The sequence below is a fragment of the Collinsella aerofaciens genome (assembly GCF_018785265.1).
Classification (GTDB): Bacteria; Actinomycetota; Coriobacteriia; order Coriobacteriales; family Coriobacteriaceae; genus Collinsella; species Collinsella aerofaciens_AI.
In genome coordinates, this window is the sequence record NZ_WQPK01000030.1 from 1 (window position 1) to 94,162 (window position 94,162).

A 94,162-nucleotide genomic window follows, 5' to 3' on the forward strand; every position below is an offset into this window, starting at 1 on the left:
TTCAGATTCTAGGACGAAGGCCGTTCTTCGTTAAACGGGCGCTAGAGCGTCACCCTTACACCAACATTTTCGACGCGATCTATTCGTTCAAATGCTGATTGATTGTTGGTTCCAAGGCCAATCATTCCAATTGCAGAGAGATATCCGCTATCAGTGAGTTTATCTCCTGCACCTCGAATAACCTTGCTTGTGATGATGAGGCCATCTGGACCGCCATCGCCAACGAAGGGGTACGGTACGTCTTCTGGGATTGGCAGCAAAGGAGGATTCACCGTAATGAGCTCATAGCTGCAAGCGCTTTCGATATTGTTTAGTGCGTTGTAGAGACTTCCGGTTAGAATAGTTAAATCTTCGCTAATACCATTGACCAGTGCGTTTAGTTGGCAGATTTCTGAGGCGATTGGATTGATATCTATCGCTGTGACGTGCATTCCAGATTTTGCCAGTATGAGTGCCTGGATGCCTGGTCCAGAGCAGAGGTCTAAGGCATTCTTTCCGGGGGATGGGCTTAGCCGACGAGCGAGCCCAATTGAATCAGAGCCAAAATATAGTAAAGGCGAGGGTGATGGCGCATCGGCAAAAAGCCAGATGCCATGATATCGGATTAGAGATAAACCGGAAAGGGAGGCATTGCCATTGTGCTCGCTTAGCAGCCCGAGTGAGGCTATGGTTTCAACAGTGCCTTTCAGCAGTCTTCTTTTTGCCACTTCTGAATCGAGATCAATCTCTCCACCTAGCATCAGGAAGGAGACGAGCTCTTGATGCTCCCTGTCAAGTTGATCCCAGATGCGATGCGCGCATTCAAAAGGATCTATAGATATGTCAAGTGTGTCTAAAAAATCTGTTACTCCAAGAGTGTCCAATCTACGGAGTGGATTACTCGAGAGCGAATTTAAAGAGGGTAGCACTTCAATCATGTATATCAGACCCATTTCCGATAAAGGTAGTCTCGAATTTAGTCTCGACAATCAAGTCGGCTGCCAGTTTAGGAGCCAGCTTTGCAAGACAGGTCTGTGCCTCTTTCGAGAGGGCGATGTCTTCGCAAATCTCGCATTGAGAGAGGTAGCTTGAGCGCCCAAATGAAGAAAGGCCTCCGCTCGTGCGCAAGTGCTTCAGCAGTCCTCCTGGTCCTATGTATTGTATGTAATTAAGTAGGAGCAGCTGCAGTTCATTAATGTCATCCGTCAGATTGATTTTGCCAAGATCGAAAAGCCAAGTTCCCTCTGCATTTATTCCGCAGCAGGGTGAAAGATGGCAGTTTGGGGAAATAACGAAGTCTTGGCCGCAGTCGGAACAGTGTGACGCTAAGAGACGTGCCTGCGGTCGCGCATTTTGGTTGAGACTGAGATTTCGTGCGCGCCCAATTCGCGTGATGCCTGAATCCGTGATGAAGCGGGCTGGCGCGCGGGGAGTCTGGGTATTATCGTCGAGCTGATGCAGGAGTGGAATGTCTTCATTAAGGTACTTGCACAGGTATGCCGGGCTGATTGTACTGTTGTTATCTCTGCAGACCGCAATGCCGAGAGTTTGAAAGCCCATTGTTTTTGCTGAGTTCCAAAGGTTGCGCACATTCTCGAGGGGTATATATTCCGCATGAAAGTCGTCGCAGCTGATATTGATTTCGTCAAGGCCACATGACTTCAATTCGTTGAGGAGCGTTTCTGCGTCTCTTTCGCTTTTCGCCCACCACGCATTCGTTACAATTCGAGTAAAGAGTCCTAAAGAATTCGCATATGCGATGGCCTCGAGAAGGTCTTCGCCAAGAAGGGTGCATTCTCCGCTCGTAAACACAACAACACCACTTCCGACGCATACTTCGGCGAAGCTATCGATGAATTGCCGCATTTGGGGAAGAGTAAGCCTGTCACTGTTGTTCGGAGTGCAGCTCATCAGACAATGATCACACACAGCGCCACATCTATATGTTGTTATAAATGTCAGCATTCGAGGTCTGCGGAACAGCACGTGCTGCGAGCTTTCGGAAATCATGCCGCGAGCAAACGGGCGTCGGTGATTACCAAGGTGCCTTCGTTCTCGGAGTAAGTAACTTCGAATTCGACGGAGCGATAAGACCCGCGGGCGACCCCATTGGAAGCCCCTTCGGGGTTGATGGTATTGGAGCTGGAATTCTTGATTGCTGTTTTAAGCACGGCTGCTTGCCTCGCCGCACTCAAGCCCTCTTGATCAAATTTCCTGAAAACAGAAGTTTGTTTGTACGATTCCGATAGTTCAACAACATCAGGTTTGTTCATAAAAATAGCTGATCCATAGCCCATTGTGTTGACGTCGTACTTAAGGTTGGCGTTGTTTTGAGCATTCGCGTTTGCGTTTGCCATTGCGTTTGCGTTCAGAATGATGTTTGCGTTCGTTACTGCGTTTGCATTAAGTACAACGTTTACGAGAGGTATCGTTTGCGGATCAGCTTCGGTGTCCTCGTCATAATATGCAAGTTGGATACGACGATATACTGCGCGTGCAACGGGGACACGCGCCTCCTTTTCGGTTGACTCCACCAGTTCGTACAGAGAGACTTTTCGATTTCCCGCTTTGATTTGGAGGTCTGTAATTCCATATTTCTGGAATACGGCACGAGGCTGAGCTTCGAAATCGCGTCTTGCGTCGGTAGATTGCTCCGCGTCCGCGACCAGTTTTTCAAGGATGCTAAGCTGGGACTGTATTGAGAGTTCGTTTAGGTGGTTCACATTGTCCATAGCGGTGACCTCCAATGTTGAATAGCTGTCTTGAAAGACTACGTCATGCTAGTGTCGGTATCGATTTGATACTACGAACAAATTAGAACTAAATGGATATAGTTTCCATACTAATCAAAACAAATTTGCATTCAACTTTTTATTTATACTTGATTTAAGGCGGAGTGGAATGTGAGCGCGCAAGGAGATGCGGAATCGATGAGAGCCTCAAAAAAAATTACTGCAGTGTTATCATCTTTCATCCTCTCTATTCTTCCATTTCTGATTCTATGGGCGGCTTGGTCAGTCCTCCCTGATACAATTCCCGCTCATTGGAGTGGGGGCGTGGTTGATCGATGGGGTAATAAGCTTGAATTGCTGGTTGTTCCGCTGTTTTCTCTGATTGGTTCTATTGCAATTTCTGTGTACCTTATTGTTTCCACGCGGCGAAGAGAGTTCGCGGATTTCTCTGTTCGAATGCGACGGGACTTTGTTGCGTGCTATATTTCTAGTCTTCTTTTATCGACAACCTGCTCAGTGATAATTGCCGTTTGGGTTCAGTTGATTCTTACGCAAAACACTGCGGTTGATGGGGGGCTTGGACTATCGATCCTGTATTCCCTTCCCGGGCTATATGTGATCTTGTGCGCTTTGCCGCCTTTTTATGCGAGCGGCGAGAGCAAAAAGGCAGAGCGCCTGATAACAGTTCTTATTGGCGGCGCGGAGATTGTTCTTTGTGGAATAGTGCTTGAAGGTTCGGCTGCCTCGTATGCGATGATTGGACTGATGATTCTGTTCTGTGCGTTTGAGATTGTGTCACAGGTAAGGGATAGCCGGTCCTTATGAGTTGAATTACGCGCGTGCGGATATAAAGGGTGGCATGTTAAGCTGGACGTTTTCTCGTTCTGGGACATTTGCAGTAGGATGAGTGGGACTAGGCGCGCTGCGGTGTGATGGTGAAGGTTGAGACTTGTATCGCTGCAAATCCGCTGATGCACATTTTGCTATTGGGCTTGAAGGTGGGACCGGCAGGCCTTTGTTTGGGTTGTTCTGGTCGTCCAACGCGTGTTGCACGGCTTTATATTGTTACGCTCGTTCGGCGCTCCGTTGGAGCATTTCCGGGTTTGTCGGCATCATGACTTGGCCAAGTGACACGCTTGCCGGGATGGTTGTAACGCCGCGCCGGTTCCGTGTGCTCCTTTGTTGTTGGCCTGTCCAGCCGGGGGCGGATTCGGCCTCATGTTGTGGCGCACGGCCTTCAGGGGCTTCCCCTGGCGAGTTATGTTCGTCCGTATGGGTAAGGGTCGGGTTGAGCTGACAATCCCGTGTCGGAAGGGGCTTGCACCGTGCGCGCGATGACAGAGATTGAGTGGCTGGACGGCCGTGTGACGAAGGTGCCGGAGCTCGCCCTGGGCGATGCGTTCGGCGAGAGCGTCCAGGCGGAGCTCGATTTCGGGTTCGACGATGTGTTGGAGGGCCTTTGGGTCGAGGTGCGCCATCATGAGCCGGATGAGGACTCGGACGGCGACCCGCGCGGGAGGGGCTGCGCACTGTACGCGGACTGCCGGTACAGCCTGGTCGAACCGTCGGACCTCGACCGTGTCTTCTGCATCCTTTACGAGGGGCAGCCGAGGGTCTGCCGCGTCGCGGGGGAGCTCGTGAACCTTTTGCGGGCCTGCGCGTTGTCCTGCCTCATGCTCGGATCTCCCTACCCGCCAGGCGCCCTCGAGGCCCTGGCCGCGTGCGCTCGATACCTCTGCGGTCCGGCTTTCACATCCGACCTCGCCGCCCGTGCCCGCGCCGCGGGGGAATTTGGGATGGGGGCGGGTTCCGAAACGCCTGCGGAGGGGAGAACCCCGTTGGGCGGGGACTATTCGTGATGCTTGATATCGCATTGCAGTATGGAAGCACGGATCATCTTCGCGATGGTCCGACCGGTTGATGGGCTAGGACGCGCATTCAGCAGGGAAGGGGATGGCTTTTAATGCCGCTTTTGGCTTATGCGTGCCGCGCTCCGCGTATGGCCATCCTGCGGTGCTAAAGCATTCTTGAAGTCTGTTAAGTGAATTCGTTTTAATCGCGCACGTGGCCGTTTGCCCATATCGCATAACAGGATTCAGTGCTGATTGCCCGTGTGATGACAGCGTGAGTTTCGGGGGGGGGTGGCGTGAGCGGAGTCGCCGCGTTGTATAAGTCTGGCCGGCCCGACTGATGTGTCGATCTGTCGGGCCGGCCGAGAATGGTGAAGAGATCTCGCTGTTGAATGAACGAATGTTACAAGCAGCTCTTCAAGGCGCTTTGGGCGTTGGCTGGGGCTGCGCAGTCAATCGCATGCAGTGATAGGCGAGGCGATTGCTCGATGAGCCGGCGACTAGTTCTGTGCTGCACTCGTCCCGGTGCCGTCGTTGTCTGCCGAGTACCAGAATGCGTAGGCCGCAACGACGGCATCATAGACGGCTGCGACTACGTTATCCACGACGGCTGCAAAGTTGACCACAACGGGAACGGGGCCGGTTTTGGAATCCATCTTCTCTACTTCTGGGGTCTCATACATGGGAACATCTCCTTAGAATTGTGACAGGACGCTCAGGTCGCCTAGATCATCGTCGATCAGGTCGATATAGAGGTCGCCGTCCATATTGATGTCTGCAATCAACGATGAGATCTCTTCCATCTCGTCAATCGAGTGCATACGATTGGCCAACGCGGTAACAACGGGCTTATCCCAAACGGTTGCCATTCCGGCATCGTAGTATTCCTGAAGGCTGTGTTTGCGAACGTTTCCGATGATGAGAGGTATATAGGGGGATGCGACGATATCGCCATTGGCGTGGATGGCCACTTGGTCAAATTGCATTTGCAGTTGAGGGAATCTGACCAAGTGGTCGATGGGGTCGCCCCACTCAAGCATGAAGTAGCCTCGATAGTCCGGATCGTATCGAAGGTCATTGATCGTGTTGACTAGCCGACGGTATTGATTATTCGAAGGGCGAATCGTGCGGTTTCTTCGGGCTCTACCGAGGAGCATGAGCGGCTGAACTCTAAGGTCAATTCGGTCAGTTCTACCCGACGATTTCAGCTTGTCTCGAAGCATCGTGCAAACTGGTTTGAAATCGTCGACATTGAACGATGTCGGACAAAAGGCAATTGAAAGGTGCAGTGAGGTTTCGTTCAGCGTGATATCGATGGCGTCGAGCACCCGGTCGTATAATCCCGAGAGTCCTCGCATATGTTCGTGAGAATCGCGTAGGCCATCGAGGCTAAACTGTATGCCGTTTAAACCGGCGCGTTCGAGCTCATGCAAAGTATTTGAGTTTGCGAGCAGACCGTTTGACACGAGGTTGCATTTGACGCCAGATGCGCTGAGCCGCCGCAAGGATTCGATGACAAGATCCTTTCGCAGGAGGGTCTCGCCTCCGCAGAAGCAGAAGCTAAAGGGGTGCATTTGACAAATCGAGTCGACGAGTTCGAGGACTTCGTTGTCGGATAATTCGTTCGCGACGACATCGTTTTCTCCACTGTTGTTGAAGCAGTGTAGACAACGAAGGTTGCATTTGTTTGTAATGTCGAGCGCAACGCTGTGGGGCGCTCCGATTATTGCCGGCATGCTCATTATTGCTTCTTATCGAGCGGGCGAACAAACAGCTTGACGTCGCCCGAGTCGAGCTCATTGGGCAGGGTGCCGACTAAGGAAAAGCCAAGGCGCTGGTCGGAATGGTCAAGTTGTTCGGCGATTGGGGTGGAATCAGGCGCGTCAATTCTGAGCGCGCGGTAGGCTTTGGGAGCGGAAGATCCGTAGTATTCCGCAAGGCGGTCGAGCACACCGACAAGCAGCGTGGAGCTGCATGAGATAAATTTGATGATGACGCTGCGGCCGGCGGGATTAGTGGCCGGCTCGCATATTATCAATCCATTAATTTCTCCGGACTGGCTCGTGAGTAGAAAATAATCATGGGTAAAAGAAAAAGAGCCTTTGACGAAGAACCAGAAAGTTCTCCAATTCGGGCTCAACGTCGAACTCAGAGAAATAGATCCTATTACCATTTTTGGACTGTTTTGCAGAGAGGGATTTTGCAGCCGCCTCTTCGATTTCAGCAAACCTGCTCGCGTCCGCGAGAATAAGCAGCTCGTCGGGATCCACCGATGTTAGGTAATCGGAGCCGAAAGGGTCGTTCATATATCTCCCTTCTTTCTTCCAAACGATAAGACAGTTTACGGTCAGGCTATGCAGGGTTTGGGCCAGGTCATGCGCTAGCGTCTCGCGCGGTTGATCTGGGTATTTTTCTTGGAACAGACGGAGAATTTTGGGCAAATCGCAGGTGCCGTCGCATAAGTCAAGAATCTCTTTAGCGACCCTGTTGAGGATCGTATAGATTTGTTTCCCATCTGAGCTTAGGACGCTCAGGCGGTTATTTGGTTCACTGCGAAGGTAGCTTGGGTCGAGGGGGATAGGGATGACTCCAGGCAATGATGAGATTTGCGCGCTCCAAACATTCACGGATTCCATTGATCTCCTTTGGTTGTGGCCTATCTTCCTCGAATAGCAACTCATTCGATAAAATATCACAAATCGAAACGATATATAAAAGAATATATTTATATCGATATACAATATTAGGTTAAAAAAGTTTTGATGTTTGTCGATAGGGCTGGTATTGAAGGAGTGGACTGGAGTGATGGCGATGTCGGACGTTGTGGTTTCAATGGTGGGGTCATGCCTGCTGCTGGTGTTCGGAATAATGATATATCGAGGCAAGCTCACGGGATTGCTTGCCGGAATGTCATTGCTATCGGGAGAGCGTTTAGAGGAGGCAAAGCGGACGGCCGAGTCTCTAGGCGCAAACCGAGTGGTGGGGGCGTCTATAGTTTTCTCCGCAATATGCCTTTTTCTCTCGTCCCTTTTTCCGGACAAAAGGGCTATTCTCGGTCTGATGGTGGCTGCTGTTATAATCGCCGCGCTTGCCTATGCAAATAGGGGGCTTATTCGTATGTATATAAAGGTGAAATGGAATCCTGGGCACCGCAACCCGAGATAATGTCTTGAGCAAGGATTAACAACAAGGGATATATGGGAGCGATTAAGCGGCAAACAAATTCAGTTTTGGATAAAAGGCCGCTTGATGGGAGCTGGCATGTTTAAGAAGACGGTTCACGAGTTGTTTCGGTGTAAAGGGTCACGGCTTTTCGTGATTCTCATGCTGGTGAATTTTGCTCTCTCGTGCGTCATGCCCGCCTTAAACGGTGGGTTTGTAGACTTTCTCGTGACGAATAGGGATCCATCTCGCGTCGTGTGGTTTGCGGCCTTTGTTGCGGGCATAGGGATATCGGCCTCCTTCATGTCGTATGCGATGGGTGTGAACGTATCGCGCGTCATCTTGGAGATGACGACGAGACTGATGGGGACCACGTGTGAGTCGTTTGAACGGGGGCCCCTGGAAAAGGGGGAGCAGGCGGATCCATCCTATACAACGCAGAGGGTGTATGCGGATTCGAATGCGGTGTCATCGTTTGTCGTGAACAACTTCCTGACGATCGGGCTTAACGTCGTTCTGGTTGTGTTGATATGCATCATCCTGTTTTCGATTAATCCGGTGTTCCTGGTGTTAAGTGCATGTTCGCTTGTTGCGTACTTCATTTTATTCAGGGCGTTGAAAAAGCCGTTGTACAACAGCTCGCTTGCGAACAAGGAGGGTTTGAGTAAGCTTTTCGCGTCCGTGAGCGGCGAGCTGTCGCAGTTGTTTGACATTAAGTGCGATGGCGCATATAACCAGAGCGCTCGGACGCTCAAAGGGGTATTCGAGGGGTACTACCCGATTTACATGAAAGCAAGTAGGGTCTCGAATCTGGCCACATCAAGCGACGGCCTGATCTCGTCTGTGTTTCGGGGGGCACTGCTCGTGATCTCCGGGATGGAAATATTGAGCGGAAGAATGAGCTTAGGCGAGTTCACAATGGTGAACTCGTATTACTCGATGGCGTTCGGATGCTTCAAGTATTTTTTGAATTATTTCAAATCGTATCAGGACGCAAGGGCCTCGTTCGACCGATTGGGGGCTCTGACGGAGGACGCCGAGGACCGCGGCACCCTCACGGTTGGGCACGTGGAGAGCATATCGTTGTCCAACATCGCGTACCGATACGCGGGAAAGCCCTACTTATACCGCGACCTCTCCGTGGAGGTGGAGGAAGGAAAAACCTATGCCATTACCGGGCCGAACGGATGCGGAAAAAGCACGTTTCTGAAGGTGCTCCTTGGACTATATTCTGCTGGGGGACATCGGGCTTTGGGGTCGGTGCCATATGAAGAGCTCGATATGGAGACGATCCGACGGGACCTGTTTGCGGTGTGCCCGCAAAAGCTCTTTATTCCGAACGAAACGGTGGAGAATTACCTTGAGAGGACGTCGATTCGGGGATCGAGCGAAAACCTCCGAGAGTTTGTGCCGAGTTTCTATCGAACCGTCGAATCGTTAAAAGGCAAGAATTGTAGAGACCTTTCTGGTGGAGAGTATCGAAAGCTAAGGATATTCGCAGCACTTCGCAGGCAGCCGGAAGTGCTTGTGTTTGATGAACCAACGAACGATTTAGATGAAGAAAGCCGTCGGGAGTTCACGGAGTATATTCATCGAAATCCCTTCGATCAGTTAATTCTTGTTGTAAGCCATGATCAGGATTTGATTTCAGCATGCGATAGGAAGCTGGATTTGGATTTCGATCCGAAAAATGGGCAATGCTGATGGGAAACGCTTAGAATTCGGGCTTGCGCGTCATGGAGTAATCTTTCCTCTTATCGAAAATCGTTACAATATAAGAAAAACAGTAAGCAAGAAGAAATGGCTCGGGGAAGAGCTCGCTGCTGTCAGTGATATTGGGTCTATATCCAGATAACACGGAAGGGGCCGTCCTCTACAACGGGGTATCACAGCGTCGCATCGACCGATACGCATTGCGGCGGTGCCGAGTTGGCATTACGGAGCAAGAGCCCCCTATTGTTGGGGGGGACGATCCTCGATAATCTTACGCTGCTTTCTGATGATTTCGAGGCCGACAAACTGAATCGGATGCTTGCCATATTGGGGTTAGACAAAATGATTGCCGCTGCGGAGAACGGGGCGGCAGCGATGCTTGGCAGCAAGAAAGGAGGGGTGTCCGGCGGGGAGAAGCAGAACATCGCAATTGTGCGGCAGATGTTGAAATCGCCGGACGTCATGTTGTTTCTTGAGTCAACTTCAGCGCTTGATGCGAAGAGCCGGAGCGCACTAATTAAATTGCTTCATGAGGTTAAGAGAGACCATATTGTAATTGTTGTCACTCATGACGAAGAGATGCTTGCGGCTTGCGACGTGGTCATTCCGATGCCCGGATGCTTATCGGGACGTGGCGTTGAAGGCCCAGAAGATCGAAATGGCGTGGGTGTTGGGTAAGTCCCTACGCGTACGACGTTGGGTTTCTGATCTTCATCGTCCTGCAAAGAAGGCTTTGTAACACGTTTCCCCTGGGAGGCCCCTTTTGTCCGTAGTGGCAAAGAGGGGCTTTTTCGTTTCCCTCTTGCGGCGGAGGGGGACACCATGCGCCTATACAGGACGACCTGCGCGCTTTCGTCGGATGACGGGCTATGTGTCGAGATGGGGGTCTCGGGTTGAGGCCGTACCGATGGTCGCGGTCGGCCAGCGACCATCGGTACGGCTCAATCGTATTACCAGAACTAGTAAGGAGCCGCCCTTTCGGACGACTCAAACTGTAATGGGGCTTTTTTAGCTACCCCGGCCGTTACTCCGCCAAAGCATTCGCGCTATCTGCCGGGGTAGCTAAAATAGCCCCGTCCCAATATTAGCTACTCTGACCAAAATCCCTGGGACAAATACTTCTGATAGATTTTGTCTTTCTTGGCTATTGCGTAGTTTAAGAGATACCATTCCAATAATTACAGCTATTTGCTAAACCGTTTTAGCTGATTCTACCACATTTGACCTGCAATTACATTGTGCTGGTATCTTCATAAGGTAACCACCTTTACCTACCGTTTACCGCCAGTTTTAGCACGTTTACCAAACCGCGCAGCCTCTGCTCATGCCCGCCCAAAACCCGCCGTATAGTTCCCTCACGGCCTGCATCCGGCGGGTCGATTCGTTACCACGGTCGTGTGTGCGAACACATAGAAGGGGAAGTATCGTGCGCGATTGCAAGAGGGTTTACCGTTTTGGCACCGATGTCCAGGGCACTTGTGTCACAGAGGGCGACAAGTCCATGAACTTTGTGCTTGGCGGCAAGGGCGCTAACCTTGCCGAGATGAGCCGTATCGGCCTGCCGGTCCCCGGTGGCTTTACCATTACCTGCCAGACCTGCGTTGAGTACTCCGGTGCCGGCAATGTTTGGCCTGCCGGCGCGCTCGACGAGATCGTTGCCGCCGAGGCCGACCTCGAAGCCCGCTGCGGCAAGAAGCTCGGAGATGCCCATGACCCGCTGCTCGTGTCGGTGCGCTCGGGCGCTCCGTTCTCCATGCCCGGCATGATGGACACGGTTCTCAACCTGGGCCTCAACGACGATTCCGTCCAAGGTCTTATCGCCCAGACGCAGAACCCGCGTTTTGCTTGGGACAGCTACCGTCGCTTTATCCAGATGTTCTCCAACGTCGTTATGGGCGTCGACGCCGATCTGTTCGAGAACGCCCTGACCCAGGCCCGCCTGGTCGCCGGCGTCCGCGTCGATTCCGAGCTTTCGGCCGAGGACCTGCAGGAGCTCGTCGAGACCTTCAAGGGCATCTTCTCCGACAACGTCGAGGCCGCCCTGTATCCCGAGCTCGAGGTCGCTGACGGCAAGCCCGTCTTCCCGCACGATCCGGAGCTCCAGCTTCGCCTTGCCATCCAGGCCGTCTTTGGCAGCTGGATGAACGAGCGCGCCTGCATCTACCGCAAGCAGCACGGTATTTCCGACGAGCTCGGCACCGCCGTCAACGTTCAGGCCATGGCCTTTGGCAACAAGGGCGAGACCTCTGCGACCGGCGTCGCCTTTACGCGTAACCCGGCCGACGGCACCAAGGAGTTCTACGGCGACTTTCTGGTCAACGCCCAGGGCGAGGACGTCGTCGCCGGCATCCGCAATACCGAGCCCATCGCCGACCTCAAGACCACCCCGGGCCTCGAGTCCGCTGGCGAGGAGCTCGAGCGCGTGTTCCTGACGCTCGAGAATCACTATCGCGATATGTGCGATATCGAATTCACCATCGAGCAGGGCAAGCTCTGGATGCTCCAGACCCGCGTGGGCAAGCGCACCGCCACCGCCGCCCTACGCATTGCCATCGAGATGGTCGAGGAGGGTCTGATCACCCGCGAGGAGGCCGTGAGCCGCATCGATCCCGCTCAGCTCGACCAACTCCTGCACCCACAGTTCGACTCCTCCAAGAAGTACGAGGCGCTCGCGACCGGTCTTAACGCCAGCCCCGGCGCCGCCGTGGGCGAGGTCGTGTTCTCGAGCGATGACGCCGTCGCGCGTTCTGCCGAGGGTCACAAGGTCATCCTGGTCCGCTGGGAGACCAACCCCGACGACCTGAAGGGCATGGTTGCCGCCGAGGGCATCCTAACGAGCCATGGCGGCAAGACGAGCCACGCCGCCGTTATCGCCCGCGGCATGGGCACGCCCTGCGTCTGCGGTGTCGAGCGCTTCCATATCGACGCGGCCGAGAAGGTCGTGCGCATCGAGGGCAGCGATCGCGTGCTGCGCGAGGGCGACATCATCTCCATCGACGGTACCCAGGGCATCGTTGTCGACGGCGCCGTTGACTTGGTCTCCGCCGAGCTTACCGGCGACCTGGACACTATCCTGTCCTGGGCCGACGAGATCCGTCTGGATGAGACCTGCGGCCACGCCAACCACGTGCGCGTCAACGCCGACAACCCCGAGGATGCCGAGCTCGCGCTTGAGTTTGGCGCCGAGGCCATCGGCCTGTGCCGCACTGAGCACATGTTCCTGGGCGATCGCAAGAACATCATCCAAAGCTTCATCCTGTCCGATGACGAGGCCGTGAAGCAGCAGGCCCTGGCCGATTTGCTCAAGGTCCAGACCGAGGATTTCCTGGCCATGTTCAAGACCATGACCGGTCGCGAGGTGGTCGTTCGCCTGCTCGATCCGCCGCTTCATGAGTTCCTGGATAATCCTCGCGAGCTCGAGGTCGCCATCACCAAGAAGGAAGCCGCCGGCGCCAGCGAGGAGGAGCTTGCCGCCCTGCGTGCTCGCCTGCGTCGCATCGACGGCATGGTCGAGTCCAACCCCATGCTGGGCCTGCGCGGCGTGCGCCTGTCCGTCGTCTTCGGCGACCTGCCGCTTATGCAGGTCCGTGCCGTGGCAACGGCTGCCGCCCGCCTCATCAAGGAGGGCGTCGACCCGCGTCCCGAGATCATGGTCCCGCTCGTCTCCATCACGGCCGAGCATGTCCAGACCCGCAAGGTCATCGAGCGCGTCATCGCCGAGGTTTCCGCCGAGGAGGGCGTGGAGCTCAACATTCCTGCGGGTACGATGCTCGAGCTGCCGCGCGCCTGCATGGTCGCCGACGAGATCGCCCAGCACGCCGATTTCTTCTGCTTTGGCACCAACGACCTCACCCAGACGACCTTCGGCTTCTCCCGCGACGATGCCGAGGCCAAGTTCATTCCGCTGTACCTGCACAAGAAGATCCTGAAGGACAACCCCTTCGAGACCATCGACACGGCGGTGCTGGAGCTCGTGCGCTTGGCCGTCGAGAAGGGCCGCGCCACCAATCCCGACATGCACTTTGGCGTGTGCGGCGAACACGGCGGCGACCCCAAGTCCATCAAGGGCCTGTTTAACGTGGCCGACGTGGACTACGTGTCCTGCTCGCCCTATCGCGTGCCCCTCGCGCGCCTGGCTGCCGCCCAGGCCAAGCTCGAGGCCAAGCGTTCCGCCTAACGTTTTGGGTTTAGACGCCTAGCGTAGCCCCCTTCATGCCGCCCGTCTCATTCGTGAGACGGGCGGTTATCATGTGCGGGTTTTGTCTTTTTGTCAGCGTAAAAAAATGTTCTTGCAGCAGAAACCCGCGCGTGTATACTCGAATACGTTTGTTCAACTACGTGCCGGCCAAGGTGGTACGGCACCTCTAGAAGAGTAAGGAATTGCACATGGATTACATCCGCGCAATCGAGCGTCAGCAGATCCGCGAGGACATTCCTCAGGTTCGCGTCGCCGACAACGTCAAGGTTCACTACCGCATTAAGGAAGGCGACCGCGAGCGCATCCAGGTCTTCCAGGGCGACGTCATCCGCATGGCCGGCGCCGGTGCCCGCGAGACCTTCACCGTCCGCAAGATGTCCTTCGGTGTCGGTGTTGAGCGTACCTTCCCGCTTCACAGCCCCAAGATCGCCAAGCTCGAGGTCGTTCGTCATGGTCGCGTCCGTCGCGCCAAGCTGTACTACCTCCGCGACAAGGTGGGCAAGGCTGCTCGCATCCCCGAGAAGCGCTAAGAAGATCGCAGCGTCTGTCCACTCGTTTGGACACAAGGGTCACCTTCGGGTGGCCCTTCTTTTTATCTGATTTGCATGCAAGGAGGGCCTGGTATGGCCAACATGACGAGCTCGGTTTCGGCATCGCAGGTTGCCGGTGAGTTGGCGAGCGCTACGTTTGAGGAGATTCCTGCCCTCGTGGAGCATTATCGCGAGGATCCGCGCCAGCAGGTGATCAAGGCTTGCGAGCGTGCCCTCAAACGCCATGCCAAAGAGCTTGCCGAGCGCGAGCGCGTCAACGGCATGTATCAGCTTATGCATGAGCTCGGCGGTGATGGTGTGGTCGTGGGCGTCGACGAGGTGGGCCGTGGCTCGGTAGCGGGTCCCTTGACCGTGTGTGCCGTGTGTCTTCCGATGGAGCCGCGCATCTGGGGCATCAACGATTCCAAAAAGCTCACGCCCGCGCGCCGCGAGCTGCTCTCGGTGAAGATAGCCGAGGTGGCGACTGCCATCGGCTTTTGCCATATCGCTCCTGCGGATATCGATGAGATGGGCATGGCCCGTGCTATCCGTACTGCCGTTGCGGGCGCCGTGGCCGATACGGGGCTCGAGCCCGATTGCGTGCTTATGGACGGTAACCCCTTGGGCGCCGTTCCTAACGAGCGCGATGTGGTGAAGGGTGATGCCAAAATCGCCTGCATCGCCGCGGCGTCCATCATGGCCAAGGTCACGCGTGACGAGATGATGGTCGAGTACGACGCCGAGTATCCCGAGTACCATCTGGCCGAGTCGAAGGGCTATGCAAGCCCCGAGCATATCGAGGCCATTCGCAAACATGGACTTTGTCCACTGCACCGCGTGAGCTTTTGCGGAAACTTTCTGCAGACTGAGCGCCTTTTCTAGGTCAATTGTGGAGACAGGGACCTCAGGGGTTTTATAAACCTGCTGGTAGCGGGCCGTATGCAACACCATTGCTGCGTACGGCCCGTTTTTTGACGGCATTTGGTCAGCTTTTGGTTTGCTTCCGGTACTTACCCGCATGAAAGGTGCCCTCATCATCGGGGCAATGCAGCGTGCGGGAAAGGAGACCCCATGAGTGCCGCAAGCAAAAAGAGCAAGACGCAGCAGCTCAAGGAGCGTTGGGAAAACGGCGAGCTCGACTGCGGGGCGATGACGCCCGAGTTTATCAAGGGACTCAGTCCCCGCGAGCTTGGCATGCTGGGCGAGCTGATCACCATCGACTACTTTAACGAGCGCGGCTACACCTTGCTGGAGCAGGGTTATCGTTGCACCGAGGGCGAGGCCGATCTGGTGCTGCTCGATGAGCTCGACGATGTCGTGGTGATGGCCGAGGTCAAGACCAGACGCGTCGCACTGGATTGCAACACGCGGGTCTTTCCCGAGGAGGCCGTGGACGTCCAGAAGCAACGCCGCTACCGCCGCATCGCAAGCTGCTATCTCATGGAGCATTATCCGCTCAAGGCGATTCGCTTCGATGCCGTGGGTGTCACCATTCGCGGCGGGCATATCGCCGAGATCGAGCATCAGTACAACGCGTTCGATTGGCAGGTGTCGTGATGGCGTTCGAGACGTTTGCCGTTCACGCGGCCTGCATCCGCGGCGTCGAGGCGATTCACGTCACGGTCGAGGTCTCGCTTGCCGGTGGCGTTCCGGGCATCCAGATGCTCGGCATTCCGAGTATGGAGGTGATGGAGTCACGCGGTCGTATTCGCTGCGCGATGCGCTCCGCCGGGTTCGAGATCCCGCGCTCGGGCATTACCGTTAACCTGGCACCCGGCGATATCCGCAAGACCGGTAGCGGCTTTGACCTGCCCATCGCCATCGCGGTTCTAGCGGCCGATGAGCAGATTCCCCGTGACAACCTCGATCGCTGCCTTATCGCAGGTGAGCTTGGTCTGGACGGTACGGTGCTTCCCGTCAAGGGCGAGGTGGCGTTTCAGCTATTGGCTCGCGACATGGGGCTGTCTTTTATCGCCGGCAGGTCCGACCAGCATGTGCCACTCGCGGGCGTAGATTGCGGCTTTATCGACCATCTGTCTCAGCTTGCTCATGGCATGGGCGATGCCGCACGGCACTACTTGGATTCCGAGGGTGTCGAGGCGACCTTTGAGCCCGAGCTCGACTATGCAGACGTGCTGGGGCAGGAAGTCGCTAAACGCGGCATGGCGCTTGCGGCGGCAGGAGAACTCGGCTTGCTCATGATCGGGTCTCCGGGATCGGGCAAGACGATGCTCGCACGCCGTATGACCGGCATCCTGCCCGAGCTTTCCGTTGAGGATCAGCAGGAGGCACTGTGCATCCATTCGGTTTTGGGTGAGAACATTGATGGCTTGTTGGCGGGGCACCGCCCCTTCCGCAGTCCCCACCACAGTATTTCGACCGCAGGCCTTATCGGCGGCGGGCGCCCGGTGCACCCGGGTGAGATCAGCCTTGCTCATGGCGGCGTGCTCTTTTTGGACGAGCTTGCCGAGTTTCCCACTGGCGTGCTGCAGACGCTGCGTCAGCCCATCGAGCGCGGCTACGTGAGGATCGTACGCGTCGACGGGGCTTTTACCTTCCCGTCGCGCTTTCAGCTGCTGGCTGCGAGCAATCCCTGCCCCTGCGGCTTTTTGGGCGATCGCGAGGTGCCGTGTCGCTGCTCGGCGGCGATGGTCGAGCGCTATCGGTCTAAACTGCGCGGTCCTTTGGCCGACCGTATCGACATGATGATCGATGTGACCCGTCCCGACCCTCAAGTGATTATCGAGGGTGCGGAGGGCATGTCGTCGGCCGAGTTACGTGACTACGTTGTGCGCGGTCGCGCCTTTCGCGCTTGGCGCGAATCCCGCATGGACGATGCGGATGCCGAGGCCGAGGATGACGAGACTCGGTCCATTGACGGCGTCGTTTCGACCTTTGAGCTCGATGATGCGGCGGAGAAGTGTGTGCTCGGCCTGTCGAAGCGCACGCATCTCACAGGGCGTGGCATCGTGCGCCTTGTTCGCATTGCGCGCACGATCGCAGATGTCGCCGAGAGCGAGCAGGTGACGCAGGACCACGTGCTCGAGGCGGCGATGTACCAGGGAAGGAGGGACCAATGATGGCTGAGGGGACCTTCGAGCTGCATCCAGGTGACGCGTTGTATCCCGAGACCGTTTTGGAGCTTTCTGATGTACCTCAGACGCTCTATGTGCGCGGCAACCCCGAGGCGCTTTCGACGCCCGCGCTCTCCATCATCGGTGCGCGAAAGGCCTCGCCGTATGGTCTTGCCGTGGCAGAGCTTGCGGCGAAGGTGGCGGTTGAGGCGGGAGTGACGGTAGTTTCGGGCGGTGCAGTCGGTTGTGACCAGGCCTCGGGTTGGGCTGCGGTCAACGCCGGCGGCAAACACGTCGTGGTGCTGGGGACGGGCGCCGACGTGGTCTACCCGCGTTCGAGCGCGGGGCTTATTACGCGCACGCTCGATACGGGCGGCGCGGTCGTGTCGATCTCTCCGTGGGGCATGGGTCCGCGCAAGTTTGCCTTTCCGCGTCGCAATCGCGTGATCGCGGCCCTGTCGCAAGCCCTCTTTGTATCCGAGGCGGGTATGCCTTCCGGGACGTTTTCTACAGCCGAGGCTGCTATGGATTTGGGGCGCGAACTTCTTGCCGTGCCGGGGTCGATCCTATCGCCCGAGTCGCGTGGCACGAATTACCTCATTGCGAACGGTGCCTGCTGCATTGTCGACGAGGAGTCCATCGAGATGGCTATCTCTCGCATATACGGCACCCTGCGCTACTCGCGCCCCGATGCTCCCGGCATTGCCGACCTGAATCCAACACAGCAGACCGTGATGCATGCGCTCATCGCCTCTCCGCTCAAGGTCGACGACATCGCGGCGCTCGTCTCACTCGATGCTGTCGGCGTACTCAAACTCTTGGGTTCGCTTGAACTCGAGGGCCTTATCGAGCGCATGATGGATGGAAGGTATGCGCCCTCCAAGTTTGCCCTTCACGCCCAGACGCCCTTCGGTCACAATGGAAAACGTGTCAATTAGAAAGGTGTTTGCAGATGCAGTTCGATCAGGTGACGGTTATCGGTGGCGGTCTGGCGGGTTCGGAATGCGCGATCCAGCTGGCAGACCGCGGGTTTGCCGTAAAGCTGTGCGAGATGCGCCCCCAGGTGAGCTCCCCGGCTCACCATACCGATCACCTGGCAGAGCTCGTCTGCTCCAATTCGTTTAAGTCGACCCGTCCGGATTCCGCGGCTGGTTTGCTGAAGGCCGAGCTTGAGCGCATGGGTTCAGTCCTGCTCGACTGCGCCCATCGCGCTGCTGTTCCCGCTGGTGGCGCCCTGGCGGTCGACCGTGTTACATTCTCCGAGCTCGTCGAGGCTGAGGTTGCCGCCCGCCCCAATATCGAGGTCGTTCACGGCGAGGTCACCCAGATCCCCGAGGGCCACGTGGTCATTGCCGCGGGCCCGCTGTGTTCACCGGCGCTGAGCGAAGAGGTCATGAAGCTCGTTGGTGGCGACGCCCTTGCGTTCTTCGATGCCGCGGCGCCGATCGTCGATGCCTCCACGCTCGATATGGACGTGCTGTTTTCGCAGTCGCGCTACGAGGAGCAGGGGAGCGGCGACTATCTCAACGCTCCGCTCAACAAGGAGGAGTACGAGGCCTTTATCGAGGCACTTACCACGGCCGACCGCGTGGTGCTCAAAGACTTTGAGGGCGGCGATCTGTTCCAGGCCTGCCAGCCTGCCGAGGAAGTTGCGCGCACCGGCAAGGACGCCATTCGCTTTGGCGCCATGAAGCCCGTCGGCCTCACCGACCCGCGTACCGGACGTCGCCCCTGGGCGGCGATTCAGCTGCGTGCCGAGAACAAGGAGAAGACCGCCTATAACCTGGTGGGCTTCCAGACCAACCTGACCTTTGGCGAGCAGAAGCGCGTCTTCCATATGGTGCCGGGCCTGGAGAACGCTGAGTTCTTCCGCTACGGTGTCATGCACCGCAATACCTTTGTCGACGCCCCGCACGTGCTCGATGGCACCTTTGCCGTGCCCGGTACCGGCGTGCGCCTGGCCGGTCAGATCACCGGCACCGAGGGGTACATGGAAGCCGTGGCGACCGGTCTGCTCGCGGCGCTCAACACCTATGCCGAGGCTATCGGTGTCGCGGGCGTCGAGTTGCCGCGCGTGGGCGCCCTGGGTGCGCTCGTGGGCTATGCGACCGATCCTGCCACCGTGGGCTATCAGCCTATGCATGTCAACTTTGGCCTGGTGCCGCCACTCGAGGATGGTAAGCGCCGCAGCAAGCGCGACCGCTACCAGGCCTATGCGGACCGTGCGCTCGAGGCCCTTGATGCCTATCTGGCCACTCGTCCTGATCTGTTTGGAGGCGACCGGTCATAGCCTTTGGCCTGTACGACACCGTCGACTCGTTTATCGCCTATATCTCACGCGTTGAGGGGCTTTCTCCCAACACGGTGACGGCCTACGGCTCGAGGCTGGAGCGCTTTGCTGCCTGGTGCGAGCGCGAGGATATCGATGCTTTCGCTGCCGACGTGCGCACCATTCGCCGCTATCTTGCCGAGCTTTCGCGTGAGCAGGTGGCTCCCCGAACGCTTGCGGCGCATCTGTCGGCTATCCGATCGCTCTATCGATGGATGGCTGCCGAGGGGGTCGTGGAGGGCGATGTGGTCTCGGCAATTTCCTCGCCCAAGCTCCCGCGCGATCTACCCGGTGTGCTGACGACCCAACAGGTGGAGGCGCTGCTCAAGACGCCTGATACCTCAACACCCGCGGGACTGCGCGATGCGGCGATGCTCGAGCTGCTCTATGCCTCGGGCGCCCGTATCTCTGAGCTCGCAGCACTCAATGTGGAGTCCATTGCGTGGTCCGAACGTACGCTGCGCCTGTGGGGCAAGGGGAGCAAAGAACGTATCGTCCCTCTGTATCGTCGTGCGCTCGAGGCGACGCGTCTCTATATTGAGGAGGGGAGGCCGGAGTTGCTCGCTCAGGCAAAGCGTCGTGACCCCGCTACCGGGCCGCATCCGCTGCTTATATCGGCGCGCGGTAATCGCATGAGTGCCGCCATGCTCAGGCGGCGGTTTCATATGCTGGCGACGCTCGCCGGCATTCCGGCCGACATCGCCCCGCATGCGATGCGCCATACCTTTGCGACCGACTTGCTCGAGGGCGGCGCGGACCTGCGCTCGGTTCAAGAGCTGCTAGGTCATGCGAGCCTGTCCACGACGCAGATCTACACGCATCTCACACCCGATCGGCTTAAGCGGGCTGTGGCTCAAGCCCATCCCCGCGGCGAATAGTGGCTGGGACGTCCCGTGCCGCGCTCAGGTGTGTGGTTTTGATTGCGGGTTGGCAGGAAGATGCATTCCTGCTATCATTCATCGGGTTGCTTCACGGCAACAGGTTTTTATCACGCACGCGCGGCTACTTCATACCGTGGTGCCCGGGCTTTGGTAGCACATGTCCGGGTTGGTTTTGGAGGATGACCCCGCGCGGAGGCAAACCACAGGAGGTTTAACATGGCTACCAAGATTAATATCCGCACCCTGCTCGAGGCCGGCTGCCACTTCGGTCACCAGACCCGTCGCTGGAACCCCAAGATGAAGCCGTTCATCTTCGGTGAGCGCAACGGCATCTACATCCTCGACCTCAAGCAGACCATCCTCGACGCCGACCAGGCCTACACCTTTGTCAAGAACGTCGCCAAGGGTGGCAACGTGCTGTTCGTCGGCACCAAGAAGCAGGCTCAGGAGGCCGTCAAGAACGCTGCTGAGCGCGCCAACATGCCCTACATCAACCAGCGTTGGCTCGGCGGTATGCTGACCAACTTCGTGACCATCCGCTCCCGCATCAACCGCATGGAGGAGCTCGAGGCCATGGTCGAGGACGGCCGCATGGCTGTTCTGCCCAAGAAGGAGCAGGCTGTTCTGGGTAAGGAGCTCACCAAGCTCCAGACCAACCTCGGTGGCGCCCGCGATATGAAGGGTCTGCCCCAGGCTCTCTTCGTCATCGACACCAAGCGCGAGGAGAACGCCATCAAGGAGGCCCAGCGCCTGAACATCCCCGTCGTCGCCCTGATCGACACCAACTCCGATCCCGACGAGGTCGAGTACGGCATCCCCTGCAACGATGACGCTATCTCCGCCGTCACCCTTATGTGCGAGCTCATGGCCGACGCCTGCCTCGCCGGCTCCGGCAAGGAGCAGGTCTCCGAGGCCGAGATGGCCGCTGAGCCCAAGGCCGAGTAAATCAGTCTTAGTTAATTCTTTTTCATCTCTTTGAAAGGAACCACAATGGCCCAGATTACCGCCGCTATGGTCAAGCAGCTCCGCGAGATGACCGACTCCCCGATGATGGAGTGCAAGAAGGCTCTCGTCGAGGCTGACGGCGACATGGACGCCGCTGTCGACGTTCTGCGCAAGAACGGCCTCGCCAAGGCTGCCAAGAAGGCTGGCCGTGAGACCAACGAGGGCGCTGTCGCCGCGTTCGTCTCCGAGGACGGCAAGTCCGGCGCTCTGCTCGAGCTCTCCTGCGAGACCGACTTCGTCGGCTCCAACGCCAAGTTCACCGGCTTTGCTTCCAAGGTCGCTGAGGTTGTCGCCACCACCGAGCCGGCTGACGTCGACGCTCTGCTCGAGAAGCCGATGGGCGAGGAGACCGTTTCCTCCGAGCTCACCGAGATGATTCACATCATGGGCGAGAACATGAAGATCGCTCGTTTCGCTGCCCGCAAGGCCGAGAACGGCGCTCTCGCTTCTTACATCCACATGGGTGGTAAGATCGGCGTCCTCGTCGAGTTCGCTTTCGAGAAGGCCGAGACCGCTCAGGCCGAGTCCTTCAAGACCTTCGCTCACGACGTTGCCCTTCAGGTTGCCGCCGTCGCCCCGATCTGCGCTACCCGCGAGCAGGTTCCGGCCGAGACCGTCGAGCACGAGAAGCAGATCTACATGGCTCAGGCTGCCGAGTCCGGCAAGCCCGAGGCTATCCAGGAGAAGATGGCTGTTGGCCGTCTGGAGAAGTTCTACAAGCAGTCCGTGCTCACCGAGCAGGAGTTCATCAAGGACAGCTCCCTCACCATCAAGAAGTACGCTGAGCAGGTCTCCAAGGAGCTCGGCGATACCATTACCGTCGTTGCCTTCGACCGCCTGGTCCGTGGCGAGTAAATAAGCTCTTGTAGCTGGTAATGAGCAGGCTGTGGGTTTTACTCACAGCCTGCTTTTTCATGGCTCTGAGCAGAGCCTTTGCTATCATATTGTGAGTCTATTAAAAGGAGGATCGTTTTGTCCGACATCCGATATAAACGCGTGCTTCTGAAGCTTTCCGGCGAAGCGCTGATGGGCGACGGCCACTACGGCATCGACCCCAAGGTTACCGACCATCTTGCCAAGCAGGTCAAGGAGCTGCTCGCCGTAGGCCATGAGGTCGGCGTTGTTGTCGGCGGCGGCAACATTTTCCGCGGCATGGCCGGCGCTGCCGGTGGCATGGAGCGTGCCCAGGCCGATTATATGGGCATGCTTGCGACCGTCATGAACGCGCTTGCCCTGCAGGATGCCTTCGAGCACAACGATGTTCCCTGCCGCGTGATGAGTGCTATCCAGATGAACGAGATCTGCGAGCCCTATATTCGCCGTCGCGCCATCAACCACCTGTCCAAGGGCAACGTCGTTATCTTCGCTGCCGGTTCGGGCAATCCGTACTTTACGACCGACACCGCCGCGGCCCTTCGCGCCTGCGAGATTGGTGCCGAGATTCTGATCAAGGCCACCAAGGTCGACGGTATCTACGATAAGGATCCCGTCAAGTGCGCCGACGCCGTCCGCTTTGACAAGATCACCTATCACGAGGTGCTTGTCCGCGGCCTGCAGGTTATGGATTCCACGGCTACGGCTCTGTGCCAGGACAACCGTATGCCCATTTTGGTCCTCAACATCGATGGCGAGGACACCGTCAAGCGCGCGCTCGCGGGTGAGCCCGTCGGCACGCTCGTCTATCAGGAGGATTAAGCATGGCAGAGAACATCACCGCCCACATGGACAAGTCGCTCGAGTCCCTCAAGCACAACTTCTCCAAGGTCCGTACCGGCCGCGCTAGCGCCAACATTCTGTCTGACATCACCGTCGACTACTACGGTGTTCCCACGCCGGTCACGCAGGTTGCCGCCGTTAAGACCCCCGAGGCCCATATGCTGCTCATCGAGCCGTGGGACAAGGCGCTCATCAACGCTATCGTCAAGGCGATCAGCGCCTCCGACCTGGGCATTACCCCCAACTCCGATGGCACCGTCGTTCGCCTGCCGTTCCCGGCTCCCACCGAGGAGCGTCGTCGCGAGCTCGTCAAGGAGTGTCGCGAGTACGCCGAGCAGGCCAAGGTCTCCATCCGTAACATCCGTCGCGACTTTAACAATAAGCTCGAGCGCGACGAGGAGCTCACCGAGGACGACGTCCGCCGCGAGCAGGCCAAGGTCCAGAAGCATACCGATGAGTATGTTGCCAAGGTCGAGGAGCTTCTGAAGGAAAAAGAAGCCGAGGTCATGGAGATCTAAGGTGCAATACGACGAGCAAAAACTGGTCGAGTACTTTGCCGACGCCCCTGCGGGCGTCGGTTTTTCCGACCTTGACCTCAATAATATTCCGCACCATATCTCGTGCATCATGGACGGCAACGGTCGTTGGGCCACGTCGCGCGGTCTTGCACGCACCGAGGGTCATAAGGCAGGTATCCTCTCGCTGCGCGAGATCATTACCGCCTGCGTGCGCCTGGGCGTCGACGTGCTTTCTGCCTATGCGTTTTCTACCGAAAACTGGAACCGTCCGCAGCATGAGGTCAACGTCTTGATGCATCTGTTTGCCAAGACGTTTATCGACGAGCTGCCTCTTCTGAAGCGCGAAAACGTGCGCGTTGTCTTTTTGGGCGACATTTCCGCGCTGCCCAAGAAGACCCGCGACGTTTTTGAACGCGGTCTTGCCGAGTGCGCCGACCACACCGGTATGACGCTGGCGCTTGCCGTCAACTACGGCGCGCGTGCCGAGATTACCCGCGCTGTCCGTCAGATTGCACTCGACGCTGCCGCCGGTAAGATCGATCCTGCCGCAATTGATGACGACATGGTGGCTTCCCACCTCTATACTGCCGGCCTTCCCGATCCTGAGCTTGTGATTCGCACCTCTGGTGAGCTGCGCCTTTCGAACTATCTGCTGTGGCAGGTGGCTTATTCCGAGTTCTACGTCACCGATACCTATTGGCCCGACTTTGATCGTTGGGGCCTTGTCGACGCCATTTTGGCCTATCAGGGCCGTGACCGTAGGTTTGGTGGACTGAGCAAGACCGAGGAGGCTTAATCGTGTCCGATCGTCCCAAGGCATCTGCTCCCAAGACGCCTGCGCGCAAAGCTGCCACTGCGGGAGCGCCTGCAGCGAAGAGCGGCACCGGTTCGTGGCTGGCGGGCTTTATTACCCGTGCCGCCGCCGGTATCGTCTACGCCGTAGTCTTTATCCTGTGCCTGGTTTTGGGTATCGTGCCCACGGCCATCTTTGTTTCTGTCATGAGCGGTCTGTGCTGCTATGAGTTTTTCCGTATGACAAGGCTCGATGGCAAGATGGCTAACGAGCGCATGGGTATCGCTGCCGCCGTACTCTTTCCGCTGTCGGCGTTGGGCGATTCGATGTTGCTGAATGCCCTGCTTTTTGCCCTGATGCTCGCTGTGGGCATTTGGTATGTCTGGTCGCCGCGTACCCGCATCTCTGATGTGGCAGTGACGCTCATGGGTCCCATCTACACTGGCTTTATGCTGTCGGCTATCGTGCTGCTGCGCGATGCCGTGCCCGGTTTTGCCGGTGCCCTGCTTTCAGTGGGCGTTTGCGCGTCCCTTTGGGTCTCCGATTCGTTTGCCTACATCGTGGGCAGCCGTATCGGCAAGCACAAGATGGTTCCCAAGATTTCTCCCAAAAAGAGCTGGGAGGGGTTTGTCGGCGGCATCCTGGGCTCGGTTTTGATTTGGCTCATCCTGTGGGCGACGCACTTCTACAAGCTCAGCCTGCCCTATGCGCTGCTGTGCGGCGTGGTCGTGTCCATTCTGGGCGTTATCGGCGACCTTATCGAGTCGCGCATCAAGCGCGGTGTGGGCGTCAAAGATTCCGGCAACCTTATCCCGGGCCACGGCGGAATGCTCGATCGTAGCGATTCGCTTATCTTCGGTTGCATCACCGCGCAGCTGTTGCTGATGATCGGAGGCGTGCTGTAATGTCCTTCCAGACGACGTATGGCCCCGATGGACGCCTTCGCGTTGCCGTCCTGGGTTGTACGGGCTCTATCGGCACCCAGGCGCTCGATGTGTGCCGCCAGCATGCCGATCGCCTGCAGGTGACGGCGCTGTCCGTTAACTCCAGTACCTCTGAGCTCGTTGCCGCTGCCCGTGAGTTCTCGGTTCCGGCGGTTGCCGTGGCCGATGCCGCTCATGGCGATGACGCCGTGCTGCAGGAGTTGCCCGAGGGCACGCAGCTCGGCGTTGGCGCGCAGGCGGTTTGCGAGCTCGCGCGTCGCGACGATGTCGACTGCGTGCTCGTCGCTATTGTGGGCGCCGCCGGTCTCGAGGCGAGCCATGCGGCCTTGACCTCGAATAAGCGCCTTGCCCTTGCCAACAAGGAGTCCCTCGTCGTCGGTGGCGACTTGCTTATGCCGTTGGCGCAACCGGGCCAGCTTATTCCAGTCGACTCTGAGCACTCCGCCATTTACCAGTGCTATCTGGGGGAGAACCCGCGCGAGGCTCATTGTATTTGGCTCACCTGCTCGGGCGGTCCGTTCTTTGGCCGCACGCGAGACGAGCTCGATCGCGTGACGCGTGCCGATGCCCTCGCGCATCCCACGTGGGCCATGGGTGCCAAGATCACCATCGACTCCGCCACCCTCATGAACAAGGGCCTGGAGCGCATTGAGGCCATGCATCTGTTTAACTGCGACCTCGATTTCATTAACGTGGTCGTGCAGCGTCAGTCCAAGATTCACTCTATGGTCGAGTTCGCCGACGGCTCCGTGATGGCGCATCTCGGTGCATCTGACATGCGTATTCCCATCCAGTTCGCGTTCTCGTATCCCGAGCGTTGGGATACCCCGGCGCCTCGTATCGATTTCCGCGAGCTGGGGCAGCTCACGTTTGATGCTGCCGACATGGATACCTTCCGCTGTCTGGCACTGGCCGAGCGTGCCGGCAAGACGGGTGGCACCATGCCGTGCGTGCTCAATGCCGCCAACGAGGTCGCCGTCGATGCCTTCCTGCACGATGGCTGCAGCTTTACCGATATCGATCGCATTGTGGAATCCTGCATGGACGCCCACGATATGCAGGCGGTCGATTCGTTTGAGCAGCTTCGCGACATCGATGCGTGGGCGCGTGAAAAGGCTGCGCAGGTGCTCGCCGCAACCCGTTCCTAACCCATAAGGATTGCTTTTTCGTTTTATGGATACTGTTCTGAGCGTTCTCTCATCGGTCTTTTGGGGCCTGCTGATGCTTTCCGTCCTCGTGTTTTTGCACGAGGGCGGCCACTTTTTGGCGGCGCGTGCCTGCGGCGTCCGTGTGACCGAGTTCTTTTTGGGTCTGCCGTGCCGTTTTGACCTCCATCACACGTCGCGTCGCATCGGAACCAAGTTTGGCGTGACGCCGCTACTGCTGGGCGGCTATGCTGCCATCTGCGGCATGGATCCCACGGACGTCTCGTGTGCCGATTGCGTGCTTGCGGCTATCTATCGTCACGGTCGCGTGACCGTGGCCGACCTTGCCGCCGAGCTCGAGCTGCCCGAGGAGGACGTGCTCGAGGCCTGTGCCTTGCTGCTGGGGTGGGGTTCCATCGCTCCTTGGTACGAGGAGGGGGAGAAGCCCTCGCCGAGCTATTACCCCACCAAGTACCAGACGCTGCCGCGCGATGAGGCGGGCTACACCACCTTTGACGGGCGTCGGTTTAATCGCGAGCATGCGACCGCCGAGGGCGACGTATGGGAGCTGCCGTGCGATAAGGCCGAGTTCCTTGCGCAAGAGCGCTCGCACACCTATCTTGGTCAGGGTTTTCTCAAGCGCGCCTTTATGTTGCTCGCGGGCATTGTCGTCAATATCCTGACGGGCTTTTTGCTCCTTATGAGCATCTATTCCATCGCGGGCGTCACCGTTCCGGTGGATACCAACGTGATCGGTCGGGTCGACGAGGGCTCAATCGCCGCCAAGGCGGGCATCGAAGCCGGTGACGCGATTCTTTCGGTCGACGGCGCGTCCTGTTCAACTTGGACGGACATTTACGACGCCATTGGTAAGGCTGCGGGTAAGGACGATTTCGCCATTGAGTACGAGCGCGACGGTAAGAAGTTTTCGGCGTCGGTTGCACTCAAAGAGGACGAGCGGCTGGGCGTGTATGCCTCTACGCAGGTGGTCCGTTTAGACCCCATCACGTCGGCGCGCCTGTCCTTCTCCTATGTCGTGCAGACGGCGGAGGGCGTGCTGCGTCTGTTGCAGCCGCAGCATACGATGGAGATTCTCGATCAGTCCACCTCTGTTGTGGGCATTAGCGTTATGTCTTCGCAAGCGGCCGCTGCCGGTCCCGTCACGTTCTTGTCGTTTGCCGCGCTCATTTCGTTCTCTCTGGGCTTTATGAACCTGTTGCCTATCCCGCCACTCGACGGCGGCAAGCTGGTCATCGAGATCATTCAAAAGATCGCCGGTCGCGAGCTGCCGCTCAAGGTCCAGACGATCGTGAGCTATGTGGGCATCGCGCTCTTTGCGTTGCTGTTTGTCTATATGCTTCGTTCCGACATCCTTCGATTTATTCTGTAGGGGAGTGTTTGGATTGTCTTTATCCCATCCTTTGCCTCGCGAGCTGACGCGCCCTGTGCATGTGGGCGGCGTGCAGATCGGTGGTGGCGCGCCGGTGGTGGTCCAATCAATGACCTGCACCGATACCGCTGATGCCCAGGCAACACTTGCGCAAGTGTGCGCGTTGGCGCAGGCTGGCTGCGATATCGTGCGTGTGAGCGTGCCCACTGAGGCCGCGCTTGAGGGTTTCCGCACCATCTGTGCCGAGTCTCCGGTGCCAATCGTTGCCGATATCCACTTTAACAACAAGCTGGCCATTGGCGCTGTGGAGGCCGGTGCCGCCAAGCTCCGCATCAATCCCGGCAACATTGGCGATTGGGCCAAGGTCGATGCCGTGATCGATGCCGCGGGCGCCGCTGGGTGCGCGATTCGCATTGGCGTGAACGCGGGCTCGCTTGAGCAGGATATCGCCGAGCGCGAAGACCTCACGCAGCCCGAAAAGCTCGTGATGTCGAGCGAGCGCTTCGTCAAGCACTTTGAGGACCGCGGCTTTACGAACATTGTGCTTTCGGCCAAGGCCCATAGCGTGCAAACGACGCTCGATACCTATCGAGCCCTGTCGCGTGAGATTCCCCACGTTCCGCTTCACCTGGGCGTAACCGAGGCGGGTACCAAGCTTCAGGGCACCATTAAGAGCTCGGTGGGCCTTGGTATTCTGCTGTCTGAGGGTATCGGTGACACCATGCGCGTCTCTCTCACGGCCGATCCGGTTGAGGAGCCGCCGGTTGCCTGGGGTATTCTGCAGTCGCTGGGCCTGCGTCGCCGTGGCCCCGAGATTGTCTCGTGCCCCACGTGCGCCCGCTGCCAGGTTAACCTCATTCCCATCGCCGAGGAGGTCACCGAGCGGCTTAAGAACTACTCCGCGCCGCTTTCTATCGCTGTGATGGGATGTGCCGTTAATGGCCCCGGTGAGGCTTCTGATGCCGACCTGGGCGTTGCTTGCGGACGTGGTCAGGCCTTGCTCTTTTCGCATGGCCAGATCATTGGTAAAGTAGCTGAGGACCAAATTGTCGACGCGCTTATGGCAGAGGTCGACAAACTTATTGAGGAGAAATAAATGACCCGAGCAATGTATATGTCTAAGCTCTACGCGCCGACGCTTAAAGAGGATCCGGCGGACGCTGAGCTCGCCAGCCACCGTCTGCTGCTCCGTGCCGGCATGATCCGCAAGGAGGCCGCCGGTCTGTATTCCTACCTGCCGCTTGCTTGGCGCTCGATCCGCAAGATCGAGAACATCGTGCGCGACGAGATGGATGCCGCCGGTGCCCAGGAGCTCATGATGCCCATTATGGTCGACGCTGAGCTATGGCGCGAGTCCGGCCGCATCGACGCCTATGGCAAGGAACTCGTGCGCTTCGATGACCGCCACGGCCGCGAGTTCGTGCTGGGCCCCACGCACGAGGAGACCGTGACCGCCCTGGTTCGCAATGAGCTGCGTTCCTACAAGCAACTGCCCGTTAACCTCTACCACATCCAGGATAAGTTCCGCGACGAGTTCCGTCCCCGCTTTGGCCTGATGCGCGGTCGCGAGTTCATCATGAAGGACGCCTACAGCTTCTCTGCCACGCAGGAGAGTCTGCAGGAGGAGTACGACAAGATGAAGCAGGCCTACGCTAACATCTGCGAGCGCTGCTACATCAAGGCTCTGCCCGTTGTCGCCGACTCCGGCGAGATCGGCGGCGACACTTCCGTCGAGTACATGGCTCTTGCCGACGCCGGCGAGGCTTCGCTCGTCTACTGCGACGATTGCGGTTTTGCTGCCGATGACGAGGCTGCAAGCACCAAGGTCGTTGTGACCGAGGGCCCCGGCGATGGCACGCTCACCAAGGTCGAGACTCCGGGTATGGGCACCATCGAGGCCGTTGCCAAGTTCTTCGGCTTCCCCGAGAACGGCACGCGCAAGTCGCTGGCATTGATCGACTCCGAGGGCAAGCCGGTCGTGGCCATTGTCCCGGGCGACCACGAGCTCAATGACTGCAAGGCCGAGCATGTCTTTGGCAAGGGCTACCGCATGATGACCGACGAGGAGCTTCAAGCGAACGGCCTGCACAAGGGCTTTATCGGACCGGTCAACCTGCCCGAGGGCATCCGTCTGGTGTGCGACGAGAGCCTGCGCGATTCCAAGCAGTGGGCCTGCGGTGCCAACGAGGTCGATTATCACTTTACCGGTGCCTGCCCCGAGCGCGACTTTACCGTCGATGAGTGGGCCGATCTGGTCACCGTTGTCGCCGGCGACCCCTGCCCGCACTGCGGCAAGCCGCTCTCCGCTGCCCGCGGCATCGAGGTCTCTCAGGTCTTCCAGCTGGGCACCAAGTATTCCGAGGCCATGGGTGCCACCTTTATGGACGAGGACGGCAAGGAGAAGCCGCTCATCATGGGCTGCTACGGCGTTGGTGTGTCCCGCTCGCTCGCTGCCGTCGTGGAGCAGCACAACGACGAGCACGGTATCGTCTGGCCGGTCTCCGTTGCCCCGTACGAGGTCGCGGTGATTCCGCTCGATCCCAAGAAGGAGGAGTGCGCTACCGTCTGCGAGCAGATCGTTGATGGCCTGTGCGCCGAGGGTATCGAGGTTGTCGTCGACGACCGCGACGAGCGTCCCGGCTTTAAGTTTGCCGACAACGACCTTATGGGCTTCCCGTATCAGGTCGTTCTGGGTAAGCGTGGCCTTAAGAATGGCACCGTTGAGCTCAAGGACCGTGCCACGGGTGAGCGCGAGGATGTGGCGATCGACGAGGTCGTCGCCAAGGTCGCCGAGCTTGTGAAGGCAGCACGCCGTTAATCGACGATTTCGCTTGTAGTTCGATATACGGGACGGCCCCGCATTTCTCCAGATCGGGGAGATGCGGGGCCGTCCTTTTATCTTGTGGCATCCTCGATATCTAAAAGGAAAACCCCACAGCCCATGTGAGCTGCGGGGTTTTCCTTGTGCCTCCGATGCGAAATAAATCGCTCAGATATTACTGATAATCGACGACGTCGATCCAGTTCTTCAGGAACTCATCGTTCACGTTGCGCTTACGAGCGAGCTCGGAAGCGGCGACGATGCTCGTCCACTGACGCACGACCTGCATGGGCATGTCGGCGCGGTCGCAGTAGAGCTCCAGGTAGGCCTCGGCCTGGTCCTTGCTGTTGAGGGCAAAGAGCAGGTAGGTGGTGGCAACGTCGGCAGCAGGGGAGCCCTGGGTGGCGTGTGCCCAGTCGCACACATAGAGCTGGCCGTCGTCGCCGACGATGACGTTGGAGGGGTTGAAGTCGCCGTGGCAGACCTTGAACTCCTTGGTCATGCCGTCCAGACGCTCCTGAAGGTTGTAGCGCGTGGTGGCATTGAGCTGATCAAGGCTGTCGATCATGCGGGCGTACTTGTCGCGCTGACGGTTGAGCAGCGGGGAGGTGTAGCCGTGGATCTCGATCTGGAGGTCGACGAACATCTCGAGGTACTCACCAAAGCGCTGGGGCTCGGCAGTCATCTTCTCGGCAAGGGTGGTGCCCGGAACCTTCTCGGTCACGAGCGCCCAGCCGTTGGCGTTCTCGAGCTGGGAAACCTCGAGCGCCTTGGGGCTGCGGATGCCGCACTCATTGATGCGGGCAAGATTCAAAGCCTCGTTGAACACGTCGGAGACAGGCTTGGTCTCGTTAAAGACCTTGACAATCTTGTCGCCCAGGTCGTAAACGACCTTGTTGCCACGGCGGACGAGCTCGGTCTTGGAATCGGGTAGCAGCATGGTTGCATCCTTTCAACGATGCGATAGAAGCGACGGCGGGGGTGTGTGAAACACCCGTGCACCCCCGCCGTTAAAAACCGTGCTAAAACTAGCAGACGGCGTAATCCTGGGGCTCGCGGCCGTAGTAGGCGTCCAGGTAGAGCTCCTTGATCTCGCTCATGAGCGGGTAGCGCGGGTTGGCGCCGGTGCACTGGTCGTTGAAAGCCTGCTCGGTCATTTCGTCGAGGGTGTCGAGGAAGTACTGCTCGTCAACACCGTAGTCGGCGATGGTCTTCTTGACGCCGATGAAGTCCTTGAGCTCTTCGAGCTTCGTGATGAAGTTCTCGAAGACCTCCTTGTCGTCCTTGCCCTCGATGCCGCAGTACTTGGCCATCTCGGCGTAGTTGTGCAGCGCGTTGGGGTAAGGATACTGGGAGAAGGTGCCCATCTTGACGGGAGCCTCGGCGGCGTTGTAGCGCATGACGCGGGTCAGGATGACGGCGTTTGCGAGGCCGTGGGGCAGGTGATGGAAGGCGCCGAGCTTGTGGGCCATGGAGTGGTTGAGGCCCAGGAAGGCGTTGGCGAAGGCCATACCGGCCATGCAGGAGGCGTTGTGCATCTCCTCGCGGGCATGCGGGTCCTTGGCGCCGTTCGTGAAGCTGGAGGGCAGGTTCTCAAAGACAAGCTTGGCAGCGCGCTCGGAGAGGCCCTTGGTGTAGTCGGAAGCCATGATGGAGACGTAGGACTCGATGGCGTGGGTCATGACGTCGATGCCGGAGGCAGCGGTCAGGCCGCGCGGGGCGGTCATGCAGTTGTCGGCGTCGACGATAGCCATGTTGGGGAGCAGCGCGTAGTCGGCGAGCGGCCACTTGATGCCGGTCTCCTTGTCGGTGATGATGGCGAACGGCGTGCACTCGGAGCCGGTACCCGAAGAGGTCGGGACGGCGACGAAGTAGGCCTTCTTGCCCATCTCGGGGAAGGTGAAGATACGCTTGCGGATGTCCATGAAGTCCATGGCCATGTCCTCAAACTTGCACTCGGGGTGCTCGTACATCATCCACATGATCTTGCCGGCGTCCATAGCGGAGCCACCGCCGACGGCGATGATGACGTCCGGCTCAAAGAGAGCCATCTGCTTGGCGCCGCGACGTGCGCACTGCAGCGACGGATCGGGCTCGACGTCGTAGAAGCAGTCGTGGGCGATGCCCATCTCGTCGAGCTTGGCCTCGATGGCGCGGGTGTTGCCATTCTTGAAGAGGAACTGGTCGGTGACGATGAAGGCGCGCTTCTTGCCCATGACGTTGCCAAGCTCGTCGAGGGCGACGGGCGTGGAACCCTTCTTGAAGTAGACCTTCTCGGGAGCGCGGAACCAAAGCATGTTCTCACGGCGCTCGGCCACAGTCTTAACGTTGATCAAGTGCTTCACCCCAACGTTCTCGGAGACGGAGTTGCCGCCCCAGGAGCCGCAGCCCAGGGTCAGAGACGGCTTCATGCCAAAGTTGTACAGGTCACCGATGCCGCCGTGCGAGGACGGGGTGTTGATGACGATACGGCAGGCTTTCATGACGTGCTCGAACAGGCTGATCTTCTCGGCCTGGGCGGGGTGCACGTACAGAGAGGCGGTGTGGCCCGGGCCACCGGCGAGCACCAGGTGCTCGGCCTTGTCGACGGCCTCCTGGAAGTCCTTGGCGTGGTACATGGCCAGGACCGGGGAGAGCTTCTCGTGGGAGAACTCCTCCTTGGCGGGGTCGGTGGAGGTGACCTCGGCGATCAGGATCTTGGTCTTGGCGGGAACCTCGATGCCGGCGAGCTCGGCGATCTTGGCGGCAGCCATGCCGGGGATGCGGTGGTCGAGAGCGCCGTTCTTGAACATGGCGGCACGCAGGGCCTCCATCTCGGCACCCTGCTTGACGAAGTAGCAGCCGCGCTTCTGGAACTCGGCCTTGACCTGGTCGTAGATGGTGTCGATGACGGTCACGGACTGCTCGGAAGCGCAGATCATGCCGTTGTCGAAGGTCTTGGAGTGGATGATGGAGTTGACGGCGAGCAGCACGTCGGCGGTGTCGTCGATGACGACCGGGGTGTTACCGGCGCCGACGCCCAGGGCGGGCTTGCCCGAGGAGTAGGCGGCCTTGACCATGCCCGGGCCACCGGTGGCGAGGATGATGTCGACGTCGCGCATGACCATGTTGGTCAGCTCGATGGAGGGGACATCGACCCAGCCGATGATGCCCTCGGGGGCGCCGGCCTTGACGGCGGCGTCAAGCACGAGCTTGGCGGCGGCGATGGTGCACTTGGCGGCAGCCGGGTGCGGGGAGATGATGATGGCGTTGCGGGTCTTCAGGCAGATCAGCGTCTTGAAGATTGCGGTGGAGGTGGGGTTGGTCGTCGGGATGACGGCGCCCACGATGCCGATGGGCTCGGCGATCTTGGTGATGCCGTAAGCCTCGTCGCGCTCCAGGACACCACAGGTCTTGGTGTTCTTGTAAGCGTTGTAGATGTACTCTGCGGCGTAGTGGTTCTTGATGACCTTGTCCTCAAGAACGCCGCGGCCGGTCTCCTCGATGGCCATCTTCGCCAACGGGATACGAGCCTTGTTGGCGGCCATGGCGGCCTCATAGAAGATCTTGTCGACCTGCTCCTGCGTGTACGTAGCAAAAAGCGCCTGGGCCTCTCGCATCTGAGCGAGCTTAGCCTCAAGCGCCTCTACGTTGTCCACAATTGCGGGAGTAGTGTTTTCCGGTGACTTTTTCACCATTTGTGTCTCCTTGCGATCGGAGATTTACCCTACGCCTTGCATGATAGCAAGAAATTATTCGGCGAACGGTAAGATTCCCGTAAAAGGCACACTAAAACGCTTCAACCTAATGAAGCGTTTTAACTAATGCTGCATTGCCCCGCTCATCGGGGACAGACATACATGAGTGCTTTCACTCATTTGGGACAGACATCGTTTTGCCATTTTGTCGTTCTGGACCTGTATTTGCCGCCCATTGGATATAAATAGGTTACAGGCTCAGCATTTCGCGTTCCTTCTCTCCTTTTAGGTGTTGCCTGTTCAGTTTTGAAAGGAGAGAATATGCCTCGATGCGCCCGCGCCGTTTCGCTCACCGGCTACTACCACGTTTTTGACCGTGGCAACTCCAAGCAGATTATTTTTGAAGATGACTCCGACCGCTATCGTTTCTTATCGGACATCGCGGACAGGTTTGCACGCCATGAAGTGGCGGTGTTGGCTTGGTGCCTTATGGATAACCACTTCCATTTGATGGTTGATGACCCATATGACAACCTTTCAAAGGCAATGCAGTGCGCATTGACGGCATATGCTAAGTATTTCAATGGGAAAACGGGAAGAACGGGGCATCTGTTTGATAATCGCTATTCGCGGGTCGCGGTTGAGTCGGACACGCAGGCGGTGCAGCTGCTCGACTATATTCATCTCAATCCCGTGAAAGGCGCGCTCGACTCGCTCGAGGCGTACCGTTGGTCAAGCTATAAGGCATACCAGCTGGGCTACGATCCCTTTGACATCTGTGATGCGGCCCCCATGCTCGATATTGTCGGAAGCTCCCGTTGCTATTGTGAGCATCTCGAGGAAGTTGCCGGGCACATCTGGTCAGTGGAGGTTCTTCCACGCCGGCGGATCCCCGATGAGGACGCCCTTGCCGTCGCGCACGAAGTCCTGCCGAGCATAGATCCTGCGCTGCTCAAGGCCCTGCCGCGACCCGAGCGTGATGCCTGTCTTTTGAGGCTCAGGCGGGCGCATCTCACGGTCAAGCAAATTGCCCGTATCACCGGTATCGGCGCTACAAGCGTGACCAAGGCCACTGCAGGCTGGAAGGAGGCTGCGTGAGGCAGGGGCCGAATCGCTGCCGGCACGCGTCATGTCTGTCCCTAATGCGTGAAAGCACTCATGTATGTCTGTCCCGAATGAGTGCAAAAAGGCGCCCTCCACATGGGAGGGCGCCTTTGGTAAGTTCTATGTGAACGCGAGGTCTTTGACCCGGAGAGTCCGAGGTACTTGTTGGTAAGACCTTATTTAGGAGCGCGCAACCTTGCCGGACTTGAGGCAGGTGGAGCAAACGTTCATCTTGCGACGGTGACCATCGACGACGACGTAGACGCGCTGGATGTTGGGGCGGAACTTACGGTTGGTGACGCGGTGAGAGTGGCTGATGGAGCGACCGGCAACGGGGTGCTTACCGCAAACTTCGCAAACTTTGGACATAACTGACCCTCCTTGGGCGACAAACGAACATGTCGCGTTAACAAACAAGCCTGAACTATAGCACAGAAGCATGTCTCTGTGCGCAATCTACACAGAGATATTTCTCTTTTGGCGATAGTGCCCACGCCACGGCCCTGGACGTAGATCCGATATGCGTGCAGCAGAGGGGATTATGCCAGCTCGCAACAAGGTTTTCAAGCGCGTCCCACAAATATATATAGGTTTATGGAGCGATTTGCTCCGTTTACGGATTGACTAGTATTTATGCTCGCATTTGAGCCCGAGGTTGGCTACACTATGCCTTGACCATTAAAGGGGTACGAGATACCCACATGGAATTACATAGCTGTCAATAAGCAGTACTTCCTGTGGGTGTCTGGTCCGCTTTGAGCGGTCGGGCATCTATTTTTTTGACTGTGTCAGCAGTCAAGACATGTGAGGAAGGAGATCGATGGGCACGACTTCCCCCAAGGCGGTCATCATGGACGAGACCGCCGTCAACCGAGCGATGACCCGCATCGCGCACGAGATTCTCGAGCGCAACGAGGGCTGTGAAGACCTCGCTCTGGTCGGCATCGTCACGCGCGGCGACCTTCTGGCAAAGAAGCTCGCCGAGGCGATCAAGGAGATCGAGGGTGTCGACGTTCCGCTCGGCAGCCTGGACATCAGCTTCTATCGCGATGACTATGCGACCAATTTCGCTCCCGCGATCCACGCTACCAACATTCCCTTCAGCGTCGACGGCAAGCGCGTCGTGCTGGTGGACGACATCCTGTACACGGGTCGCACCATCCGCGCCGCTCTGGACGCCGTTATGGACCTAGGCCGTCCGAACCGTATCGAGCTGGCAGTTCTCGTTGACCGCGGTCACCGTGAGCTCCCTATCTCGCCGGACTTTGTCGGCAAGAACGTTCCCTCGTCGCACGAGGAGAACGTGCACCTATATATGAAGGAAGTCGACGGCCGTACCGCTGTCGAGATCAACGACGTCGCGCCGGGTTCCCACGTGGGCTCCGCGCCGCTGGGAGGTGAGTAGTACCGTGGCGTTCAACCATAAGCACCTGATTGACATTACCGAGTACTCCGAAGAGGACATCAAGCTCATCCTCGAGACCGCCAAGGCGTTCTCCGAGGTCAACGAGCGTGCCATCAAGAAGGTCCCCACGCTCAAGGGCAAGACCATCGTCAACATGTTCAACGAGCCCTCGACGCGTACCCGCAGCTCCTTCGAGCTCGCCGAGAAGCGCCTTTCGGCCGACAGCCTCAACTTCGGCGGCTCCTCGACCTCCACGGTCAAGGGCGAGAGCCTCGTCGATACCGTCGAGACCCTCAACGCCTACAAGATCGACTGCATCGTCGTGCGCGACAAGCACGCCGGTGCTCCCTACATCGTTACGCAGAACTCGCCCGCGAGCGTCATCTGCGCCGGCGACGGCAAGCACAACCACCCCACGCAGGCTTTGCTCGACCTGTACACCATCTGGGAGCACAAGGGTGACTTCCACGGTCTGAAGGTCGCCGTCGTCGGCGATATCGCGCACTCCCGTGTGTGCGGCTCGCTGATCCCCGCCCTTAAGATCATGGGCTGCGAGACCTACGCCGTCGCCCCCGGCACGCTGCTGCCGCCGGCGCCCGAGGTCCTGGGCTGCGACCACGTGACGAGCGACCTCGATTCCGTCCTGCCCGAGCTGGACGTCGTCTACATGCTGCGCGTACAGCAGGAGCGCCTCGAGGGTGCCCCGTTCCCGACCATTCGCGAGTACCACAAGCTCTTCGGCCTGACCAAGGACCGTGAGAAGCTCATGAAGCCCGACGCGATCATCTGCCACCCGGGCCCCATCAACCGCGGCGTCGAGTTCGACTCCTATATGGCCGACCACCCGCAACGCTCCGTCATCCTGGAGCAGGTCTACGCCGGTATCTGCGTGCGTATGGCTATCCTGTATCTGCTGCTTGGAGGTGCCGATAATGGCCTTGCTTCTTAAGAATGCCCACGTCGTCGACCCGTCCGTCGAGCTTGACGGTGTCGTTGACGTCCTGATTGACGGCGACAAGATCGCCGAGGTCGGCGAGAACCTCGCCGCCGAGGGAGCCGAGGTCCGCGACCTTTCCGGTAAGTACCTCGTCCCTGGCCTGGTGGACATGCACGTCCATCTGCGCGAGCCCGGCTACGAGGTCAAAGAGGACATCGAGAGCGGCACCCGCGCAGCTGCCAAGGGCGGCTTCACCGGCGTGTGCGCCATGCCCAACACCGACCCCGTTACCGATAACGGTACCGTCGTCGAGTTCGTCAAGTCCCGTGCTGCCGAGGTCGGCCACTGCCGCGTCTATCCTTCTGGCGCCATGACCCGCGGTCTTAAGGGCGAGGCCATGTCCGAGATGGGCGATATGGTCGCCCACGGCGCCGTCGCCTTCACCGACGACGGTCGCGGCGTGCAGGGCGCGGGTATGCTCCGTCGCTGCATGGACTACGGCAAGATGCTCGGCAAGGTCTTTATGAGCCATTGCCAGGACGAGGACCTGGTCGGTCACGGCCAGATCAACGAGGGCAAGGTCTCTACCCGTCTGGCCCTCGAGGGCTGGCCGGCGGCAGGCGAGGAGCTGCAGATCGCTCGCGATATCGAGATCGCCAAGCTGACCGGTGCCAAGCTGCACATCCAGCACATCTCCACCGCCCATGGCTTGGAGCTCGTGCGTTCCGGTAAGGCAGCTGGCGTGCAGGTTACCTGCGAGGCCACGCCGCACCACATGTTCCTGACCGAGAACGACCTGGACGAGACCTATAACACCTCGCTCAAGGTCAACCCGCCGCTGCGTACCGATGAAGACGCGGAGGCTATCCGTCAGGGCGTCATCGACGGCACCGTCGACGTTATCGTCACCGATCACGCTCCCCACACCCCGTGGGAGAAGGCCCGCGAGTTCGAGCTTGCGCCCTTTGGTATGATCGGCCTCGAGACCTCGCTGTCGCTTGTGCTCACCGAGCTGGTCAACACGGGCAAGATGAGCATGGGCCGCATGGTCGAGCTCATGGCCATCAAGCCGCGTGAGATCCTTGGCCTCGACCAGGTTCAGGTCAAGGCGGGCTCCGTTGCCGACCTGACCGTGTTCGACGCGTCCGCTACCTGGACGGTCGGCGAGGACGGCTACGAGTCGCGCGCCGAGAACTCCGGTTTTGCCGGCCGCACGCTTACCGGTCGTGCCACCGATGTGTTTGTCGGCGGTAAGCAGACGCTTGCCGACGGCTGCATCTGCTAGCATAGCCTTATCGCTTTTGTGCGCGGCGCCCTTGCGGTGCCGCGCTTTCTGTTCGCCTGAACCATGCAACCGCATGGGGGATTGGAGCGTCTATGCCCACACCTTCCACTGCACGCATGCACGACTTCGAGGTCGTCTCGAACCAGGAGATCGCCGACGGCATCTTCTCGCTCGTCATCTCGGCCCCCAAGCTTGCAAGTGCGCTCAAGCCCGGTCAGTTTGTGAATATCGCCGTGCCCGGCGATGCTTCCTCGCTGCTTCGCGTGCCCCTGAGCTTCTATCGCGCCGACGCCGAGGCCGGCACCGTCGAGCTGTGGTACGCCGTCGTGGGCGATGATACCCGCCGTCTGTCGCAGATGGGCCCTGGCTCCACCTCCAACTTGCTGGGCCCTGGCGGCCGCGGCTGGCTCGTGCCCGAGGGCACCAGGAAGGCACTGCTCGTCGCCGGCGGCATTGGCGTTCCGCCCGTGCTCTGCCTGGCTGGCATGCTTGCCGAGCAGGGTGTGGACGTTGACGTATGCCTGGGCTTTGGCACCGCGTCCAAGGCCGTGGGCATCGACGAGTTCCGCGCGCTGGGAGCCACGGTCAACGTGTGCACCGACGACGGCTCGTTGGGCACGCACGGCTTCTGCACCGATCCTGCCGCCGAGCTGCTCGGCGAGGGCGGTTACGATTACGTCGCCAGCTGTGGTCCCGCCGTCATGATGAAGAAGGTCGCCGAGGCTGCCGCCGAGGCCGGCGCGTACTGTGAGGTGTCGCTCGAGCGCATGATGAGCTGCGGCTTCGGTGCCTGCAACACCTGCAATGTCGAGACGGTCGACGGTATGAAGGGCGCCTGCATGTGCGGCCCCGTGTTTGATGCTTCCAAGGTGGTGGTCTTCTAGTGGGTACCGTGAACATGGCCGTCGATTTCGGCGGCGTCAAGATGCAGAACCCCATCAATACCGCAGCCGGTACCTTTGGCTACGGTTGGCAGTTCCAGAACTTCTTCGATGTCTCCCAGCTGGGCGCCATCACCACCAAGGGCTGCGCTGCCGAGCCCTGGCCCGGCAATCCCGCACCCCGCATGGCCGAGATTCCCGGCGGCATGATCAATTCCGTGGGTCTGCAGAACCCCGGTGTGGCCGCTTTCGCCCGCGAGTCCGGTCCGTGGCTCGAGCAGCTCTCCAAGGACGGTTGCCAGGTCATCTGCCAGGTTGCCGGTCATTCTGTGGACGAGTTTGTCCGTGCGCTCGAGATGTATGTCGAGCTGTGCCCCTGGGCTGCCGGTTATGAGATCAACGTGAGTTGCCCCAACATTGCCGCTGGCGGTGCCGCCATGGGCTCCACGCCCGAGGGCGCCTCTGGCGTCATGGCCGCCTGCCGCAAGGTGACCGATAAGCCGCTGTTTGTGAAGATGGCGCCGGTCAACGTCGCCGAGATCGCCAAGGCCCTCGAGGCCGCCGGCGCCGACGGCCTTTCGGTCATCAACTCCATCCAGGGCATGGCCATCGACGTTCATACCCGCAAGTCCCGCGTGGCCAAGCCCAAGGGCGGCCTTTCGGGCCCGCTGTGCCACCACATCGCCGTTCGCATGGTCTGGGAAGTCGCTCAGGCCGTCGATATCCCCATCAACGGCGTCGGCGGTGTCATGACCGGTGAGGATGCGGCCGAGTTTATCCTGGCCGGCGCCACCTGCGTATCGGTCGGTATGGCCAACTTCGTCGATCCGTGCGCCTCGATTAAGATCGCGCACGAGCTCGAGGCTTGGGCGGTGTCCCAGGGCGTAAAGGACATCAACGAGCTGGTAGGTGCTTTCGAATGCTAGAGACCGATGCCCGCGACCGCGTTATCGTCGCCCTTGACTGCGACCGTGAGCGTGCACTCGAGCTCGCCCACGAGCTTTCTGGTCATGCCGCTTGGCTCAAGGTTGGCATGACGCTCTATTACGCCGAGGGTCCCGAGATCGTCAAGACCTTTAAGGACCTGGGCTTCAAGGTGTTCCTCGACCTTAAGTTCCATGACATTCCGCACCAGGTGCGCGGTGCCGCTCGCTCGGCCTCGCTTGCCGGTGCCGACCTGCTTTCGGTTCACGGCTTGGGTTCGGGTGCTATGCTCGCCGCCTGCCGTGAGGGTGCCGAGGAGGCGCGCGAGGATCGAGCCAAGCTTGTCGCCATCACCGTGCTTACGAGCATGAATCAGGATGCGCTGGCAGAGATCGGCGTTGAGTCGCCCGTTGCCGAGGAGGCCGCCCGTCTGGCAAAACTCGCCCAGGCCAACGGTATCGACGGCATCGTGTGCTCGCCGATGGAGGCTCATGACATGCGTGAGCTGCTGGGCCCCGATGCGCTGATTGTGACCCCGGGCGTGCGTCCGGTTGGTGCTGCGCTGGGCGATCAGTCCCGCGTGGCCACGCCTTCCCAGGCCATCGAGCGCGGCGCGAGCCATATCGTGGTGGGCCGCCCCATTACCGGCGCCGACGATCCGGTTGCCGCGTTTGACGCCATCGTTGCCGAGCTGGTCGAAAACGTCGCCTAAAAGATTCCCTTAAGTCACCACTTTTTTGTTTCAATAGCACAAATTAGCCCCTGTGCCTGCGTAAACTTTCCCATCCTTTGTGTGGAATCGCAGGTCAGGGGCTCATCTTTTAGCGCGATATATTGCACTTTTTGCGGGTATCGTCTAACCTATGGAGCCGCGATTGGCCATTTTGTACGTTTTACGTGCTAAAATGCCAAATATTGAATCAGATATAACCCAACTATTTGGAGGTACGAATGGCACTCCCTCAGCTTACCGATGAGCAGCGCAAGCAGGCTCTTGAGAAGGCTGCCGCCGCGCGTCACGCTCGCGCAGAGCTCCGTGAGCAGATCAAGAAGGGTGAGAAGTCCCTCGAATCCGTGCTCAACTCCGATGACCCCATTGCTTCCCGCATGAAGGTTTCCACCCTCATCGAGTCTCTCCCCGGTTATGGCAAGGCCAAGGCCGCCAAGATCATGGAGGAGCTCGGCATCTCCGCTACCCGTCGCGTCCAGGGCCTCGGCGTCCGTCAGCGCGAGCAGCTCCTCGAGCAGCTGACCAAATAAGTGAGCGCTCAGGATTCAAAGCTCTTTGTGATTTCTGGACCGTCAGGCGCGGGCAAGGGCACGCTCGTCACTCGTGTGCGCGAGCGTTGCTCTAACCTGGGCCTGACGGTTTCGGCTACCACACGAGCCCCACGCAAAGGCGAGGTCGATGGCGTCAATTACTTTTTCCTGACGCGTGAGGAGTTCGACCGCCGCGTGGCAAACGGTGAGTTTGTTGAATGGGCCGAGGTCCACGGTAACTGCTACGGCACGTTGGTGAGCGAGGTCCAGTCCAAGCTAGCCTCTGGTTCGTCTCTCATCTTGGAGATCGATGTCCAGGGTGCCCTGCAGGTCAAGGAGCGTTTTCCCGAGGCCGTGCTGATCTTTATCAAGCCGCCCTCGCTCGAGGTGCTCCGCGAGCGTTTGGTCGGTCGCGGTACCGAGACGCCCGAGACGATTGAGCTGCGTATGGCAAACGCCGCCCATGAGCTTGCCCTTGCCGACCGCTACGACGACGTCGTGGTGAATGACGATCTCGACCGCGCGACCGATGAGCTCGTTCGCGTTCTCGATATGCATGAAAGGATCTGAGGTCCGTGTCCGTTGTAAAGCCTTGCATTGACGATCTTCTGGAGAAGACCGATCACAACCGCTTCCTGCTCGCTTCGCTTGCCTCCAAGCGTGCCTGCGACATCAATAGTATGCTGCGCGGTCAACATAACCGCGTGCTTGCCGTTCAGGATGTCGACGACATCACCATCGCGCTCTCCGGCGCCGATACCATCTCGATGGCTATGGACGAGATCGTCGACGGCGATATCTCCTACGACGAGTCCCGTTACGAGAAGGCGCTCGGCCATAAGGTTGCTGAAGCCTAAATGGCAGCTCGCGTCTGCCTGGTCCACTATCACGAGGTTGGACTGAAGGGCAAGAACCGCGCACATTTTGAGCATATCCTCATGGATAACATTAAGGCGGCTTTGGCCGCCTTTTCCGTGAACGCCGTGTCTCGAATTTCCGGTTATATCCTCGTGACCTTTAACGAGCATCAGGCCGACGAAGCGGCGCGTGTCATCCGCACCGTCCCCGGCGTTGCCCGTGTGTCCCTGGCGTACCATACCAACCGCGACCCGCAGGAGTACTGCGCTGCCGCCGTCAAGGCGCTGCGCGAGTTTGGCCCCTTCGATTCGTTTAAGGTGCACGCCAAGCGCTCCAATACCGACTATGAGCTCACCTCGATTGATATCAATCGTCAGGTGGGCGAGGTGCTGTGCGAGGCCTTCCCCGATAAAAAGGTTCAAATGCACGACCCCGATGCGATGGTGCACGTACTGGTGGTCCAGGGTAGCGTTTACGTGTACGCGCGCTCCGAGCGCGGCGTGGGCGGCCTGCCGGTGGGTTCTGCCGGCAAGGTCGTGACGCTTCTGTCGTCGGGTATCGATTCTCCGGTGGCGACCTGGATGCTCGCGCGTCGCGGCGCGGTGTGCGTGCCGGTACATTTCTCCGGTCGTCCGCAGACGCCCGATACGAGCGAGTATTTGGTGCAGGACATCATCCGTGCGCTTGAGCCGGGTGTCCAGATCGGCCGCCTGTACGTGGTGCCGTTTGGCGATTGCCAGCGTGAGATTTCCGTCGCCTGCCCCAGCAATCTACGCGTGATCATGTATCGCCGCATCATGTATTCGGTTGCCGAGCGCATTGCGCATATCGAGGGCGCCAAGGCCATCGTGACCGGCGAGTCGCTCGGTCAGGTTGCCTCCCAGACGCTTGAGAACATCATGGCCGTCAACGAAGCCGTGAAGATCCCCGTGTTCCGTCCGCTCATCGGATCTGACAAGCAGGAGATCATTGCGCGCGCTCAGGAGATCGGTACGTTCGATATTTCCACTGAGGCAGCGCCCGACTGCTGCACGCTTTTTATGCCGCGTCGTCCCGAGACGCACGCCAAACTCGATGCCGTGCACGAGGCCTGGGAGCTGTTCGACCACGAGGAGATGATTGAGCGCTTGCTTAAGCAGACCGAGTATATCGACTTCTCCAGCAACACGTATAAGGCCCCTAAGACCTTAAAACGCAAACATTCGGAGCTTGCTCCGCGTGAGATTTACCAAGATCACGAGTAATTGCCTGCATAGACCGACGATGCGCCTGTATCGTCGGTCTTTTGCTATCTGGGCAAATGATGTCAAGATGTTCATTCGCTGACGTGTGACTGAATTAATGGACACTTTTCCGCAAGGTTTTGGTCAGCTATTGGTTTGACCGCGATAACCGGCGTGGACGTGCAGAGTCAGCGGCGCTCGTTTCCTGACACGATGGTGTTGGGAGGTGTTTGCTATGGCGCAGCGCGAGCAACACGAACGGGTTAAACGTATGGACCGCTGGGCAGAAAAGCTGCTCGGGCATAAAGCGGTGGTGGTGGCGATTCTGGTTGTCATTGCCGCCGCGAGCGGCTTGGCGATGGCTAGCTTTGGTGGTAGCCACAGTGGCGTGTCGTTTGAGCGTAGTGGTGAGGCGAGCGCCTCGGATGTGCGCGGGGCCGGGGATGCGTCTTCTGATGATGCCGATGAGTCGTCTGCCAAGAGTTCTTCTGCCGCCGAGGTGTACGTCGATGTTGATGGAGCCGTTGCGAGGCCTGGCGTGTACCGGCTCGAAGATGGAGCGCGGGTGTCCCAAGCAATCGATGCCGCCGGAGGGCTTACGGCCGAGGCGGATGTGACGGGGCTTAATCGTGCGTCCAAGATCACAGATGGCCAAAAGATCTATGTTCCGACGGTGGGGGAGCAACAAGCGGCTGCGGCGGTCGGCGGGGCCGAAAGTAGTGCTGCTACGACCCCTGGCGCGGGGTCTTCGTCGGGGCTCGTGAACATCAATACGGCAAGTGCGGCGGAGCTGCAGACGCTCTCGGGCATTGGGCCTTCTATGGCTCAGTCGATTATCGATGAGCGCACAAAGAACGGTGCTTTTGCCTCAGTCGATGACCTGATGCGCGTATCGGGAATCGGCGAGAAGAAGCTCGCCAAAATCAAAGATTGTATCTGCGTATGAGCGCGCCCAAGCGCGAGCATGTGATGCCCCCGCGGCCCCTCATGCCATGGACGATGGCCTTGTGTGCAGGCCTGTGCGTTAGCTGTGTCTTGGTGCTCAACGTGGCCGCCGATGCGATGCTGGGGGAGCAGGCATCGGCGGTCGGAGCGCTTGTAGTTATTTCGGTTGCGACGTCGCTGTGCATGGTGCTGGCTCGATCTTGTGAGCGATTTGCCCTGTGGAAACGTTGGCTATATGCCGCAGCTTTCGGTTTGCTGGCGGGCTCGATTGTATCGGCGTGGTGGGCTGTGGGTGCGCTAAGTGCCTCGAAGGCGCTCGACGGTCGAGCGGCAAGCGGCCTCGAGTTTGTCGTGCAGGGTGATCCATCCATAAACGATGACGTGTATTCCTATACCTGCGAGGCACGCGCGGACGGTAAGAACTTGGCGACGGTTCGCCTATCGTGCGACCGCGAGCTCAGGATCGGGGCGCACGTGCGTGTTATCGGTCGTATTTCGCACTTTGAGAATGATGCGTATGGGCGCTCACGCGTGCTTCGGGGCGAGCTTCGTAAGGTTAAAGTCATCCGGTTGGTGTCGGTCGATGAGGGCTCTCCGGGGCCGCTGCTTCGACTGCGAAATTGGCTGCTTGCGTCCATCGCGCCTGCGACCGACCCGGCGCGTTCGCTCATAGCCGGTGTCGTTTGCGGTCGTTCGGCCGAGCTGCGTGCCCAGCCGGCGGGCGACTGGTTTTCGGTGACGGGAACGGCGCATCTTATCGCCGTCTCGGGCAGCCATTTGGCTATCGTGGGGTTTGTAATCGAGGGTGTCTTGCAAAAGACTCGGTGTTCACGTGGTCTTCAGCGGGCGATATTGGCGATAACGCTTGTGGGCTACGCTGCCTTTACGGGTGCGTCTCCCTCGGCCGTGCGCGCGTGCTGCATGGTCTTCGCGACGCTTGTCGTAAACGGTGCGGGGCGTCGCCGACATGGCGCATCGGCACTCTTCGTAACTATGTCCATCTTTGTGCTACTGCGGCCGACGGTGCTGTTCGAGATGGGCTTTCAGCTTTCGTGTGCCAGCGTTTTTGCCATTCTGTGCTTTTGCCCCTATGCGACCTACGCTTTGGGAGTGTTGGGTGTGCCGCCGGGCATTGCCAGCATGCTTTCCGTCACACTGTGCTCGCAGTTGGCGACGCTGCCCATCACCATTCCTGCCTTTGGTGCGTTCTCGCTCATTGCTCCGTTGGCGAATGCGGTCATCGGTCCGGTGGTGAGTCTACTGCTCGCTGTGTCGATCGTGTTGGTTCCCTTTTCGCTCGTGGCGCCGTTGCAAGCTTGGGCGCTCGTGGTGCCCATGATTGCCGCCCGTTGCGCGTTGTTCTTCGAGCAGCTGTTTGCCGCCGTGCCGGGTGCATCCGTGAGCGTGCCGCCCGATAGCATGTGGATTTACCTGGTGCCGTGTTTGCTGGCGGTTCTGCTGGTCTGGTGGCCGCGTCCCCGTGCGCGTCCTATGGCGGTGGGGCTTGCATGCCTGGTGCTCTTGGCTGCGATTCCGTACATCTACTGGGATCGCTTCGCTCCGCCTTCGGTGACGGTCCTTGATGTTGGCCAGGCCGATGCGATTCTGGTTCGTCAGGGTGGCGCTGTGGCGCTCGTCGACTGTGGGCTCGATGAGCGCGTGGTATCGGCGTTGGTTCGCAATAACGTCCATCATATCGATGCCGTCTTCGTGACGCATTGGGACGAGGACCATTGGGGTGGTCTTCCCGATGTACTCGATCAGTTTTCGGTTGGAACCATTGTGGTCGCGATCGATGCGCTTGATGGCGCGCCTGCTGAAGTCCTGAATCGCCCCGGCGTAATGTATCGGCAGGTGGCTTGCGGAGACACGGTCGATATAGGCGCATTTCGGACTCGTGTGATGTGGCCGTTTGACACGGTGGATGGCGAGGGCAATGAGGACTCGCTTGTCTTGCTGCTCTCCTATGCTCAGGAAGGTAAGAGCCTCCGCGTGCTTCTCACTGGTGATGCCGAGCTCGATCAGGAGCGCGAGTTTGTACGGGAGGTGGGCGATATCGATGTGCTCAAGCTGGGGCATCACGGCTCAAAAGTTTCCGTCGACACAGACCTGCTGGGCACGCTTAAGCCCGAGCTCTCTATCGCGAGCGCCGGCGAGGGAAATCGTTACGGCCATCCGTCGGATGCCTGCATCGATGCCGTTAAGGAAGCGGGTGGTGAGTTCGCATGCACCATCGAACACGGCGACATTACCGTCTCGCCGACCGCGAAGGGCTTTGCGATGCGATGCCAGCGACCGTGATGCTGCCGTTGGCGCGGGACCTGCCCGTGGGCTAAAATGGCACGGTACGAATTCGAGGGTCTGCGAGAGGGGAGCGCAATGTCCGAAACCGGTCTGCTGCCGGCATATCTGATCGTCGGTACCGATGGGGTCAAGCGCGACCACGCCGTCTCGCGTATGAAAGCTCGCTTGGAAAAGTCGGGTATGGTTGAGTTCAACCTCGATGAACGCGACATGACGAAAGATCCCGATATCGAGTCGATCATCGGCTCACTCAATACCTTTCCCATGGGTAGCGAGTTTCGCCTGGTGATCCTTGACGGCTGCTCCAAGCTTGCCAAGGCGGTCTCGGAACCGCTCGTCGAGTACCTCGCAAGTCCCAGCCCCACAACGGTCTGTCTCATTATCGCCGACTCACTTGCCAAGAATACGCGCCTGTATAAGGCAATCGCCAAGATCGACAAGAAGGCTATCGTCGACTGCTCGGGTACCAAGCGCTGGGAACTGCCGCGCCGCGTGCAGCAGATGGCGACGCAGCACGGTAAGTCCATCTCGACGGCTGGTGCCGAGGAGCTCGTCTCGCGTTCGGGCGAAAACACGCGCATGCTCGATAATGACCTGGCAAAGCTCGCCCAGATGGTCGAGGCGCCCCAGATTGAGCTTGCCGACGTGGAGCGTTGGATCGTGCGTACGGCCGAGGTTCAGCCCTGGGACTTTCTCAACGCCGTCTCGGCTCGCGATATGCGGCGTTCGCTCGAGCTCTTTAAACTTCTGCCCTCCAAGAGCTACGTGTGGACCTACACGCTGCTATGCGGTCGCATCCGTGAGCTGATCGTCGCCAAGGCGCTCGATGGGCGTGGGCAGGGGCGTGAGCTCGCCGCGACGCTCAAGCTTCAGGCCTGGCAGGTCAAGAATCACCTTACCTGGGCGCGTCGTTTTTCGATGACCGAGCTCGTTGCCGCCCTCGAGGGCGCCGTCGATGTGGAACTCGCGCTCAAGGGTTCGGCCGATTCGGAGACCGCGCTTTTGCTCTGGATTACGAACATCTTGAGAAAATCGTGATGATACCTGCCTATTTGACAAATTCGTTCTATCCCTTTGAGGGGGAGCGTGCTATAGTAGGCGCTTGCATGACCTCACCGTGTCTCAGAGGTGTCATACATTTTTTGCAAGGAACTCGAAAGGAACTCCAGAAGTGGCAAACATCAAGTCTCAGAAGAAGCGTATCCGCACCAATGAGGCAGCTCGCATGCGTAACAAGGCTGTCAAGTCCGAGCTCAAGACGCTGACCAAGCACGTCCAGTCCGCCGTCGCCGAGGGCGACGCCGAGAAGGCCCAGGCTGCCCTCAAGACCGTCACCAAGCGTCTCGACATGGCTGCCGCTAAGCATGTCATCCACAAGAACCAGGCTTCCAACCGCAAGTCCGGTCTTGCCAAGCTCGTGAACAGCATCAACGCTTAAGTTGTAAATTTCACACCACACAGATTACGCGCATAAATGGAGCCTGTTTTATGGAACAGGCTCCATTTTTTGTACCGCTCGGGTAAGATAGTCCGCATGAATACTTCAATTGACATTTCCCACATCCGCAACTTCTCGATCGTTGCACATATCGACCATGGCAAGTCCACGATCAGTGACCGCATCCTCGAGCTCACCCATACCGTCGATGAGCGCGACATGGAGTCGCAGCTGCTCGACACCATGGACATCGAGCGAGAGCGCGGCATCACGATCAAGTCCAATGCCGTCCGCGTTTCCTATGACGCCGACGACGGCGAGACGTATCAGTTCAACCTGATCGATACGCCGGGCCACGTGGACTTCACCTATGAGGTCTCGCGTTCGCTGGCCGCATGCGAGGGTGCGGTACTCGTCGTGGACGCCACTCAGGGCGTCGAGGCGCAGACCGTTTCCAACGCGACGCTCGCCATGAACGCCAACTTGGACATTGTTCCGGCTATCAACAAGATCGACCTTCCCTCGGCGCACCCCGATGAGGTTAAGACCGAGATCGAAGACGACCTGGCCATTCCCGCCGACGATGCCGTGTGCGTGTCGGGCAAGACCGGCGAGGGTATCCACGATCTGCTGGAGTCCATCGTCTTTTTGATCTCGCCTCCCAAGGGCGATGCAAATGGCCCTCTCAAGGCACTGATTCTGGATTCGTACTTCGATGAGTACCGCGGCGTCGTCGCCACGGTGCGCGTCTTTGACGGTTCCATCAAAAAGGGCGATACCCTGCGCATGATGCAGGCCAAGGGCGACTTCTTGGTCGATGGCGTGGGCGTTAAGCGCCCTGCCGAGACGCCGGTCGATGCCCTGACTGTCGGAGAGGTCGGCTACGTGGTCACGGGTCTGAAGGACCCCGAGGCTGTGCGCGTGGGCGATACCCTTACGTGGGCTTCGAACCCCTGCCCCGAGCCGCTGCCGGGCTACCGCGAGGCCAAGTCTATGGTCTACACGGGCCTGTTCCCCATCGACAACAAGGACTACGAGAACCTGCGCGACGCGCTCGATAAGCTACACGTCAACGATCCTTCGTTGGTGTGGGAGCCTGAGACGTCGGTGGCGCTGGGCTTTGGCTTCCGCGTGGGCTTCTTGGGTCTGCTGCACATGGAGGTCGTCAAGGAGCGCCTGGAGCGCGAGTTCAATCTGGATCTGATCGCCACGAGTCCCTCGGTCGACTATCACGTGTACAAGACTGACGGCGAGATGATCGATGTCCGCAGCCCGCAGGATCTGCCCGAGGCCACGCGCATCGAGCGTATCGAAGAGCCATACCTCAAGGCAAAGATCATCTGCCCGCCCGAGTATACGGGTGCCGTCATGCAGCTCGCTATCGAGCACCGTGGCGTTACGACCGATATGATCCACCTGACGAGCAAATCGGTCGAGATGCGCTTTGATATGCCGCTCGCCGAGCTCATCTTGGACTTCTTCGATCAGCTCAAGAGCCGCACTAAGGGTTACGCCTCGCTCGACTACGAGTTCAACGAATATCGCCCCTCCGAGCTCGTCAAGCTCGACATCCTGCTTTCGGGCGACGAGGTGGACGCGCTGTCGTTTATCGTGCACAAGGATAAGGCTTATGGCCTGGCCCGCGGCCTGTGCGACAAGCTCAAGGAGATCATCCCGCGACAGCTGTTCGAGGTGCCTATCCAGGGCGCCATCGGCAACAAGATCATCGCCCGCTCCACCGTTAAGGCGCGCCGTAAGGACGTGCTGGCCAAGTGCTACGGCGGCGATATCTCGCGAAAGCGCAAGCTGCTCGAGAAGCAGAAAGAGGGCAAGAAGCGCATGAAGGCCATCGGCTCGGTCGAGGTTCCGCAGGAGGCCTTTATGGCGATTCTCAAGGTGGACGAGTAGGTCCATGGCGCTTTCTGAATACAGCAAGCGGCTGCTGGGCGCCTATGCCGAGCAGCCGTTCCTTATGGCTCCCATGGCGGGCGTAACCGACCCCGCCTACCGCATCATGTGTCGCCGCCGCGGTGCCAACCTTGCCTACAGCGAGATGGTGAGCGTTGCAGGCCTTGCCTATGCCAGCAACAAGACGTGGCGCCTGGTGTTGCCGGCCGACGAGGAGCAGCAGATTTGCGTGCAGCTCTTTGGCTCCAAGCCCGATCAGTTTGCGAGCGCTGTCGCTGCCGTCGAGGAGCGCGTTGGCGATCGTCTGTCGCTCATCGATATCAACATGGCCTGTCCTGCCCGTAAGGTCGTTACCAAGGGCGAGGGCTCGGCACTTATGCGCACGCCCGACCTGGCCGAGAAGATTGTCGAGGCAGCGGTGGGCGCGGCGCATGTTCCCGTGACCGTGAAGATCCGCAAGGGTTTTTATGCCGAGGATCGCAACGCCGCAACGTTTGCCCAGATGCTCGAAGGTGCGGGCGCCTCTGCAGTTGCCGTGCACGGTCGTTGCGCCACGCAGCTCTATTCGGGCCAGGCCGATTGGTCTGTCGTCGATGAGGTTGCCGACGCTGTCGAGATTCCCGTGATTGGTTCGGGCGATGTGTTCTCGGCCGAGGACGCTGCTGAGCATCTGCGTGGCTCGGGTGCCAGCGCGGTGTTTATCGCGCGCGGCATCTACGGCAATCCGTGGGTGTTCGGCGATGCCCGAGCCCTTGCGCTCGATGGCACGCCGGTTCCCTCTCGCTCCTCGGTCGAGCGCCTGGAGGCTCTGCGTGAGCACCTGACGTTGACGCACGAGCTTCTGCCGCTTATGTCGCGCGCCCGTACGTATGCAAGCTGGTACTTAAAGGGCATGCCCCATGCCGCCGCCTGGCGCGCTCAGGTGGTACGCTGCTCCACGTACGAGGAGTTTATGGCGCTGGTCGATGATATCGAGCGCGATGTGGTGGCCTGCGAGGCCGCGCTTGCTGCCGGTGAGTCGGTGCCCGCTCATCCGCTGGAGGCTTAAGGGTGGCCGTTACCGCGCTGTATGTGCACGTGCCGTTTTGCGCTCAAAAATGCCGCTATTGCGACTTTGACTCGCGCAGTTTCGCTCCGTGCGACCTGAGCGCTGCGCTCGATGCCTATTTTGAGCAGCTGTATGCACGCCTCGATGCCTTTGGAGACGCCGGGGCGCTTGCGCAGGTCCGCACCGTCTATGTTGGCGGCGGCACGCCGTCGCTGGCGGGGGAGCGTCTGGTAGAACTCGCCCGGCGTATCTCTGCGTGGTGTAAGCCCGTTGAGTTTACCTGCGAGGCTAATCCTGAGTCGTTGACTTCGCAGCTCACCGCGGCGCTTGCCGGGGTGGGCGTCACGCGCATTTCTCTGGGAGTCCAAACCCTCGACAACGACGAGCTTGCTGCGATTGGCCGTATTCACGATGCCGATCGGGCGCTCGCTGCCATCGCGACGGTCAAGAACGCTGGGCTTGACGTGTCGTGCGATCTTATGTGTGGGCTTCCCGGACAGACCGCAGCGAGTTGGAAGAGCACGCTCGATGGCGTGCTGACGGCGGCTCCGCATCATGTGTCGGTCTACCCGCTCACGCTCGAGGAGGGCACGCCGCTTTACCGCATGGCGTGCCGTGACGAATCGCTTGAGCCTGATGAGGATTTCCAAGCCGCATGCATGGACGTTGCGCGCGAGCGGCTGAGTTCGGCGGGCTGCCATCCGTATGAGGTGGCGAGCTACGCGCTCGATGGGCATGAATGCGCCCACAACATTGCCTATTGGACCGGACAGGGCTATTTGGGTTTGGGTCGTTCTGCCGCCGGTATGCTCGACGCCGAGGATTTCGATCGCTTGGCCGGGCTGTATCCCGACGTGCCAGCTCGCGGCGAAGCGCATCGCGTACGTCTGGTACAACGCGACGATGCCGCGACGACCTTTGATGCCGAGTATCTGTCGCAGCGCGAGGCGGTGGCCGAGGATTTGATGCTCGCCTGCCGCATGACACGTGGCATTGGGTCCGAACTGTTGGTTCACTCGGCAAGCGTGATTGCTGCAGACGAGCTGGCGGCGGCCTGCGACCGTGCGCTCGAGTTGGGACTTGCCACCTGGGCGCCCGATCATGTTGAAGGACGGGCGGGGCGCGTCACCTCAAAAGACGTTATCGCAGGTCGCGCCCGCGCCCGTTTAGCGCCGACCCACTTGGGCTGGCTCGATGGAAATATGCTGTTCGAGCTGTTTTGGGATCTAGCCTAGGCCGCTCGGGTAGAATTACCGAAATATATACGCTGCTGTGAGCAGGAGGTTGCCGCGCATGGCGACGATGAACGAAAAAGATTACTACGAGATTCTTGGTGTCTCCAAGGATGCCACCTCGCGTGATATTCAAAAGGCTTTCCAGCAAAAGGCTCGCAAGCTCCATCCGGACGTCAATAAAGAGCCGGATGCCGAGGAGAAGTTTAAAGAGGTTTCCGAGGCCTACGCCGTGCTCTCGGACGAGCAGAAGCGTGCGCGTTACGACGCCATGCGGTCGGGCAATCCCTTTGCCGGTGCACCGACGGCTTCGCCCTATGGCGGCGGCTATGCCGGCGGCTCCGGTTACGGCAATCCCTTTGACGGCGGTTTCCCCTTCGGGGGCGCCTGGGGCCAGCCCCGTCGCGGCCAGGCGGCCTACAACCCCGAGAGTGGCGCCAACGTGGTCGTCGATATCAAGCTCGACGCCAAGGAGGCCAAGAGCGGTGCCCACAAGACCGTTCGCTACACCCGCTTTGACACCTGCGGACATTGCGGCGGATCGGGCTCCGTTTCGTCAGAGCATGCCCATACCTGCCCGAGCTGCGGTGGTCGCGGCCATATCGATGTCGACCTGTCCTTCCTGTTTGGTGCGGGCACGTTCCAGACGGTTTGTCCCGAGTGCGGCGGTTCCGGCAAGGTCGTTGCCGACCCCTGCCCCGATTGCGGTGGCAGCGGTCGTACCCGTGTGACCTCCGAGCAGACGATTGAGTTTCCCGCCGGCACGCATGATGGCGACGAGGTGCGCATCCCCAACATGGGACACGCCGGCACGAACGGCGCTTCGGGCGGTGACCTGGTCGGTCGTGCGCACGTTGAGGCCGAGCGCCTGGAGGGTAAGGCTCGCACCGGCTTCTACCTCATGGGTATCATCGCTCCGTTTTTGGTGCTGTCGGCCATCTCTGGCGTGTTTTCCGCCTTTGCCATGATGTGCTTCATTCCCTTTGCCATGGGCTTGTTCATGGTGCTGTCGGACGGCCTGCTTCATCGCAGCCTGCTGTGGTGGAAGCGCGGTGCGATGCAGTTTGCCAATGGATTTGCCAACGGTTTTATGTTCGCGCTCGTGTCGGTTTGGTTCGCGAGCTGCTCACAACGGGCCGTGCTTTCGCCGTACGGAATGCAATAACATCAAACCCTCTGTTTGCGCCCGGCCCGGCTTGGGTATAGGACGCACTGTGACAATAATGAAAGTTGGAAGGATTCGGTCGTGTCGGAAAATAGGGATTACTACGAGGTACTTGGCGTCGACAAGGATGCCGACGCGCGGACGATCAAGCGTGCGTTTCTAAAGAAGGCCCGTACGGTACACCCGGATGTTTCGGACGACCCCGAGGCCGAGGCCAAGTTCAAAGAACTCAACGAGGCCTATTCCGTTCTTTCCGACGAGCAGAAGCGTGCTAACTACGACCGTTACGGCACTGCCGACGGCCCTGGTGGTTCGGGCTACGTCGATATCAACGATATCTTTGGTGGCATGGGCATGGACGACTTGTTCTCGTCGTTCTTCGGCGGCGGTGCCGGTGGTGGCGCCCGTAGCCGTCGTGAGCGTCGTCGCGGACGTGACATGGCCATCTCGCTTTCGGTGACGCTCGAGGAGGCAGCGCTCGGCTGCAAAAAGACCATCAGCTATGACCGCCTTGCTCCTTGCGAGGACTGCAATGGCACCGGCAAGGCCGAGGGCGCGGCCGAAAAGCAGTGCAGCCGCTGTCATGGCACGGGCTATGTGACGACGGTCCAGCGTTCTTTCCTGGGCCAGGTTCAGTCCTCTTCGCCCTGTCCCGACTGCCACGGCGAAGGCACGGTCATCGATCATCCCTGCGAGACCTGTGACGGCCAGGGCCGCACGCCTTCGCACGAAAAGATTGACATCGATATTCCCGCCGGTGTTTCGACCGGTCGCCAGCTGCGCGTGAGTGGTTTTGGCGAGGCCGGCCTTCGTGGCGAGCCGTCGGGCGACCTGATCGTCAACGTGCGTGTCGCCGACCACGAGCGTTTTAAGCGTAATGGCGATGACCTGTATCTGGTGAGCGATATCTCGATTGCGCAGGCCGCGCTCGGTTGCGAGATTGAGGTCGAGGGCATTATGCCTGACGAGGTCGTCAAGGTGACGGTTCCCGCCGGCACACAGTACGGTGACACCGTGAGCGTCAACAATTACGGCATGCCGCGTATCGGCGGTGGAGGTTCGCGTGGTCGTCTGGTCGTGCAGCTACGCGTGGTCGTCCCCACCAATCTCTCCAACAAGCAGCGCGAGCTGCTTCGCGCCTTTGCCGACGAGATGGGCGATGACGTCGCATCCGGCAAGAAGTCGGTGACCGACCGTATCAAGAGTGCCCTCGACGACATCCTCGATTAAGGAGCCCGTGTGCTCGCACCCCATATTTCCGTCGTCAACCTCGGTTGTCGTGTCAACCGGGTTGAGTCCGACCGTATCACTGCCGATCTTATGCGCCTGGGCTTTGCGATGGTGGAGCCCCAGGACGCCGATCTGATCGTTATCAATACCTGTGCCGTGACGGGGGAGGCCGAGGCCAAGACCCGCAAGGCCGTCCGTCACGCCCTGGCCTATCCGGGCGAGCCCTACGTGGTCGTAACCGGTTGCGTCGTCAACCTGCATCCCGAGGAGCTACTGGAGCTCTCCGATCGCGTGATCGCCGAACCGTCCAAGATTGACGTCGCCGAGCGCGTCTGCGAGGTGCTGGGCGTCGAATCCGATAGCGTGCCCGCCTGCAGCGATGGCGACGTGGTCGATGCGCTCGGTCGTTCGCGGCTGGGTGTGAAGATCCAGGATGGCTGCAACCACCGCTGCACCTATTGCATCGTGTGGAAGGCCCGCGGCCCCGAGCGTTCCGTGCCCGTCGAGTCCGTGCTCGAACAGGTGCGTGAAGCCCAGGAGGCCGGCGTGCCCGAGGTCGTGCTGACCGGCGTGAATCTGGGTGCCTATGACGGCAAGAGCGCGACCGACGAACATGTCGAGATCGATGAGCTGCTCGAGGCGATTATGGAGCGCACGTCTATTCCGCATGTGCGCATCTCCTCGGTGGAGCCTATGGATATTTCCGAGCGCTTGCTCAAGGTGATGGCTCGCTATCCGAAGCGTATCGCGCCGTTTTTGCATCTGCCCGTGCAGTCTGGCTGCACGGCGACCCTGCATCGCATGGGTCGTCCCTATAGTGCCGAGGCCTTTGAGGACACGGTGCGCATGATTCGCGCTAACTTGCCACAGGCGTCTCTTTCGTGCGACGTTATCGTCGGTTTTCCTGGCGAGACGGACGAGGAGTTCGAGGAGTCGCTGGCGCTGTGCCGTCGCGTGGGCTTTTCGCGCATGCACGTGTTTCGATATAGCAAGCGCCCCGGCACCCTTGCCGCCGATATGCCCGACCAGGTGCCGCCCGAGGTCATGGCCGAGCGCAGCCGTCGTATGCGCGCGGCGGCCCAGGAGCTCGCTGTTGCCGATGCCCGCCGTCGCGTGGGCACCGTCGAGCGCGCCGTGCTTGAGTACGGTGACAATTTGACCCTTGGCTCGTTCCATCATGCCCGTCTTGATGATACCTGTGGACTCACAGCCCCGTGCCTGCTCGATGTTGCTATCATCGGAGTCGATGATTCCGGCTTGGTCCATGCGCGCAGGGAGGTTCATGGAAGCCTCGAAGATTAGACTTACCGTTCCCGAGGGTATCGACCCCTCGCGCGTTTTGGGCGCCGGCGACGGCGTCCTTCGTGCGCTCGAGAACTTGGTGCGCGCCGATGTGGTTGCCCGCGGTGACAGCGTTGCCGTGAGCGGCGATCCGGACGAGGTTGAGCTGGTCGCTCGTTTTTTCGAACATGCCTTTCGTGAGGCTGCTGCCGGGCGCACGCTTTCTGCCGATGATGTCTCGCGCTGTCTGGCCGTTTTGCGCGACGGCGAGCATGATGCCTCGTCGCTGCGCGACGACGTGCTGCTATCGTATCGGGGTCGTGTCGTCCGCCCCAAGACGCTCGGCCAAAAGCGCTACGTGGATGCCATTCGCTCTCATACCATCACGTTTGGTCTAGGCCCTGCCGGTACCGGTAAAACCTATCTGGCTATGGCGCTCGCCGTCGCCGCACTCAAGCGCCATGAGGTAGGTCGCCTGATCCTGACGCGCCCGGTTGTCGAGGCGGGGGAGAACCTGGGCTTTTTGCCCGGCACCCTCGAGGAAAAGATCGACCCATATATGCGTCCGCTCTATGATGCCCTCTTTGACATGATGGATCGCGAGCGTACCGATGAGCTTATGGAGCGTGGCGTGATCGAGATCGCCCCACTCGCCTATATGCGCGGTCGAACGCTGAGCGATGCCTTTGTGGTGCTCGATGAGGCGCAAAACACGACGCCCGAGCAGATGAAGATGTTCCTGACGCGTCTGGGTTTTAATTCCAAGTTCGTGATTACCGGCGACCTGAGTCAGCGTGACCTGGTGGGTCGTCGCGGCGGCCTTGCCGATGTCGAGCAGATTTTGGGTCGCGTCGACGATGTGGCGTTTTCTCACCTGGAGCGCGCCGATGTGGTGCGCCATGCCCTGGTGGGCCGTATCGTTGAGGCCTATGATGCATACGACGATGCGCGCGGGCAGCGCGCACACGATCGAAAGGAGTCCCGTTGAGTGTATTGATCAGCAACGATGCCGAGCTCGATACGCTGCTCGATGCCCATGAGGTAGAGCACATCTGCGAGGTCGTGCTTGCCGCCGAGGGCGTTGAGCGTGAGGTCGAGATTTCCCTTTCGTATGTCGATGAGGACGAGATGCACGAGCTCAACCACGAGTGGCGTGGCATCGATCGCACGACCGACGTGCTCTCGTTTGAATGCGACTCGGCCTTTGACGAGGATATTCCCACCGACGAGACGCTCGAGCTCGGCGATATTATCCTGGCCCCGCAGGTTATTGCCCGCCAGGCCCCCGGTTTTGGCAACAGCCCCGCCGACGAGTGCCGCCTGATGCTCGTGCACGGAATGTTGCACCTGCTGGGTTATGACCATATCGAGGACGATGAAGCCGAGGTCATGGAGGCACGCGAGGATGCCATCCTGCGCGATCTGGCGCTTGAGCGCGGCGAGGACCCCAAGCTGGTCCACGTTGGCCCCATAACCAATCATGCCCACGACTAGGAGCCGTCTATGATTCCCGGATCGAACAAGGACCATCCGTCCTTTTTAAAGTCGTTCTCATACGCTATGGAGGGCTTCGTCACCGCCGTCAAGACCGAGCGCAATATCAAGGTCATGCTCGTAGCGGGCGTGTGTACCGTCATTGCCGGCTGCATTGTGGGGCTCGATATTGCCGAGTGGGCAACGGTCATCATCTGCTGCGGCCTGGTGATTCACGGCGAGTTATGCAATACCGCTATGGAGGCGATTGTCGACCTCGCGACCCAGGAGCTTCATCCACTGGCCAAGCGCGCGAAGGATATCGCCGCTGCCTCTGTATACGTTCTTTCCATTACCGCCGCGATCGTGGGCTTGCTTGTCTTTGCCCACGCGCTCGACTTTATTTAGAAAGGGATTCCCATGTCCGACAATATGCAGCCTACCGATGAAATTTTGGATGACGAGGTCCTGGACGAGGCTGAAGGTGCAGATTCGTTTGGCGAGGTCGAGGAGTTCGACCCGTTTGAGGGTATGAGCGACGAGGAACTCGATGCCCTGTGCGACGAGGATGAGGGCCTTGCGGGCTTTGGCGACGTGGAACCCGGTTTCCGCAGCGGCTTTGTGGCCCTGGTCGGTCGCCCCAACGCCGGCAAGTCCACGCTGCTCAACGCCTGTTACGGCAAGAAAGTCGCCATCACCTCTCCGGTGGCCCAGACGACCCGCCGCCGCATGCGCGCCGTCGTCAACCGCCCCGGTTACCAGCTGGTCTTCGTTGACACGCCGGGTATCCATAAGCCCAAGGACGGTCTGGGCTCCGAGCTTAATAAGAGCGCTCTGTTTGAGCTGAATGATGTTGACGTCGTCGCGTTTTTGATCGATGCTACCAAGCCGATCGGCAGGGGGGACGCCTGGGTTGCCGAGCGCGTCAAAAACGCCCGTTCCAAGAAGGTCCTGGTGCTCACGAAGGCCGACGAGGCCGATCCCGCCCAGGTTATGGAACAGCTCAAGGCCGCTCACGAGCTTATGGAATATGACGATGAGATCGTGACGTCGTCGGTCAAGAACTTCAACGTCGATGCGTTTATCGAGACCGTCGCTCACTTTTTGCCCGAGGGCCCGCGCTGGTTCCCCGAGGACATGGGTACCGACGCGTCCGATGAGACGCTCGTTGCCGAGTTTGTGCGCGAGAAGGTCCTGCGTCGCACCCGCGACGAGATCCCTCACTCCGTGGGGGTCATTTGTGACGCGCTCGAGCAGACTAAGAAGGTCCTGCGCGTGCACGCCACGATTTACGTCGAGCGCGAGGGGCAGAAGGGCATCATCATCGGCAAGGGCGGCGAGATGATCAAGCATATCGGCATCGATGCCCGCCGTGACCTTGAGCGTATCTTTGGCACTCAGGTCTTTTTGGAGCTCGACGTGAAGGTCAAGGCCGGCTGGCGCGATGACGAGGCGCAGATTCGCCGCTTTGGCTATAACGCCGAAGATTAAGCCTCGGCGTTCATGGCAGGCTCTCGCACATATCGCACAAAGGTGCTCGTCCTCGACAAGATTAAACTCAAGGAAACCGACCTGATCTTGACGATGCTCGACGAACGGGGGCGGCAGGTGCGTGCTGTGGCCAAGGGCGCACGTAAGCCTGGCGGTCGCCTTGCAGCCCGCTGCGAGCTCTTCTGTACCGTTGATATGCTGCTCGCGCATGGACGGTCGCTCGACGTGGTTTCTCAGGCGGACCTTATGGAGGCGCCGCTCGGTGCCGCTCCTGACTACGAGACGACCTGTGCTGCCAGCGCGATTGCCGAGGTTGCGCGTGTGTGCTCGTTCGAGGATGCCGAGGATCCATTTACCTTTGCCATCACACAGCGGGCGCTCACGCTTGTTGGCAGCGGGCTTGACTCGGCACATATGGACCTGCTCGTGGCGGCTTTTGTCTTTAAACTGCTGTCGCACGTTGGCTATCGACCCGATTTCTCTGCTTGCGTGCTGTGCGGAGACCCCATGCTGTCATATTTTTCGCCCCAGGCGGGCGGCCTCATGTGCGGCTCGTGCGCGTCGAGCGTTCCGGGCGCCGAGCTGGTGTCGACCGGCGAGGTCGCATGGCTGCGTGCCCTCATGTCTATGACGTTCGATGGCCTTGTGGACGAACGGATCGATCCGCATACGGCTGCGTTTTTGCTCGGGCTTTCGCATGTTTGGGCCGCCACGCACACCGATCAGCGGCTCCGTGCGATGGAATTCATGTTGGGTCGGTGATGATGCGCAGGCGCGCGCCGCTTGTGGTAACATACCAACCTGTTGGTACCTCGACCTTGGATGCTCGCTCCACCGGCGGCTTCCCAGTCCGAGGCGAATAGAGTCGCCCGCGGGCGACGCGAAACGAAAGGTGAAACAATGACTGTTTCCAAAGAGCGCAAGGCGGAGCTGACCGCCCAGTTCGGTAACTCCCCGGTCGACACCGGTAACCCCAAGGTTCAGGTCGCCATCCTGTCCGAGCGCATCAAGGAGCTGACCGAGCACATGAAGTCCCACCAGAAGGACTTCCACACCCGTCGTGGCCTGCTTATGCTCGTTGGCCGCCGCCGTCGTCTTCTCTCCTACATCAAGAAGAACGATATCGTCGAGTACCGTGAGCTCATCAAGGCTCTGGGCATCCGCGACAACATCCAGTAAGGATTTGTACATGCTAAGAGCGTCCTGCGCAGCGGGGCGCTCTTTTTGTGTAAGAGCGTGAACAATCACGCTCTGAAGCGTGGCGGGGGCAGGGGGCCCGCGTCACATGAGAAGCCCGCAGGCAAGGGGCCTGTGGGGTAAAGGAGAACAATGACACTCGTATCCAAGACCTTTGAGCTGTACGGCAAGACCTACACCTTCGAGTCCGGCGAGCTTGCCAAGCAGGCCACCGGCGCTTGTCTGGTCAAGCAGGGTGACACCACGATGCTCGACACCGTGGTCGTATCCAAGGAGCGCAAGAACTACGACTTCTTCCCGCTGACCGTCGACTTCAACGAGAAGATGTACGCCGCCGGCCGCATCCCGGGTGGCTACCTCAAGCGCGAGGGCCGTCCCAGCGAGAAGGCCACGCTCACGGCTCGTATGATCGACCGCCCGATCCGCCCGAGCTTCCCGGACGGCTTCCGCAACGAGGTGCACATCGTCGCCACCTCGCTCGTCGCCGACCAGGTTAACCCCTTCGACGTCATCAACGTCATGGGCGCCTCTTTGGCTATGACGCTCGGCGGCGTGCCCTTCGAGGGCCCGCTTGCCTGCGTGCGTATCGGCCGCAACGTTGAGAACGGCGAGTTTATCGTCAACCCCACCTATGAGGAGCGCGAGAACTCCGACCTGGACCTGGAGCTGGGCGGCTCTGCCGACTTCATCTCGATGGTCGAGGCCGGTGCCGAGGAGATCTCCGAGGACGACATGCTCGCCGCTATGAAGTTTGGTCAGGAGGCCCTCGCTGCCTTCTGCCAGGCCCAAGACGAGTTCGTCGCCGAGTGGGAGCAGGTCAACGGTGCTATCGTTAAGAAGGAGTACCCGCTCGACCAGCCCGTCGAGGAGGTCCAGGAGCGCATCTTCGCCCACTACGACGAGATGGCCGCTGCCCTGCGCGACGCCGACAAGCTTTCCCGCATCGGTAAGGTCGAGGCTCTGAAGGAGTCCATCCGCGCCGAGTTCACCGACGAGGAGCAGGCCGCCTGGGAGCGCGAGATCCCCGTGGCACTCAAGAAGCTCGAGAAGAAGGCCATGCGCACCATGGTCGTCGAGACCGGCGAGCGCGTCGACGGTCGCGCCGCCGACGAGATTCGTCCCATCATGGTGAAGGACAACTACCTGCCGCTCGTTCACGGTTCCGGCCTGTTCCAGCGTGGTCAGACCCAGGTGCTCTCCGTCCTGTCGCTCGGTATGCTCAACGAGGGCCAGCGTCTGGATACCATCGAGCCCACCGAGGGCAAGCGCTATATGCACCACTACAACTTCCCGCCGTTCTGCACCGGCGAGACCGGCCGTATGGGCAGCCCCAAGCGCCGCGAGATTGGTCACGGCAACCTAGCCGAGCGCGCTCTGCTTCCGGTGCTCCCCGACGAGAACGAGTTCCCCTACGCCATCCGCGTGGTCTCCGAGGTCATGGAGTCCAACGGCTCCTCTTCGATGGCTTCGACCTGCGGCTCCACGCTCGCCCTTATGGACGGCGGCGTGCCCATTAAGCGCCCGGTCTCCGGTATCGCCATGGGCCTGATCCAGGAGGAGGGCAAGACCGTGGTCCTGTCCGACATTCAGGGTCTCGAGGACTTCCTGGGCGACATGGACTTTAAGGTCACCGGCACCACCGAGGGCATCACCGCCCTGCAGATGGACAACAAGGCCACCGGCCTCACCTTCGACATCCTGGCCCGCGCCCTGCAGCAGGCCAAGGAGGGTCGTGCCTTCATCCTGCAGAAGATGCTCGATGTGATCCCCGAGCCGCGCCACACCACGCGCAGCACCGCTCCGCGCATCGTCTCCATCCAGGTTCCGACCGATAAGATCCGCGACGTCATCGGTTCCGGCGGCAAGGTCATCCGCGGCATCCAGGACGAGACCGGTGCTTCGGTCGACATCCAGGAGGACGGCACCGTCTTTGTCGGCGGCACCGGCGAGTCCGTCGATCAGGCCGTCGAGCGCATCAAGCTCATCATCAAGGTTCCCGAGCCGGGCGAGGAGTACACCGGTCGCGTGGTCTCCATCCAGCCCTTCGGTGCCTTCGTGAACCTGCTGCCCGGTAAGGACGGCCTGCTGCACATCTCCCGCGTCGCCAAGGGCCGCGTGGAGAAGGTCGAGGACGTCCTCAACGTGGGCGACGAGGTCAAGGTCGTCGTCATTGAGGTCGACGATCGAGGCAAGATCTCGCTCGATCGTCTCGACAAGCCTGAGGCCCCGGCTCGCGCCGAGGGTGCCTCCGAGGGCGACGGCGAGCACTTCCAGCGCCGTGAGCGTCCGCGTCGCGAGCGCTCCGAGCGCAGCGACCGTCCGCGCCGTCCCGGCGACAACGGAGGCCGCAAGCCCCGCCGTCACCACGACGCCGAGTAACAGCTACACATAAGCAGCTCAACAAGGGCGACTCCGTACAGGGGTCGCCCTTTTGCTATTCCCGGCGGGGTCCGCGGGTAAAGTTTCCTGCTCTACAGTCCTGCTCGCACGGAGAGCACATTAAGTGCTCTCCGGCTCGTGCGGAACTCGCGATAAACTTTACCCGCGGCCCCCGCCGGGAATAGCAAAAGGGCTGGTTGGTGCGGGTTGCGATTTAGCCAGATAGCCTATTCAGTTTTCTTTTTTCTGAATTGTCGATAGCCGTGCTCTTGGCATATCCCCAGATAAAACCGACCAAAATAAACCTGTCCCTTTTTGGCAGGTCTGGAGCCATCGGGGGCCGGGGCGGGTTAAGTTTGTCGCGAGTTCCGCACGCAAAGGAAAGCACTTAATGTGCTTTCCGTCTTGCGCAGGACTGTAGAGCAGGAAACTTAGCCCGTGCCGGGGCCGCTGAGCCCTGACCGGCGGGATACACAGGTTCAGATGGGGCTTTGATGCATGGGTGGTCTGTTGTTGTGCAAATGGGTATCATACTGTGGTTACTGCATCGACTCTGCGATGCTTTGTTGTATGTGCCCGGCGGTCGGTTTGCCAGAAGCGCCCCGTCGGTTGTTCCAGACCCGTTTCGTAGAAAGGAAACAACACTCACCTATGGCAGCTAAAAAATCATCTCCCTTGAAGATCATCCCGCTCGGCGGCCTTGACGGTATCGGCAAGAACATGACGGTCTTCGAGTGCGGCGACGACATGGTGCTCGTCGACGCTGGCCTCATGTTCCCCGACGACTCGCAGCCCGGTATCGACCTGGTGCTTCCGGATTACACCTATGTTCTGGAGAACGAGGAAAAGCTCCGCGGCATCGTCGTCACTCACGGCCACGAGGACCACACCGGTTCGCTTCCGTATCTGCTCCAGGATCTCAACAACAAGGTGCCCATCTTCTCGAGCAAGTTGACGCTTGGCTTTATCGAGGGCAAGCTCTCCGAGTTCCGCATTCGTGCTCCCAAGTTCCGTGAGGTCAAGGGCGGCAGCCACGTCAATTTGGGTGGCATCTCGCTCGATTTCTTCTCGATGACGCACTCCATCCCGGGCGCTCTGGGCGTGTTTATCCGCACCAATCAGGGCACCGTTATGCATACCGGCGACTTTAAGCTCGACCAGACGCCCATCGACGGCGTTACGCCCGACTATGCCGCTATCAGCCGCTTTGCCAAGCAGGGTATTGACTTGCTGCTGTCCGACTCCACCAACGCCACGGTCCCCGGCTTTACCAAGTCCGAGGCCGAGGTTGGCCCCAACCTGCTGCATGCCATCAAGAATGCTCCGGGCCGCGTGTTCGTCGCGTCGTTCTCGAGCCACATCCATCGTCTGCAGCAGATCTGCGACGCCGCCCGCAAGTGCGGCCGCAAGGTTGTCGTGACCGGCCGTTCCATGCTCACCAACACCCGCGTGGCGCGCGAGCTCGGTTATCTCAACATCGATGATGCCGATATCATCGATGCCTTCGATATCGATAACCTGCCCGACGACAAGATCGTCGTCATGTGCACCGGTTCGCAGGGCGAGCCCCTGTCGGCCCTTTCGCGCATGGCCAACGGCGAGCACAAGACGCTCTCCATCCACGAGGGCGATACCGTCATCCTCTCGGCAACACCGGTTCCCGGTAACGAGAAAGCCGTCCAGCAGGTCGTCAACAGCCTCGCCAAGCTTGGCTGCGACGTGTGGGATAAGAACCGCGCCCTCGTTCACGTCTCGGGTCACGGTAGCCAGGAGGAGCTCAAGCTCCTGATGGCCATGGCCAAGCCTACGTACTTTATGCCGGTCCACGGCGAGGCCGTGCATCTGCGAGCCCATGCTCAACTTGCACGCAAGATGGGCCTCAAGGAAGATCATATCTTTATCCTCGACAACGGAGATACGCTCGAGATGCGTGGCGGTATCGTCAAGCGCGGTACGCCCGTCGAGTCTGGCGTCGTCTACGTCGACGGACTGCGCATCGGCGATACCGACCCTATCGTTCTGCGCGATCGTCAGAAGCTTGCCAACGACGGTATGGTCACGGCCGTTGCCATCGTTTCGCTCAAGCACAAGAAGATCGAGGCCATCGAGTTCTCGGGCCGCGGCGTCTCCTTTGCCATCGACGACCAGTTCTCCGAGGACGCCTCGGCGTCCATCATGAAGACGATCGAGAAGGGCAAGTTCAGCTTTACGAGCAGCGGTTCCGATGCCATTCGCAAGGCCGTGCGCGACTCGCTCTCTAACTTTATCTGGAGCCGCACGCGCACTCGTCCGATGATCATCCCGGTCGTCATGGAGGTTTAGTTTGGCGCGCGGATCTGCACAAAACGCCAAAGGCAATAAAGCCAACAACCAACCGGCATCTGCTAAGGGTGCCGGTTCCCATCTTCGTGCCAATAAAGGTCACGAGGCCGAGTTCGACGATTTCGAGCCTCTGGTCGAGCCTTCGGCCAACCGCGATATCGCCGGCGTGGTCATTGCCGTTTTGGCGATTGCGTCCTTCATTGCCGTAATTTCGCCGGCGACTGCACCCGTTACGGCTGCGGTTGCCGGTTTCTACCACCTGGGCTTTGGTCTGGGCGCCTACGTGCTGCCGATCGTCATTTTGCTGTTTGCCGCCACGCTCTTCTTAGGCGAGGATTCGCCGCTCAACGTGCGCTCTGTTGCGGGCGGCGCCGTGGTCTTTATCGCCGTCGTCTCCATTCTTTCGCTGATGGTGCCGGGTACGAACGATTCGTGCGACCTTATGTTCACGCCGCAAAACCTGTCCGCCTCGGGTGGTTACATCGGTGCGTTTATTGCGAGCGCGCTGCAGAATGCCCTGGGTAAGCCTATCGCGATGGTGGTCCTGTTGGGTCTGGCCGTCGTTGGCTTTGTCATCATCGGCTTTTCGGTGGGCGGCGTTTTGCGTTCTGCCCGCGACCGTGCGGCCGATTTTGCCGAGCGTCGTCGTGCCGACGTCAACGCGAGTCCGTGGGGTGACGACGAAGCCCTGTCGGTGCCCGGCGTTGCCCGTCCGCACCTGAGCATTCTTCGTCAAAAGGGCTCCGATATGGCCGTGACCACGGTCATGGGCAACGATGCAGACCCGGTTTTGGACGATGACGACGAGGACGAGGATCCGTTTGTCGACGTGTCCGATGCCGTGGAGGCCGAGCGCGCCAAGACGACGCTGCTGCCGCGCCGTCATGCCAAGAAGGGCAAGACGGCTCCCAAGCTCAATACGAGTGAGCCCGACCCGTCTTGGTCCGAGAGCGAGATTGAGCTTACCGAGGGCGATGACGAGGAAGACGAGGCTCTGATCGAGACCGCCAAGACGACCTTGCTGCCGCGTCGCCATGCCAAGCGCGGCCAGGTGACCGGCCAGCTTTCGATGGAAGACGATCCGGCCAAGATCGACGAGTCCGAGCCGCCGTTTGCCGTGAATCCCGTCTCGGCAGCACCTCAGATTCCCGACTTCTTGAAGCATCCCAAGGTTGCCGATGCGCATGCCTCGAGTGCTGTCGAATCGGCTGCGGCTAGCGATGGGGGAGCGGACGGCGGCGCCGCAGATAACGAGGGCGAAGAAGAGGACGGCCTCAAGCTTCCGCCGCTCGAGATCCTGCATGCCAATCCTCAGTCGGCGTCCTCCGCGTCTCCGGACAAGGAGCTGGAGCAGACCGCTGAGTCACTGCAGTCCACCTTGCTTGAGTTTGGCCGCAGTGCCCGCGTGGTCGGCTGGATCGCCGGCCCCACGGTGACGACCTTTAAGCTGCAACCTGGCGAGGGCGAGCGCGTGAGCAAGATTTCGAGCCTCGAGGACGATATCGCGCTTTCGCTCGCTGCTCAGTCGGTGCGCATCTTTGCCCCGATCCCCGGTACGTCGCTTGTGGGTATCGAGATCCCCAATCGCAAGCGCCAGAACGTCAACCTGGGCGACGTGCTGCCCTATGTTAAGGGCGGCCCGCTTGAGCTTGCCATCGGCCGCGATGCAGAGGGAACTCCGGTCGTCGCCGACCTCGCCAAGATGCCCCACCTGCTGATTGCCGGTACCACGGGTTCTGGTAAGTCGGTGATGATCAACTCCATCATCACGACCCTGCTCATGCGCGCGCTTCCCGAGGACGTTCGCCTGATCATGGTCGACCCCAAGCGCGTCGAGCTCGCGGGCTATAACGGCCTGCCGCATCTCTATGTGCCTGTCGTTACCGAGCCCAAGCAGGCCGCGAGCGCTCTGCAATGGGCCGTGTCCGAGATGGAGCGTCGCCTGAAGGTCTTCGAGCGCCTTAACGTGCGTAAGATCTCGACCTACAACGAAAAGCAGGCCGCCGGCGAGTTTGAGCATTACGATAACCCGCCGCAAAAGATGCCCTATCTGGTCATTATCATCGACGAGCTCTCGGACCTGATGATGGTCGCCGGTAAGGATGTCGAGGCCTCGATCGTGCGTATTGCACAGCTGGGCCGTGCTGCCGGTATTCATCTTATCGTGGCCACGCAGCGTCCCAGCTCAAACGTGGTGACGGGCCTCATCAAGGCCAACATCACCAACCGCATCGCCTTTAACGTCGCCACGGGCATCGACTCGCGCGTCATCATCGACCAGATGGGTGCCGAAAAGCTCACCGGTTTGGGCGACATGCTGTTCTCCAAGGTCGACTGGGGCAAGCCTCGCCGTATCCAGGGCTGCTTTGTCTCGGACGACGAAATCAACGAGATTGTCGAGTTCGTCAAGTCGCAGAGCGAGCCCGACTACCACGAGGAGATCCTGTCTGCCGTGGCGCCCGCTTCCATGACCATGGCGGGTGGCGGCGGCATTGTCCGCACCGGAGTAGCCGAGCCGCAAGACGATGATCCGCTCATTTGGGAAGCCGCCCATATTGTGGTGGAATCGCAGCTTGGCTCCACATCTGGCCTGCAACGTCGTCTGAAGGTTGGCTATGCGCGTGCCGGGCGTATTATGGACATGCTGGAAGAAAAGGGTGTCGTCGGCCCGCCCGACGGTTCCAAGCCGCGCGAGGTCCTGTTGGACGAGGAGGGGCTTGCCGCGCTGGAATCTGTCGACGCCGAGATGGCACGTGAAGATCGTGAGTTTGGAGGATTCTGATGGCTGCACGCTTTGGTGACATGCTGCTCGAGCAGCGTCGCCGAATGGGCCTTTCCATTCAGCAGGTCGCCAACACCATCAAAATCAGGCCGCAGATCATCGAGTTTTTCGAGACCGGTAACTTTGCTTCGATGCCGCCGCGCGGCTATGCGCAGGGCATGATTTCGAGCTATGCTCGCTTTTTGGGCCTCAATCCGCGTGAGGTCGTCAATGCCTACTTTGACGACCTGATGGCATACGAACGTGAGACGTCGCAGCAGGGCGGTCGTTTTCAGGACGCCGCCGGCTACGTCAATTCGCGTTCCTCGGTCGATAACGGGCGCTTCCTGATGGTTCAGGGCGGTCGTTCGACCCGCTATGGACAGCGTCCTCAGCAGGCCGGTTATATTACCGAGACGGGTTCGGGCGAGGAGATTCGCTCGCAGCGTGACCGGTTCCGCAGTACGCCGATGCCCGAGGACCGTGCACTTCCCGCTGCCCGCGGCGTGGCGCGTGACCCTCGTGCCGGCTACGGCGACGGCGGCTATTCCGATCGCGGTCACCGTGGTGTCTCCACCGGACGCTCTCGCGGTGGCTATGCGGATGCCGATACCACGCAGGTGACGCCGCGTCTTCGCTCTCAATCACAGCCGTATGGCCAGCGCTCTTCGGCTCCGCGTTCGGGCCAACGTGGCTATCAAGGCCGCGGTGAACTTGCGCCCCGCTCGGGTCAGCGCAGCCTTCAGGGCCAGGGCGGCTATCGCGGCCGTTCCGACAGCAATCGTGGTCGTATACCTCAGGGAGGCGGCCGCAGCAGTTCCAGTCGTGGGCGCGGCGGATCCCGTACTCCTCAAAACAACGGGCTCGATCCGCGTATCATCTACGCCGGCATCGGTGCCGTGGCGCTGCTGTTGATTGTGCTCATTGTGGTGCTTCTGCGCGGCTGCGCATCTTCGGCGCCCGAGACCACGCCCGAGACGCCCGCTGCTACCAAGACGACGACCAAGAAGTCTTCTAAGAAGACCGAAACGGTCGACGAGGACGAAGATACCGATGAGGCGACGGATGAGTCGACTGATTCGGACGCTACCAAGACGACGGCCAAGAAGGAAGAGAACGAGGTCACGAAGGTCAAGGTCTCCGTTGCCAAGGGAAAGACCGCGTGGATTGAGGTCAAGGTCGACGGCAAGTCGGTCTATGGCGCTCAGGCGACTGGCCCCTTTGAGCAGGAGTACACGCCCGAGTCCTCAATCGAGATCACCACGTCCAAGCCTTCCGATGTCACCGTTACCAAGAACGGCGAAAAGGTCCGCTACGACACCAAGACCTCGGGCGTGGCGCGTGTGACGATCACCGTTCCCAAGAAGGAGGCGTCTGATTCCGAGAATGGTGAAAGTTCTGATGGTACCGACACCACCGATGGTACCGATACCACCGACGGCACCGATGCCCAGTCCACGAATGGCGCCGATACCGCAACTGACGGTCAGACGCCCACCGATTCTACCGACTATTCGTACGATAGCTACTAAGCCGCTCGTACGCGAAAGGAAACATCATGGCTAAAGATTCCAGCTTCGACGTCGTGTCCGAGGTCAACATGCAAGAGGTCGACAACGCCTTCCAGCAGACCACGCGCGAGATTTCCCAGCGCTATGACCTTAAGGATTCCGGCGCCACGATCGAGCTTTCGAAGGGCGACAAGCTCTTTACGATCAACGCCCCGGCCGACTTTGTCTCCAAGCAGATTATCGACGTGCTGAGCTCCAAGCTCATCAAGCGCGGCATCGACCTCAAGGCCGTCTCGTGGGATGCTCCGCAGGCGGCATCGGGCGGCACCGTGCGCGTGCTCGGCCATATCGTCGAAGGTATCGACCAGGCGACCGCCAAGAAGATCAACAAGGACATCAAGGACCAAAAGCTCAAGGTCAAGGTGACCATCGAGGCCGACAAGCTGCGTGTTTCCTCTGCTTCGAAGGACGCGTTGCAGACCGTGATCCAGTTCCTGCGCGACCAGGACTACGGCCAGCCGCTGCAGTTCACCAACTACCGCTAATATCAATCGAAAGGACTGCTCTCCAACATGGATACACCGTTGGGCTCCGTGCTTTACATCACCCTCGGGTGCGCTAAGAACGAGGTTGACACCGACCGCATGCGTTCTCTTTTGACCGCCGCAGGCTACGAGGAGGCATTCGATCCGCAGGATGCCGATATCGCCATCGTCAATACATGCTCGTTCCTCGCTTCCGCAACGTCCGAGAGCATCGAGACCACGCTCGAGCTCGCCAACGAGGTTCAGGACGGCGTTCGTTCTTGCCCCATCGTCATGTGCGGCTGTGTGCCGTCGCGCTATGGCGACGACCTGCCTGACGAGCTGCCCGAGGTCGCTGCCTTTGTGAAGGCCGACGAGGAGGACGGCATCGTGGCGGTCATCGATGGCGTACTGGGTGTCGAGCGTGAGATCGCAGCCTATATTCCGCAGGTCAAGCGCACTGTCGAGGGCGCTGTCGCCTACGTCAAGATCTCCGATGGCTGCAATCGTTTTTGCAGCTTCTGCATGATCCCCTACATTCGCGGTCGCTATCATTCGCGCAATGCTGAGAGCATTATCTCCGAGGTGCGCGACCTGGTTGCCGGCGGTGTGCGCGAGATCGTGCTGATCGGCCAGGACACGGGTATTTGGGGCACCGACTTTGCCGACGAGGACGTCGCCGAGGGCTCGCCGCGCAATCTGGCACAGCTGCTGCGTGCCGTCGCTGAGGCCGTGCGCCCGCACAACGTCTGGGTCCGCGTGCTCTACCTGCAGCCCGAGGGCATGACTGACGAACTCATCGAGACGATACGCGATACGCCCGAGGTGCTGCCCTATATCGATATCCCCGTGCAGCACTGCGACGCGCGCATCCTCAAGGCCATGCGTCGCTCCGGTTCGCGCCAGGAGCTCGAGGACCTGTTCCGCGACCTTCGCGAGCGCATCCCCGGTATCGTGATTCGCTCCACGGCCATGGTCGGCTTCCCGACCGAGACCGACGACGAGTTTCGTGATCTTATCGACTTTATGGACACCGTCGGCTTTGACTACACGAGCGTCTTTGCCTACTCGCAGGAGGAGGGCAGCCTGGCCGCTAAGATGGAGGGTCAGGTCGACGAAGAGGTCAAGCTCGAGCGCGCCCAGGAGGCCATGGACCTGGCCGAGTCGCTCGGTTTTGCCGCCACCGCCGCACATGTGGGCGAGCGCGCCCAGGTGATCGTCGACGGTATCGAAGAAACCGAGGACGGCGCCGAGCTGATCGGCCATGCCTGGTTCCAGGCGCCCGATTCCGATGGCGCGGTGCACTTGGATGCCAGCGAGGCATCTGTGGGCGATATTCTGACTGTCGAGTTTACCGATAGCTTCTGCTATGAGCTTATCGGCCATGTTGTGGAGTAGGAGAGCGTCGTGGTAAACGAGAGCAATAAGGAACTGACGAGTGTTTGGACGCCCGCCAATATCGTGACGTGCGTGCGCATCGTCTTTATCCCGGTGTTCATGATTGTGTCGGCGCTGTCTCACACGAGTGTTGCCGGTACGGATTGGAGCACCTTCGACGGCCCGCTCGCCGCCGCCGCTTTTATTCTGTACGTGATTCTGTCGTGCACCGATAAGGTCGACGGCTATCTGGCGCGCTCGCGCAACGAGATCACCGATTTCGGCAAGTTCTTAGACCCCATCGCGGACAAGCTGCTGGTGTTCTCGGCCCTGCTGCTGTTCTTGGATTTTGGCGCGGTGACCGTGTGGTCCGTGTTCATTATCCTGTTCCGCGAGCTGCTGGTGAGCGCTCTTCGCATGGTCGCGAGTGCTGCCGGTGTGGTCGTTGCGGCCGATAAGCTCGGCAAGTACAAGACGGCGACCACGATGGTCTCCATCTGCGGTTATCTGTGCGTCTTTGCGATGGCCGGCTTGCACCTTGGCCCGGTGGCGCTGACGCTCGGCGTCTACTCGGTGTCGCGCTTCCTGTACGCCGTTGCCGTTGTCCTGACCGTTATCTCGGGCGCCCAGTACTTCTGGAACTGCCGCAAGATCGTCTTTTCGGTCTAGGTCCTGGTGGGTATGACGGACTCTTTTGAGCAGATTTCCGCACATAACGAGGAGCTGGCGCGCCATATCGTCGAGCGCGCGAGCGCTCGGGGCGTGACGGTTTCGACGGCTGAGTCGCTGACGGCGGGTATGATCGCCTCGACGATTGCCGATATCCCGGGCGCCTCGGCGGCGCTGCTTGGCGGTGCGGTGACCTATTGCGATGAGATTAAGCATCTCGTTCTTGGTGTTGAGCAGGAGACGCTCGACCGCTATACCGCGGTGTCGCATCAGACCGCGCGCGAGATGGCGGTGGGTTCGCTGGAGCTGTACCAGAGCGATATTGCAGTGAGCGCAACGGGTTATGCCGGCCCCGGCGGCGGCACTGAGGACGATCCGGCTGGCACTTTCTATATTGGCTGGGCGTATCGTTCCGCCGATGGGGGCGTGCCAGTCGTGGACTCTGTGCGCTGCTACTATGAGGGCGACCGTTCGTGTGTTCGTGCCCATGCGGTCACGGAGGCATTGGGACGCATTGCCCTTGTGCTCAACTCTATGGAATAGACGTGTTTTAAGGGGCCTCAGGGCCCCTTAATTGTGGAGATAGGGACCTTAGGCTCATTTGGCGTTTGCGCTGGTTGTAGACGTATTCTTGCCTTCCTTGCTCTTATTTGTCCCTTTGTGGTCAAGCATTTGGTCAGTGTTTGGTCGGCGTTTGGTTGGGTTTTGGAAAGACTGCCTGCATATGATTGGCCTGAACGGTTGACCACGAACAGCCGTTCGTTTATTATCGATGCAGGTTGTTAAGAGGAGGGCTATTCATGGCCAAGAATTCAGGTCCCGTACGTACCGTTCATGCTCGCACGACGGGTAAAGAGCGCGATGAGATGATCGCCACCACCAAGGCCGAGATCGAGAAGAAATTCGGCCAGGGTTCCATCATGAGGTACGGTGACGGTGGTCCCGAGCTCGAGGTCGAGGCCATTCCCACGGGCGCTCTGGCCCTCGATGCCGCGCTGGGTATCGGCGGCGTGCCGCGCGGCCGTATCGTCGAGATCTACGGTCCCGAGTCCTCCGGTAAGACGACGCTTTCGCTCGAGATCCTGGCCGAGGCCCAGGCAATGGGTGGCGTTGTGGCATTTATCGATGCCGAGCACGCGCTCGATCCCACGTATGCAGCGCGCATCGGCGTGGATATCGACGAGGTGCTCATTTCCCAGCCCGATACGGGTGAGCAGGCGCTCGAGATCGTTGACATGCTTGTGCGTTCCGGCGCCATCGATGCCATCGTTGTCGACTCCGTCGCCGCGCTGACCCCGCGTGCCGAGATCGAGGGAGAAATCGGCGACACTACGGTCGGTCTTCAGGCTCGCCTGATGAGCCAGGCGCTCCGCAAGCTCGCCGGCTCGCTGTCCAAGTCCAACACGACGTGCATCTTCATTAACCAGCTGCGTGAGAAGATCGGCGTCATGTTCGGCAATCCCGAGACCACGACGGGCGGTCGCGCCCTTAAGTTCTTCTCTTCGGTTCGTATCGACATTCGCCGCATCGACAGCATTAAGCTTAAGGACGAGGTTATCGGTAACCGCGTGCGCGCCAAGGTCGTTAAGAACAAGGTGGCAGCTCCGTTCCGTTCTGCTGAGTTCGACATCATGTACGGTACGGGCATCTCTAAGGAGGGCTCGATTCTGGACATGGCTGTTGAGTGTGGCATCTGCAAGAAGATGGGCTCTTGGTTTGCCTATGGCGAGGACAAGCTCGGCAACGGTCGCGAGGCCGCCAAGGCGTTCCTGCGCGAACATCCCGATTGCGCCGACGAGATTGAGCATAAGGTCCGCCTTGCCTGCGGGCTTGAGTTTGATGACGATGCTCCGTCCGAGGTCGAGCTGACCGATCAGCCTGCGCCTGATGAGTTTGACGAGCTTTACGCCATCGATGGTTCCGCCATGCTCGATGATGACGACGAGTAGCGGTTACGCTCATGTCGTATACGGTGACCGAGGCCACGGTCGTCTTTCCCGATAAGAAGGCGGCTTCCTCGTTCTCGAGCGGGTATGCGTCTAAAAAGCCTTGCGCACATATCGATTGTGAGCTTGAGGGCGGTTTTGAGCGGTCCATTTGGATTCCCGTGCGGGTCGCGCGCCTGTATGTCAAAAACCGCCCCGATCTTCCCTGTGATTGGGACAACTTTCGTGAGGCGGTGCAGCTCATCGAGCGTAAATGTGCACTTACCATGGTGACCGAGATGTTATCGCGCCGCGACCATGCGACGGGTGAGGTCCGTGACAAGCTGGCCCGCTACGGCTTTCACCAGCCTGCGATCGATTTCGCCGTCGAGCGCGCCACCGAGTATCGCTTTTTAGACGAGAACCGCTTTTGCTCGTTCTTTATCGAGGAGCGCAAGCGGCGCGGTTGGGGACAGCGTAAAATCGAGACCGAGCTCAAGCGCCGTCATGTCGTGCTCGATGACATTCCCGGTTATCCCGAGGATTATTTTGTCGTCGAAGACGATTTGGCGCGTGCGTCAGCCCTGCTCGCCAGGCGGCGTGTTCCAGAGACACGCGGATTCGAAAAACTGGTTCGGTTTTTGATGGGCAAGGGCTTCTCGTATCACATCGCCGCCGATGCCGTTAAGGCACGTCTCGATGCCGAACGCGAGGAATGTGCGGTTTAGGCGTGTGCGTTTTGTGGCCCTGCCGTTCACCGCGTTTTAGCCGCCGTGCTGGGGCCATTTATTTGACAGTTGTTGTGGTTCAACGTACGATAAACACTGTCATTTGCTTTGTGATATGTGCTCATCTTTGATGAGTTTGTTTATATGTTTATCTGTATCCGACCCGCATAAGCTGCGCCCATATTACTCAAATGTCGCGAGCCGTTCGTAAGGGCGGTTCGCTTTGTTGTGTAACGAATCCATAAAAAGGAGTGAGCATGCCTATCATCGCAGCGCTCGTTGGCATTGTTTTGGGTGCCGTCGCCGCCATTGCCTACATGCGCACCGCCAAGCAGGGTAGTCTTCACGAGGCCGACGAAAAGATCCAGTCGGCACACGCACAGGCTGAGTCCCTGATCGGCGATGCTAAGCGTCAGGCCGAGACCCTCAAAAAAGAGGCTCTGCTCGAGGCTAAAGAGGAGATCATCAAGAACAAACAGGCCGCCGAGGCCGAGGACAAGCAGCGTAAGAGCGAGATTCGTACGCTCGAGAACCGCGTGATGCAGCGCGAGGAATCCCTCGATCGCCGCAACGACGCTCTCGACAAGCGTGAGCATCAGCTGTCCAGCCAGGCCGGTCAGGTCGAGAAGCGCTCCCGTGAGCTCGAGGAGCTTTGCGCAAAGCAGACCTCCGAGCTCGAGCGAATCGCCGACCTTACCCGCGAGGATGCCCACAAGGAGCTCCTCGATAAGGTTCGCGGCGAGGTCACCCACGAGGCCGCCACGATCATTCGCGAGTCCGAGCAGCAGGTTCGCGCCGAGTGCCACAAGACCGCCCAGGAGATTCTGTCCCTGGCGATTCAGCGCTGCGCTGCCGACCACACTGCCGAGGTCACCGTTACCTCCGTGCACATTCCCTCTGATGACCTGAAGGGCCGTATCATTGGTCGCGAGGGTCGCAACATCCGCACCTTCGAGCAGGTTTCCGGCGTCAACCTCGTGATCGATGACACGCCCGAGACCGTCGTTCTTTCGAGCTTTGACCCGGTCCGTCGTGAGACCGCCCGTGTCGCCCTCGAGAACCTCATCGCCGACGGCCGCATTCACCCCGCCCGCATCGAGGAGATGTATCACAAGGCTGCCGACCTGGTTCAGCAGCGCGTGCGCGAGGCTGGCGAGCAGGCTGCCTTCGATACCGGCATCCACGACCTGCACCCCGAGATCGTCAAGACCCTTGGTGCCCTGCGCTACCGTACCTCGTTTGGTCAGAACGTGCTTCAGCACTCCCTTGAGGTCTCGGATCTGTGCGGCGTGATGGCTTCCGAGCTTGGCCTGGACGTTGTGACCGCCAAGCGCGCCGGCCTGCTGCACGACTTGGGCAAGGCCATCGACCACGACGTCGAGGGCCCGCATGCCGTCATTGGCGCCGAGCTTGCCCGCCGTTATGGCGAGAAGCCCGTTATCGTCCACGCTATCGAGGCCCACCATGCCGATGTCGACCCCAACACGGTGCTCGATGTCCTGGTACAGGCCGCCGATGCTGTCTCTGCCTCTCGCCCCGGTGCCCGTCGCGAGTCTGCCGAGAACTACATCAAGCGTCTTGAGAAGCTCGAGGAGATCGCCAACTCTCATGACGGCGTCGAACGTACCTATGCCATGCAGGCCGGTCGCGAGGTCCACGTCATGGTCCAGCCGGACAAGATTTCCGATGCCCAGTCCACGGTTCTGGCTCACGATATCGCCCATCAGATCGAGGAAGAGATGGAGTATCCCGGTCAGGTGCGCGTTGTCGTGATTCGCGAGAGCCGCGCTGTCGATATCGCTAAATAACATGAGCGACGCGAACGAGCTCATCTCATTTATCGCGTCGATGTCGGGGGAGGGCAACCTTCGCGTCGAGGAGAACCTTGGCGAGGGGTATGTCCGCCTCCGCGTTTCGGAGGCCGAGCGGCGCCAGGCTAAGCACGACATTCAGCATGTCGAGGATATCGTCATCGAAATGCTCCGTAATGCTCGCGATGCCGGCGCCGACAAGGTCTATCTCGCCACGACCAAGGAAGACGGCGTCCGCACGCTTGTCTTTCTGGATAACGGTTCTGGCGTTCCGCAGGATATGCAAGAGCGAATCTTTGATGCCCGCGTTACCTCCAAGCTCGAGAGCATGAAGATGGACCGTTGGGGCGTTCACGGTCGTGGCATGGCATTGTTTTCGATCAAGCAGAACACCGACGAGGCCCGTGTGGTCACGTCCGGCGTCGATCTTGGTTCAGCCTTCAAGGTGAGCGTTGCGGCCGACCGCCTCAGTGAGCGTGCCGATCAGTCCAGCTGGCCCCAGGCCGTCAAGGATGAGGACGGACGTTATGTCTGCGCTCGCGGCCCACATAATATTATTCGCGCTGCTTGTGAGTTTGCGCTCGAGGAGTTGCGTGGTTGCGATGTCTATCTTGGTTCTCCGTCTGAGATTGCCGCGACCCTTTATGCTCAAGCGTCAAGTCGGCTCGATACGTCTCGTCTCCTGTTCATTGATGACGAGAGTGAGCTTTCGGTTGTCGATCGTTTAGGCCTTGCTTCTGATGCCGAGGACTTTATCCGTATTTGTTCGGGTTTGGGTCTTGAGATGTCCGAGCGCACGGCCCATCGCATTTTGGCAGGGCAGATTAAGCCCGTTCGCGGTGTGACCGCGCGTCTGCTGCGCGAGCGTGATTCGTCCTCGCATGCGCCGGCTCCTGTCGATCTCGCGAAGGATCGTCGCGGGCTACGTATTGCCAAGGATGACATGGCACAGTTTTCGCGCGCTGTGGAACGCGACTTTAATGACCTTGCCGCCCGGTACTATCTCAACCTTTGCGGCGACCCAAAGATCCGTGTTTCGCGTGATCGAATCACCGTGACCTTTGATCTTGCCAAAGAGGAATAGTGCCTTTACCGAGTCCACTCGGTACGATACAGTTATTGCAGTTAAAACGTACTTTTAAATGCAGGAGTTTCTTCATGGATTGCCTGAAGGTATCAAGCAAATCATCGCCCGCGTCCGTTGCCGGCGCCATCGCCGGCATGGTCAAGGATGGTGTGCCCGTCAACATCCAGTGTGTCGGCGCCGGTGCCGTCAACCAGGCCATTAAGGCCGTTGCTATCGCGCGCGGTTTTTTGATTCCAACCGGTTTTGATATTTCCTGCGCGCCCGTGTTCTCCGACATCCTCATTAACGGGGAGTCGCGCACGGCCATCCGCCTTTCTATCTACGTTCACCAGATCAATCGAGCTGCTATGGATAACGTCGTCATGGATGATGTTAAGCCTGTGGCATAGCTTCTGCTTGCCTTGTTTCGCTCCCCATCGTTAGGACTTATGCACATGGACCAGCGTTTCGTACGCGATATTCTTGCCGGTAAAACCTACTTTATCCGCACCTTTGGCTGCCAGATGAATCAGCACGACTCCGAGCGTGTGAGCGGTCTGCTTGATTCGTATGGCTGCCTCATGGCGCTCGATCCCGCGCATGCCGATATCGTTGTCTTCATGACGTGCTGCGTGCGCGAGGCCGCCGATACTCGCCTGTACGGGCAGTGCAATTCCTGCAAAAGCCTGCCGCCTTCGCCTTCGGGCAAGCGCGTGGTTGCCGTTGGCGGTTGCATCGCGCAGCGCGATGGCGAGGGCCTGCTCACCAACGTCGATAACGTTAATGTCATCTTTGGCACGCATTCCATTGCACATGTGGCCGAGCTCATTGCCGAGGCGTTCCTTGATGGTAAGCGTCATATCCGCACCAATGAGCATGAGGATACGGATGCCATGAGCATGCCGTGGCATCGCGAGACTCAGTATCACGCCTGGGTGCCCATCATGACGGGCTGCAATAATTTCTGCACCTATTGCATCGTGCCGTACGTGCGCGGTCGCGAAAAGAGCCGCCCCTTCGAGGAGATTGTCGACGAGGTGACCGGTTTGGTGCGCCAGGGCGTGCGTGAGATTACGCTGCTGGGCCAAAACGTTAACTCATATGGTCGCGATCTGTTTGGCAAGCCGCGTTTTGCCGATTTGCTGCGTGCCGTGGGCGATACGGGCGTGGAGCGCATCTTCTTTACGTCTTCGCATCCCAAGGACCTGTTGCCCGAGACCATCGACGCCATGGCCGAGACGCCTGCCGTTATGCCGCAGCTGCACTTGGCCGTCCAGTCAGGTTCGACGCGGATCCTCAAAGAGATGAATCGCCGTTATACACGCGAGGACTATCTGGGCCTTGTCGATCGCATTCGCAACCGCATGCCCGATATCGCGCTCTCGACCGACATTATCGTTGGCTTCCCGGGTGAGACTGAAGAAGACTTTGAGCAGACGCTCTCACTTGCCGAGACGGTCCGCTATGCTCAGGCCTATACCTTCATCTATTCCAAGCGCGCCGGTACCCCGGCCGCCGAGATTGACGATCCTACGCCGCATGAGGTTATTCTCGAGCGTTTCAACCGTCTGGTTAAGGTTATCGAGACCACGGCACACGAGTATAACCAGGGTGAGCTTCATACTGTGGTTCCGGCGCTCATTGAGGGAACGAGTAAAAAGAACGACGCGGTCCTGCTGGGCAAGAGTCCCAAGAATCAGACCGTGCATGCGCCTATCCCCGAGGGTTACAGCATCGATCAGCTTGTTGGTAAGATCGTTGATGTTGACGTTGACGTTGCCAAGACCTGGTATTTGTCCGGCTCCGTTGTGGGCGAGCCGCGCTAATGGTTTCTCCCGGGGCAGGTCTTTCCGCCGTTGCGATCGTCGGTCCGACGGCGGTTGGTAAGAGTGATGTTGCCGACCGTTTGGCAGCTCGTCTTTCGTCCGAAGTGTTGTCGTGCGATGCGATGCAAATCTATCGCGGCATGGACATCGGTACCGCAAAGATGGCGCCCGATGAGTGCACGGCGCCGCTGCGTCTCGTCGACATCGTAGAGCCGGGTGCGGCATATTCTGCTGCGCTTTATCAGGCCGACGCTCGCGCGCATGTTGAACGTCTCCTTGGTTCGGGTTGCCTGCCGGTTTTTTGCGGAGGTACGGGGCTGTATCTCAAGGCCGCCCTCGATGAGATGGACTTTCCCTCGGGTGAACTTGAGGACGATCGTCGTGCGGGCTATCAGGAGCTTGCCGAGCGTATTGGCGAGGAAGAACTGCATGCCTTGCTTGCCGAGCGCGATCCAGAATCGGCTGCTGTTATTCATCCCCATAACGTGCGCCGTGTGATTCGTGCGCTCGAGATGCATGATGATGGCGTCTCCTATGCGCAGCAAAAGTCGCAGTTTAGTGTTCCGCACGAGCATTATCATGCCCTATGGTTTGGTCTGACGCGTAATCGCGAGGTGCTCTACGAGCGCATTAACCAGCGCGTCGATCTGATGTTTGAGCAGGGTCTTGTCGATGAGGTCCGCGGTCTTATGGGCCAGGGGCTGGGAGATGCCCTGACGTCGATGCAGGCAATTGGCTATAAAGAGATCATTGATGCTTTCAATGGCGTGATGAGCATGGATGAGGCTCGCGAACTCATTAAGATGCGTTCGCGTCGTTATGCCAAGCGTCAGCTTTCGTGGTTTAAGCGCGATGACCGTATCGTGTGGTTTGATATGGATGAATGTACGATCGATGAGGTCGTTGAGGATATCCTGCATCGTATTGAGGCTGCCTAATGGCCCGTTTCCCCCTTGTTCCCACGGCACCCGAGCCCGAGCGTGCCATTTTAGTTGGTGTTGAGTGGCGCGACAATGCATGGCCGCTCGATCGCTCGCTTGATGAGCTGGAGCGTCTTGCCCACACAGCTGGTGCCCGGTGCGTGGCACGCTTGTCGCAGCGTTTGGTAAAGCCGTATCCTAAATCGTTTATCGGTTCCGGTAAGGTTGAAGAGCTGTGCGGCCTGGTGCATCGCATGGATGCCGATGTCGTTATTTTTGACGACGACCTGACCCCCTCGCAGCAATCCTATTTGGAGAAAGCCGTGGGCGAGCCGGTAAAGATTATCGATCGTACAGCACTGATCCTGGATATCTTTGGCCTGCATGCTCAGACGCGTGAGGGACGCCTGCAGGTACAGCTGGCACAACTTCAATATTTGTTGCCTCGCCTGCGTGGCATGTGGAGCCATCTCGCCAAGGAGCAGACGCGCGGCGGCATCGGCTCACGTTTTGGTCAGGGCGAAAGTCAGCTCGAGGTCGACCGTCGCCTCATTCGTAATAAGATCGCTGCGCTTCGTCGTGAGCTCAAGCAGGTTGAACAGCGTCGCGATGTTCAATCCAAGAGTCGCATTGAGTCCCCGGCGTTTCGCGTCGCGTTAGCCGGTTATACCAATGCCGGTAAATCGACGTTGCTCAATCGTCTGACCGGCTCTACGGTACTTTCGCAGGACAAGCTGTTTGCTACGCTCGACCCGACGACGCGTTCGTATCGTCTGCCCGGCGGTCGCGGCATGACGATTACCGATACCGTCGGCTTTATTCAAAAGCTGCCGCATGGTCTGGTCGATGCCTTTAAATCGACGCTGTCCGAGGTTTTGGGTGCCGATCTAATTCTCAAAGTCGTAGATGCGTCTGACGAGGACTATGAGCGGCAGCTGGAGGCTGTCGACCGCGTGCTTGATGAGATCGGCGCCGGAGAGCGTTTAACGCTGACCGTATTCAATAAAATCGATCTTCTCGATATCGTCGATCGATTGAGTTTCCGTCGTCGCTATCCGGAGGCCGTTCTGTTCTCGGCCCAAACGGGCGAGGGGCTCGACGATCTCGTCGACCGGATTGCTCGCGAGGCAGCTGCCACCGATGTGTTGCTCTCCGCTGATATCCCGTATCGCGAGGGCGCTCTCATCACGCTGGTGCATGAGCAGGGAACCCTTCTGCATGAGGAATATCTCGAGGACGGCGTTCGCATTGTGGCGAAGTTGCCGGCTCGTATTGCACCGCGGCTCGAGCGCTATCGTACGGAATAAACGATTTCTAGCACGCCTAGAATGACTGGCTGATGGAGCAGGTAGAACGGTAAGGCATGCCGACCCAGGACTGCGAGCGCCGGGATAGGATTGGCGTATGCCCATGCTGGCGCTTCGAGACTTGATGCTTGTGCTGCCTGGGCAGCAAAAAAGCCGGTAAGGTACATAAAGACAAACGGTATGAGCGGATAGTAATCTCCCGAAACAAAACCCGGGCCTGGGAATCCAAGCCATGCCAGGTAGGGGAGTGGGTAGACCGCCTTTGGAATGCCCCAGGTTAGGGCAAAAAGAACAAGGCACGCTGCGATGCCCCATGAGCCCGGTAATTTTTGGAGTAACGGACGGGTGAACGCAACCACCACGGTGCACACCGCCATGCAATAAATGATGCCAAAGTTCACTGAATCGTCGACCGATACGAGAGTTGTTGCGATCCAGACGACCAAAGCTGCGGCAGCGTACTTAGCCGCTCGTTTGGCATTGTTGCGTGAGAGCGTGCACATCCAACCCGCGATAAACAAAAATACCCAGCTGATGCTGGCGCGCCAGATGTCTTGAAAGACTGACTGGGTAAACCAGGGCATATCCCAGCCGTACAGGTAGGCGAGATCATAGCAAGCGTGAAATCCTGCCATAGAAATCATCGTAAACCCGCGGACGGTATCAAAGATGGTGATGCGTTTTTGCATTACGAGAACCGGCGCATCAAGCCGACAACTTTACCCAAAATAACGGGGTTCGTCGCATAGATGGGCTCCATAGCGTCGTTCTCGGGCTGCAAGCGCACACGTCCCTGCTCCTTGTAGAACGTCTTGACGGTCGCCGAACCATCAATCATGGCCACGACAATTTCGCCGTTCATGGCACTTTTTTGTTCACGGACGATGATGTAATCGCCATTGAAGATGCCGACATTGATCATTGAGCTCCCATGCACCTCAAGGATAAAGGAACCCTGATCAGTGGCGATTTCGGTCGGGATAGTAAACGTGTCTTCGATATTCTGCTCGGCCAGAATGGGAATCCCAGCCGCGACGCGACCAACGAGCGGCAGCGAGACCGTTCCGCGAGGTGCGGTGGGCTCGTCAGATTTAGAAATTGAGACAGAGGAACCATCCTCGTTAAAGAGTTCCAGGGCGCGCGGTTTGGTGGCATCGCGCTTGAGTAGCCCGCGCGCTTCAAGGGCAGAGAGATGGGCGTGCACGGTGCTGGGGGAGGAAAGGCCCACGGCAGAAGCCATCTCGCGCACGCTGGGCGGATAACCCTTCTCCTGCTGATATTCCTTGATGAAGTCGTAAATTTGCTGCTGACGCTTGGTAATTTTGCGAGCCATCAGGGCATCCTCTCTACCCATGTCAAACAAATGTTCGAATTTTGCTTGACAGGAACAACTGTTCGAAGATAATAATAACCGAACATTCGTTCTCGCGCTAGACATTTTTGTCCGCGCGGCTTGATAAAACTGTTCTCAGCAAAACACGCGAGAGGAGAACATGATGAACGTAACGAATATGGTCCAGGGAAACCTCGCCCTTAAGCTCGAGACGCCTGCAGAACCCACTTTTACGGTTGTTCAGGGTGGTCGCTCCGGCTTTCAGCCTTTGACCGTAAAGCCTGCGCGCAATCAGCAGGCTGTAGTCGCGCCGGCCCGCGTTGCCCTGAAGGTTCCGACGATTGTCGCCGTCGCCGTTGCGCTTACGCTCTTCTTTGTCCTCGCTATGTCGGTCTTTAGCACTCGTCACGCCGCGTATGCCGAGTCCGTTTCCAACATTACCTACGAGACCATTCGCGTTCAGCCTGGCGATTCTCTTTGGTCGATTGCCGAAGAATATCCAATCGAAGGCCTTTCCACGCAAGAGACTTCCGACATGATCCGTAGCGTCAATCATCTGGAGCATGGTTCGCTCGCCGCCGGTGCGCATCTTAAGGTTCCTGCTCGTTCGTAATCATTATCGCGCTGCGCATGGTACCCTTGTTATCGTTTAAGAGGAGGTACCATGCGCTGTCCCAAATGCGGCAAGGCACATACCCGCGTCGTTGATTCCCGTATGCAGGAGTCAAATAACACCATTAAGCGCCGTCGCGAATGTTGCTCGTGTAACTACCGCTTTACAACGTTTGAGCGATGCGAGGACCCTATCGAGGTCATTAAGTCAGATGGAACTAAGCAGCGGTTCGATCGCAATAAGCTTCTTGTCGGCTTGATGCGCGCCACCATCAAGCGCGATATCGACACTAAGAAGCTCAATGAGATTATCGATGACATCGAGGTCGAGCTTCGCTCTCGCACGCTGACGGCCGTCACGTCCCATGAGTTGGGTGACATGGTGCTCAAGCGCTTGGCCAAGATCGACAAGGTTGCGTACATCCGTTTTGCCTCGGTCTACCGCGATTTCAAAGACGTCGATGAATTTCTGCAAGAGCTCGACAAGCTAAGGTGATTTTATGTCCAACATTACCGTTAACATTAAGCGTCTCGACCCAACCGTCGAGCTTCCCAAATACGCCCATCCTTCGGATGCCGGTCTTGACCTCCGGGCCAACGAAGACTGCACCCTCAAGCCCTTTGAGCGACGTCTGGTCTCTACTGGCTTGGCCATTGCGCTGCCCGATGGCTACGCTGGCTTCGTCCAGCCCCGCAGCGGCCTGGCCATCAAGCAAGGCCTGTCCATAGTCAACACTCCTGGCCTCATCGATGCCCACTACCGAGGAGAGCTTAAAGTCATCCTCATCAACCTAGACCCCACGAACAACATCCAAATTAACAAAGGCGACCGCATCGCCCAGCTTGTCATCCAAGAAGTCCCCACGGTCAATCTCGTAGAAGTAGATGAACTAGACGAAACCGACCGAGGAGCCGGCGGTTTCGGTTCTAGCGGCGTATTGTAATGCCCGCTCGCCCGCGGGAGGCCCCTATATATCATTCCATGCTCAAACATTCTCGCTTCGCTTCGCTCGCTGCGAAACTGCGCGTGGAACGATATGTGTGAGAGGCAGGCGGGCGGCTACTCGCTTGAAAAAATAATTACATTCTAGTAGGCCAATGCGACAAAGGAACAATTCCTTTTTCGCATTGGCTTACTACATTTAGATTTTCCGGTTTCACCTTTGCAGGTTCTAGTGGTGGGGAATCTGGTATAGCTGCTAGTACGTAAACGCAGCTTTCCTGTGGGAGGCCCCTATATATCGTCCCACGCGCAGTTTCGCAGCGCAGCGAGAATGTTTGAGCATGGGATGATATATAGGGGCCTCCCACAGGAAAGCAGACAGTCCGAAGCTAGCGGATATGCGCGGGTTTTCCGCCCCAGTAGAAGCGGCAGAAGGCTCGTTTGCGTTTTTGGGGTTTGCCTACGAGTTCCATGGTGGCGATGGCGATGTCTTCGGCTGCGTGGGGGCGGCGTAGTACTTCGCCGTTGATGAGTAGGGCTTTGAGTGATTCGGGATGGTCGTGCAGGTGGCGCAGGGTTACGATGAGCTCTCGTGCCGTGGTGACGTGCATGCTGGCGCCCATACCGGTGAGCATAGTGGTGTTGGCCTTTTCCTGGCCATAGGACTTGCCCAGCAGGATCATAGGCAGATGTGCGCAGAGGCACTCGGTGACCGTGAGTCCGCCCGATTTGAGGATTGCCAGGTCGCAGCCGTGCATGAGGGCCGCCATGTCGTCCACGTAGTCCAGAACCGTGACGTTGTCGAGCTTCATGGCGTCGAAGAGCGTCTTGAGTCGGGCGGCGTATTCCTTATCCTTGCCCGGTAAAAAGACAAAGTGCATGTCCTCAAAGCTGCGTAAGAAGGGGAGCGTGTGGTCCATCGCGGCACGGAAACGCACGTATGGTTGGGGCAAACTGGCGCCGGCCATCACCAATACGACGGTTTTGTCTATGGGGAGATTGAACTTGCTCAGCTCTTCCTCGCGATCGTAATTTGAATCGAAACCGGCTCGGATGGGGATGCCCGTTATGCGGATCTTTGACTCGGGAACTTTGCGGGGGCGCAGCGTTTCGGCCATAAACTCGTTGGCCACGCAGAACAGGTCGGTGTCCTTGTGGGGCCAAAAGCCTTCGACTTCATAGTCTGTTGGTACGCAGATGACCGGATAATCGATACCCGTAATAACGCGGGCACCCACGGCAACATTGGCTGCTGTGATGTGCGTTGCGACCACGGCTATAGGCCTGCGGCGACGAATATATTCGTTGAAGGCGGGGAACATAATTCGCGACCATGCCGTGCCGCCACCCCAGAGAAGATGTCCCGTAAGCGTATATCGCCAGGTCAGGTCGTAAATGGGGCGTGTGGCTCCCGTAAAAGAAGCCGCGGTCTTATTGCCGTCGAATTTAATACGTCCAAAATCAAGGATATCGAGCACTTCAATTTCAATATTCTCAGGGATTCCCTTGGTGCCGCGGATAAGGTCAAATGCTTGTGCAATCGCGTTGGCGGCGGCTTTGTGGCCCGATCCAACCGATGCGTGCACAATGGTTACCAGGGGTTTTTGTGTATGTGAAACGGTCATTTGCTCCGGTTGGGGAGTGGCTTGCATGGGCAGGGGAGCGCTATTGCTCGTCTGCGTTTGATCCATCGATAACTCCCCTTCAGCTTTGTTACGCGATTTATCATTGTAGTGCATGAGTGTCATGTTCACGTAAATTTGGGTATGAGCGCAAAGAACGACAACGTTTCGACGAGAGGATTCTTCATGACTACCGATCAGCCGATTGATGTTGCGATTATCGGTGGAGGCCCCGCGGGCTATGCTGCCGCCATTTACGCTGCGCGTGCCAACCTGACGACGACCGTGATTGAGCAGGGCATGTCGGGTGGACAGATCGCCACGACCAATGAAGTCGAGAACTATCCGGGCATTCCGCTCTTGAGTGGCGCCGAACTCGGCGAGCGTTTTCAGCAACATGCAGAGGGGCTGGGAGCGCAGGTTACATGGAGCATGGTTACGGGTATCGATTACGATGCCGATGCAGCGCTGTTTACGGTGCATCACGATATGGGCGATACGCTTGCCTCGAGCGTTATCGCTTGCATGGGTGCCACGCCGCGTCCTGCGGGTTTCGCTGGCGAGGATACCTATCGCGGTCGTGGCGTTTCATATTGCGCAACATGTGACGGCATGTTCTTCCGCGGCAAACAGGTCTTTGTAATCGGTGGTGGCAATTCGGCATGCGAAGAGGCACTGTTCCTGTCAGACATTGCCAGCAGTGTGACCATCGTGCTGCGCCGCGACCAGTTCCGTGCACCTGATGGTGTTGTTCAGAAAGTACTCGAAAAGGACAATATTTCAGTTAGGTACCAAACTAGTATTGTGGAGCTCTCGGGCGAAGCTATGCCAACGACGATCACCTTTAAGGACAATGCATCCGGTGAGACTCATAACGAGTCATTTGAGCCCGGCTCGTTTGGCATCTTTGTCTTTACCGGCACGCAACCCCATACCGAACTTGTTGAGCATCTAGTCGATCTGGCGCCTGATGGCGGCATTCTGACTGATGAATCCATGGCGACCCGCACGCCAGGTCTATTTGCCGCTGGCGATATCCGTTCCAAGCGTTTACGCCAGGTTGTGACTGCCGTTTCTGATGGAGCCATAGCGGCAACCAGCGCATACGCATTTCTCCGTGGATAAGTACGATAATATATCTTATGTAAGGTTGTTATTGATTAACTAAATGGCGGGACGATGCATCAGTGCGCTGTCCCGCCATTTTCTTGCCGGCTATGTGGTATGCAAAACTAGATAACGTAGAATACAATATAGAAAATGAACGGAGGACCTTTATGAACCACGTTAAACACGTTATTCCGATGTCTGATTCGTCGGTCAGCATTAAGCCTGAGGATATTCAACCCACTGTGTTGCCCGATGCATTTATCCAGTCCGATATCGTGCGCAAACTCAATATGTTGAGTCTGCCGCGCTATAACCAGTTGCCAAATGTGACACTCTACCGCGACCAAGTTATTGAGTATGTTGCGCTGTGGATGGAGCCGCTGTCTATTTGCGTTGAGCAGCCTATCATTACGCCATCGATGATCAATAACTACGTGAAGGTCGGCCTGGTGCCTGCTCCGGTCAAAAAGCAGTATGGTCGCGAGCAGATTGCCCGCCTGATCGCTATCTGCATCTTTAAGCAGGTGCTACCTATTGCTGCGGTGCAGGCACTCTTTAACATTCAGCGTTTGAGCTACGATGCCCCGACTGCCTTCGATTATGTGGTCGACCAGCTTGAGGCATCGATTCGCGCCGCGTTTTCTATCGAGCAAACGCCGGTTCCCGATACGGCGCATCAGGTCACACGCGAGTCGCTGCTTGTGCGCAGTGCCGTATCGTCCTTTGTTTCGAAGGCGTACTTGATGAGCTATCTCAAGTTCAACGGGTTTAATAGCTAGCCGACGTATAAAACGGGCGGGACAAAGAGCCATCTGTCGCTTTGTCCCGCCCGTTTTTTGCCTGGTTGGACTTTATTTGCCCGAAGCTACGCCCATGCCGTAGCCGATGATCAGGCCGTGCATCTCAGCGTAATAGGAATCCAGGCCGTTGCAGGGCATGATGATGGTCTTGGAGCCGGGCCAATGTTCGACTATGCGATCAGTAAGCGCCTGGGCTCCAGTTTCGTTCTCAACGTGATCGATGATGACCTCACCGCCCGTAAAGCCCTCGGCTTCCATAGTGTCGATGATCTTGTTGAGCATCTTCTTTTCGCCACGCGTGTGCCCGACGAGTTCGATTTTACCGGCCTCACTCGCCGTGCCCAAAATGCGGATATTGAGCTTGTTGGCAATGACGCCGGCTGCCTTAGGGATACGTCCGGCTTTGGCGAGGTTTTCGTAATTGCACAAACTGAAGAGGATTTTGCTGCTCTGTTCAAGGCTATCAAAGTATGCGCAAGCATCCTCGAATGAGACATTCGGATTGCTTGCAAGGTAGCGGTCGAACAGCAAGAAAATGAGGTCCATTTTGCCGCCAGCTGCGCGTGAATTGACTAGATGAATCTGTCGGTCGGGCTCCTCGGCAAGAACCATATCACGAGCCGTGGCTGCCGCGTTGTAGCTGCCCGACACGCCCTCAGAGATCGGCATGCAGATGGTCTTGTCTGCCAATTTGAAGAGCTCGGCCCACTCCCCTACGCTGGGACAAGCGCTCGAAGAAGCGTTCGTCTCCGCCTGAACAGCGCAGTTGAGCTCATGAACATCGAGCGAAAGGTCATCGACGAATTCACGCTCCCCCACTCGAATTTTGAGGGGCGCAAATGCAAAGGTGGTATGGGGTGCGGTCGGTTGCCAATCGCGGAGGTTACAGCTTGAATCGGAGATAAGTGCCCAGCTCATAGAGGGTCCTTTCTAATTGTTCTTCAACAATTATAGCTTTCTTGCTGGCCGATTGGGCCGCTATCTAGTATTCAAAACTAGATAGCGGCCTGGACTAAAGATAAAAGAATGGACCTCGCAACTTAAAGCCACGAGGTCCACATTCACACGCTGTGTAAGATGACTTAGTAACGCACGAAGATGTAGTTATTGTTCATGCCGGCGGCAACGGAGCTGATGATAACACCCGTGTTGTAGTCGGAAGCATGAATCATCTGACCACCACCGATGTAAATGCCGGTGTGGTACGAATTGACCACAACGTCACCGGGCTGCGGATCGGACACACGCGTCCAGCCCATAAAGGTACCCGTGTTGCCCAGGCGGCAATAGCGACCAGTGAGGCAATAGCTAACAAAACCAGAGCAGTCGAAGCTGTTCGGGCCAATTCCGCCCCAGGAATAAGCGCAACCAAGCTTACTGTATGCACGCGATACAACAGAACCGCCGTCGACGGACTGGCTCGGAGCAGAAGGCGTCGGAGCCGGAGCAGGTGTGGAGGGCTGCGGCGTCGGAGCAGGTGCCGGCGTAGGAGCCGGAGTGTTGCCGCCCTGGTTGTTGTTATTGCTGGTCTGGCCATCGTTGTTGGTCTTCTCGGTCGTACCGGCAGTCTCGTTGCTCACCGTGGCCTTTTCGGCAGTGCTGGCGTTGATGCCGGCCTGCAGCGCGGCGTTGGCCTCGGCCTCTGCGGCAAGCTCGGCTTGCAGCTGCGAATCCAGGGAGTTTACGACGTTCTGGGCTTCAGCCTGCTGGGCGTTAAGCTCGTCAACCTTCTTTTGCGTGGTGGCGACGTTCTTCTCCTGCTCGGCCTGCTTATCGGTGAGCTGCTGCTTAAGCTCTTTGACCTCTTGAATGGTCTGAGCTTGCTTATCGGAAACTTTGCCGTAGTAGAACAAACGGTTGAGCATATCGCTCAGATCATCGACACCCGTCAGAACCTGAAGCAGGCTCAGACCGCCGGTTTTGTACTCGCCGGCGACATAGGTCGAGAGTTTGGCCTGACCATCGGCGATCTCCTGCTGCTTTTGCGTGATCTCGCCAGCAGTCTGATCGAGTGCCTGCGTCTGCGTGGCGAGCTCATCGTAAATCTGCTGGGTTTGGGTACCGATCTGCTCGAGCTTCGTACGAGCAGCGGCAAGGTCGGATGCGGTATCGGCGTAGGCAGGAGCCGCGAGGCCCAAGCCCAAAACACAAGCGAGGGTTGCCGTAGCAGCGCAGCGTGCCATGTTTTTGTGCGTGTTTGCTGTGCGCATGTAGCTTCCTTTCCAGTAACTAAGGGTAACGGCTAGTCCACCGTCACCAGGCTAAAGAGCTCCACATCGTCATCAGACGGCGTGAGCTTCTCGCGCGGGTTGAGAAACGCAAGCTCAAGGATACAACCGTAACCGACAAGCTTTGCGCCCATATCTCGCACCAGTTTACCTGTTGCCTCGACGGTTCCGCCCGTCGCGACCAAGTCGTCCAGAATCAACACGGTATCTTTAGAGCTGATAGCGTCGGCATGGATCTCAATGGAATCCGTTCCGTACTCGAGCTCGTAGCTCTGGCTCACGGTCTCGCGCGGTAGCTTGCCCGGTTTACGTGCGGGAACAAAGCCGGCGCCAAGGGCTACAGCCACCGGTACGCCAACCATAAAGCCGCGAGCCTCGGGGCCCACGACCTTGGTGATTCCCATGCCGGCAAAGTGCTCGGCGAGGGCATCGGTCATGGCTTTGAGCGCCTCGGGATTGCCAAAGAGCGGCGTGATGTCTTTAAAGATGACTCCGGGCTCGGGATAGTCGGGGATGTCGACGATTTGAGATTCGAAGTCGTACATTGCATGACCTTTCAATGGGTTGCCGGATAAGCGGCAGCTGTTATTTGCCCGCGGTGGCGGTGCCGGATTGCGAAGGGGTGACGACCTTGAGCGGCTTTACGAGGGAATCCTCGTGCGAAGCCGGCGCGCCTATCTCTTCGTTTTTGGCCTTGGTTGACTCGGAGCGAGTGATTTCCTCATCGAGTGCATCGATGTCGGCGTCCTCGACCACGGCGTTGAGCGACTCAAAAACGCGGTTCTTGAGCAGCGCGGTGTGCACGCCCTCCGTCAGGTCGTGAAGCTTCTTAAACGCACGCTCGAGCTTGGCGTCGCGCTCGTCATCGGAGGTATCCATGCCGAGCATGCTCACAAGCACCTGCTCAAACATCGAGGACTCGCGGTTGGCGGAAGACACGTACTGACGCAGGTTGCGCGGCTCGATATGGAAGCGCGACAGCTCGGAGCAGTAGCGGATGATCGGAAAATCGCGACCATCGACAAGCTCGCGATTCTGCGGACTCTTGATGATGCGAATGAGGTCGTTCTCGGCGAGCGAGCGGATAAACGAAATTTCGACGCCCAACATATCGGGAATGGTCTCGATGGGATGCAGCTTTTGCTTAGTCTCCTTGGGCTCCGTCTTGAGCGGAACATCGGATAGCAAGCCCACCTCGTAGGCGAGCGTTGACAGGTCCGTGGCGTTTTCCAAGCGCTGCTTAATCACGTTGAGCGGCATGTAGCGGGTCTTCTGCAAGTGCAGGATGACCTCCAGACGATCAACGTCCTCCTTAGAGTACTGACGGTATCCCTTAGGCGTACGATGAGGGGTAATGAGCCCCTCATCCTCTAGAAATCTAATTTTTGAGTTCGAAAGATCGGGGTATGCGCCTCGAAGTAGGTTGACGACTTGGCCGATACTCAGATAGTTGCGTTCGGCCATGCCCTACTCACCGGTTTCGATGCGCTCCGGCGTGCTCTCGTGGTAGATGAGCGTAAACGTACCGATCTGAACGGAAGAACCGTCGTGCAGCGGGGCTGCATTGACAATGGCACCGTCGACCCAGGTACCATTGAGCGAGCCCAGGTCCTCGATGCGAGCGTCGAGGCCCTCGCGAATAATGCGCGCGTGGCTGCGCGAAACGGTCATGTCATTAAGGAAGATGCCGTTCGCGGGATCGCGGCCGATGGTGGTCACGTCGTCCTCGAGCTCAAAGGCGGCACCAGTCTGCGGACCCTTGACGATGGACAGGACGGGGGCGGTGATGCGCACGTTAGCCATGAGGTCGGGAACGGTGACGTCGCTTGAAGGCACGCGGAATACGCAGGTAGCGTCAGCAGTCTTATCATTCTGAGGCATATTGTTAACCATGTTGTCCATGACAACCCCTAACTTATCGCGGACGTGCCGCAAATAATGAACCGTACGTAATCATACCCCAACGAATCAGTCTTCGATTTCAGGGTTCAGAAAGTCGATGTCCTCGTCCTCGGGATGCGCGAGAGCCTGTTTAATGGCCACTCCGCCCTTAATGGAGTAGATGACAGCCGTGAGCATGGAGAAGATCACGCCGCCGTACACAAAGAAGATGCCGAGGGGCACCGAGCTTCCGTTGAGGCCCGGGAAGGCCGTAAGGGTTGAAGATAAAAGGTGCAGGCCGTCAATAACGGGGAAACCGAGCAGCATGAGTGAGAAGCCGGTCATGAGCAGCGCCGTGGCAATCTTTCCGGGAAAGACCACATCGATGGGGCGACGGTGATAATGACGCACGATAAGCGTGCCGATGCCCAGATAGATGTCGCGGCCAATAATGAGTACGCAGACCCAGATGGGCAGCTCTCCGCGGACCACCAGGCCCAAGACGCCCGTAAACAGCAGCGCGCGGTCGCAGATGGGATCCATGACCTTGCCGAGCCACGAGACCGTCTTAGTCATGCGGGCTATCTGACCGTCCATCCAGTCGGTGGAGGCGGCAACGGCGTAGATAACGATGGCGATGACGCGGTTGTTATCCGTCACAAACAGGTACAGAAATACCAGGGTGAGGATCAGCCGCGTAAAGGTGATGAAATTGGAGATCGTAAAGATCTTATTCGACGGGTAATCGGAAGTGCCGATAAGCTCCTTTTTGATCTTCTTTTTGATGCCCACAGGACTCCCCCGCTGGTTAACGACAAAACTTTCGATACTATACCCGTTCCGGCGATGTCTATCCAGCGTAAGCATAGAGAGTCCAGACATATGGAGGATGCTACTGGGTTGTGCGGGATTCTGCATTTGTGTACATCAGCCTCCAAATATGACATTTTTCGGCATCTTTGATGGCTGATGTACACGTTTTGATTTGGTGATTACACCGATCGGGAAAGTTGTTGCCTTAAGCAAATTAATCATGATGTGCGGGTCGAGAAGGGTTGGCGCTAAAAGAACCCAACGGCCGTTACGGCTTCGTTAGAAACGCGCCCCACCATGGATGGTGAACCCGAAAGGTAAGGCGTGCGGGCACGGTGGCTCGGCCCGCGCGCCCGGAAGAGAAAGGATAAACCCATGGGTTACATGCTCGAGACGCGCGGGCTCACCAAGCGCTTCGGCCGCGGCGACCAGGCGCAGGACGCCGTGGCCGACGTGAGCCTTCATATCCGCGAGGGCGAGGTGTACGGGCTGCTCGGTCCCAACGGCGCCGGCAAGTCGACAACGCTCAAGATGATCTGCGGGATGCTGCGGCCGACGGCCGGGGAGATCCTCTTTGCCGGGCACGCCTGGCGCCGCGAGGACCTCTACGCAATCGGCAGCCTCATCGAGGAGGCGCCGCTCTACCCC

At 58.9% G+C, this 94,162-nt stretch carries 91 protein-coding genes and 1 pseudogene; 73 read left to right on the forward strand and 19 right to left on the reverse strand.

Annotated features, from left to right (window positions below; genetic code table 11):
* Positions 1-41: 41 nt before the first annotated feature.
* Genes GPK42_RS05160 through GPK42_RS05170 form a run of 3 tightly spaced genes read right to left on the reverse strand, consistent with a single transcriptional unit; the run spans position 42 to position 2,711 of the window.
* Positions 42-917: a methyltransferase gene (locus GPK42_RS05160; RefSeq protein ID WP_215693991.1), complete on the reverse strand. Its 876-nt coding sequence runs from the start codon at positions 915-917 to the stop codon at positions 42-44.
* Complete coding sequence (locus tag GPK42_RS05165) at positions 910-1,989, reverse strand: radical SAM protein (protein WP_338404333.1); 1,080 nt, start codon at positions 1,987-1,989, stop codon at positions 910-912. Before GPK42_RS05165 ends, GPK42_RS05160 begins: the two co-directional genes overlap by 8 nt.
* Positions 1,986-2,711: a DUF5969 family protein gene (locus tag GPK42_RS05170; RefSeq protein ID WP_215693994.1), complete on the reverse strand. Its 726-nt coding sequence runs from the start codon at positions 2,709-2,711 to the stop codon at positions 1,986-1,988. Before GPK42_RS05170 ends, GPK42_RS05165 begins: the two co-directional genes overlap by 4 nt.
* Positions 2,712-2,909: 198 nt before the next feature.
* Between GPK42_RS05170 and GPK42_RS05175 the strand changes: the two genes are divergently transcribed.
* The gene (locus GPK42_RS05175; RefSeq protein WP_055287380.1) at positions 2,910-3,536 is read left to right on the forward strand and encodes a DUF1648 domain-containing protein; all 627 of its coding nucleotides are present in this window, start codon (positions 2,910-2,912) and stop codon (positions 3,534-3,536) included.
* Between the two features lie 500 nt (positions 3,537-4,036).
* Positions 4,037-4,570 carry a hypothetical protein gene (locus GPK42_RS05180; RefSeq protein WP_215693996.1) on the forward strand — a complete coding sequence of 178 codons (534 nt, stop codon included), beginning with the start codon at positions 4,037-4,039 and terminating at the stop codon, positions 4,568-4,570.
* A 491-nt stretch (positions 4,571-5,061) separates the two neighbouring features.
* Here the strand turns inward: GPK42_RS05180 and GPK42_RS05185 are convergent, their stop codons facing one another.
* Genes GPK42_RS05185 through GPK42_RS05200 form a run of 4 tightly spaced genes read right to left on the reverse strand, consistent with a single transcriptional unit; the run spans position 5,062 to position 7,197 of the window.
* On the reverse strand, positions 5,062-5,244 hold the full coding sequence (locus GPK42_RS05185; RefSeq protein ID WP_195233559.1) for a hypothetical protein: 183 nt from the start codon (positions 5,242-5,244) through the stop codon (positions 5,062-5,064).
* Positions 5,245-5,256: 12 nt separating this feature from the next.
* Complete coding sequence (locus tag GPK42_RS05190) at positions 5,257-6,303, reverse strand: radical SAM/SPASM domain-containing protein (protein ID WP_195233561.1); 1,047 nt, start codon at positions 6,301-6,303, stop codon at positions 5,257-5,259.
* Positions 6,303-6,599 carry a hypothetical protein gene (locus GPK42_RS05195; protein WP_215693997.1) on the reverse strand — a complete coding sequence of 99 codons (297 nt, stop codon included), beginning with the start codon at positions 6,597-6,599 and terminating at the stop codon, positions 6,303-6,305. Before GPK42_RS05195 ends, GPK42_RS05190 begins: the two co-directional genes overlap by 1 nt.
* Positions 6,600-6,639: 40 nt before the next feature.
* On the reverse strand, positions 6,640-7,197 hold the full coding sequence (locus tag GPK42_RS05200) for a PqqD family protein (RefSeq protein WP_215693999.1): 558 nt from the start codon (positions 7,195-7,197) through the stop codon (positions 6,640-6,642).
* 166 nt (positions 7,198-7,363) lie between these two features.
* Between GPK42_RS05200 and GPK42_RS05205 the strand changes: the two genes are divergently transcribed.
* The 22 genes and pseudogenes from GPK42_RS05205 to GPK42_RS05310 all read left to right on the forward strand — a co-directional run bounded on the left by GPK42_RS05205 (position 7,364) and on the right by GPK42_RS05310 (position 30,777).
* Positions 7,364-7,726 (forward strand): hypothetical protein, encoded by a 363-nt coding sequence (locus tag GPK42_RS05205; RefSeq protein ID WP_215694001.1) that lies wholly within the window; start codon positions 7,364-7,366, stop codon positions 7,724-7,726.
* Positions 7,727-7,822: 96 nt separating this feature from the next.
* Positions 7,823-9,427: an ATP-binding cassette domain-containing protein gene (locus GPK42_RS05210; protein WP_215694003.1), complete on the forward strand. Its 1,605-nt coding sequence runs from the start codon at positions 7,823-7,825 to the stop codon at positions 9,425-9,427.
* A gap of 104 nt (positions 9,428-9,531) precedes the next feature.
* Positions 9,532-9,705 (forward strand): annotated as a pseudogene (locus tag GPK42_RS10215) (hypothetical protein); the annotation flags it as partial.
* On the forward strand, positions 9,683-10,114 hold the full coding sequence (locus tag GPK42_RS05220) for a P-loop NTPase family protein (RefSeq protein WP_215694005.1): 432 nt from the start codon (positions 9,683-9,685) through the stop codon (positions 10,112-10,114). The pseudogene GPK42_RS10215 and the gene GPK42_RS05220, both read left to right, overlap by 23 nt.
* 748 nt (positions 10,115-10,862) lie before the next feature.
* On the forward strand, positions 10,863-13,613 hold the full coding sequence (ppdK, locus tag GPK42_RS05225; RefSeq protein ID WP_215694006.1) for a pyruvate, phosphate dikinase: 2,751 nt from the start codon (positions 10,863-10,865) through the stop codon (positions 13,611-13,613).
* Positions 13,614-13,822: 209 nt separating this feature from the next.
* Positions 13,823-14,164 carry a 50S ribosomal protein L19 gene (rplS, locus tag GPK42_RS05230; protein ID WP_006236098.1) on the forward strand — a complete coding sequence of 114 codons (342 nt, stop codon included), beginning with the start codon at positions 13,823-13,825 and terminating at the stop codon, positions 14,162-14,164.
* Positions 14,165-14,257: 93 nt separating this feature from the next.
* Positions 14,258-15,046, forward strand: coding sequence for a ribonuclease HII (locus tag GPK42_RS05235; RefSeq protein ID WP_118238098.1), 789 nt, complete (start codon positions 14,258-14,260; stop codon positions 15,044-15,046).
* A gap of 189 nt (positions 15,047-15,235) precedes the next feature.
* Complete coding sequence (locus GPK42_RS05240; RefSeq protein ID WP_215694008.1) at positions 15,236-15,721, forward strand: YraN family protein; 486 nt, start codon at positions 15,236-15,238, stop codon at positions 15,719-15,721.
* Entirely contained in the window at positions 15,721-17,244 is a 1,524-nt protein-coding gene (locus GPK42_RS05245) for a YifB family Mg chelatase-like AAA ATPase (protein WP_055250022.1), read from the forward strand. The genes GPK42_RS05240 and GPK42_RS05245 overlap by 1 nt, the downstream gene beginning before the upstream one ends.
* Positions 17,244-18,176 carry a DNA-processing protein DprA gene (locus GPK42_RS05250; RefSeq protein WP_117745984.1) on the forward strand — a complete coding sequence of 311 codons (933 nt, stop codon included), beginning with the start codon at positions 17,244-17,246 and terminating at the stop codon, positions 18,174-18,176. Before GPK42_RS05245 ends, GPK42_RS05250 begins: the two co-directional genes overlap by 1 nt.
* 14 nt (positions 18,177-18,190) lie before the next feature.
* A complete protein-coding gene (gene trmFO, locus GPK42_RS05255) occupies positions 18,191-19,528 on the forward strand; it encodes a methylenetetrahydrofolate--tRNA-(uracil(54)-C(5))-methyltransferase (FADH(2)-oxidizing) TrmFO (protein WP_215694010.1) in 1,338 nt (445 codons plus the stop codon).
* An 8-nt stretch (positions 19,529-19,536) separates the two neighbouring features.
* On the forward strand, positions 19,537-20,445 hold the full coding sequence (locus GPK42_RS05260) for a tyrosine recombinase (protein WP_252200135.1): 909 nt from the start codon (positions 19,537-19,539) through the stop codon (positions 20,443-20,445).
* Between the two features lie 219 nt (positions 20,446-20,664).
* Complete coding sequence (gene rpsB, locus GPK42_RS05265) at positions 20,665-21,393, forward strand: 30S ribosomal protein S2 (protein ID WP_006236109.1); 729 nt, start codon at positions 20,665-20,667, stop codon at positions 21,391-21,393.
* A 45-nt stretch (positions 21,394-21,438) separates the two neighbouring features.
* Positions 21,439-22,308, forward strand: coding sequence for a translation elongation factor Ts (gene tsf / locus GPK42_RS05270; protein WP_215694012.1), 870 nt, complete (start codon positions 21,439-21,441; stop codon positions 22,306-22,308).
* Between the two features lie 117 nt (positions 22,309-22,425).
* Positions 22,426-23,148 carry a UMP kinase gene (pyrH, locus tag GPK42_RS05275; RefSeq protein WP_118259777.1) on the forward strand — a complete coding sequence of 241 codons (723 nt, stop codon included), beginning with the start codon at positions 22,426-22,428 and terminating at the stop codon, positions 23,146-23,148.
* A gap of 2 nt (positions 23,149-23,150) precedes the next feature.
* Positions 23,151-23,687, forward strand: a complete 537-nt coding sequence (frr, locus tag GPK42_RS05280; RefSeq protein ID WP_138112676.1) for a ribosome recycling factor — start codon at positions 23,151-23,153, stop codon at positions 23,685-23,687.
* A gap of 1 nt (position 23,688) precedes the next feature.
* On the forward strand, positions 23,689-24,483 hold the full coding sequence (locus GPK42_RS05285; RefSeq protein WP_215694013.1) for an isoprenyl transferase: 795 nt from the start codon (positions 23,689-23,691) through the stop codon (positions 24,481-24,483).
* A 2-nt stretch (positions 24,484-24,485) separates the two neighbouring features.
* Positions 24,486-25,385: a phosphatidate cytidylyltransferase gene (locus GPK42_RS05290; protein ID WP_233524910.1), complete on the forward strand. Its 900-nt coding sequence runs from the start codon at positions 24,486-24,488 to the stop codon at positions 25,383-25,385.
* Positions 25,385-26,572: a 1-deoxy-D-xylulose-5-phosphate reductoisomerase gene (gene dxr / locus GPK42_RS05295; protein WP_215694015.1), complete on the forward strand. Its 1,188-nt coding sequence runs from the start codon at positions 25,385-25,387 to the stop codon at positions 26,570-26,572. Before GPK42_RS05290 ends, dxr begins: the two co-directional genes overlap by 1 nt.
* A 25-nt stretch (positions 26,573-26,597) precedes the next feature.
* Positions 26,598-27,959 carry a M50 family metallopeptidase gene (locus GPK42_RS05300; RefSeq protein WP_215694017.1) on the forward strand — a complete coding sequence of 454 codons (1,362 nt, stop codon included), beginning with the start codon at positions 26,598-26,600 and terminating at the stop codon, positions 27,957-27,959.
* Between the two features lie 13 nt (positions 27,960-27,972).
* The gene (gene ispG, locus GPK42_RS05305) at positions 27,973-29,055 is read left to right on the forward strand and encodes a flavodoxin-dependent (E)-4-hydroxy-3-methylbut-2-enyl-diphosphate synthase (RefSeq protein ID WP_215694019.1); all 1,083 of its coding nucleotides are present in this window, start codon (positions 27,973-27,975) and stop codon (positions 29,053-29,055) included.
* Complete coding sequence (locus GPK42_RS05310) at positions 29,056-30,777, forward strand: proline--tRNA ligase (protein WP_229090669.1); 1,722 nt, start codon at positions 29,056-29,058, stop codon at positions 30,775-30,777.
* 178 nt (positions 30,778-30,955) lie between these two features.
* Here the strand turns inward: GPK42_RS05310 and GPK42_RS05315 are convergent, their stop codons facing one another.
* A complete protein-coding gene (locus GPK42_RS05315; RefSeq protein WP_035138543.1) occupies positions 30,956-31,720 on the reverse strand; it encodes an aminoglycoside phosphotransferase family protein in 765 nt (254 codons plus the stop codon).
* Between the two features lie 88 nt (positions 31,721-31,808).
* A complete protein-coding gene (gene adhE / locus GPK42_RS05320; RefSeq protein ID WP_117770319.1) occupies positions 31,809-34,457 on the reverse strand; it encodes a bifunctional acetaldehyde-CoA/alcohol dehydrogenase in 2,649 nt (882 codons plus the stop codon).
* A 321-nt stretch (positions 34,458-34,778) separates the two neighbouring features.
* Here adhE and GPK42_RS05325 point away from each other — a divergent pair, with 321 nt between their 5' ends.
* Positions 34,779-35,555 (forward strand): transposase, encoded by a 777-nt coding sequence (locus GPK42_RS05325; protein ID WP_215694021.1) that lies wholly within the window; start codon positions 34,779-34,781, stop codon positions 35,553-35,555.
* 186 nt (positions 35,556-35,741) lie between these two features.
* On the opposite strand, the gene rpmB is transcribed toward GPK42_RS05325, so the two are convergent.
* Positions 35,742-35,930 carry a 50S ribosomal protein L28 gene (rpmB, locus tag GPK42_RS05330; protein WP_022094725.1) on the reverse strand — a complete coding sequence of 63 codons (189 nt, stop codon included), beginning with the start codon at positions 35,928-35,930 and terminating at the stop codon, positions 35,742-35,744.
* 451 nt (positions 35,931-36,381) lie between these two features.
* Here rpmB and pyrR point away from each other — a divergent pair, with 451 nt between their 5' ends.
* The 42 genes from pyrR (at position 36,382) to hflX (ending at position 82,172) form a co-directional block, all read left to right on the forward strand.
* Positions 36,382-36,966 carry a bifunctional pyr operon transcriptional regulator/uracil phosphoribosyltransferase PyrR gene (pyrR, locus tag GPK42_RS05335; RefSeq protein WP_215694023.1) on the forward strand — a complete coding sequence of 195 codons (585 nt, stop codon included), beginning with the start codon at positions 36,382-36,384 and terminating at the stop codon, positions 36,964-36,966.
* 4 nt (positions 36,967-36,970) lie between these two features.
* Positions 36,971-37,915, forward strand: coding sequence for an aspartate carbamoyltransferase catalytic subunit (locus tag GPK42_RS05340; RefSeq protein WP_035138537.1), 945 nt, complete (start codon positions 36,971-36,973; stop codon positions 37,913-37,915).
* Positions 37,899-39,188 (forward strand): dihydroorotase, encoded by a 1,290-nt coding sequence (locus GPK42_RS05345; protein WP_215694025.1) that lies wholly within the window; start codon positions 37,899-37,901, stop codon positions 39,186-39,188. The genes GPK42_RS05340 and GPK42_RS05345 overlap by 17 nt, the downstream gene beginning before the upstream one ends.
* Before the next feature lie 116 nt (positions 39,189-39,304).
* Positions 39,305-40,072 (forward strand): dihydroorotate dehydrogenase electron transfer subunit, encoded by a 768-nt coding sequence (locus tag GPK42_RS05350; protein WP_215694096.1) that lies wholly within the window; start codon positions 39,305-39,307, stop codon positions 40,070-40,072.
* Between the two features lie 14 nt (positions 40,073-40,086).
* The gene (locus GPK42_RS05355; RefSeq protein ID WP_215694098.1) at positions 40,087-40,995 is read left to right on the forward strand and encodes a dihydroorotate dehydrogenase; all 909 of its coding nucleotides are present in this window, start codon (positions 40,087-40,089) and stop codon (positions 40,993-40,995) included.
* On the forward strand, positions 40,989-41,705 hold the full coding sequence (gene pyrF / locus GPK42_RS05360; RefSeq protein ID WP_117758526.1) for an orotidine-5'-phosphate decarboxylase: 717 nt from the start codon (positions 40,989-40,991) through the stop codon (positions 41,703-41,705). The genes GPK42_RS05355 and pyrF overlap by 7 nt, the downstream gene beginning before the upstream one ends.
* 239 nt (positions 41,706-41,944) lie before the next feature.
* Entirely contained in the window at positions 41,945-42,253 is a 309-nt protein-coding gene (mihF, locus tag GPK42_RS05365) for an integration host factor, actinobacterial type (RefSeq protein WP_006236130.1), read from the forward strand.
* Positions 42,254-42,823, forward strand: coding sequence for a guanylate kinase (gene gmk / locus GPK42_RS05370; protein ID WP_215694027.1), 570 nt, complete (start codon positions 42,254-42,256; stop codon positions 42,821-42,823). It abuts the gene before it with no gap.
* Positions 42,824-42,828: 5 nt separating this feature from the next.
* Positions 42,829-43,110 carry a DNA-directed RNA polymerase subunit omega gene (locus GPK42_RS05375; RefSeq protein ID WP_152078515.1) on the forward strand — a complete coding sequence of 94 codons (282 nt, stop codon included), beginning with the start codon at positions 42,829-42,831 and terminating at the stop codon, positions 43,108-43,110.
* Complete coding sequence (thiI, locus tag GPK42_RS05380) at positions 43,111-44,355, forward strand: tRNA uracil 4-sulfurtransferase ThiI (protein WP_215694029.1); 1,245 nt, start codon at positions 43,111-43,113, stop codon at positions 44,353-44,355.
* Between the two features lie 214 nt (positions 44,356-44,569).
* Positions 44,570-45,280 (forward strand): helix-hairpin-helix domain-containing protein, encoded by a 711-nt coding sequence (locus tag GPK42_RS05385; RefSeq protein ID WP_215694031.1) that lies wholly within the window; start codon positions 44,570-44,572, stop codon positions 45,278-45,280.
* On the forward strand, positions 45,277-47,580 hold the full coding sequence (locus tag GPK42_RS05390) for a DNA internalization-related competence protein ComEC/Rec2 (RefSeq protein ID WP_215694033.1): 2,304 nt from the start codon (positions 45,277-45,279) through the stop codon (positions 47,578-47,580). The genes GPK42_RS05385 and GPK42_RS05390 overlap by 4 nt, the downstream gene beginning before the upstream one ends.
* Positions 47,581-47,658: 78 nt before the next feature.
* A complete protein-coding gene (gene holA, locus GPK42_RS05395) occupies positions 47,659-48,621 on the forward strand; it encodes a DNA polymerase III subunit delta (RefSeq protein ID WP_215694035.1) in 963 nt (320 codons plus the stop codon).
* 133 nt (positions 48,622-48,754) lie between these two features.
* A complete protein-coding gene (rpsT, locus tag GPK42_RS05400; protein ID WP_022094714.1) occupies positions 48,755-49,021 on the forward strand; it encodes a 30S ribosomal protein S20 in 267 nt (88 codons plus the stop codon).
* A 96-nt stretch (positions 49,022-49,117) separates the two neighbouring features.
* On the forward strand, positions 49,118-50,929 hold the full coding sequence (gene lepA, locus GPK42_RS05405) for a translation elongation factor 4 (protein WP_215694037.1): 1,812 nt from the start codon (positions 49,118-49,120) through the stop codon (positions 50,927-50,929).
* A gap of 4 nt (positions 50,930-50,933) precedes the next feature.
* Positions 50,934-51,977 (forward strand): tRNA dihydrouridine synthase DusB, encoded by a 1,044-nt coding sequence (gene dusB / locus GPK42_RS05410; protein ID WP_215694040.1) that lies wholly within the window; start codon positions 50,934-50,936, stop codon positions 51,975-51,977.
* A 2-nt stretch (positions 51,978-51,979) separates the two neighbouring features.
* Positions 51,980-53,212 (forward strand): radical SAM family heme chaperone HemW, encoded by a 1,233-nt coding sequence (hemW, locus tag GPK42_RS05415; protein WP_215694042.1) that lies wholly within the window; start codon positions 51,980-51,982, stop codon positions 53,210-53,212.
* Between the two features lie 58 nt (positions 53,213-53,270).
* On the forward strand, positions 53,271-54,374 hold the full coding sequence (locus tag GPK42_RS05420; RefSeq protein WP_215694044.1) for a DnaJ domain-containing protein: 1,104 nt from the start codon (positions 53,271-53,273) through the stop codon (positions 54,372-54,374).
* An 81-nt stretch (positions 54,375-54,455) separates the two neighbouring features.
* Positions 54,456-55,604: a molecular chaperone DnaJ gene (gene dnaJ, locus GPK42_RS05425; RefSeq protein ID WP_215694046.1), complete on the forward strand. Its 1,149-nt coding sequence runs from the start codon at positions 54,456-54,458 to the stop codon at positions 55,602-55,604.
* Positions 55,605-55,613: 9 nt separating this feature from the next.
* Positions 55,614-56,906: a MiaB/RimO family radical SAM methylthiotransferase gene (locus GPK42_RS05430; RefSeq protein ID WP_215694048.1), complete on the forward strand. Its 1,293-nt coding sequence runs from the start codon at positions 55,614-55,616 to the stop codon at positions 56,904-56,906.
* Positions 56,887-57,873, forward strand: a complete 987-nt coding sequence (locus GPK42_RS05435; RefSeq protein ID WP_215694050.1) for a PhoH family protein — start codon at positions 56,887-56,889, stop codon at positions 57,871-57,873. The genes GPK42_RS05430 and GPK42_RS05435 overlap by 20 nt, the downstream gene beginning before the upstream one ends.
* The gene (gene ybeY / locus GPK42_RS05440; RefSeq protein ID WP_215694052.1) at positions 57,870-58,379 is read left to right on the forward strand and encodes an rRNA maturation RNase YbeY; all 510 of its coding nucleotides are present in this window, start codon (positions 57,870-57,872) and stop codon (positions 58,377-58,379) included. The genes GPK42_RS05435 and ybeY overlap by 4 nt, the downstream gene beginning before the upstream one ends.
* 9 nt (positions 58,380-58,388) lie before the next feature.
* On the forward strand, positions 58,389-58,766 hold the full coding sequence (locus GPK42_RS05445) for a diacylglycerol kinase family protein (protein WP_022094706.1): 378 nt from the start codon (positions 58,389-58,391) through the stop codon (positions 58,764-58,766).
* A gap of 12 nt (positions 58,767-58,778) precedes the next feature.
* The gene (era, locus tag GPK42_RS05450; protein WP_215694054.1) at positions 58,779-59,849 is read left to right on the forward strand and encodes a GTPase Era; all 1,071 of its coding nucleotides are present in this window, start codon (positions 58,779-58,781) and stop codon (positions 59,847-59,849) included.
* Positions 59,850-59,861: 12 nt separating this feature from the next.
* Positions 59,862-60,611: a DNA repair protein RecO gene (gene recO, locus GPK42_RS05455; RefSeq protein WP_215694056.1), complete on the forward strand. Its 750-nt coding sequence runs from the start codon at positions 59,862-59,864 to the stop codon at positions 60,609-60,611.
* A 138-nt stretch (positions 60,612-60,749) separates the two neighbouring features.
* Positions 60,750-61,028: a 30S ribosomal protein S15 gene (gene rpsO / locus GPK42_RS05460; protein WP_006235963.1), complete on the forward strand. Its 279-nt coding sequence runs from the start codon at positions 60,750-60,752 to the stop codon at positions 61,026-61,028.
* A gap of 150 nt (positions 61,029-61,178) precedes the next feature.
* Positions 61,179-63,425 (forward strand): polyribonucleotide nucleotidyltransferase, encoded by a 2,247-nt coding sequence (locus tag GPK42_RS05465; protein ID WP_215694059.1) that lies wholly within the window; start codon positions 61,179-61,181, stop codon positions 63,423-63,425.
* A 651-nt stretch (positions 63,426-64,076) separates the two neighbouring features.
* The gene (locus tag GPK42_RS05470) at positions 64,077-65,747 is read left to right on the forward strand and encodes a ribonuclease J (RefSeq protein WP_215694061.1); all 1,671 of its coding nucleotides are present in this window, start codon (positions 64,077-64,079) and stop codon (positions 65,745-65,747) included.
* A gap of 1 nt (position 65,748) precedes the next feature.
* Positions 65,749-68,529: an FtsK/SpoIIIE family DNA translocase gene (locus GPK42_RS05475; RefSeq protein ID WP_252200130.1), complete on the forward strand. Its 2,781-nt coding sequence runs from the start codon at positions 65,749-65,751 to the stop codon at positions 68,527-68,529.
* Positions 68,529-70,040, forward strand: a complete 1,512-nt coding sequence (locus GPK42_RS05480; protein WP_215694063.1) for a helix-turn-helix domain-containing protein — start codon at positions 68,529-68,531, stop codon at positions 70,038-70,040. Before GPK42_RS05475 ends, GPK42_RS05480 begins: the two co-directional genes overlap by 1 nt.
* Before the next feature lie 26 nt (positions 70,041-70,066).
* Positions 70,067-70,564, forward strand: a complete 498-nt coding sequence (locus GPK42_RS05485; protein ID WP_022094699.1) for a YajQ family cyclic di-GMP-binding protein — start codon at positions 70,067-70,069, stop codon at positions 70,562-70,564.
* A gap of 27 nt (positions 70,565-70,591) precedes the next feature.
* Positions 70,592-71,941, forward strand: a complete 1,350-nt coding sequence (rimO, locus tag GPK42_RS05490; RefSeq protein ID WP_215694065.1) for a 30S ribosomal protein S12 methylthiotransferase RimO — start codon at positions 70,592-70,594, stop codon at positions 71,939-71,941.
* A 99-nt stretch (positions 71,942-72,040) separates the two neighbouring features.
* Entirely contained in the window at positions 72,041-72,589 is a 549-nt protein-coding gene (gene pgsA / locus GPK42_RS05495; RefSeq protein ID WP_252200142.1) for a CDP-diacylglycerol--glycerol-3-phosphate 3-phosphatidyltransferase, read from the forward strand.
* 12 nt (positions 72,590-72,601) lie between these two features.
* On the forward strand, positions 72,602-73,132 hold the full coding sequence (locus tag GPK42_RS05500) for a CinA family protein (protein WP_215694069.1): 531 nt from the start codon (positions 72,602-72,604) through the stop codon (positions 73,130-73,132).
* 257 nt (positions 73,133-73,389) lie between these two features.
* Complete coding sequence (recA, locus tag GPK42_RS05505) at positions 73,390-74,538, forward strand: recombinase RecA (RefSeq protein ID WP_271741624.1); 1,149 nt, start codon at positions 73,390-73,392, stop codon at positions 74,536-74,538.
* Between the two features lie 11 nt (positions 74,539-74,549).
* Positions 74,550-75,242, forward strand: coding sequence for a regulatory protein RecX (locus GPK42_RS05510; RefSeq protein WP_215694071.1), 693 nt, complete (start codon positions 74,550-74,552; stop codon positions 75,240-75,242).
* A 257-nt stretch (positions 75,243-75,499) separates the two neighbouring features.
* Positions 75,500-77,050 carry a ribonuclease Y gene (gene rny, locus GPK42_RS05515; RefSeq protein ID WP_118205712.1) on the forward strand — a complete coding sequence of 517 codons (1,551 nt, stop codon included), beginning with the start codon at positions 75,500-75,502 and terminating at the stop codon, positions 77,048-77,050.
* A 1-nt stretch (position 77,051) separates the two neighbouring features.
* Positions 77,052-78,137 carry an ATP-binding protein gene (locus tag GPK42_RS05520; RefSeq protein WP_215694072.1) on the forward strand — a complete coding sequence of 362 codons (1,086 nt, stop codon included), beginning with the start codon at positions 77,052-77,054 and terminating at the stop codon, positions 78,135-78,137.
* A gap of 74 nt (positions 78,138-78,211) precedes the next feature.
* Positions 78,212-78,529 carry a stage V sporulation protein S gene (locus tag GPK42_RS05525; protein WP_006235982.1) on the forward strand — a complete coding sequence of 106 codons (318 nt, stop codon included), beginning with the start codon at positions 78,212-78,214 and terminating at the stop codon, positions 78,527-78,529.
* A 45-nt stretch (positions 78,530-78,574) separates the two neighbouring features.
* Entirely contained in the window at positions 78,575-79,945 is a 1,371-nt protein-coding gene (miaB, locus tag GPK42_RS05530; protein ID WP_215694073.1) for a tRNA (N6-isopentenyl adenosine(37)-C2)-methylthiotransferase MiaB, read from the forward strand.
* Entirely contained in the window at positions 79,945-80,883 is a 939-nt protein-coding gene (gene miaA / locus GPK42_RS05535; protein ID WP_215694074.1) for a tRNA (adenosine(37)-N6)-dimethylallyltransferase MiaA, read from the forward strand. Before miaB ends, miaA begins: the two co-directional genes overlap by 1 nt.
* On the forward strand, positions 80,883-82,172 hold the full coding sequence (gene hflX, locus GPK42_RS05540; RefSeq protein WP_215694076.1) for a GTPase HflX: 1,290 nt from the start codon (positions 80,883-80,885) through the stop codon (positions 82,170-82,172). Before miaA ends, hflX begins: the two co-directional genes overlap by 1 nt.
* Here the strand turns inward: hflX and GPK42_RS05545 are convergent.
* Together GPK42_RS05545 and lexA are read right to left on the reverse strand one after the other, a co-directional pair.
* The gene (locus GPK42_RS05545) at positions 82,157-82,861 is read right to left on the reverse strand and encodes a heparan-alpha-glucosaminide N-acetyltransferase (RefSeq protein WP_215694078.1); all 705 of its coding nucleotides are present in this window, start codon (positions 82,859-82,861) and stop codon (positions 82,157-82,159) included. The two genes, hflX and GPK42_RS05545, sit on opposite strands and share 16 nt — an antisense overlap.
* Positions 82,861-83,505, reverse strand: coding sequence for a transcriptional repressor LexA (lexA, locus tag GPK42_RS05550; RefSeq protein ID WP_117839906.1), 645 nt, complete (start codon positions 83,503-83,505; stop codon positions 82,861-82,863). The genes GPK42_RS05545 and lexA overlap by 1 nt, the downstream gene beginning before the upstream one ends.
* Before the next feature lie 163 nt (positions 83,506-83,668).
* Between lexA and GPK42_RS05555 the strand changes: the two genes are divergently transcribed.
* From GPK42_RS05555 to dut, 3 genes are read left to right on the forward strand one after another with little or no spacing between them, the layout of a single operon-like run.
* Positions 83,669-84,118, forward strand: a complete 450-nt coding sequence (locus GPK42_RS05555) for a LysM peptidoglycan-binding domain-containing protein (protein ID WP_161194491.1) — start codon at positions 83,669-83,671, stop codon at positions 84,116-84,118.
* 51 nt (positions 84,119-84,169) lie between these two features.
* Entirely contained in the window at positions 84,170-84,613 is a 444-nt protein-coding gene (gene nrdR / locus GPK42_RS05560; RefSeq protein WP_022093781.1) for a transcriptional regulator NrdR, read from the forward strand.
* Between the two features lie 4 nt (positions 84,614-84,617).
* A complete protein-coding gene (gene dut, locus GPK42_RS05565; RefSeq protein WP_215694080.1) occupies positions 84,618-85,061 on the forward strand; it encodes a dUTP diphosphatase in 444 nt (147 codons plus the stop codon).
* A gap of 388 nt (positions 85,062-85,449) precedes the next feature.
* Here dut and GPK42_RS05570 read toward each other — a convergent pair whose 3' ends face one another.
* Positions 85,450-86,646 (reverse strand): MGDG synthase family glycosyltransferase, encoded by a 1,197-nt coding sequence (locus GPK42_RS05570; RefSeq protein WP_338404334.1) that lies wholly within the window; start codon positions 86,644-86,646, stop codon positions 85,450-85,452.
* Between the two features lie 222 nt (positions 86,647-86,868).
* Here GPK42_RS05570 and GPK42_RS05575 point away from each other — a divergent pair, with 222 nt between their 5' ends.
* Both GPK42_RS05575 and GPK42_RS05580 read left to right on the forward strand, forming a co-directional pair.
* Entirely contained in the window at positions 86,869-87,807 is a 939-nt protein-coding gene (locus GPK42_RS05575; protein WP_215694084.1) for an NAD(P)/FAD-dependent oxidoreductase, read from the forward strand.
* A 152-nt stretch (positions 87,808-87,959) separates the two neighbouring features.
* Positions 87,960-88,571 carry a DUF1836 domain-containing protein gene (locus GPK42_RS05580; RefSeq protein ID WP_215694086.1) on the forward strand — a complete coding sequence of 204 codons (612 nt, stop codon included), beginning with the start codon at positions 87,960-87,962 and terminating at the stop codon, positions 88,569-88,571.
* 72 nt (positions 88,572-88,643) lie between these two features.
* On the opposite strand, the gene GPK42_RS05585 is transcribed toward GPK42_RS05580, so the two are convergent.
* From GPK42_RS05585 to GPK42_RS05610, 6 genes are all read right to left on the reverse strand, one after another.
* Positions 88,644-89,510, reverse strand: coding sequence for a DegV family protein (locus GPK42_RS05585; protein WP_215694088.1), 867 nt, complete (start codon positions 89,508-89,510; stop codon positions 88,644-88,646).
* 164 nt (positions 89,511-89,674) lie between these two features.
* The gene (locus tag GPK42_RS10115) at positions 89,675-90,802 is read right to left on the reverse strand and encodes a coiled-coil domain-containing protein (protein WP_215694090.1); all 1,128 of its coding nucleotides are present in this window, start codon (positions 90,800-90,802) and stop codon (positions 89,675-89,677) included.
* Positions 90,803-90,834: 32 nt separating this feature from the next.
* On the reverse strand, positions 90,835-91,365 hold the full coding sequence (locus tag GPK42_RS05595; protein WP_006235999.1) for an adenine phosphoribosyltransferase: 531 nt from the start codon (positions 91,363-91,365) through the stop codon (positions 90,835-90,837).
* Between the two features lie 40 nt (positions 91,366-91,405).
* Positions 91,406-92,284, reverse strand: coding sequence for a transcriptional regulator FtsR (ftsR, locus tag GPK42_RS05600; protein WP_138112611.1), 879 nt, complete (start codon positions 92,282-92,284; stop codon positions 91,406-91,408).
* A 3-nt stretch (positions 92,285-92,287) separates the two neighbouring features.
* A complete protein-coding gene (locus tag GPK42_RS05605; RefSeq protein ID WP_215694092.1) occupies positions 92,288-92,722 on the reverse strand; it encodes an FHA domain-containing protein in 435 nt (144 codons plus the stop codon).
* 66 nt (positions 92,723-92,788) lie between these two features.
* Positions 92,789-93,493 (reverse strand): CDP-alcohol phosphatidyltransferase family protein, encoded by a 705-nt coding sequence (locus tag GPK42_RS05610; RefSeq protein ID WP_040359866.1) that lies wholly within the window; start codon positions 93,491-93,493, stop codon positions 92,789-92,791.
* Between the two features lie 396 nt (positions 93,494-93,889).
* On the opposite strand from GPK42_RS05610, the gene GPK42_RS10045 reads away from it, so the two are divergent.
* A partial coding sequence (locus GPK42_RS10045; RefSeq protein WP_252200133.1) for an ATP-binding cassette domain-containing protein occupies positions 93,890-94,162 on the forward strand: 273 nt, incomplete at its 3' end.

Coding starts and splice junctions, on each gene's coding strand:
- GPK42_RS05160 (WP_215693991.1), bottom strand. CDS start 917: ATGATTGAAGTGCTACCCTCTTTAAATTCGCTCTCGAGTAATCCACTC.
- GPK42_RS05165 (WP_338404333.1), bottom strand. CDS start 1,989: ATGATTTCCGAAAGCTCGCAGCACGTGCTGTTCCGCAGACCTCGAATG.
- GPK42_RS05170 (WP_215693994.1), bottom strand. CDS start 2,711: ATGGACAATGTGAACCACCTAAACGAACTCTCAATACAGTCCCAGCTT.
- GPK42_RS05175 (WP_055287380.1), top strand. CDS start 2,910: ATGAGAGCCTCAAAAAAAATTACTGCAGTGTTATCATCTTTCATCCTC.
- GPK42_RS05185 (WP_195233559.1), bottom strand. CDS start 5,244: ATGTATGAGACCCCAGAAGTAGAGAAGATGGATTCCAAAACCGGCCCC.
- GPK42_RS05190 (WP_195233561.1), bottom strand. CDS start 6,303: ATGAGCATGCCGGCAATAATCGGAGCGCCCCACAGCGTTGCGCTCGAC.
- GPK42_RS05200 (WP_215693999.1), bottom strand. CDS start 7,197: ATGGAATCCGTGAATGTTTGGAGCGCGCAAATCTCATCATTGCCTGGA.
- GPK42_RS05210 (WP_215694003.1), top strand. CDS start 7,823: ATGTTTAAGAAGACGGTTCACGAGTTGTTTCGGTGTAAAGGGTCACGG.
- rplS (WP_006236098.1), top strand. CDS start 13,823: ATGGATTACATCCGCGCAATCGAGCGTCAGCAGATCCGCGAGGACATT.
- GPK42_RS05235 (WP_118238098.1), top strand. CDS start 14,258: ATGGCCAACATGACGAGCTCGGTTTCGGCATCGCAGGTTGCCGGTGAG.
- GPK42_RS05240 (WP_215694008.1), top strand. CDS start 15,236: ATGAGTGCCGCAAGCAAAAAGAGCAAGACGCAGCAGCTCAAGGAGCGT.
- GPK42_RS05245 (WP_055250022.1), top strand. CDS start 15,721: ATGGCGTTCGAGACGTTTGCCGTTCACGCGGCCTGCATCCGCGGCGTC.
- GPK42_RS05250 (WP_117745984.1), top strand. CDS start 17,244: ATGGCTGAGGGGACCTTCGAGCTGCATCCAGGTGACGCGTTGTATCCC.
- trmFO (WP_215694010.1), top strand. CDS start 18,191: ATGCAGTTCGATCAGGTGACGGTTATCGGTGGCGGTCTGGCGGGTTCG.
- rpsB (WP_006236109.1), top strand. CDS start 20,665: ATGGCTACCAAGATTAATATCCGCACCCTGCTCGAGGCCGGCTGCCAC.
- tsf (WP_215694012.1), top strand. CDS start 21,439: ATGGCCCAGATTACCGCCGCTATGGTCAAGCAGCTCCGCGAGATGACC.
- frr (WP_138112676.1), top strand. CDS start 23,151: ATGGCAGAGAACATCACCGCCCACATGGACAAGTCGCTCGAGTCCCTC.
- dxr (WP_215694015.1), top strand. CDS start 25,385: ATGTCCTTCCAGACGACGTATGGCCCCGATGGACGCCTTCGCGTTGCC.
- GPK42_RS05300 (WP_215694017.1), top strand. CDS start 26,598: ATGGATACTGTTCTGAGCGTTCTCTCATCGGTCTTTTGGGGCCTGCTG.
- GPK42_RS05310 (WP_229090669.1), top strand. CDS start 29,056: ATGACCCGAGCAATGTATATGTCTAAGCTCTACGCGCCGACGCTTAAA.
- GPK42_RS05315 (WP_035138543.1), bottom strand. CDS start 31,720: ATGCTGCTACCCGATTCCAAGACCGAGCTCGTCCGCCGTGGCAACAAG.
- adhE (WP_117770319.1), bottom strand. CDS start 34,457: ATGGTGAAAAAGTCACCGGAAAACACTACTCCCGCAATTGTGGACAAC.
- GPK42_RS05325 (WP_215694021.1), top strand. CDS start 34,779: ATGCCTCGATGCGCCCGCGCCGTTTCGCTCACCGGCTACTACCACGTT.
- rpmB (WP_022094725.1), bottom strand. CDS start 35,930: ATGTCCAAAGTTTGCGAAGTTTGCGGTAAGCACCCCGTTGCCGGTCGC.
- pyrR (WP_215694023.1), top strand. CDS start 36,382: ATGGGCACGACTTCCCCCAAGGCGGTCATCATGGACGAGACCGCCGTC.
- GPK42_RS05345 (WP_215694025.1), top strand. CDS start 37,899: ATGGCCTTGCTTCTTAAGAATGCCCACGTCGTCGACCCGTCCGTCGAG.
- GPK42_RS05350 (WP_215694096.1), top strand. CDS start 39,305: ATGCACGACTTCGAGGTCGTCTCGAACCAGGAGATCGCCGACGGCATC.
- GPK42_RS05355 (WP_215694098.1), top strand. CDS start 40,087: ATGGCCGTCGATTTCGGCGGCGTCAAGATGCAGAACCCCATCAATACC.
- pyrF (WP_117758526.1), top strand. CDS start 40,989: ATGCTAGAGACCGATGCCCGCGACCGCGTTATCGTCGCCCTTGACTGC.
- mihF (WP_006236130.1), top strand. CDS start 41,945: ATGGCACTCCCTCAGCTTACCGATGAGCAGCGCAAGCAGGCTCTTGAG.
- thiI (WP_215694029.1), top strand. CDS start 43,111: ATGGCAGCTCGCGTCTGCCTGGTCCACTATCACGAGGTTGGACTGAAG.
- GPK42_RS05385 (WP_215694031.1), top strand. CDS start 44,570: ATGGCGCAGCGCGAGCAACACGAACGGGTTAAACGTATGGACCGCTGG.
- GPK42_RS05390 (WP_215694033.1), top strand. CDS start 45,277: ATGAGCGCGCCCAAGCGCGAGCATGTGATGCCCCCGCGGCCCCTCATG.
- holA (WP_215694035.1), top strand. CDS start 47,659: ATGTCCGAAACCGGTCTGCTGCCGGCATATCTGATCGTCGGTACCGAT.
- lepA (WP_215694037.1), top strand. CDS start 49,118: ATGAATACTTCAATTGACATTTCCCACATCCGCAACTTCTCGATCGTT.
- dusB (WP_215694040.1), top strand. CDS start 50,934: ATGGCGCTTTCTGAATACAGCAAGCGGCTGCTGGGCGCCTATGCCGAG.
- GPK42_RS05420 (WP_215694044.1), top strand. CDS start 53,271: ATGGCGACGATGAACGAAAAAGATTACTACGAGATTCTTGGTGTCTCC.
- GPK42_RS05435 (WP_215694050.1), top strand. CDS start 56,887: ATGGAAGCCTCGAAGATTAGACTTACCGTTCCCGAGGGTATCGACCCC.
- GPK42_RS05445 (WP_022094706.1), top strand. CDS start 58,389: ATGATTCCCGGATCGAACAAGGACCATCCGTCCTTTTTAAAGTCGTTC.
- era (WP_215694054.1), top strand. CDS start 58,779: ATGTCCGACAATATGCAGCCTACCGATGAAATTTTGGATGACGAGGTC.
- recO (WP_215694056.1), top strand. CDS start 59,862: ATGGCAGGCTCTCGCACATATCGCACAAAGGTGCTCGTCCTCGACAAG.
- rpsO (WP_006235963.1), top strand. CDS start 60,750: ATGACTGTTTCCAAAGAGCGCAAGGCGGAGCTGACCGCCCAGTTCGGT.
- GPK42_RS05465 (WP_215694059.1), top strand. CDS start 61,179: ATGACACTCGTATCCAAGACCTTTGAGCTGTACGGCAAGACCTACACC.
- GPK42_RS05470 (WP_215694061.1), top strand. CDS start 64,077: ATGGCAGCTAAAAAATCATCTCCCTTGAAGATCATCCCGCTCGGCGGC.
- GPK42_RS05480 (WP_215694063.1), top strand. CDS start 68,529: ATGGCTGCACGCTTTGGTGACATGCTGCTCGAGCAGCGTCGCCGAATG.
- GPK42_RS05485 (WP_022094699.1), top strand. CDS start 70,067: ATGGCTAAAGATTCCAGCTTCGACGTCGTGTCCGAGGTCAACATGCAA.
- rimO (WP_215694065.1), top strand. CDS start 70,592: ATGGATACACCGTTGGGCTCCGTGCTTTACATCACCCTCGGGTGCGCT.
- pgsA (WP_252200142.1), top strand. CDS start 72,041: ATGATTGTGTCGGCGCTGTCTCACACGAGTGTTGCCGGTACGGATTGG.
- GPK42_RS05500 (WP_215694069.1), top strand. CDS start 72,602: ATGACGGACTCTTTTGAGCAGATTTCCGCACATAACGAGGAGCTGGCG.
- recA (WP_271741624.1), top strand. CDS start 73,390: ATGGCCAAGAATTCAGGTCCCGTACGTACCGTTCATGCTCGCACGACG.
- GPK42_RS05510 (WP_215694071.1), top strand. CDS start 74,550: ATGTCGTATACGGTGACCGAGGCCACGGTCGTCTTTCCCGATAAGAAG.
- rny (WP_118205712.1), top strand. CDS start 75,500: ATGCCTATCATCGCAGCGCTCGTTGGCATTGTTTTGGGTGCCGTCGCC.
- GPK42_RS05520 (WP_215694072.1), top strand. CDS start 77,052: ATGAGCGACGCGAACGAGCTCATCTCATTTATCGCGTCGATGTCGGGG.
- GPK42_RS05525 (WP_006235982.1), top strand. CDS start 78,212: ATGGATTGCCTGAAGGTATCAAGCAAATCATCGCCCGCGTCCGTTGCC.
- miaB (WP_215694073.1), top strand. CDS start 78,575: ATGGACCAGCGTTTCGTACGCGATATTCTTGCCGGTAAAACCTACTTT.
- miaA (WP_215694074.1), top strand. CDS start 79,945: ATGGTTTCTCCCGGGGCAGGTCTTTCCGCCGTTGCGATCGTCGGTCCG.
- hflX (WP_215694076.1), top strand. CDS start 80,883: ATGGCCCGTTTCCCCCTTGTTCCCACGGCACCCGAGCCCGAGCGTGCC.
- GPK42_RS05545 (WP_215694078.1), bottom strand. CDS start 82,861: ATGCAAAAACGCATCACCATCTTTGATACCGTCCGCGGGTTTACGATG.
- lexA (WP_117839906.1), bottom strand. CDS start 83,505: ATGGCTCGCAAAATTACCAAGCGTCAGCAGCAAATTTACGACTTCATC.
- GPK42_RS05555 (WP_161194491.1), top strand. CDS start 83,669: ATGAACGTAACGAATATGGTCCAGGGAAACCTCGCCCTTAAGCTCGAG.
- nrdR (WP_022093781.1), top strand. CDS start 84,170: ATGCGCTGTCCCAAATGCGGCAAGGCACATACCCGCGTCGTTGATTCC.
- dut (WP_215694080.1), top strand. CDS start 84,618: ATGTCCAACATTACCGTTAACATTAAGCGTCTCGACCCAACCGTCGAG.
- GPK42_RS05575 (WP_215694084.1), top strand. CDS start 86,869: ATGACTACCGATCAGCCGATTGATGTTGCGATTATCGGTGGAGGCCCC.
- GPK42_RS05580 (WP_215694086.1), top strand. CDS start 87,960: ATGAACCACGTTAAACACGTTATTCCGATGTCTGATTCGTCGGTCAGC.
- GPK42_RS05585 (WP_215694088.1), bottom strand. CDS start 89,510: ATGAGCTGGGCACTTATCTCCGATTCAAGCTGTAACCTCCGCGATTGG.
- GPK42_RS10115 (WP_215694090.1), bottom strand. CDS start 90,802: ATGCGCACAGCAAACACGCACAAAAACATGGCACGCTGCGCTGCTACG.
- GPK42_RS05595 (WP_006235999.1), bottom strand. CDS start 91,365: ATGTACGACTTCGAATCTCAAATCGTCGACATCCCCGACTATCCCGAG.
- ftsR (WP_138112611.1), bottom strand. CDS start 92,284: ATGGCCGAACGCAACTATCTGAGTATCGGCCAAGTCGTCAACCTACTT.
- GPK42_RS05605 (WP_215694092.1), bottom strand. CDS start 92,722: ATGGACAACATGGTTAACAATATGCCTCAGAATGATAAGACTGCTGAC.